This window comes from Nostoc sp. ChiQUE01b, assembly GCF_034531255.1.
Lineage (GTDB): Bacteria > Cyanobacteriota > Cyanobacteriia > Cyanobacteriales > Nostocaceae > Nostoc.
Genome location: NZ_JAVRBM010000015.1, coordinates 57,672 through 140,156, shown reverse-complemented (window position 1 = coordinate 140,156; position 82,485 = coordinate 57,672). Strand labels below are relative to the sequence as shown.

The window sequence follows — 82,485 nt, the reverse complement described above, 5'->3', positions numbered from 1 at the left end:
TACATTGTCGCAGTTTTTGATCCCATTTTTTCAGATTTTGTGAGAAATCCGCGAAGAAGCACGGCAGCGCCACAAGCTTTCTTATGTGGCAACGGCAGCACTAGGTCGGACTATGACGGCGGGCTTGTTAATGGCTTCTAGTATGAAGCGAACTGGCTCAAGGGTGAATGTCCGCGTTAAGGGCGATGGGCCTTTGGGTGGCATATTAGTAGATGCAGGCTTAGATGGTACGGTACGCGGATATGTTGGGAATCCATCTGTAGAATTGCCTCCCAACGCCAAAGGTAAATTAGATGTTGGTGGTGCTGTGGGTAGCGGCTACCTCTACGTTGTGCGAGATATTGGTTATGGTTATCCTTACTCTAGTACTGTAGAACTAGTTTCTGGCGAAATTGGTGATGATGTAGCTCATTATCTGGTGAATTCCGAACAAACACCTTCGGCTTTAGTTTTAGGTGTGTTCGTGGGAGCAGCGGGAGTAACTGCTGCTGGAGGGTTACTGATACAAGTATTGCCCAAAGCCGCCAGAGACGAAGCTTTAGTAGAAACGTTGGAATCACGGGTTTCTGGTCTAGCAGGATTTACGCCATTGTTGCAAGCTGGGAAGACGTTACCTGAAATTTTTGGTGACTTATTGGGAGACATGGGGTTGGAAATCTTTTCCGAACGCCAAATGCTGCGCTTCCACTGTGGTTGCTCTTTTGATCGCGTTTTGGGGGCACTGAAGATTTTGGGAGAAGCTGAACTGCAAGATATGATTATTAAGGATGATGGTGCTGAGGCAACTTGCGACTTTTGCGGCAACGTCTATCAGGCAAGTAGCGATCAGTTAGCTCAACTAATTTGCGATTTGCAAGCCGAATCTGCTGTTTGAGGATAAAGTATAAAATAACACTGATTTTTCAGATTGATCATGGTACTCTGTAGAGAGAGATAATCAAAAAAGTAGCTTTTTAATGACGAGAAAGTTACTATGTCAACAATGGAATTATCAACCTAAAGACAGAGCGCTATTCAATTATTTTGGTGTGAGAGATGACAGAGCGGGATATTCCAGACAGTTGGTCAAGAGCCAGTGGAAGAGAGCCAGATCAAAACCAAAGATTATCCCGAACAGAACAATTCGGTGAAACTCAGCCATTTGATGTCCCAGCTACTGGTTCTACCTCCAAGTCAGTGAAGCGGCGAAAAAAAAACCATACGAAAGGATTACCTATAAATAGTCATTCAGAAGAAACTGCCCAACTCAGTAGTACTTCTGGGAAATGGCCACGCTGGATGAAAAGCTGGACATTGTGGCTAGTACTACTAATGTTGATTCCCGGCAGTGTAGGATTCTTGGCAATGGCAATGCTTTTCAAGTTGCCAGCTGCCCCTAATTGCCCATCGATTTTCTGGCCGCTAGCTAGTGCTTCTGTACGACTACATTGCGCTCAGTTAGCGGCTTCTAAGCAAACAGTGAACGACTTATTGCAAGCGATCGCTCTGGTGAAGCAACTACCACAAAATCACCCGTTGCATGGAGAAATCGATCGTTTCATTGAAGAATGGTCGCGGGATATTTTGAAGCTAGCCGATCAAAGTTTCCAAACTGGGAATTTGGAGGAAGCGATCGCCACTGCTCGTAAGATACCCGAAGATGTAGCAGCTTATAAATTAGTTGATGAACAAGTTGACAAATGGCAGTCGATTTGGTCAAAGGCTGAAGCCACATACAACGGTGCGATCGCCGAAGTAAAAGAACGGCGCTGGCAATCGGCGTTCATGTTATCCGCTAAAATGCTGCGTGTAGACAATCAATACTGGGCGGGTACTAAATACGACCAATTGAATCGTCTCATTGCCACAGCACGGGAAGATGGCGATAAGTTAGGAAAAGCCGAAAGTTTAGCAAACAGCAAAGTAGTCGATAACATCCTAGAAGCGATCAAGTTAGCCGAGTCCATTGGGCAGGAAAGTTACATTTACCAAAAAGCTCAGGAAGCAATTCCGGCATTTGGACGCAAAATGTTGGAATTGGCACAGGCGAAACTAGACAAGCAAGATGCGGATGAAGCACTCGATATTGCTAGGCAAATACCGGAAAGTGCGAAACTGCAAGGCGAAACTGATGACTTTATCGCCATAGCTGACGCCAAAAGGAGTGCTTGGATCGGTAATGTTTCTGGTTTAGAGGCAGCGATCGCTCAAGCACAACAAATCGATCCCTCCAGACCAGTGTATAACGAAGCACAGCAACTAATTGCTCGTTGGCAGTTGGAAATTGAAGATGTTGCCCATCTGGAAAAAGCGAGAATATTGGCTAGCCAGGGAACAGTCCCTAATTTAACCGCAGCGATCGCCCAAGTCCAGCTGATTCCTGCTAGTAACCCTAGAGGCGCAGAAGCTAGACAAGAGATAGGTCGCTGGAATGCCCAAGTGGAGACAATTGAAGACCAACCTTACTTAGACCGCGCCGAACAGATCGCAATATTCGACGATATTAACTCCTTGCAAGCTGCGATCGCCCAGGCCAGCGAAATTCGTAGAGGTCGTGCATTATATCCAGAAGCACGGAAAAAAATTCGTACTTGGGTAGGAAAGATTGAGCGAATTCAAGACCAACCTTATTTAGATCGAGCACAAGAACTGGCTCAAAGTGGAAATCTCACCGCCGCCATTAGCACAGCTCAACAAATTGCCTCATCGGGAAGGGCGCTTTCACAAGAAGCACAAACTGCGATCAATGACTGGGAAAGGGAAATCCGCACTAGAGAAAACTGGAAAAAAGCCCAGGAAGTGGGGGTCGCTGGCACTCCAGAAGCTTTAGTTGAAGCAATACGACTGGCGGATCGAGTTTCAAACAATAGCATCTTACGTATGGATGCGAATCAGGCTATTGACCAATGGAGTCAACAATTATTAGAAATAGCACGCACTCAAGGTCAGTCTGATATTGCTAGAGGGATTGATATTGCCAAATCGATTCCACGCGGTAGTGCTGCTTACAGTTCAGCGCAAGAGCAAATAAAGACTTGGCAGGAATTTCTCAATCCTCAACCTGAACCTCAGCCTTCGTCTGTGCCTCAGCCTCAGACTGAATCTCTGCCATTTCCCCAATCAACTACTACTAATGGCCAGTAATATCCTTGTGAACTACCCAGACTTACCTACGGCTGAAGTCTGAGCTTCTGTACTCATAGGCGACTGCCTCAAATGAGACTTTCGTCCCATTGTTGGTCTTACCTCTCCTCCTACAGCAGAGACGGCTGATAGCGAAGCGTTAGCGAGTCTTCTCCCACAGGGAGACGCCAAGGGCGAACGAGCGTCACCATCCGCCCTTACGGGTTCGCCAGTTGCTCTACTTGGGGAGGCAGTGCGTTGGACGGGTTCCCCGGCTTGAAGCAACTGCCGTGAGACCCCAAGATCGCACTGGCTCACCTTTAGCATTCTGATTCCCTCTGCTCTAATTGGGTATAAACGGACTTGGATCGCTTTGTGTAGCACTCAATATCACCTCCTTGATTCTCTTATTCTCTACAAAAATTTATTCTCCGATCGCTTCTCCCCATTCCTTAATGACTGAAAATAGTGATGAGTAATCATCATCAGCAAATGACATTTTTACGGCTGTTTGCAAGATTTGCCGCACTCCTTTAATACTGCTGAGATCCAAACTCTGAGATTTCGCTTCCGAGATAAATAATTCCGTATCTTTAAGCAAGTGTTTTGTAGGGAAATTGGGATCGGCATAATTGCCATCTAACATCCGTTGTAACTTTTTGTCAAAGGTAGGTGCGTAAAGTGGACTATCGCGCAAGATTTGCATAAACACATCCACATCGACACCTTGACGCTGGACAAAAGCTAGACTCAGAGCAAAGCTAGTTGTTAAAGAAGCTATTAGTTGATTTAGTGCCAATTTCAGCGCCGCCGCAGATCCCACTGTCCCAATAAGTAAAGGTTCTGTCCCAAAATTTTGGAGTAACTTCAAGTGGCGTTCGTATTGTTCTGCCTCGGCCCCTACCATAACATTCAACTTGCCAGCTTTTGCTTCTGGGATACTCCCTAATACGGGCGCTTCTAAGTACTCACCTCCACCAGCAACAACTGCATCTCTAATTTCCTGGCTTTCTGTGGGCGTAATTGTTCCCATTTGGATGATTGTACGTCCTTCCAAAGTTTGCGAAGCAGTATCTGAAAGCAAGACATTATAAATGGCTGGGGCATTAGTCAACATGAGAATTACGCACTCAGCAGCACTAATGGCGTGGCGGGGATGTGTAGCAATTTCAGCCCCAGCTGCTTGTAGTGGTGCTAATTTTTCTGAGGTACGATTGTAGGCAACTAGCTGTATATCTGCGGCTAATAACCTTTGAGCCATTGGTAGTCCCATCAGTCCAGTTCCCAGAAATGCCACCTTCATTTTTTACGTTCCTTTAATACAGCGTCACCGATAGCGTTCGCGTAGCGTCTCGTAGAGAAGCGTAAAGCTTTTGGCATAGCAACTCTTAGAGAGGCTGCGCCAACGCTTAGAGCGAGTCTTCTCCCAGAGGGAGACGCCAAGGGCGAACGAGCGTCATAGCCCATCACGAACATCGCATTGTTTGATTCAAATTCGGTTGGGAAGTAATAATTTGAAATTTCAAATACAATCCTAAATCCCAGTTTTCTTACTCCCTAACTCTGGCAATCAACCACCGGCAGCAAAAGTCAACATTATTATCACTGAAAGTAAAATACCGGGGGTAAGTAGTGTTACCAGCATTAACAGGTCATGAGTGGACATAATTATTACTTTGGTAGTGTATTTAACTTTACAGTAATCACTGTTATGCTAGTCCAAATAAGACTGATACTGCATTCTTAAATAGAGTTTTAACTTTTCTTTCTTTACGCTTACTCTGGTAGGATCAATCCTTTTAATGGTTGAGAAATTTCTGTCTTGTCCAGACCTTTGCTCTGAATCAAGACTCCAAAGCCGCCGAGTCCTGTGGGATCTATAAGTTGGTGTAGTGCGTCCCGATGCTGTAGTAACTGCGAGAGAGATCGTTTTTGATCAGAAAGGGCTGCAATCCGATCGCCTAACCCCAATGCCATCAAAAACAATCCCTGCTGGATAAAACCAACATTCTTTAAGTTACACTTCTGGCCCCAGCGTTCTAAAGCTGTAAAGTCAACATGGGCAGTGATATCTTGTCCCCCAATATTAATATAAGGGTTATCATGGAAACGATGTTGGTAATAACACTGTAGTGTTCCCTGCGATCGCCTGGGATTATAGTAACGACTGGCGGGGTAGCCATAATCAATTGTTAACACATAGCCGTGCTGCAAGCGGTCTGCTACTATACTCAACCAGTCTAGAGCAGCTAAATTAATTTCACTACGGTAGCCATCGGGATATGCACTTTGGGTTAAGTTTATTTCCAGTAAATCCAAATGTTCAGCTAGTTGGGGCGTTGAAGGTTCCCCTGTGACTTCCACAAATGATGGGCATGGGGCATTGGTTTCTTTTTCATTCTGATTTGTGGTTACATAAATTTCTCGGAGTTCTCCCGTTTCTAGGATGAATTGATGCACGGGGAACGCATCAACTAACTCATTAGAGAAAAAGCAACCAGCGATCGCATTTGGTGGTATATCTTCAAAATTGCACCAACGCACAGGGAAATCTTGCAAGCGTTGCTGCTGTTCTTGTCTTAAAGTTGGAGACTTTTCAATAATGATGTACTCCAGCGCGGTAAAAAAATCTGGGTAGTGCTGTTGATGATATTTAAGGATATGCAATGCCAGCAATCCTTGACCTGCTCCCATTTCTACCAGAGAAAAGGGTAGAGGTTTTCCTAGAATCTCCCACATTTGCAAAAATTGTTCTGCTAGTAACTCGCCAAAGTCAGAGCAGAGGTTGACAGAAGTGAAAAAATCACCACCTTTAAAGCCAATTTTGAGTGCATCGCTGGAATAGTAGCCGTATTCAGGTTGGTATAATACCATGTCCATGAATTGGGCGAAAGTAATTCGTTGCTGGGGACTGGTGGTAATGTAATTGGCGATCGCAGCACACAATGCTGGATTTGAATCCATAAATTTGAGGTTTAAGATTGGGGAATAGAGAAAAATAAATGAATTATGAATGATGTAAAACAAAATTCATAATTCATTATTTCCCTAATGGTCTACAAACCCCATGATATCGACCACTGTGGTATAAGCGCTGGCATTTATTGACAGACAAAACTGGGGAAGTTTGCAGTTCGGTGCGATCGCCACAAAATGGTTCAGCACTTATATACCTCAAATCCTTATTTTGTCAATACATCTTTCAAAGCAGAAATCGAGGGTGCAAAGAAGTAGCCGCCACCAGTAGGGATTACCCAGTCTTCAGGTGCAGTCAACTCCTTAGTTTGAGGTTTATTTTGGTCATCCTCAAGATGGATAAAGAACTTGCGTGTGCGATCGCCATTTAGTTTATTATTTTCACTTTGACCAATAATCGGATCGTGACCAAGAGTTAATTTACCTTCAAACTCATGACCTTTAGCCGCCTCCTCACTAAAGTTTGGATTGTTAGCCCATAACCTGGTGACAAACTCAAATTGATCTACAATCGAAGTCTGATAAGCCAAAAAGTGGAGACCGCGATCGACAAAGTTCCGGTCTTGTAGCGGATTATTTGGCGTTGAAGGAGACACCGGGCCATAAGGAATGCCACGACGGAGCAAGCGATGTGTTTGAGTCGTCACTTCACTGCGATCGATATCAATCTCGTCAGAATTAGGGACTTTCCCTCCTGGTGTTTTGTCATTGCGTGGATAAGTCTTGCGGGTATGGGCGGTCATAGAAGTATGGAACGTGGCTAGAGGCTACGGTAATTATAGCTTTGCTTGTTTGATGCCCGAATCAATGAAAAACTTGCGATATGGGAATTACCAATTTCAAGATAGCGATCGCTATTAGCCACTCACCAACGACACTAGCACACCATTGGGATCGCGGACACGAGCAATAGTTTTTCCTCCAGGCTGAGATTTAGGGGCATCTAGTGTTTTTGCACCAGCGCTGATCGCTCTCATATAAGCGCTGCCAACATCAGGAGTAATAAATGATATCTGGATTAATGCCGGTGGTTGTGTAGCGTCGTTGGGATGGCAGCCACCAGGAAATAACTTCTGTGCTTCGCTACTAGAAGAGAAAGCTAGTGTGGTATTTCCGGTTTCGATTTCCGCCCAGATAGATTGTCCTTTATCCTGGAGAGTGCGACGAACCAGACCAAAGGCTTTTTCGTAAAACTCAACTGTTTTAACTACATCGTCTACCCAAATGACCGTGTAACCAAATTTCATAATTCTTTCTCCTTATTAGAAAGGTTTTATAACCCAATACGGTTCAGTTAAGGAAATTTCTCCCTTGAGGCAGGCAGGGGGAGCAGGGGATGCAGGGGAAGCAGGGGGAGAAAAAAAAGCTTATCTGAACCGTATTGTTTTATAACCCACGGAAGTGGGTTTTGTCTGGTTAGGGCATCAAACCACTCAAATCCATAAAAGCCCATATCTGTGATTAGTAAACCACCTACTGGCAGCTGTTGTGTGATTGGTTGCCACCAGTTGGTTTGATTACGTTTAGCATCGGTGTCGAAAAATACCGCAACTGGGCGATCGCTAAATCCCTCCACTACCATCAGCATCTTTCCCCCTAATACTGCACCTGTTTAAAGAATTACCCTACCTTTTGGCTTAAATCTGAACTGGGATCGGGAGCAGTTTGCGTAGGCGTAGCCCGCCGTAGGCATCGCGGGTGCTTCAGAGTGAACTTAAGCTAGATGCTTGTCTTAATAGAAAACGCTTTAATGCAACTAGTGAGATTGTTTTCGCAGTCTGGCAACTGACAATCTTCATTGAGAGATTAACTATTTAATCTAAAAATACAAGACATCATGACTCAGGGAAGCATAATATCTCTCGGTAGCGTTAATGCTGATTTTCAGGTACGAGTCGATCGCCGTCCAAACCTCAGTGAAACGCTGCTTGCTAGTGATTTTCTTCAACTGAGTGGAGGCAAGGCTGCTAATGTTGCCTATCTTGCTCGGAAACTAGGTCTTCCTGCTGTGCTTATTGCTCATGTCGGTACTGACACACTGGCAGAACAGGCGCTCAAACCCCTCCGGGAGATTGAGGTAGACCTTCAATATGTAAATACAATTGAGGGCAAACCGACGGGTGTTTCGATGATTACTGTACCCCCTGATGGTAAAAAGGGAATTATCTTAGCTGGAAATGCAAATAACATCTGGACAAAGGAGGATATTGCCACCGTCACCCGGTATGGTTCTCAACCAGCCTATCCGACGCGATCGGAAATTGATACCATGTTCCAACGACTCGCACCCCAAGCTTATGTTCTCTCATAACAACACTCACGACTCCAAAGATGCTTGGAGCTTAGTTTTTGATGGGTACGATCCAAAAGATGAAGGGCATCGGGAAGCACTCTGTGCGCTGGGTAATGGCTATTTTGTCACTCGTGCGGTGGCGATCGAGGCGACAGCCGACGAGATCCACTACCCTGGAACCTACCGGGCAGGTCTTTATAACCGCTCGGTAACATGTGTTGAAGGTGAAGCGTCCGATGATGAATCGCTGGTCAATCTACCCAACTGGCTGCCGCTAACATTTCGCATTGATGGCGGAGACTGGTTTTCCATTGATACGGTTGAAATTCTGACTTACCGCCAAACGCTGGATCTCAAAGGTGGGGTTCTGCATCGTCAGATCCAATTTCGCGATCCGCAGGGACGACAAACCACGCTGCACGAGCAACGGTTTGTCAGTATGGCTCAACCCCACCTTGCTGGATTGCAACTTCAGCTAACCGCCGAAAACTGGTCAGGTGAGCTGGAAATTCGCTCGGCGATCGACGGACAGGTGACGAACAACAATGTCAAACGCTACGAACCTTACAATAAGCAACATCTGGAGCCATTAACAACTGGAACCATTGAAGAAGCAAGGGAGCAGGGGGCAGGGAGCAAGGAGGATAGTTCAGGTGGGGTCGAATCCTCACCTGTTGCACTAGCTTCCCGCTCTTTACGAGAACCACATATTATTAGAAGTGGGGGAGAAGAGGACAAGAAGCAGGAAGCGGGGAGAAAAGGAGAGAATTCTTTCCCCCTGCCCCCTCTTCCCCCTATCCCCAGAAGGGGCCCCGAGTCCCCCTGCCTCTTCGTTCAACCAGAGGGCATTTGGTTGCTGGTGCGAACCAAGCAGTCTCGGATCGAGATAGCTATAGCAGCACGTACTCGTATTTTTGTCAATAGCTATGAAGTAAACTTGCCCCGAACTGTCGATCGCAAAACTGCACAAATTGGCGAGCGGTTGCGGTTTCAAGTTGATCAAGGTGTAGTAATCAAAATTGAGAAAATTGCTGCCCTCTACACCTCCCGTGACCACGCGATCGCTGAAACGGCTTCAGCAGCAAGGCAAGCAATCTTGGACGCTCCCAGCTTTGCCGAACTCCTAAATGCTCATCAATTTGCCTGGAAACGGCTGTGGATGCGCTGTGATATTGAGCTTGAACCAGTGGAAAATTTACGGGCGTTACGGTTGCATATCTTTCATATCCTGCAAACAGTTTCGCCTCATACAGCCGATTTAGATGTGGGAGTCCCGGCGCGGGGGTGGCACGGGGAGGATTATCGCGGACACATTTTTTGGGATGAAACCTTTGTGCTGCCGTTTCTTGCCTGCCGTTTTCCAGAAATTGCCCGCTCAATGCTGCTATACCGTTACCGTCGCCTGAGTGCAGCAAAAATTCTCGCCCATCAACACGGCTACAAAGGTGCGATGTTTCCCTGGCGCAGTGCCAGCACCGGACGTGAAGAGACACCCCGTTTTCAGTTCAACCTGCTTTCAGAGCATTGGATGCGCGATCGCACAAACTTGCAGCATCACATTAATGCCATCATTGCCTGTAATCTGTGGCGTTACTACAGCCTGACGAACGATCTTGCCTTCCTGATGGATTACGGGGCAGAGATGATGGTTGAGATTACCCGCTTTTGGGCCAGTATTGCCACCTATAATCCTGAGTGCGATCGCTACGAAATCTGTGGGGTAATGGGGCCGGATGAATATCATACCGCTTACCCAGATGCCGAAACTCCTGGTATCAACAATAACACCTACACAAACGTCATGGCTGTCTGGACGCTCTGCCGAACGCAAGAAGTCCTGGATCTACTGCCAGCTTCCTGTTGTCGTGAATTCTGCGATCGCCTCAACTTGAGCCAGGAAGAAATCAACCATTGGGATATTGTAAGCCGGAAGATGCATATAGTTTTTGGCGACGACGGTATTTTAAGCCAGTACGAAGGGTTTGATCGCTTGCAAGAATTTGATGTGCAGTCGTTCTGTAATCAGCAGGTGAATTTAATCCTGGAGGCAAAAGGGGATGATGTCAATCGCTATCAGGTTAGCAAGCAAGCAGATACCGCAATGCTGTTCTTTTTACTGTCTGAGACAGAATTAACAACATTACTAGAGCGTAATGGTTATTGCTTTAATCAAACACAAATGCAGGAAACGATCGCTCATCATCTCCAGCATACGGTGCATGAGTCCAGCCTCTCCCGACTTGTGTATGCTGGGGCCCTTGCCAGATGCGATCGCGAAAAATCCTGGCAGCTATTCATAGAAACACTGTTTGCCGATTTATCGGGGGCGAGTAGTCAAGAAGCAAAAAATGGCATCCACTTGGGAGCAATGGCAGGTACACTCCATCTCCTTCAGCACCATTACCTTGGGTTACACGCTTACGGCGGTAACATTTGCCTCGATCCATTCCTTCCAACTTCACTAAACCGATTTCACGTTAGCCTTCAGCATCAAGGCAACGATTTAGAAATTGAAGTCATCGACAGTCATCTAAATATAATAGCATCGCCAATTAACTCATCATCCGTCCAAATTGTTTGCCGGGGTGATGTGATGGATTTACAACCTGGTACTTCAATCACTTTTAACCTGCTAGATTCGGTTTACTCAGTTAAAAGCCAATAAAAGGGACTAGTACCGCAAGGCGGAAGTCAAAAGTCAAAAGTCAAAAGTCAAAAGAATTGTATTCCGGGCTTTTGCGCCATTTGAAATGGTATGTTTATTTCCGCCGTGTTGTACTAGGGATTAGGGATTGGGGATTGGGTTTGCAAGGGATAAGTTTTGTCTTCATGTGCCAACAACAAACTAACGCTGTTTTGATACAACTTGCCATCATCATGAGAAACATTTTCTAATGAGTGGATGCCGTTACGCGATCGCTTCCACTGTTCGTTGTATTGCTGCTTCTGCTGTTCAAAAGGAAGATTAAGCGATTGAAATAGTGTGGAAATCGAATTGTGCAGGCTAGTACCAAATGCCAGCCCTAAAGTAAACTCATCACTACCATCTATCGCAACTTTTGGGTGGGCATAAAAAAGCCAAATGTTTCAGGATTCGTAATTCTACATCCATTGCCCTGCTTACCTTTCAGAGTTTTTTCTTTTAATCCTTTTATTCAGAATACTCGGAAAGTGACACAAGAGGGATATATCTATAAAAGTTACCCTGAATCTGGGCAGCACTTTTGTTCAACTAACTGTAATAACTGTTCCCACGCTCTCATTGGCTAATCTATCCACTGCACAAACGGCATAAGTTCCCGCTTGTTGGACGGTAGCGAAGGTTGTGCCAGCAGACAAAATTCGCCCAATTGTCCAAGTATCGCCACTCAGCCGATAAAGTGTCCAGGAACGAACTGGCTGATTATCTCCAGGCTGCCAACTCAGTTTGCGGTTATTGACTTGTAGTCCAATGGGTGGAGATGGTGGTGTTGTATCTTGCCAAGGCAAAGTTGGTGGTAGCGCAGGTTTGTTATACAGCAGACTTTGAAATTTCTCAGCAATGCCTTGACTATTTTCTGTCAAAACACTGAGATTAAAGAAGATATTCCCCAGTGATAACTGTCCAGCTTGGCTACGACTAATTTTCACCTGTTTTTCAATCTCATCACTCTCCCGACTCTTGTTGCTTGGTTCTGTCAGATTGTTACCAGCGTAAACGTGTCTTTGCTTTGTGTTTACCTGTGTCCACCACTTTAGCAATGCTGGATAACTTTGTTGTGGTTGGTCTGTACGCCAGTAAAGTTGAGGAGCGATATAATCAATCCAGCCTTCTTCTAACCATTTCTTTGAGTCAGCATACAGCACGTTGTAAGCATCCAATCCAGTAATACCAGCGGGTTGTCCGGGGCGATAAATCCCAAAAGGACTGATACCAAATTTAACGTCAGGTTTGGTTGTTTTAATCCCCTGCCAAAGGCGCTGTACCATTTTGTTAACATTGTCCCGTCGCCAGTCGCCAAGGCTGAGTGTACCACCAGCTGCTTTATATGCGGCGTAGGTTTTCTCATCGGGGAAAGGTTGTCCCTCAATGGGATATGGATAGAAATAATCATCTAAGTGAATGCCATCAACGTCGTAGCGCTTCACTACATCGAGAATTACGTTATACGCCCTATCCTGAATTATTTTTAGTCCTGGGTCCATCCAGCGTTGTGTTTTCCACAAATAAACGCTTTCTGGATTGGTAGCTGCGATGTGGGGACGGACTGTTTTAGTTGGGTCGGTGGAAGTGCTAGCGCGGTAAGGGTTAAACCAAGCATGAAGTTCAAGATTATGCTTATGACATTCTGCGATCGCAAACGCTAAAGGATCGTAAAATGGTTCTGGTTCTTTCCCTTGAGTTCCTGTAATCCAAGCACTCCAAGGCTCTAATTTAGATTCATACAAAGCGTCTCCCTCTGGTCGCACTTGGAAAATCAGAGCATTGAAGTTTAGCGCTTGTAATTTAGTAATAATCTCGGTAAGTTCTGCTTTTTGTTGAGCAACAGAAAGTCCCGGTTTGGAAGGCCAATCACCATTCCACACAGATACTACCCATGCTCCCCGGAACTCCCGATTATGATTTACCCTAACGCTACCGACAGGTGTGGGTGTCGGCGTTGGTGTTGGTATTGGTGTTGGTATTGGTATTGGTATTGGTGTTGGTGTTGGTATTGGTGTTGGTGTTGGTATTGGTGTTGGTGTTGGTATCGGCGTAGGCGTTAATATTGGCGGCTGTACTAGGTAACTAGAGGCAATTTTTTCTGCCTGACCTAAATACACCAAAGCTTGATAAATAATCACTGCTACATCTGCACGGGTAGCTGCGAGATTAGGATTGAGTAATTTAATATTTGGGAAACTAACTACCAAGCCAGCGCTGGTAGCAATAGCTACGTGATTTCTACCATACTCAGGAATCTGAACAGAATCCTGATAAATTTGTGAGAGTTTTGAGAGAAGGTCAGGTTTAACTTTGGTGGCAATTTCTAAGCCTCCTACCAAGGAAACTAAGACTTCTACTCTAGTAATTCGGTTAGTAGAACGGAAAGTTTTATCAGGAAACCCGCTAATAAATGCTTTTTCGTAGGCTGTTTTGATGGCGGCTGCTGCCCAAAAATTTGTGGGTACATCAACAAAGGGAACATACTGCCGCTTCTTGGAAACTGTCCCAAATGCGTTAGTAATAATAGCGGCAAATTCAGCACGGGTAAGTGAATTATCGGGGCGATAAGTGCCATTAGGCAACCCATTGACAATACCACGTTGGGCTAAGGCTGTAATAAATGAGCGTGCCCAATGGTTTTGAATATCTGAGAATGGAGTAGCAATAGATACCATTGTTAATTGCAGCTAGCTGGCCTTGATTTTGATTTCCTTAGTTAATTTAGCAATTTTGTTGGCGTAGGCATCGCTGCTGCAATGTCTTGCAAACTTTGACTACTCAAGTTTGGGAATGGGGCATTGGGCATTGATAATTGCTCTTTCTTATCCCCTATTCCCTATTCCCCATTCCCCATTCCCTATCTACTAAGTAGCGTTTGCAGTTTGGTCAGGAGGATTCGAGGTAGAACGCGCATTCAACGCCAGCATTACGCGTGAAATACCAGTAAAAATAATGCTGACACCAACTAGTGTACCCAGAAGCCAGGGTGCATTGAAGGGCCATTGGAACCAAATCATTGCGCCTAAGACCAGCGTAATAATCCCATCACCTAGTACCCACGTCCAGTTCTGTTGCGGACGTAACCGGAATGCCAGAATTAACTCGAATGTGCCTTCAGTCAACAAAAATGTACCAAGTAACAGAGTCAGTGTGAGCACACCTGTAAAAGGATAAACAAACAGCATGATGCCGGTTGCAATATAAAGCCCGCTCAAGAGAAGTTTCCAAATAAAACCTCCTCGTTCGCGGGTTTGAGTGGCATAAACTATTTTTGTAAATCCGGCGAAAATTAAAATCACTGCAATCCAAGTTTCGGCGAATATGGTCGAGAGATTAGGCGCTGCGATCGCAATAACCCCTAAAATACTCAAGAGAACACCTGTTATCAATGACCCATTCACATTCTTGTTAGTTTCTCTAGAAACATCGTTTGTCATAAAAATCCTTTTCCTATTCTTAGACTAAACTCTACATTTAGGTTAGGGAATTTTTAATTCACAGGGTATGAACCCTAAGATAGACTCGTCAGTATTAACTTCATTGCGATCGTGACTAAAATTTACGACTATTGAGATACTAAATCAATCATCTGATAACAACTAGATTCTCTCTAAGTGACTTTTGACTTTTGACTTTTGACTTCCCCAAAGGGGCTGACCCTTATAAGAGTTCTGCAAGATTGCTTAGGCGTTCATAAACAGATATAAGACGATCTCCTTCAAGTTCAACAGAAGTATTTGGATAATTCTGAATGGCTCCAAGTAGTGTAACTTCACCATTTTGTTCAATAGACGCACTTAAAGCGCTTCGCAGTGCCTGCTGGTCTAGTTGTCCTGCGGGAGGGTGAACTACCTCACCAATTTGATTAACTAAAATTGGCCCTGCCCAACTAGACAGTAAGCTATTTAAAAAGGCAGCATCAGCTTTTATTGGAGCTTTCAGTGCCTTACGAGCTACTGCTGGGTCTTGTTGCGCCGCCTGTAAATAAGCTTTTAATGTTGGGGTAGTTTTGCCAGTTTCTGTAAACTGAGTTAATTCTTCAACAGATATTTGCCCCTGAAAAGTACCATATTTTAAAACAACTTGCTCGGCAGCATTAGCATTAGTAGTTGAGAATAAAACAATAGCGCTTACACCTAAAGCTATTGTCTGAGTGAGTAACTTAGTAAATTTCTTATTATTTAATCGATTGAAAAGTTGCGAAATCTGCATTTTGTCAAACTTGATAATGGTATAAAATCGTATCGAGTAAACATAGGCAAAAAATGCCTATGTGCCTATGTTTTAGTATTAAACCTTGCCATTAGGTGAAGCTGCATGAGGTAGTATGGATTTGTCTTCGTCTAAAGTTGATGCAGGTACGCCCAAAAGCTTCCTTGTAGTTTCTTCAGCAAGCTTTCGGTCTTGTTCGTTCTCGAACTGACTCTCATCTAACAAATGAGAATTTTTTGCTGCTTCGTCTCGGCTTGGTCGATAACCATTTTTCCACCTGTACTTCCAGTCCATAATTTTAAAGGCAGCAAATATACTGCAATTTTATTTCCTAGTTGTTTATAGTAGACGCTGAATGGAAAGTAGTACTCCTGCTATGGGTTGAAGAGGCTCATTCAGAAGGTACAAATTTTACATCATTATAAAGCATACTGAAAAGTAAAAATAAATACTATTGCTGACCACAGCAAGCTAGGCTTGATTTTGATTTACTTGGTTAATTTAGCGATATGAGAGCGATCGCTGTTGCTGCGCCATATAAAATTTTACAGTTGCAGAATTTGTTTAATTTTATATTTTCATTCATAAATCTATATAATAAAAATATATCTATAGATATAACTAAAAGAACTATTTTTATTATAACTACACCTTTAGGCTCACGCAATTTCAACAAAAAACGTTAATACTAAAAAATAACTTTATCAGTATTAAATTTAGTTGTAATCAAAAATTACAGCCCAGACAACAAATAGAGAAAAAATTACGAACAATGGCAACTTCTACAGACCACGATCAACAGATTCAAAAACTGCGTGAACTAATCAAAGATATTGATTATGGTATGTTTACCACAGTCGATGATGATGGCAGTTTGCATAGTTACCCCATGTCAAAGAGTGGTGAGATTAACTCTGATAGCATACTCTGGTTCTTTACATACACTGGTTCCCATAAGGTGACTGAAATTGAACACCATGAGCAAGTCAATATTAGTTTCTCGTCACCCGAACAGCAGCGATACGTTTCTATCTCAGGTACAGCACAACTTGTGAAAGACCGCAACCAGATGCGAGAGCTATGGAAGCCGGAGCTTCAAACTTGGTTTCCTAAAGGACTAGACGAACCCGATATTGCTTTGCTAAAGGTGAATATTAACCAAGTTGATTATTGGGATAGTGTATCGAGTTTCAAGCCACAAACAATTAGTTTTTTGACTGGATCACGCCTTTAAGTAATTCGTAATTCGTAATTTGTAGTTAACAATTCAATTACGAATTATTTTAAGACGTGTAATTTTTAGACTAAATTGCGACAGTTGTCAGTGGTATTGATGCTCTGGAAGTACTGCGGCAAAATTTAGCGATCGCCCGTGGCTTTCAACCAAAAAAATGCAGCACAAAAAGCCAGAATAGGTCATATCATTTAAGATTTTGGATTTTAGATTGGAAAAGAGTTCCGCGAGGTCTTATGAATTATCTTGTTGCAGTTTTACCAGCTCGAATACAAGCAGAAGCCGCCTACTCTGCTCTAGAAAAAGCAGGGTTGCCAACTTCACAAGTGAATATTTTGGGCAATGGTTATCAAAGTGCTGATGAATTTGGACTAATTGATCCCAATAAGCAAGCTAGCAAACAATCAACTCGGCTGTTATGGTGGCTTGTACCCTTTGGATTTGTTGCAGGTTATGCCTTCAACTATCTCACAGAAATTGAAATATTTTCCCAGGTTACTCGATTTGGCAATGAATTTCTGGCTGGGATCTTAGGAGCTATGGCCGGTGCCTTGGGCGCTGGTTTAATCGGTCGAGGAGTCGGTTTAACAGTTGGCAGTGGCGATGCTTTAGCCTATCGTAACCGTTTGAATGCTGGCAAATACCTAATTGTAGTTACCGGAAATGAGGATTTAACACGCGAAGCTACCCGCCTATTGCGTCCATTTGAACCAGAAAATATTCAAGGCTATACAGACTATTCACAAAACAGCAAACTTGTAGGGAAAGAGACCGGCAAACAAATCTAAATGGCAGGCATTCCTGAATCAAAATATGAATCATGGGACGATCGCTTCAAGAAAAGCGTAGGCGTAGCCCGTCGTAGACATCGCTCCATTTGTTTTCACGAAAAAAGTACATTTTTAGAGATATGAGTGAAAATGAATGTAGAGACATAGCACTGCTACGTCTCTACAAAGATTCTAGATAACGCATATTTAGTTTTACTGATATCTGTATTGTATGTAAAATCGCAGTGTTTTTAAACGCTGAGGGATGCAAAGTAAGCGCAGAGTGTTTTGGAAGCAATGTTGTATTTAGGAAGTATCAGATGTTGCACAAACAATTGATTTATTGCTGGCAAAAATGGTTACTTCCGATCTTGATGCCTGCTACTGTGCAAATAGTGGTTTTAACATTAGGGGTATTGAGCATCTTGGGAAGCACTGCTCCTATGAGTTATGCTCAAGCTGCTTTCCCCACTTATATTACAGGTAAAGCTCAACTGTTAAGTACCACTAGGCACATTCAGGAGCAACAGACACCATCAAAATCAACAGTACTAAATGCCACTGTGTATCGCAGTCCCGATTGTAACTGTTGTGGCGGGTGGATTGAGCACTTAAAGGCACAGGGTTTTAAAATCACAGACTTTTCTGTGCCTGACATCGAAACAGTTAAACAAAAGTATAATGTGCCGGATAACTTGTCATCTTGCCACACAGCAATTGTTAATGGATATGTCATCGAAGGGCACGTCCCAGCAGACGACATCAATCGTCTGCTTCAAGAAAAGCCAAATGTTGTTGGTTTATCTGTTCCTCAAATGCCTGTAGGCACTCCTGGGATGGAGATGGGGAATCGAAAAGACCCGTTTTCTGTATTTTCCTTTGATCGCAAAAACTCAGTTGTAGTATTCAATAAGTATCGTGGTGAGTCCTGAGTAAATTAAGCTGATGCGCGTCTAGATTGTACATTTTTGAAGTTAGACCGTCCTTTGTCATTAGTCATCTGTCCTTTGAAATACAAATGACTAATAACGAATGACCAATGACAGCCTTCTCCTGAAGGAGACGCTGCGCGAACACGATTAAATATACAAATTAAATGCGTAACAGCTTAAAAGGGTCTTTTAACTCGGAACTCAGCACTCTTTATTTAGAACCAGTTTTGATCGACTGCGGCAAATGACTTAACCATCTCCTCAACCAGAAGGCAGATGCTGCGCTAACATTTTGAGAAAGAAGCTCAATGGCATGGTTACAATCTTGCAGGCTGGCATCAAGTCCAATTGCATGATAAATTTCACGAGCATTGCAAAAGGCATCCATCGCTTCTGATTCTCGATTGATTTTTTCTAACACTAAACCCAAATTAAACCAGGCGTTTGCTTCCCTATTTGGGTCATTAAGATCCCTGCCGATCTCTAATGAATGCTGATAAAACTCCAACGCCCTTTGGTACTGTCCTAAAGCCTTGTAAGCACCGCCCAATCCACTCAAGGCCATGCTTTGACCATTGCGATCGCTGATGAATTTTGCCAGCCCTAACCATTGTTGGTAAAACTCAATTGCTAGTTGGTAAGATCCCAATGATTCATAAGTATTGCCCAAACTTCCCAGGCTTATGCATTCTCCAGTCCAATCGCCTGTTTTCTTAGTTATACTTAACCACTGCTGGTAAAACTCTATCGCTTGCTCATACTTACCCAGGTATTCGTAAGTATTGCCCAAACTTGCCAAGCAAATGCCTTCCCCAGTACGATCACCTATTTTCCTGGTAATACTCAACCACTGGTGATAAAATTCAATCGCTCGCTGGTATTTGCCCAGTGATTGGTAAGCGTTACCCAACCCAGATAAAGATTTGGCTTCTTCTAAGCGATCGCCTATTTCTCTAGCTATATCTAACCACTGTTGATAAAACTCAATTGCTAGGTGGTACTCGCCTAGTGACTGGTAAGCATTGCCCAAACTTGCCAATGAAATGACTTCCCCATTGCGATCGCCTGTTTCTCTGGCTTTTTCTAAGCACCGCTCTTCAAACTCAATGGACTCAATATTATTTAGGCCCCCGGATCTGATTACTTCTGTCATTCTCTATAGAAAAGGAAATTTTTGATCGGTAAGCTGTCGATTATACAATTTTCTGTGGCCTTAGCACAGGGTAATTCCAACTTATGTCAAAATTGAGGAATTATTCTTCAATATCAAACTTTCTTATATACTTTTCATACACAGCGATCGCTATGTATAAAAGGCTTTTATTTATCTTTGGTAACAAGCACACGAATATACTATGCTGAAAAACTTAACTTTCTCAAAAGATATCAGAAAAACCAAATTAATCAGCAGCAGCATAATCTGGTAATACGTTAAGTTCTAAATTCACAGCACTTAGATAATTTTGATCGTTTAAAACTTGTGATGGTAATTTATCTGCATTCACAGCAGCTTTAACCAAATCTTTGGCAATAATATTTCTATTCTTAGTTTTAAATATTAGCGCTTCTCCACTAGGAATACCATGTTGTTGCAGACCTCCTTGATAAGCAAAAGTAACTAGATTTGAAGGCTGGAGGTAATTCGCAGAAGTCGAGTTAGTGGATAAATTGTTAGAGTTAACAGCTATTTTTTCACTATTGTTGGTAGTAGCTGTTTGAGCGCCAGCGATTCCTGGTACAAGAGTAATAGAAGCAAAAATCAGTACAGAATTTATCAAGGTTGCAAGTTTCATAAGTTATATTTAGGTAAAATGTAATCGGTGTTCTTTAGTAATAGAGTCCTCTTTATTATTAATCTCAACTTCCTTCAATCAGGTCATCTGATCGGTTGATTTATGACTCACCCAAAAGGGTGAGCTAATCGAGTGATACAAACAGCAATGGAAACTCAGTTAAGTCTAGACACAACAAAGATTAGTTTAAATTTTTAAGTATTTAACTGAGGCGAGTTGCACATTTATACAATTTTGCAATCAGAGAAAAACGCTGCGTGCTGCTTTGCTAAAGCGTCTCTACGCACCTAAAATTCTCGCTTGGGAGAAAAAACTTGACGGTAAAGCGCTTTTATAGTATAAATGTACTATAAAAATACTTAATGTTGCATAAAACTTTACCACTCCCAACTACGCCAATAGGAGAGTACAAAATAAATGAAGCTATCTAAGGTAGACTTGAGCAGTTTAGTAGCGATCGCTCACTCTGATGGATATTTGCAGTTGTTGCTCGACCGAGGCAACGAACTAGAGTTTTTGGAAATTCCGGCACCGATACAAGCTTACGAAGGATTGCAAGAACTAAACGAAGCGATCGCTGAAACGACTGCATTACCCTTTGAAGAAGAACCAATTGTCATGCTACCAGTTGTCTCATCAATGGCTATGGCTGTAGGCTACGATCAGGGCGAACAGATTTTGCAAGTTGAGTTTCAAAGTGGAGCAGTTTATCAGTACTTAGGCGTAGACGAGGATACTTGGGAAGATTTACATTCCTCTGACTCAATTGGCAGCTTTTTCAATCAAGAAATTAAAGGTAGATATGACTGCGATCGTCTAGATAATCCAGATTAATGACTAATAACTGTATGTAGGGTTTTCAATAATTCTTGCGTTGTATAAGGTTTAGGTAAAAAGGCTGTATACTCAGCCGTTTTATCGATCGGTAGTTGTTCACTTGTTGCCAGTCCACTTACAGCAATAATCGGCAACACTAAACATAAACTAGTAACGCTTTCTTCAGAGACAATAGAAAAAGCCCATATAATATCAACGCAGTTATGACAACCACACTTACCTCTGCTGTTAAACCAAGAGCCGAAGATAGTTTTGCCATTACCTTTGCGCCGTTATCTCTAGGAGAAATCTACGCCAAATCTGACGATCCAGCCAATGGTGCTGTGGTTGTGATGAGTGGTATGGTTCGCAATCAAACCGATGGTAAACCTGTGATCGCTCTAGAGTATCAAGCTTATGAACCGATGGCATTGCGGATATTTTATCAAATTGCTGCTGATATTCGCTTATCTATGTCTGATGTGAATCGAGTCGTGATTTATCATCGCGTTGGACGTTTGCAAGTTGGGGAAATCAGCGTTTTAGTAGCTGTGGGTTCTCCTCATCGGAGTGAGGCGTTTGAAGCTTGCCAATATGCTATTGATACGCTCAAACACAATGCCCCTATATGGAAGAAAGAACATTGGGAAGATGGTTCTAGCACCTGGGTGAGTATTGGTGCGTGTGAAACATCAGGAGAAAATTGTTAAGATTTCCAATTTACCGACATTCTCGCCCACAATTATTAAGGATTTTAACAAAATATTGATAGCCCCAGCTAAACTGCTATTCATATCATGTCCTGTTAAAGACTTATCATTTAGAGGGCAGGGGAGTAGGGAGCACTTAGTACACGTCACCGCAAAAAGGGGTCGGAAATAAAAATTGTGATGCCACTGGACACGTTTGATTCAAAAAGCGAATTCCGTACCTCTTTTATGGTGGGCTGTACTTAGCTGGGGGAAAGAGGCTTTTGGGATTTTTGCACAGATACAGTAATCATAAGACGAACTGTGCAATCTCTATACGATTCCCGCCAGGATCTCGCAGGAAAAACCGCACGCATCCTGGAATTGGTCGTTGATCGGGAATAATTTCTATCCCATGCTCTTTTAGGTATACTTCAAAGGCGTTCAAGTTATCGACTTGGAAACAAAAATGCCGTCTAGATGCTTGGTTATTGGCGTTTTTCTCTCTACTAACGTGCAGTTCAATGTCTCCCAACTTGTACCATGCTCCTGAATCATTTTTAATGACATCAGGTTTGGCAATTTCAGTCAGTCCCAAAACTTTGCTGTAGAAAGATAGTATTGCTTCCTCCACTTCAAAAGGATAGGTTACTTGAATATGATGAACTGCATTAAGCTTCATAAATTTTTCTCCTAATTTGAGTTAAATTTGCTAACGCTACAATCACTTTTTGCCGTAATACTGGCGTATTTCTAAAGTTTTTCTGTTCCAACTCACCAAACATCTATACGACAAGCTTTCCCATACTGATACGTTCTTCTACGAGATAGCCAAGTTTTCTATAAAATTCAACTACTTCTGCGTTGGAGACTCGAACTTGGAGATTGATTTTGAGGCATCCCATCGCTATCAATTCCTTCTCTGCGTGCTGCACTAGCTTGCTACCAATACCCTGCCGTTGATACTGAGGACTGACCGCAACTGTGTATAGCCAACCGCGATGCCCGTCATATCCTGCCATGATAGTGCCTACAATTACAGAGTTAATCTCAGTAACAAAAAACAACTCAGGCTGTACAGCAAGCTTCTGACTGATTACCAATTTAGGGCTGCTGTGCGACGGGTTATTAGGAAACACCTCATCCCACAAAGTACTGACTAATTCAGCATCAGATTCTTGATATGGTCTTATATTCATCTACATTTCTAAATCAAAGGACTTGCCTTTGCACATTGTTTGTGAAATACTACTCTCAAACTACGATAAATCGATACATTTTAAGTAGAATGTAAAAAAATTACCATAAAACATCGCGTCCTGAAAGCAATTAAGGCTAATCCCTAAGATGACAAACACAGAAATTCGCACTGCTCAAGTTAAAGTTCCTAACGGAGATTTGCAGATTGATGCTTACTTAGCTGAACCAGCAAAACAGGGAACCTTCCCAGCTATTATCGTGATTCAGGAAATTTTTGGGGTTAATATTCACATTCGAGAAGTTGCTGAGAAATTTGCTAAAGAGGGGTATGTGGCGATCGCACCGACTTTATTTCAACGCACCGCCCCAGGGTTTGAGGGTGGCTATACCCCTGAAGATGTCCAGCAAGGAAGAGGATATAAGGAGCAGACAACAGCAGAGGAAATATTGAGTGATATTAAAGCTGCGATCGCCTATTTAAAAACCTTACCAAATGTGCAAGGAGATGCGATCGGCTCTATTGGTTTCTGCTTTGGTGGTCACGTAGTTTATCTAGCTGCCACTTTACCAGATATTAAAGTTACAGCTTCCTTCTATGGTGGCGGTATTCCCAACTCAACTCCCGGCGGTGGAGAACCAACCATCACCCGCACTCCAGAGATTAAAGGCCCCATTTACGCCTTCTTTGGTCTTGATGATCAGGGAATCCCCTTAGAACATACAGAACAGATTGAGGCTGAATTAAAGAAAAATCAAATTACCCATGCTATCTTCCGTTATTCCGGTGCAGGACATGGCTTTTTCTGCAATCATCGCGCCAGCTACAATGCCGAAGCTGCCGCCGATGCTTGGAAAAATGTTCAAAAACTGTTCCAAAAGAACCTTCAGCTTCAAAAAGTTTAAATCTTTAGGTTAGAAGCAATAAGCTGTTACGCAAAGAAAATTGCACATTAACTAGTGTTCGCGCAGCGTCTCCTTCAGGAGAGGGTTGTCCTTTGTCATTTGTCCTTTGTCCTTAGAAACACTTTTGACTAATGACTAATGACGGTCTATACGGAAAATAATGCATATAGGCGCATTAGCTTACAACACTAGAGGCGCACAGATATGCACCTCTACAACTGAACATAGGCAAATATTAGCCAAATAAGTCAAAAGCAAATAAAAAAACAAAGTATCATGTCCATGATTCCCACCTTCAAACAGCCACGAGTTCAAATTTTCCAACGCTTTTCACTATTCCTTTTACCTGGATTATTAACAATCTCAACAACCTTAATCAGTTGCTCAGTCCAAACCCCAAATTCAGAAAATCAAACCACTGGTTTAAAAACCAAAGTTGTCCGAATGGGATATCAAAGTTCTGGGGATATTGTCAGACTTAAAGGATTGATCGAAAAACGTCTAAAGCCTTTAGGTGTTTCCGTGGAATGGGCGCAATTTGCCGCCGGTCCACAACTGATGGAAGCGATGAATGTAGGTAGGGTTGATATTGGCTCTGTAGGCGAGACTCCTCCGATATTTGCCCAAGCGGCTGGTACATCTTTAGTTTATGTTGCTAGTAATAAACCCAGTACTGGTAAAGGAAGCGGAATTATCGTCCAAAATAATTCACCGATTCGGACTTTAGCTGATCTCAAAGGTAAAAAAGTAGTTTTTCAAAAGGGTTCTGCTTCCCATTACTTATTAATAAAAGCTTTGGAAGAGGCGGGTTTAAAATATAGTGATATTCAAGCCATTAGTCTCCCACCTTCAGAAGCTCGTGATGCTTTTATTCAAGGAAAAATTGATGCCTGGGTAACTTGGGACCCTTATTTAGCCGTGGCCCAAAAAAAAGCAAATGCTCGTGTTTTGAGAGATGCTAGTGGCATTTCTACTCAGGGCGGATATTACATGGCTGCGCGAAAATTTGCCACAGAAAATCCGAAATTAGTGCGATTAGTTCTTGAGGAGGTAGATAACACAGGTCAATGGAGTGAGAAAAACCGATCAGAAGTTGTAAAACTGATTATTCCTCATCTCAAAATTGATGAAGATATTTTAACAACAATGGTTGAAAGGCGAACTTACGGGTTAAGACCAATTACACCTGAAATTATGGAAAAGCAACAGAAAATTGCAGATTTGTTTGCCAAAGAAAAAGTGATACCTAAGCCAATTAATATTAAAGAAGCGATGCTGACTAGCGAACAATACGCAGCTATAACACCGGAAACCATTAGCCAGAAATAGCGCCAGGAGATAGTAAAATGGAAGTTTTTTGGTATTTGCCGACACAGGGAGATGAGCGTTATTTAGGTACTACAATCGGCAGGCGACCAGCCACTTATCCCTATATGCAGCAAATCGCCCAAGCTGTTGATAAATTGGGCTATGGCGGGATGTTGATTGGTACTGGACAAAAACAGGATACCTGGATTGTAGCTACTTCGTTAATTTCAGTTACAGAACGCTTGCGGTTTCTTGTGGCCTTTCGTCCGGCAATTATGTCGCCTTCTTTGGCAGTGAGAATGGCTGCGACTTTTGACCAGATTTCTAATGGTCGAATTATTCTGAATGTTGTCACTGGTGGCGACACAAAAGAACTTGCAAAAGATGGGATTTTCTTAGATCACGATCAGCGTTATGAACTCACGGATGAGTTTTTGACAATTTGGCGATCGCTCATGCAAGGTGAAGAAGTAACCTATAGTGGTCGCCACTTGCAAGTTCAAGGCGCAAAACTACAATTTCCTCCCGTACAAAAGCCTTACCCTACCTTATATTTTGGTGGTTCTTCAGATGCTGCTCTCCAAGTTGCTGCTAAACACATTGATGTGTATTTAACTTGGGGTGAACCACCAGCTCAAGTTGCCCAAAAGATTGCAAAGGTACGCCGATTAGCAGCAGAACAAGGTAGAACGGTACGCTTTGGGATTCGGATGCATGTCATAGTCCGCGAAACTACGCAAAAAGCTTGGGATGCAGCTAATGAACTGATTCAGTATGTCGATGATGAAACCATAGCTGCTGCACATCGGCGGTTTGCTGAGTCAGAATCAGAAGGACAACGCCGCATGAGCCAACTACACAATGGTAATCGCAAAAACTTAGAAATTAGCCCCAACTTATGGGCAGGTGTTGGCTTAGTACGTGGAGGTGCTGGGACTGCCTTAGTTGGAGATCCAGACACAGTTGCAACGCGGATGCTGGAATATGCCGATTTAGGAATTGATACTTTCGTTTTCTCAGGGTATCCCCATCTCGAAGAAGCTTATCGAGTCGCAGAATTATTATTTCCCAGGTTGCCATTACAAACTCCAGCGATCGCATTACCGCAGCAGGTTGCAAGTACATTCAGTGAATTTGTTACCAAAAGAGATTTACTCAAACCACAGCCTGTGTAAGTAATTCAATTCGATCGGTAGTGGATAAACTCAGTTAAAATTTCTGGCTATAGTAATGTAAGATGATTATCTGGATGATGTCTGGTTGATATCTATAACCTAAACAAAGTCTAAATTACCTGAGAGTTGGGAAACTCCGGTGAAATTCCGGGACTGTGCCGCAGCTGTGATGGGATTACCCAAGTCAGAATGCCAACTCTTAGGATGTCCTCAAGACACACTCACCGTCTACTCCCTGCGTTGCACGGGGAAGGAGTTTTAAGTTTGGTTTCTGGATTTGCCACTTGTCCTGGCTTGTTTTATGCTACTCCCGCCGCAGATGGTATATTATCTCGTGTTAGAATACCAGGTGGAATAATTAGTAGTGAGCAATGCCGTGCGATCGCAGATATAGCAGAACAGCACGGTGGCGGCTATATAGATGTGACTAATCGAGCTAACCTACAAGTTCGTGAAATCAGCACGGGGATAAATGCTGAGGTTTTGAAACACCTACAGGATATGGGATTAGGTTCTCGCAATCCTGTTGTAGACCAAATCCGCAATATTATGACCAGTCCAACTGCTGGTATCGACCCGCTAGAATTAATCGACACTCGCCCTTTTGTCCAAGGTTGGGATGATTATATTGCTGCACATCCGGCACTTTCGGGACTGTCAGCCAAATTTAGCGTTTGCTTTGATGGTGGTGGGATAATTCAGGTGGGCGATCGGTTGAATGATATCGCCTTTGCAGCTGTCTTAGTTAACGATAATGTTTACTTTCGTCTCTATCTGAGTGTCGGCGAGAAGGGTCAACCGCCGAGTGATACGGGAATTTTGTTACCACCAGAGGAATGTTTGTCGGTCTTAGTAGCTTTGGCGGATGTCTATCTAGCTTATAGTCGTCATACTACGAGTAAGCGGGGGCCACGTTTGAGAGAATTATTGAATACTTTGGGTTGTGAAAATTATCTCCAAGAAGTTGAGCAACATCTACCTTTCCGTCTTTTGTACAGTGAAATAAGAAAAGACCCACTCCCCCAGCAAGGCAAGGGAGAGAAATATCAGCATATTGGCATCCATCCCCAACGTCAGCAAGGCTTATTTTACATTGGTGTCGTCTTGCCCCTTGGCCGATTGGAGAGTAGACAGATGCGGGGTTTAGCAGATTTAGCAGCAAAATACGGTAGTGGAACTCTCAGGCTAACTCCTTGGCAAAATTTGCTCCTTACAGATATTCCTCAGCAATGGGTTGCTGATGTCCAAAGTGAAATTGCTTTATTAGAATTAGATTCCTCTGCAACCAACATCAAGGGTGGATTAGTTGCCTGTTCTGGAAAAAAGGGTTGCGCCGCTTCTGCTACGGATACCAAAAGTCATGCTTTGGCATTGGCAGAGTATCTTGAAACTCGCGTTACTCTCGATTACCCAGTTAATATTCACTTCACTGGCTGCGAAAAATCTTGTGCCCAACATAGCAAGAGTGATATTACTCTGCTTGGTGTCAGCATTAAGGCTGAAAATAGAACTGTGGAAGGCTATCACGTTTATGTTGGTGACAGCAAACAGAAATTCGGACGCGAACTATATCAATATGTAACTTTTGCCGAACTACCTGCATTAATAGAGCGGATGCTATATGTATATAAAATTCAACGCTTAAATTCTGATGAGTCCTTTGGGAAATTTGCTAATCGATTTGCACTGGCACAATTACAGCAATTATTTAATATAATCCCTCAATCAATTGTGAACAACAAGATTGCCACCTTTTTAGAGAAGTCGGCAATCTGAGCCTGTTGATTTTTATATGTCAATCCAAAATTTAAAATCCTAAATTTAATGCCCGACTATATCCGAGATGCCAACGAAATTTACCGTAATTCTTTTGCAATCATCCGGTCAGAAGCAAACCTAGATGTGCTACCACCAGATGTAGCAAAAGTTGCTGTACGTCTCATTCATGCCTGTGGAATGACGGATATTGTCACTGACTTGGGATATTCACCAACAGCAGTACAATCCGCAAGGGCAGCACTGGCAGCAGGAGCGCCAATTCTGTGCGATTGCCGAATGGTTGCCGATGGTGTCACCAAACGGCGGTTGTCTGCAAACAATCAAGTTATCTGTACCCTCAACGAGCCAGAAATACCAGAACTTGCCCAGAGTATGGGTACTACAAGGTCGGCGGCAGCTCTTGAATTATGGCGATCGCACCTAGAAAGCTCAGTAATCGCAATTGGCAATGCGCCCACCGCCCTGTTCAGACTGTTAGAAATGCTCGATGCAGGAGCGCCCAAGCCTGCGATTATCTTGGGCTTTCCAGTGGGGTTTGTCGGTGCAGCAGAATCGAAAGCAGCATTGGCAGCAGACAGCAGGAATGTACCATTTTTGACATTACACGGTCGGCGCGGTGGAAGTGCGATCGCAGCAGCAGCAGTTAACGCCTTGGCAACGGAGGAAGAATGAATATGCAACCCAAAGGTCGTCTTTATGGAATTGGTGTCGGCCCAGGCGATCCAGAACTATTGACCCTCAAAGCGCTGCGGCTATTACGTGCGGCTCCTGTGGTAGCCTATCAATCAGCAATAGATAAAGAAAGTATCGCTAGAGCGATCGTAGCTCAGTATCTTCCTGGCAATCAAATCGAGGTGCTATTTCACCTCCCCCGCGCCTTGGAACCAGAAAAGGCTAAGTCTATTTATGACAAGGAAATTGAACCAATAGCCGACCATTTAGCAGCAGGTCGAGATGTCGTAGTGCTGTGTGAGGGAGATCCATTTTTCTATGGCTCGTTTATGTACCTGTTCACGCGGTTATCTGACCAGTACCAAACAGAAGTTGTCCCTGGAGTTTCCTCACTGATGGCTTGTCCGGTAGCCTTGGGTGTACCTTTCACCTACTACACCGATATTCTTACAGTCCTACCCGCTCCACTGCCAGCAGAAGAACTGACTACACATCTGCTGATGACCGATGCAGCAGCAATTATGAAACTAGGTCGTCATTTTACCAAAGTGCGGGATATCCTGCATAAATTAGGGCTAGCATCACGGGCAAGATATATTGAGCGAGCATCAACGTCACAGCAACGCATTTTACCCCTAGATGAAGTCGATCCAGCCGAAGTACCCTATTTCTCGATGATTGTGATTCCAACTAAGAATCGACTATAAAATAATTCGTAATTCGTAATGACTTTACCATAAAGAAATACTTCAAAAAAAGTTGATGGCTCCTAATAGCACCTTCACTCCTGATACGATCGCTGCTGGCTTTCATGCTCTGTCTGACCCCCTACGGATTAAAGTATTAGAACTTCTACGCTCTCAAGAACTATGCGTGTGTGACCTGTGCGACCACCTGGGAACTACTCAGTCCAAACTGTCTTTTCACCTCAAAACCCTGAAAGAAGCGGGTTTAGTTCGCGCTCGTCAAGAAGGACGCTGGATTTACTACAGCCTCAATCTGCCCCAATTTGTTGCTTTAGAGCAGTATCTAGCAGAATTCCGCCGCTTTAGCCCCATATTACCTATTCGTCCCCCTTGCGAGACTTAAAAATCTATCAATTTTTTTTGTAATGTTTTATTTACTTTTAGATATATACTTATTGACAAATCAATTTTTTTTGAAATGATAGATATATTCTTGATATAACTCAACGAATTTTAGATTTTAAATTTTGGATTATTCAATCCAAAATTTCTGCTCGAAGCTCCTGCATTAATGTAGGGGGCTAATTGTAATGAACAAAAAGACTTCAAAACGCCTCTCCTTTATTGACCGCTTCCTGACTTTGTGGATTTTCTTAGCAATGGCGATCGGTGTTGGACTGGGCTATTTCTTTCCTGGAGTAGAAGCCTTTGTCAACCAGTTCCAAGTAGGAACAACCAATATACCAATTGCTATCGGGTTAATTTTGATGATGTATCCGCCTTTAGCAAAAGTGCGATACGAAGAGTTAGGGGATGTATTTCGCAATGGAAAAATTCTTGGTGCGTCACTAATTCAGAATTGGCTCATTGGGCCAATTTTGATGTTTGCTCTGGCGACTGTCTTCTTACATGATTATCCAGAATACATGACGGGATTGATTCTGATTGGATTAGCCCGTTGTATTGCAATGGTAGTTGTGTGGAGTGATTTGGCACGAGGCAATACAGAATACACGGCTGGGTTGGTTGCCTTCAATAGTATCTTTCAAGTTATCTTTTATAGTCCTTATGCATGGTTTTTCATGACTATACTGCCGCCACTATTTGGGTTACAAAGCAGTGTTGTTAATGTCAGCATTGCCGAAATTGCCAAAAGTGTGTTTATCTATCTTGGTATTCCCTTTTTAGCTGGATTTTTCACTCGTTTCTTCCTAGTAAAGGTGAAAAGTAAGCAGTGGTATCATGAGAAATTTGTGACTAAAATTAGCCCGATCACGCTGATTGCTCTGTTATTTACGATCGTGGTTATGTTCAGCTTGAAAGGGAATTTGATTATTCAGATTCCCTTAGATGTGGTGAAGATTGCAATTCCCCTGATCGTCTACTTCGTCATCATGTTTCTGGTTAGTTTTTACATGGCTTGGCAGATTAAAACAGACTATTCTAGAGCCGCAAGTGTAGCGTTTACAGCCGCCGGAAATAATTTTGAACTAGCGATCGCAGTTGCGATCGCAGTGTTTGGGATTAATTCGGGTGTTGCTTTTGCTGCTGTTGTTGGGCCTCTGGTGGAAGTGCCTGTATTGATTGGTCTTGTTAATGTTGCTTTCTGGTTTGAGAAACGTTACTTTTCGCCATCAGAATCAAGAACCTGATTGATAAATTTAGTCAAATTATTTGGAGGAGTTGAACATGAAACGTGTGATGTTTGTCTGCAAAAAGAATTCTGCCCGTTCTCAAATGGCGGAAGGCTTTGCTAAAACCCTTGGCAAGGGAAAGATTGAAGTGATTAGCTCAGGCTTAGAAGCAAGTCAGGTTAGACCAGAAGCGATCGCAACCATGAAAGAAATTGGTATCGACATTACCGATCAACACTCCAAATCCCTGAGTGATTTCCAAGCACAAGACTTTGATGTAGTGATTTCTTTGTGTGGCTGTGGGGTGAATTTGCCGCCTGAATGGGTTGTGCAGGAAGTATTTGAAGACTGGCAGTTAGATGATCCAGCAGAACAACCAGAAATTTTTCCGAGAGTCCGCGATGAAATCAAAAAACGGGTCACTCAATTAATTGAGTCTGTGAATCAAGAATTTACAACTGTTCGATAAATATTATTTGTAGTATCTCTAAGTCTTCACGAGAAAATACAAGTGGGATAAACTTAGTGTCTCTTAGCTGGTTGTCATAAAGATTTTGCCTAATCATTGTTCCTTCCCAAGAAACACCTAAATCTCGTGCACCGGACTGCTGCCTAATCCTTTTAGTTCGTTAAAGTTTACTACAGCCGATGAGCTTGATCGTTAGAAGCCGACGAGAAACGCGATCGCTTAGAAGAAAAACGGAATTTGTTATGCTTCACATCAAGTTCTAATCTTTGCTGTCACGACTGAAGCATCAGCAGTGGGATGAATATAAAAACCCAATTTTTCGCAGACTCTTTGGATTGCAGAATTTTCAGTCAGAATTTCGGCACTAATTAACGTTAAATGTTCATCACGCCCTACTTAGAGTAACTTTATGCTCTGAGGTGAGTCGGTCGTCTATCAGATTAAAATGTGAGGAGAATATTGTGTTTATCTCAACTCATACCTATGCAAGTTACCCTTAACCTTGATGAATCTCTCCTTAACGAAGCCTTACAACTCACCAACCTCACTACCCAAGAAGAACTAGTGAATTTTGCTCTGCAAGAACTTGTACGTTTACGAAGTGGCTTCTCTGAAGCATCGCACCGCAAGAAAAACCTTTTCGACCTCGCAGGACAAATCCAGTTAGTCCCAGACTTTGACCATAAAGCTCTGCGTGAGACTCATAATGCTGCTGATTGATACATCGGTGTGGCTCAACTTTGGGAAGGGCTTGAAAATGACTGATCAGCCTTTGATTCAAGTTGAAGCTTCGCCAACGTTCAATCGAAATCTGCGCGCTCTTGCCAAGAAGTATAACAGTATTCGGAATGATATCAAATCCGGTAGTATCTGAATGATTAAAAAACCGCAGAGACGCTGAGTACGCAGAGGGAGAGAAAAGAGGAATAATTCCGATCTTGATGTCGAATTGCGAGAAGCCCAAAGCACCTTTTGGCGACAGTTGGAAGAAAATAAGCAATTACCATGACGACATTTGATGATTTTTCTCTATTCATAGATATAAAAAAGAGTTATTTACATAAGCCAAATTTATCCGGTCAATCACTATATATAAATTATTTTCCAGATATAAAAATAAATGGGTTGGTGATATTTTTCTAAAAAAGAATGGTACTATCTGGCATAGCGTACCACTACGCTAAAGGACTTCCAAATAAAAAATACTTAACTACTTCTTCTGCGGGCTGATTTTTCACGTCATCTGGAAAATCCCACGAAAAACCTAACCCCCTTCCCGACGCGGGAAGGGGGAAAATTCAAAGTCTCTCCTTTTAGGAGAGAGATTTAGAGAGAGGTTTTGCAGATACCGTAAAAAGTCAGTTTGTGGCGTGGGCTTCTCTCTCGCCCGCTTTTTGCTGCGGGTAAGACTTCGGCGTGAGCGCTCAGTCGAACGCTGCCCACCCGATAAGATTGGATAATTTATTTTTTGGAAATCTTTAATGACATCTTCACTCAAGATAAATTCACACCAAGCGTTTAATCAAGAGAGAAAGTTTTATGGCTAATAAAGTGCGATTTCAAAGTAACAGGTACACTGGGGATACTGTTTATCTTGTCGAAAACTATGGGGCGCAAACGTCCACAAATTTTGAAATACTTGATAGCAGTGGCGTTCTGCGGTCGAGTAACATAGGTGTCAATTTTACCTATGCTTCAAACGGATTCTTTAATTCTGGAACTATTACTTCGATCTATTACTTTGGAACTAACGGCCAACTCGCAAGCCAGGACACAAATCTGAATGTTGACGTTGCGACAAGAAATAACCTTTTAACTATCGGCGAGTCATCATACGACTATGATCAATATTACTATCGGGGAAATGACAGTTTCTTAGGCTCTGTGGGCGACGACAGTTTCCTCGGATCTAAGGGGAACGACACCATTAATGGTGGGGCAGGCATTGATGTTTTAACTTTTAAAAGGTTTAGCGAGGGAGTAACTGTTAATCTCTTGACAGGGAAGGCAATTACTTCTTATGGCACTTCGGTTATTTCCAACGTGGAGGACATCGAGGGGTCACAATATGGCGATGTGCTGACTGGGAACTCTGGAAATAACCAGATCCAGGGGTTTGGCGGCGCTGATAAGATTGATGGCGGTGCAGGATTTGATACTGCCGTCTATTTCGACGCTACCTCAGCAGTCAATGTTAATTTGTTCACCAAAGTTGTTACTGGTGGTAGCGGTAATGATACCTTAGTGTCCATTGAGCGAGTGTTAGGATCTCGTTTTAATGACGTGCTGACTGGTTCTGGTGCTAATGAATCTTTCTTGGGCGGATTCGGTGCAGATACTATCAATGGTGGAGGTGGCATTGATACCGTTGAGTACGGTTTTGTCGGTTCCAGGATTATCGTAAATCTTGCGACTGGACTTGCGAGTGGTGGTGCAGGAACCGATTTTATTTCCAACATTGAAAACGTCAAAGGCTCGATTTTCGATGACATCCTCACCGGTAACTCTGGAGCCAATGTTATTAATGGCGACAATGGAAATGATATTTTGAATGGTGGCGCTGGTGCTGATACTTTAACTGGCGGCCAAGGCGCAGATAGATTCATCTTCCAATTTGGACAATCATTAGTATCAGCAAGCGATCGCATTACTGACTTCACCATTGGCACAGATAAAATTGGTTTACTGACTCAAGGCGGACTAGCCGCGAATGCACCTAGCATTTTTAGCCGTGCTGCTGATAGCACTGCCACCACTTTAGTAAATTTAGCCAACCAGGTATTTACCGATGCTAATGGAGCCTCAGCCGGAAATCAAGCTTTAGGGGTGAATGGTGCAGCCTTAGTCAAAGTCACAAGTGGAGCGATCGCTGGAACTTACCTGGCAATCAATAATAGCACTGCTGGTTTTCAGGCGAATAGTGATTTGTTAGTCAATTTAACAGGATTAACGGGTACTTTTCCCGCATTCGGAAATATTGCAGTCAGCAGTTTCTTTGCTTAGTTAGCATTATAATTTTCAAACTAACCTGCCGAATGTGGGTTGATATCAGGCTTAATTAGCGAAAATCCAAAATAGAATAACCTCCTGGCAGATTGAACCAGGAGAGTTGAAAAAAATGGATTCATCTTTACAAACGTTGTAGCAGGCTCAAACCGTGGCTATCAGTACCACAAGTATTGAAAAGAAAGTATTCATCAGCTAACTTTTGCACTTTTTCTGATTCCAAAGTGCTGGGTTTCCAGGGGTTAGGGTTATTGTAGGCGTAGAAAGTTTCCACACCATCGATACCATTTTGCGCCGCAGCTGGAATTAAATCAAAAAGCGATCGCTTGTAACGAGCTGGATGAGCCAGAACTGCCAATCCCCCAGCTTCATGAATAGCGGCAATCACATTACTTGCCTGATATTCTTGGCCTGTAGTCGCCCTTCTTTGCAGATAGGGTTTCATGCTAGGGTGTTCTGTTGCAAAAGCGTAAGCCAAAATATGAACTTCTATATTCAAAAGGTTGGCATTGATTTCCACGCCACTCCACAGGTAAGGAGTACTTGCACCAGGATTATTCCACTTCCAGTCTTCTAACCAAGCAAGGGCCGCTTGATAGCCGATAATACCATGATGATCGGTGATGGCTAACCCTTTTAGCCCAATAGCGATCGCCTGCTCCATCAATCCACTCGGCTGCAACCTTCCATCCGAGTGGACAGTGTGCATGTGAAAGTTGAATAACCTTGGACAACTATGTGCATCAATGTTATGAAATACTTGCTTCAAAAGTTCTGCCGAAGCTGTAGTACGGGCCAAATTTACAACCATAACCCCCTCTGAAGAAAAATATATTTTCTTAACACACCAAAACGCCACATCTCTAGATGAGAAAGAACCAACACTAAAAATTAGTATCGGCTGCTACTTTCTCAGCTTTCTCAGCAAATTTTTCAATATGTTAAGACTACGTTAGCAAATCTTAACCTCAGTAGTCATGAGTGATTTGCACCACTTCATCGTTAAGTGGTAGTAAATATCACATCCAAATTTTCATAAATGCGCCTATAGCATTTGTGTTAAATGACTTATAAAAGAAAGGTTTAGTAGAGTAATTATTTCTAATAAGCCTGAAATGCAAATTGGTTTTGTGTGTAAAAAATATTATTTATTTCAGTAATTAAAGATTTTTTTTAACCAATAATGACTTTAGCGTAGGCTAGCATTTACCGCAGGCATCACCTAAGTGAGTCTAAAATAGCTTTGAGAAAATTAGCGATCGCTTGCTGACCATTATACCCCTCGCGCAATTCCAAAAGAATCTCCCTTCAAGGTGACTCCAAGGGGTTCTACCACTACCTCGCGGGAAAGAGACGCTTCAACTCTTCCAGCAATCACAGCCGAAAGTTGATGTTCTCTTGCAAGTAGGACAATTCTCTCTGCATCCTGCTTTGACTCTGTATAGAATGCGAATCCTGCACCATAATTGAACACCGAAAGCATCGTCTCAGCTCCGCCCTCAAGATGACTCTCAACAAATGTAAATATCTCTGGTACTGGGAGCATCATTTCAATGACATACCGAAGCGGCTTCACCGACCGCATCAACTTTTGCCAGCCATGACCAGTGATGTTCTCCATTGCCGTGGGACGAATTCCCTCGCCAAGCACCGCTTGCACAAGAGGCGTGTAAAGATACGACGCAGCATTCATCGCCTCCCAGAACTCCTGCCCACTCGGAAGTTTTGTTCTGTAGCCATCAGGAAGCGACTCGGCAAGCTTTCGTAGTGGGGTAAAGCCGTTCTCATGGGGCCCCGAACTCTCAACGAGAACAATGGTATTTCCGGCATCCAGACGCGAGCTATCAATGGGAGCGACACCAGCCGGCATAACCCCAAAAACTGAGCCGGCGATGTCGAGCCGCCCTGGAATCATCTTGGTTTTTAGTTGAGGAGTTTCCCCTGAGAGATAGACACACCCGACTCGTTTACAGCCCTCAACTACTCCATCAAGAAACCCATCAAGAAAAGCGGGGGTAAAGATTGTTTCAGGAGTACTCGACGGCAGATAAAGACCGAGAAGTATAGTCTGCATACCTGAAGTTGCGGCATCGTTCGTCAGACACGAGATGATTTTGATACCAATATTCCACCAAAATCGTCTAAGTTCTTCTTCAGAGAGGTCGTCAGGGCGGGTATCGTCTGCGGTGCCCAGTCCTTCGGGGACAAGTGTCAGAGAAACTTCTCTAGCCCCCGCTTCTATAAACGGAGCAAGGTTGAAGTTGAAAGCGTTAGCGCTTGCTCCGAGACCTGACGCGGGCACGATGCCATAAGCGCTTGCAAAGCCAAGTGTGCGTTTTGCGGCATCGATGAAGCGTCGTTTTGCAGCATCGAGAGTATCGTAATCGACTTGATCGAGAGCTTGAGCCATCAGATTGCGTTTTAAGTTAAAAGTGAAGAGTTAGGAGTTAAGAGTTAGGAAAACTCATAACTCATAACTCCTAACTCATAACTCATACCTTTAAAATACCTCATCTTCAATACCGCGCCACCATTCCCCCAAATTCATCAAGTCTTGGTAAATATCTTCTAATTCTTTGGTATAAACATCGTTTGTCAGGGTGGCTCGACGCTCTTGCAATTTTTTAAGGCGCAGTTGTATCAATACCCAAGGTTTACTGATGCTATTCGTTGCTTCGATATATTGCGCTAGTTCTTTGCTATCCATATATTTTATTTTTGAATTTTGAACAAAGTGTAGGGGTTTAAATCCCCGGCTTCTATCAAGCCGCAAGTGTTGGGCTGCTTGTCTTTATCCCCGTTACAACACGGAAAAAGCAAATTGCGAATTGCGTTAGTGCAGCGTTAGCGAGTCTTGTCTGCGACACGCTACGCGAACGAGCGTCATTGCGAATTGCGAATTAGTTTAATTGATTTCTCCCTCATCTCCCCTATCTTCTCAACTCAAAAGCAAAAACAGTCACGATATTAATACAATGTCTAAGTTAGTTTTCAGGGTTTGTAGTAAGCACTTTAGTGCTTAGAAAATAAGGACTTTAGTCCTTACTGCGAACTCGCTTACCCATCAATTTAAACTTGACTGACTACTGTCGTGACTGCTGACAAAGGTGTTAACTGAATTATTTCTACTTTACATAAGCAAGTCGGTGCAATAAAACCAAACTGTGTGAAGAAAAGTAAATAATGCTCAAACTCTTTCCCCCCTGCTCCTTGCTCCCAGCAAGAACTGCCTTATCCCAACAATAATTATTTACACCGACTTACTTATCTAACACAAGCTACGTAGCTGCGAAGTAGCTGGCTAAAAGACATCGCAGCCAGTTCAAAACTGCCAATTAATTAAGCTTTAGCCAAGTTTTCAGCAGCAAAGTCCCAGTTAACCAAGTTTTCTAGGAAATTCTTGATGAACGCTGGACGGGCGTTTTTATAGTCAATGTAGTAGGCGTGTTCCCAAACATCTAAGGTTAGGAGTGCCTTTTTACCATGAGCTAGGGGATTTTCTGCATTTGGTGTTTTGATCACCTTTAGCGTACCACCATCATCGATCAGCCAAGACCACCCACTGCCGAATTGAGTTGCAGCCGCGTTAGAGAACTCTTCCTTGAATTTGTCGAAACTACCAAAATCTTTATCGATTTTGGCTGCGAGTTCACCAGTGGGTGCGCCGCCACCTTTTGGTTTTAAGGAATTCCAGAAGAAAGTGTGGTTCCAAACTTGGGCAGCGTTGTTGAAGATTCCCACCTTAGAGGAGTCTTGGAAGGAAATTTTGATCACTTCTTCCAGAGACTTATCAGCAAGTTCTGTACCTTCAGTGAGCTTGTTGAGGTTGTCTACATAAGCTTTATGATGCTTACCATAGTGATACTCGAAAGTTTCAGCTTTCATGCCAAAAGGCTCTAGAGCATCCTTTTCAAAGGGTAGTGGGGGCTGTACAAATGCCATTGTGTCATCCTCTCTTTATCGGTTTCCAGTTTTAAGCTATTGCAGAAGTTTGGGAAATTAATAGCTTTTATTTTTAGGGGTTTTATGTCTTTAATCATGGAACATAAAACTTAACATCGTCATTCTACTACCAAAGTGAAGATCAAGTGAAGACGGAAACAAAGTACTTTGGTGATAAGTCAAATCGCTAGTAATTCTTGACTATAAATAAAAATGACTAATATTTTATAGCGAAAGGCTAATAAATAACTAGCATTTAGCAATTAAAGCTTTCATACTTCTATCTTTAGTAGGATTAATTAGGATGTGAAAAATCAGTCGAAAGCGAGATGATTTGATATTTAAATAAATACTACGATCTTATGTAAAAATTTCCAAAATATTAATTCTTATAAAAAGATAGCCTTTTTTATCAGATTTATTTTCAAAGGCAGTTTTGAGGACGGTAAGTGAATAATCACTCACTCACCATCCTTTGAAACTAAAAAACTAACAGCAAATAGCAGTAATTAATACTGAGATAAACGCTGTTGGTAATAGTTAACGATTTGTGCCGTGACTTCAGATACGTCTAAACCATCAGTTTGCACTTCGATCGCATCTACTGCTTTTTGCAAAGGCGAAACTTTGCGTGTACTATCTTTCCAGTCACGTTCGGCAATGTCGTGTTCCAGCTGCTCTAAACTCACTTCAGGTTGACCTTGTTTGTTAAAGTCTTGCTGGCGGCGACGGGCGCGTTCACTCACAGAAGCCGTTAAGAAGATTTTCACTTCGGCATCGGGGAATACGTGAGTACCAATATCCCGACCTTCAGCAACTAAACCACCTCTTTTACCCCAACTTTGCTGTTGTTTAACCAGTGCTTGACGGACAGCGCTTTGTGCCGCGATCGCTGATACTTGAGATGTTACCTCAATGGTGCGAATTGCCTGGGTAACATCAGTGCCGTCAATCCAAACCCGCACGGACGATTGTAAATCCTGGGTGGGAGTAAGTTCAATTTTACACTGATTAGTTAATTCGGCGATCGCACATTCATCATCAATGGCAATCCCCTTTTGCAGTACTAACCAAGTGACAGCACGGTACATTGCTCCAGTATCTAAATACACTAAGCTCAGGCTTGCTGCCACTTGCCGCGCCACTGTGGATTTTCCAGCACCAGCTGGGCCATCAATGGCGATGATGGGTTGACGATCGCGCAATATGATATTGTCAATCAAACGTGTAGCACCAAAACGAGCTGCGATCGCCAACATTCCTTCCTCCTCAATTTTTTCTAAAGACATCAACGTAGTCGGTTCAACCAATTCAATATATTCCACACAGGCCGTGCTGACCATTGCCACTTCTTGCTGTACCGCTGCTATCAACTTGTTACTATTGCGATCGCCTCCAATAAATGCAGCTTCAGCTCGTTGCAAGCCACGAAATAACACCGTTGCTTGCTCTTTTGCCGTTGCCGTCAAATATTGATTGCGAGAACTGAAGGCAAGACCCGACGCTTCCCGCACTATTGGACAACCAACAATATCCACTGGCAAATTTAAGTCAGCTACTAAGCGTTTAATAATTGCTAGTTGCTGACCATCCTTTTGACCAAAGTAGGCACGGTCAGGCTGTACCAAGTTCAAAAGTTTGGTAATAATGGTAGCGACACCCTGAAAGTGACCTTGCCGAGAACGACCACACAAGCCTGTGATCATAGCAGATGGGGGGATAACTTGTGTAACCTTTGATTCTTGTATACTCTTCTGAGGAACTGCCATTTCTTCCGCAGTCGGTGCAAAAATGGCATCAACCCCAGCTTGTTCGCAAAGTTTTTGGTCTTGCTCTAAAGTGCGGGGATAGCGTTGATAATCCTCATTGGGAGCAAATTGCAGGGGATTGACGAAAATACTCACAATCACCGTCGAATTTTCGTGCCGCGCCCGTTGAATCAAGCTTAAATGACCTTGATGCAAATTTCCCATCGTTGGTACCAGACCGACTGCCGTCTGATACCAGCCAGTCATCTCATCTAATCTCAGATGCTCAGTAACTGCAATCAGCTTGTTTTCTGAGCAGCGTTTAGTTAAATAGCAGCGTAAAGCTGCGACTGTTGTCAGCAGGCGCACAAAAATACCCCTAGTTCTTATCGATCCCTCCCCCGTTAGTTTATATCTGAAATAGAGGGAAGAGTTGATTGAACTAGGGGAATTGTTGTGGGGAGTGGGGAGTGGGGTGTGGGGAGTGGGGTGTGGGGAGTAGTGATTAAGTTTCTTCTCTATTCCCTATTCCCTACTCCCTACTCCCTATTCCCTAATAATTATTTCCCTAAGACTTCAATATGCACTGGTGCAACACCACTGCCCATCATTCCCAAAATTCGAGCCGCGCCGGCAGACACGTCAATGACTCGACCCCGAATGAATGGGCCGCGGTCATTAATTCGCAGTACTACAGAACGACCGTTGCGGGTGTTAGTTACACGCACTTGCGTACCAAAGGGTAAGCTGCGATGGGCGGCAGTCATTGCTTCGGGATTAAATCTCTGACCGCTAGCAGTACGATTACCAGAGCCGTCATAACCGTAATAAGAAGCCATGCCTCTCAAGGTGGCTCGCACTACTCCGACGGCAATCTGTTGAGGCAGCTTTGGTATCGATACTGGTTGGCGTACTGGTAAATTAGCAATTTCTTTTAAGGGAGATGCATTGCCTAATAGCCTCCGCAGGCGATTGGTTGCTTGCAATGCATCTTGCGCTAGATCGTTGGTAGTACCTGCTAATCGCGTACCTTCGTTGATTTCTACCAACTCTTCGCCATTAATTTTGATTACGTAGCGATCGCCATCTTGTTGAACAGGGACACTTTTGTTTTGCGCTTGATTGGCAGTAGATTTTTCCCCTGCTTTCCAACTGACGGTAATCTTACTCCCGTCGACGTTTTCCCGATTCAACTGGTTAATCTTAGCTGCTATTACACTAGCTATCTCAACCGGGTCATTGTCAGCGGAGCTAATCTGGTTACTCGCATCTGTGACGTTGCCAGTATTCAATGCATTTGATGAATTGCTAGTAAGAAGGGCGTACGATTGTACGCCCCCAGTATTGCCAATTGCACCAACTTTTTTAGTTTCAGAATTCGTATTTGATACAGAACTTAAAAAGGTGAGAACAGGTATATTTCTGATAAAAAGAGTTGCCGCCTTACGTCCTCTAATGTTGTGAGAATGAATTTCTGTAATCACAGCATCCAAGGTTTGTTTCCCTGCTGTTGATTGGTACTCTCCCACCTTAACGACATCAGGGGCGGGTGATTTTTGGGATGCTAGCGCATTTCCCTTGGTGGTTTGAGTGCAACCGACTGATGGTACTCCCAAAACAGCCATAAACAGGGCAACAATAGTCCACAAATGTCTTTGATTCATGCGTCCGTTTTTGAAAGCGACTGTAGAACTTAAGTTTTATAACTTGCGGGATTTTTCACTAATGAAAGTGATTTCCCTATTTGAAAAACTCGAACTCGTTCCGTTTTCACTTTGTTCTTTATAACTGCAACAGACTAACACGAACCTTTTGGCTTGGGGATCAGGGTTTTAGCGTAACTATCGGCCACTTTCTCAAATTCCCATTTCAATTTGAAGGTCGAAACCTTTCTCAAAAGCGGACTTTGGCTATGTAACGCTTTTTTGTGTAAGTCAAAAATTTCTTCAAAAAACTTTACGCTTATTTCACACAAAAGTGACGATACCCTCTTCACATCACTTCTAAAGGCTCGCAACTATCCGTGTATTATAGATCACATACTTTTTAGCTATTTCCTATAAGAAGGTAATATAACTTTAATTAAATAGCATCGGCATAAATACCTAAAATCATTTATTTAAGGAAATATTTAGATTTAACTATGAATAAGTCGTGATAAGAGTTACATCTTAATACTTATGCAAATTAGTTTTAATCTAATATCTTTTTTCAAAGTTTTTTCTACTTACATCAATCATTACTTTTATTCTCCACAACTAGACTAATATTGGTGATAAATATAACTTGATAGTACAGTGTTGCTGAGTATAAAAAAAAGGGCAATACTCAAGTTAATATTTTTCCGGATTAATGACTTAAAAATTAAGAAAACTTTGCGATCGCTTAGATAACAGATACCATATGTAGCATCCATTACATTACTTTTTTTTGAATCTCAGTAATTACTCAAGTATGATTTTTGAGAGCAAACTGTCTTGGACAAAATCTTTGTAGCTGTAGGGATGTACAGCTGCACTTCTTCTATATATAGTAGGTATTTTGGGAAATGCCATCAGCCTAATGACAAATCAAGGAAATTTAGAAATAGAACCATCGCCATTAAAAGCTGTTCTCAACGAGCTGCATTCCCAGTACAAATCACTGCGGGAGGGTGCAGTAGCGAAATACATTCCCGAACTGGCAAAGGCAAACCCGGATTTGTTCAGCATTTGCATTGTGACAGTAGATGGTCAGGTTTATAAAGTTGGGGATTATGAGCAACTTTTTACTATTCAGTCAATTTCTAAGGTATTTGCTTATGGACTTGCCTTAGAAGATCATGGACTGGATTATGTTTTAACTCGAGTTGGCGTGGAACCGACAGGGGATGCATTCAACGCGATTATTTTGGATGAGCAATCGAAGCGACCTTATAATCCAATGGTAAATGCAGGAGCGATCGCCACCACTAGCTTAATCAAAGGTTCCGGCCCTACCGAACGCCTGAACCGAATGCTGGATATGTTTCGCCGATATATTGGCCGCGACGTATTCGTTGACATTTCAGTTTTTACCTCAGAACGCAGTACAGGGCATCGTAACCGCGCAATGGCGCATTTGATGCTCAACTTTGGCATGATTGACCGAAACATTGAAGAGGCGCTGGATCTTTATTTTCAGCAGTGTGCTGTGATGGTGAATTGTCAAGACTTGGCGGTGATGGCGGCTACTCTGGCGAACAGAGGTATTAACCCCATCACCAAAGAACAGGCAGTAGATAAGCGTTACATCAAAGATATTTTGAGTGTTATGTATACCTGCGGGATGTACAACTTTGCAGGTGAGTGGGCTTATAAAATTGGGATTCCGGCGAAAAGCGGTATTTGTGGTGGGATTATTGCCGTTGTACCCAATAAAATGGGCATCGGAGTTTTTTCACCGTTGTTGGATGTGCGTGGTAATAGTGTGCGGGGCGTAAAGGTGTGTGAAGAACTTTCGCAACGGTTAGGTTTACATCTATTTGATTGTTCAGGTCAAGAGGTGAAATTTGATTGAAGGAGGGAAGAGGCAGGAGGTAGGAGATTTGAACCTTGAGTTTTATTAGCGCTATTTGAAGTCATCTATTACTTTTTCTAAATACTTTGTGCAAGCAGCTTCTGCTTGAGAGCGGAGAATCAACTCTGGCATTGTTAATGTAGAGCGAAGCTGGCAGTACAAGCGAATGGTATGTTGAAATGATCGTGCAATTTCATGTTGATCGTGTTTAGCGGGAATAGTCTGCCGAAAATCGCTCAAATAAGACGGAATTTCCCTTTCCAAATTTCTTACACCCCGTGGAAGCAATCCAGCTTGCACCTTAGCTAATGGGGCCAGAACTTGCCCACGCAGAAAAGAAAGAAAATCAATGGCTTCAAAGAGTTCACCTCTTCCTAATTTAGTTGCACCGTAGTGTACCCACACCCAGAAGCGGTCTTCAATCCACTGCGGGTCAAAGGGTGGATAGTTCCGTGGGTTCTTTGAAACAGCTAAGGTTAGTAGATTAACTCGCTCCCATAAAATAATCGGATTTTCTACGCGGTTTGTTTGAAAATCTTGTAAAAGCAAAAACTTCAAATCGACGTGTACAAGAGGACTGTCATAAAGACAGATTAACAATCTAGGTTCGCCGACGTGTTCACCGGTAAAAGCTGCTAGAAGTTTCCCAAGCCTGCTGGCTAAAAGCTGACGCTCCTTTAAAACTTCCTGATAATGAACATTATCTATAACAATAATCAGATCCAGGTCGGAATACTCATCCATTTCTCCAGTCAAATAGGAACCACCGATCGCTACACCCAGTACACGGTCATCCGTCTGCAACTTTGCCAGAATTTGCTCTAAAAGCTCTTGTTGTGGTTCAGGAACAAGCATACTATCTCAAATTACAGTAGCGATCGCAAAATAACACTATTATATAGTCGCCAAATTTTAAATTATCCCTTTTCGCGTGTCCGTCCAACCGTATGCAACCTCAATTAGCTGCACAGTGGCAATCTCGATTTGCTTTTGGTTCACCTGCTGACCACCAAGGCTTTGATAGAACCTGGAAGCGGGATTATCAGCTAAAACCCACACTAACATTGAACTAATATCAGACTGCATCAGCCTGGTGGCGATGGTGGAAACCAGGCGATATCCTAAACCTTGGCGCTGGTACTTCTCCAGAATATAGATAGCGTACAGCTCACCTTGATAAAAGCGATCGCCTGTCCTCTCTTGACCTCCACTGGCAAAACCAACTATTTGTCCGATTTCATCCTCAGCAACATAGGTAAAATTATCCTGAGCTATGTTGCTGAAAATTTTTACCCATTTTGTCTCTCGTTCTTCATAGGATAAATCTGCCAGGAACTTTGCTGGCAATAAGTTTTTGTAGGTTGTCCGCCAAGCGTCTACATGCACTCTAGCAATCGCAGGTGCATCGGTTAAATTTGCTTTTCGGATCGCCATCAGCTATCTCCTGGCAAGAGTTCGATATTTCTTTCTAGCTAGTTTACAATTCTTCTGCTTGGGGAAGTGGGAAGATTTCACCAGCTAAGTAAGCTTGAAAGTGCTTTTGGAAGTACAGCCAGGAAGTCATATCTTCCCCATCTATCAATGCTTTTGGAGCTTGTTTATATAGAGGAATACGGTTTTTAATTTCGTCTTGCAGCACTGGGGGGAGTTCTGTTAAACCATTGACTTTACTGCCAACAGCACTGTAGATAAGTTGACCGGGGCGATCGCCCATTTTCATCCAGGGAAGCCATTGACCAATTCTATCCCAACTCAGTTTCAGTTGAGAAACTGATTTAACTGCTGGGTTGAATAAATCTGCGGTTGGCACTGTTAATTTAAACAATTCCGCTGCCTGATAAATTGGATTTGGGCTGTATTCGGCAAATTTTGGATCGTCTACTAAGGGATTGGGGTAATAAGGAAATATATCAAAAACGAAGGTTGTACTCTCACCATCTACTTGTGCGGGGAAATTTCCCTCAAACTTTCCCTGTACAGGATTATTGGCAACGTGAATCACCGGAACTGTTTCGCCCGTCCAAGGATTTTCCCATTTGGGTAAAACCTCATCTGTTTTGGGGTTGAGGTAGTAAGTCAGTTCCCTAGAAGTAAAATCCCAGCTACCTTCTGTTGTGGGAATACATCGGCTAACGCTCAATCCCAGCATCTTAAACAGGAGTTGTCTTTTTTCACCGGGGATAAAGGCGTAAATTTTACCTTTCCAAATCAGGAAAGTCGATTCGGTAGGGTCGAGGGAAGAACGAGTTTTAACCCAGTGCTGGGCTTCAAGTTCTTGGATTTGGGCAACCATCTAAAGCATCCTTCGTATTTGGATAACAAAAGGATAAGCTAACCAGCATTCAAGTTGCATCTTTGTCATTTGTCATTTGTCATTTGTCATTTGTCATTTGTCACTTGTCATTTGCACCATGCCCTATTTTAATTGTTGGAAGAATAGCTTGAGCTTCTCTTCATCTAATTTGCCATTGGTGCGAACGGCGCTACACAAATCAAGCCCGAAAGGAGCAACTTGCCCAACTGCGATCACAACATTCTCAGGTTTCAGCCCTCCAGCTAAGAAAATTGGCACGTTTACTTGCTCACGGATTTTAGCACTCAAGTTCCAGTCGTGTAAGCGTCCTGTGCCGCCCAACTCTTTAATTAGCAGTGATTGATTGCCGGAGTCCAGTAGAATTGCATCTACGTAGGGCGCTACGTTGATTGCCTCGTCTATAGATTTTTCTGTAATGACATGAATTACTTGGACAATGGAGATTCCAGGTAAGGCATCTCGTATATCTTGATAGCTTCCTGATTCTAGGCGATCGCAGATTTGTACAGTATTTGTCCGACAGCGCCTTACCTGCTGAATAATCTCCTGAGCATCAAGGCTTGAAGTAAGTAAAAAAGTAGCGATCGGGGGTGGTACACAAGCAGCAATTTTCGCAATTAGTTCCTCAGAGATAACACCGGGGCCACTTGGCATCTGAGAAACCAAACCGAGGGCAGATGCACCGCAACGAATAGCAATCCATGCTTCTTCTATGCTGCTGATACAGCAAATTTTGACTCTTGGGTTTGCTGTTCTTTCCATTCTTTCCTAACTCCGAAAGCGTTAATCCCCGATGCCTTTATCAATTAAACTGGTTCAGAAAGTTGCTCATCCAGACGGCGAAACAGAAACAGCCAAAGAGGTAGGGAACTGTTAATTGCAATTAACCGCACTAAATGACCAGTTGTGACAATTTCAACATTATGATTCAATGCCAGGGAAACCAGGATCATTTCTGCCGATCCTCCTGGTGCTGTGACTAAAAGACAGGTTAACCAGTCCCAAGAGGTTAATTGCATCGCAAGTATAGCAGCGATCGCTCCGGCTACAAGAGTCATCCCTACAGACATCAAGGCATAGGCGACAGTCCGCTTTTTTAAGTTAGGTTTATCTCCCCAATATTCACCAATAGTAATTCCCAGGAGCATTTGACCCAATAAGTTAATTAAAGGCGGCGGACTAAAGCTAATATCACCCACAAAAGGCAGCCAATGTAGCAAAGGATTAAACCCAATCCCAATCAACAATGCACCAAAGAAATCGCCGGCGGGAATTTTAAATAATATAGCTGGATAAACAACTAATCCAGTGATGAGGAGTACTAACAAGAGTAATTCTAGTTGAGATGGATCGAAATTCAGCCAAGCAGCATTGATTGGGAGGGTTTGCGGATAGTAATTACCAGCCGAAGTCCTAGCGATGAAGGGAATTAGAACAACTACAGAGGTGACGCGAATCGCCTGAACTAGAGCAACCAAGCTAACATTTTTATTGTAATCGGCAGCGATCGCAGCCATAATTCCTACACCACCAGGAACTGTAGCCAGCATTGCTGTAAATAGGTTGGTTTTGCTGACGCGGGAGTAAATGTAACCGATACAGCTTCCACTCAGCAGCAGAAATAAGGTAAGAAAAATAAATATGGGAATACCAGAAGCAATACCAGCTAGATTAGCGTGGGCATTGGAAGCGCCAACAGTTAAGCCGACAAGTGCCATTCCCACTTTTCTAGCAGTGCGGTTAGGTTGGGGAGAATATTCATAAAAAATCCGACACCCTTGGAGAACCATTGTACCAGCCGCAATCCCGCCAAATATCCAGGCAATCCTGCCAATTTGGAACTTTGCGAGCAGTAAACCCAGAGGTAATGCCAGAAGCATTTCCAAGACAAGGACAATTAGTTGCTTGCCAAATAGCTGTTGTTTGGTAGCAACAAGATTTTCATGAGTGTGTTTTTCCAGACTGGGAGTACCACTTACACTTTGGTTCATCGATACTAGGCTTTTTTTTAAGTCTAAGCGATAGGTGCAAAAGTGGATCTCCGGCGATGCGATCGCACACTACACATTACCAGAAACAAGCAAAATGTTACAGGTGTAGGGTTTGATTGTAGTAGTGAGTTTATTTTAGATTTAAATTTATAACAAAAGCCAAGGTGATTAAGACATTAACAGATGATAAAACTTAGATACAAAAAGACTTTTCACCCAGTCCCCAGTCCCCAGTTCCCAGTCCCTTGCTATAAGTCAGGTTTGGTAGCTCACATCTTGCACCAGACAATTAAAATAGTGCCAGAGATATTCCACATCCACGGACAATATTAAATATATGAACACAACTCCCTCTAAAAGAGAAACAGATGAAATGTTCAAGTGGTTAAATCGTAACCGCCAAATGTTATTAGATTTATATAAAAATCAATATATCGCTTACAATGCAAATGGAATAATTGCTCACAGCGAAAACTTGCGCGAAGTTTTAGCATTAGCTAATGCTGCAAAACAGCCTTTTTTAATTTACCTAGTTCCGCGTCGCACTGCTTCTATAGAAATAAATTTTACCAATTCGCCTGTATCCGTATCTGCGCCCGCACTTGTTCAGGAATCTGGCTCACTAGTTTAAGGGTTCAATTAACCCACGTTTGACAGCTTCGCTCAACGCAGTGGCTTTTCTTAAAAGTCCTTCTTGATAGACCTGCATCAGGGTTTGTAACTCTGAGCGATCGCCTTCAGTAAGAGTCCCTGATTGTTGGCGATCGAGCAGTTCGCTTAACCGGGCATCCTGTTCCGATTCCATTTGCAGTTCAGTCAGCACTAAGACTTGTTCATCAGAAAGGATAGAGACAGGCTCAAGATCGGTAATGTCCCCACTGATGGGCGGAATTGAAAGTTGAATGGTATCTACTAAAATGCTGGCAACATCACGATTCGCCAACCGTGCAAAGCGTTCTGTACGTTGGTAAATATCATCTGGCAGGTTAATGATGATTTGGGTACTCATGGGTGTTGTAAATACTCTTCTCTATTCTCACTTGCAATTAGTAATTACGTGTTTCAGGGTCACAAAAACTGAAGAATGTAATTTAGGACATTGAGCAGAAAACCGTCGCTTTCTGGTTTTTTTTGGATTTACAGCTATTTTCAGGTAAATAGCTGTAAGTCAAGTTTGGTGAGAAATAAATTCAAAATTTTCAAGGTTTTAGTCCTACTGTTTGGGAAAAATAACTTAGTGAGTAACTTTTGATCACTAGGCAGAAATAAAAATTATGAAGTTAAATCTAAATTATAGGGATATGCCAGTTTTATCCTACATTCATCGGAGAGAACTGCCATCAGCACCTGGAATTTATTATGTGGGTAATCATGATTGCCCAGTTATGTATATCGGTCTTGCACATAACTTGAAAAAGCGGCACTTAACCCATCATCGCCAAGTACAGTTTGACAAAATTCAAAATGCTGTTATATATTACCGTGTTTTAGCAGAGGATGTATTAACTAAAATCTCAAATTTGAGAGAGGTTCTAATGAGGTTGGAAAAGCAGTCTATAAGTTACTACAAGCCACCTCTCAATTACACACCCGTACTAAAATCAATTTATCTTCAAGGTAAGAAGGGAGTGATTCTCCGTTTTAGACAAAATGAATCATAAACAAAATCGGGGCTGAGAAATAAATCTCAGTCCCGATAAAAAAGCGGGCTAACCGCTATTTATATGGTTAACCCGTGCAGCTTTGGGAACGCGCAGAGAAATTGTTATTGCAATACCAACTTCACATTGGCGTTTTGTAGACCGCGCTGTTTCACTTCAGCCAAAGTTTTGTTAACAGCATACTTTTGGTTGATTGAGTTGATCAACTCGGTTTGGTTATGCTTCTTAGCAACGCCCCACAGGTCAGCGATTAGGTCAAAAGAACCATCGCCATTGCGAGACCAGCCGAGGTCATATTCGCCTTCCAAAACGGCAACGATGTCAGAACGGACACGCTGACCGTTATAACCACGGACATCAGCTTCAGTCTTTACGCTGATACCGAGGTCGCGCAAGGAAGCCTTGAGGATTTCGGCATCGGTGATTTTGGTACGCAGGGTGCTAAAGTGAGACATTTGGGTTTCCTCCAATGAGAAGATTGAGAAATACGACAACGGTTTGTTTTGGACGAAGCCGCACTTAGCAGGAGGCGGCTTTTTTCATAACTGCTAGCACTAAAGCTAGCCTTTCCCCCTGGGATGGCAGAGGAAAGCTTTTAAAACTCCATTCGCTGATATTCAGCAACGGAGGATGCTGCGGGACGCGCTCGCTGTCTGGCCCAATCTCTCAGAGCCGTTACTTGTTCTTGCATCGTTCGAGACAGCGGCAATGTTGCCTTCAGCGCAGCAATAATATCTAATTGTGTGAACTCCCGATCTTGGGCAAAAGCTTCATACATTGCCGCAACGATCGCTTGCTCAACTTCTGCCCCAGAAAAGCCATCAGACATCTTGGCTAATTGCTCAAGGTCAAATCGAGAGATGTCTTCACGGCGTTTGGTCAGATGAATATTGAAAATTTGTTGCCGTTCTTCCGGTGTTGGCAGATCGACAAAGAAAATTTCATCAAAGCGTCCTTTCCTCAAGAACTCGCCAGGTAAGCGTTCTACTCTGTTGGCTGTAGCCATCACAAACACTGGTGATTTTTTATCTTGCATCCAAGTGAGGAAAGAGCCGAAGATTCTACTTGAAGTCCCTCCATCAGAATCAGAGGAACCTCCACTACCAGCAAAGGATTTATCTAATTCATCGATAAACAAAATCGCTGGGGAAATAGATTCTGCTGTTTTCAGGGCGTTCCGCAGATTTGCTTCACTTCGTCCCACCATTGAGCCGTCGTAAACTCGCCCCATATCCAACCGCAACAGTGGTAAACCCCAGAGGCGGGAAGTAGTTTTGGCAATTAATGACTTACCGCAACCGGGAACTCCTAGAATTAACATCCCCTTTGGTTGAGGCAAACCATACTCTCTCGCTCTTTCTGTGAAAGCGTTAGAGCGTTGCTTGAGCCATCTTTTTAACTCTTCTAAGCCACCTACAGCATCAATAGTTTCATCTTCTTCAATGTATTCTAAGATGCCATTGCGCCGAATTAGTTGCTTTTTCTCAGATAAAACGATATCTACTTCATCTTCCGTTAAACGCTCTTTAGTTACCTGTGCCTTACGGTAGACTTTCTCAGCTTCATCTTTAGTTAGACCCAAAGCAGCTCTAAGAAGTTTTTCTCTAGCTTCTGTTGTCAGTCGCCGACCACGATTTTGCTCTATATGGTGAGTTAAGACTTTATTCAACTCAGCCATATCTGGCAATGTAAAGTCGAGAACAACAACTTCTTTTTCCAATTCTATAGGTACTTGTTGCATCGGAGACATCAAAATGATGTTCTTTTGCATACCTTTGAAACTAGCGATCGCATCACGTAACGATCTGTTAGTTGCAGGCGCATCTATAAAGGGATGTAAATCTTTAAGAATAAATATACTTGGTTCTTTCTGCCGGATGATCCACTCAATCGCCGCCTCTGGAGACACAGTATTATGTTGGGTAACATTCCGGGGCTGACCATACTCAACAATTCCGTGTGTTACTGTCCAAACAAATACTCGGCGCTGGGGCTTTAACAACTGGGCGATTGTAGAAATTGCTTGCTCGGCCCGCTCTTCCTCGGAGGTAACAAGGTAGATTAAAGGGTATTGAGCTTGAATTAGGATCTTGAGCTCTTCGTTCATACTTCGACCTACTTGAGACCTTATAGAGACAGTAGAGACATTGCTTCTGGTAAAGACAACCGAATCATGAATATCTATTTAGCAAGGAACTAATTCTTCCTCACCCTTGGGATTGGTTTCATCTTCATCCATCTCATTAAGAGAAAGGTGCTCTTGACCAACTAGTCCTGGTTGATTACCTAAAACAACCAGTTCCCCATCACGTAAGACAAGTGAGCTATCACAAGTGGGACATGAATAAACTCTATGAGTCCGCCCATAAGAAGAATCTTCTAACTCGTCAACCAATTCTTGATTGGATAGGTAAAAACCAAGGGCACGTTCGGCAAGTTCTGACATTGGCTCGGAATCGACTGCTGAACGAATCTTCAGTTTCCTGTGCAACTCTGGCGATAAATACAAAGTGACCTTTTGCTTAGTTTGCGTTTGCATATAACTCTTTAACGGTCTTACCCGGGTATGTATATCAACTTATCGGTTCTTTTATTGCTTGTCAAGACGGTAAAACGTTTTAACGCTAATTTTGTTGCATTTCTTTACAAATGGAGAATAAAATGCTGTTTATTGAGTGATTGATTGCTCAATACAAATTAATTTTTTGATGGAAATTAGCGATCGCTAAACCAATGATTGTCTAACTTGGCTTACTTTTTAATTCTTTGGAGCGTCACCAAGTCGGTGATCTGGTATTCATCCCCGTTTATCCAAAATTTGCGCGTGGATGCGAGATACCACATCCGAATCTGGTAAGCCAGAAATATCAATATCTGGGGGTTTTTGGTCGTTTGGCTTACCGATGCAAACTATAGAAAGATTTAGCAAGAGAGATTTGGCGAAAATTGCAAATATGTGTTTATTTAGAAGTCAAAAAGCTCTAAATTTAGCCGAACTGTCTGAGATACACTGTTTATAGTTTGTGCGATCAAGCACTTTCTCTGAGTTTCTTCTACCAAGATTTTAAAAGAGAATGGTAAATATCCTGAATATTATTGAATTTTTAATGAGCGCTCTTTCAGTGCATTTCCCGATTCTTGGCAAAATGTGTGATGTAAATGGCTACTGCTAATAAAATCTGTAGTTTGGGGCGAAGAATTTATCGGTTTGCTGCCAGCGTTAGCGGAGTCATTACCCTGTTAATAATGCTGTCGGGTTGCACTGCAAATGATTTTAACGCCAGAGCGATCGCCTGGAAAACTTATAGCAACTCCCGTTATGGCTTTGAATTCCCATATCCGAGTAACTGGACTTCATTAGCAGCATCAGAAAATGGTGATGGAATTGCGTTTATTTCACCACAGGATAACTCAGTGGAAATTCGCGGGTGGGCAAGTCATCAGCTACCAAACGATCAAGAGTCCGTGAAAAAGATAAAATCCAACTTTCAGACTGCTCAAGGAGTATCTGGGCTGCTGGTCGTAGAAGTTGAGCGAGGAGTAAGTTCGATGACACTGACTCTAACTCAGAGTCAAGTAAAATACCATTTACAGGGACGGAGCAAGAGCCAAGAATTTCAAAATTACTATCGTTTGTTTTATTACATTGCCCAGCAGTATCGTATTTCAAAGTTTTAATGGGGCATTGGGCAAAACAGTGCTGAGTGCTGTACATGGATAGCGGGGCGTTTAGCCCGTGCTGAGTTAGGAGTTAAGAGTTAAGAGTGAAGAGTTAGGAGTTTTGTTTATCTCTCTCATCTCCCTCATCTGCCCCCAAAATCCACATCTCCCGCAGAATAATGATTAAGAGGGTACAGAAACCTGATAGATTTAGCTATCAGCGAGTAAAAACTGGTGAAGATGAAAGTCCTGGTTATTGGTGGTGATGGATATTGCGGTTGGGCAACTGCTCTTTACCTTTCCAATCGAGGTTATGAAGTTGGAATTCTAGATAGTTTGGTGCGGCGGCACTGGGATAATGAACTTGGTGTCGAAACTCTCACTCCGATCGCACTCATTCAACAACGTCTCCAGCGCTGGCAAGATTTGACGGGTAAATCTATCGACTTGTTCATCGGCGATATTACGAATTACGAATTTCTCCAGAAAACATTACATCAATTTCAGCCAAATGCCCTAGTGCATTTTGGCGAACAGCGTTCGGCCCCATTTTCCATGATTGACCGCGAACATGCAGTTGTTACCCAGGTCAATAATGTAGTTGGTACGTTGAACTTACTGTACGCCATGCGGGAAGATTTCCCCGACTGTCATTTAGTAAAGCTGGGGACGATGGGTGAATACGGTACACCTAACATTGACATCGAAGAAGGGTATATCACTATTGAACACAATGGACGCAAGGATACCCTACCTTATCCCAAACAACCCGGTTCAATGTACCATTTAAGCAAAGTCCATGATAGTCATAACATCCACTTTGCTTGCCGGATTTGGGGATTGCGGGCAACCGATTTAAATCAGGGTGTGGTTTACGGCGTCTTAACCGAAGAAACGGGGATGGACGAATTATTGATTAATCGGCTGGATTATGATGGCGTGTTTGGTACAGCACTGAACCGCTTTTGTATTCAAGCAGCGATTGGACACCCCCTCACCGTTTACGGTAAAGGTGGACAAACTCGCGGATTTTTAGATATTCGGGATACAGTCAGATGTGTGGAATTAGCGATCGCTAACCCTGCCGAAGCTGGTGAATTCCGCGTATTTAACCAATTTACCGAACAATTTAGTGTCGGCGATTTGGCAGTGATGGTAAAAAAAGCTGGTAACGCTATGGGATTGAACGTAGAAATCAATCACCTAGATAATCCCAGAGTTGAAAAAGAAGAACATTACTTCAACGCTAAAAATACAAAATTGCTTGATTTAGGTTTACAGCCTCACCTGCTCTCTGATTCTCTCCTCGATTCTCTGTTAAACTTTGCTATCAAGTATCAGAAACGAGTCGATCACAAACAAATTCTGCCTAAAGTCTCTTGGCACAGAAATTAGTCTAAACCCCAGTAAATCGTGGGTCTAAAATTGGTCGTCATATTTTAGCACAATATGACGACTAACCAGTTATTATTTATCAGGCGTATCGTCCAGCTACTACTAAATTTGCCGTTTACTACAGTTATTTTGACTGTGGAAAGTTGATTACACCACAGTAGAGAGTTTAGTCTGTGTTTGATCCCGAAATGCAAGCAAAGCTGAGATTATCTGCCTGGACTGAATAGTTTTTTATGAGAATTGCCCTATTTACCGAAACCTTTTTACCCAAGGTTGACGGCATTGTAACGCGTTTACGCCATACTGTTGACCATTTACAGCGTAGTGGTAATCAAGTGCTGGTGATTGCCCCTGATGGAGGCATCACAGAACACAAAGGCGCTAAAGTTTACGGCGTTACTGGCTTTCCTCTGCCATTGTATCCAGAATTAAAAATGGCACTTCCCCGCCCAGCCATTGGTTACGCTTTAGAAGAGTTTAAGCCAGATATTATTCATGTCGTGAATCCAGCAGTTTTAGGTTTATCTGGCATATTTTATAGCAAAATCCTCAAAATACCCTTAGTAGCGTCTTACCATACGCATTTACCCCAATATCTCCAGCATTACGGCTTAGGGATGTTGGAAAGTTTTCTTTGGGAACTGCTCAAAGGCGCTCATAATCAAGCAGCTTTAAATCTGTGTACCTCTACAGCAATGGTGGAGGAATTGACAGCACATGGTATTGAACGTGTAGATTTGTGGCAGCGCGGGGTGGATACGGAATTATTTCACCCCGATTTAGCTAGTGTAGAGATGCGATCGCGCTTATCACAAAATCATCCAGAAAGCCCATTGCTACTTTACATTGGGCGGCTTTCGGCTGAAAAAGAAATTGAGCGTATCAAACCAATCTTAGAAGCAATTCCCCAAGCGCGGTTAGCATTGGTTGGGGATGGGCCCCACCGTCAAGCATTGCAAAAACACTTTGCTGGCACAAACACTTATTTTGTTGGCTATCTTATGGGGCAAGAGTTAGGTTCTGCCTTTGCGAGTGCTGATGCCTTTATCTTTCCTTCCCGTACAGAAACACTAGGCTTAGTATTACTAGAAGCGATGGCTGCTGGCTGCCCCGTGGTAGCAGCTCGTTCCGGGGGAATTCCTGATATTGTGACAGATGGGGTCAATGGATATCTTTTTGAGCCAACAGCAGATGTTCAAGGAGCCATCGCTGCTACCGTTCGCCTCTTAGAACAAAAACAACAACGAGACACCATCCGCCAAAATGCCCGCCAGGAAGCAGAAAATTGGGGTTGGGCAGCTGCCACCAAGCAGCTACAAGATTACTATCAAAAGGTGATATTTTCTGAACAGTTGACAAAATAGGCGACTGGGAACTGGGAATTGAGGGACAAGGGGAATTAGAGGCTCGTTCATCTTCCTCAAACACTCATTAATGAAGCTCAAATACTCATTAATGGAGTTCAGAACCTCAAATCTCTCAATCCTCAATCCCCAAAATCTAAAATCTAAAATCTAAAATTACCATGACACTCCCCAACCCTGGTAGCGTCTTGGCTACATTAACTGAACTTACTCAAGTTAATCGTACTCACGCCTTACTGCGACGTGTTAAAGACCTATCTGTTAATGAATTTGTTTGCTTACTTGACTTTATAACTGCTGAGTTTCAGCAATTTCTTAGAGCTATTGAACTGATCAATAATGAAGCTCTAGAAACTATGTTGGAGAAAGTATTAGAAGCTATCACACTCAAAATTGGTCAAATTCTCCAAGCAGAACATACAGCCATTTTTTTAGTTGATTATGACAAAGGTCAACTGTGGTCAAAAGTTCCTCAAGATAATACTCAAAAATTCTTAGAAATTCGTACTCCCATTACAGTGGGTATCCCCGGTCATGTTGCTAGTACAGGTCAATATCTAAATATATCTGAAACTTATACTCATCCCTTATTTAGCCCAGAACTTGAAAAACAAATGGGCTACAAAATCCATAATATTTTGTGTATGCCTGTTATCAGTAGCAAAAACCAGACTGTAGCGGTAGTGCAACTAGCTAATAAAACCGGGAATGTTCCGTTTAATCATGATGATGAAGAACGTTTTCGAGACTTTGCTGCTTCGATTGGTATTATCCTGGAAAGCTGCCAATCTTTTTATGTAGCGGCTCGTAATCAAAGAGGCGCAACAGCTTTGTTGCGGGCAACTCAAACACTGGGGCAAAGTTTAGATTTAGAAGCAACTTTGCAGATAGTCATGGAACAAGCTCGAATTTTAATGCAAGCAGACCGCAGCACACTATTTTTATATCGTAAAGAGCTAAACGAACTCTGGACGAAAGTTGCAGCAGCAGCAGATGGCACAAACTTAATAGAAATTCGCATTCCCGCTAACTGTGGCATTGCTGGATATGTAGCTTCTACTGGTGAAGCCTTAAATATTTCCGATGCTTATAAAGACCCCCGTTTTGACCCGACTACAGATAAAAAAACTGGTTATATAACTCGCAATATTCTGTGTTTACCAGTATTTAATTCTGCAAATGAATTGATTGGTGTTACACAATTAATCAATAAACAACAAAGCAGCTTTACTGCTTCTGATGAAGAGTTTATGCGGGCTTTTAATAATCAGGCAGGAATTGCCTTAGAAAATGCTGGGCTGTTTGAAAATGTACTGTTAGAAAAACAGTATCAAAAAGATATTTTACAAAGTCTCTCAGATGCTGTGATTTCTACAGATATGGCAGGACAGATTGTCACAATTAATGATGCAGCTCTAGAGTTGCTGGGTTGTCCAATAGGAGACGCTAATAGTAAGAACAACAAGCTTTTGTGGGAACAAAATTTGATTGGTCGCCTAGTTTGGGAAGTTGTGCCAATTGAAAATCTTCAAATGCGACTAGAAGATAGTCTAAAAACTGGAGCTAAACATTATGTGCCAGAGCAAAGTTTGATACTAGGACTTTACCAAGTGCCGAGTACTGTTAGCGATAGCGGGGCGTTTAGCCCGTGCCGATTACTGACTGAAACTCAGCACTCATCACTCAGTACTCAGCACTCAATTTTAGCAGTGCGCGATCGCACTAACCCCGATATTTTTATTCCCTGGAATCAACCTCTGACTCCCCAATCTGAGTTTCTCACTTCTGATCAAGTACAAACATTAGAGCGCAATATTAATCTTACTGTTAATCCCCTAACTAACCCAGAAGGCGGTGTACGCGGTGGTTTAGTGGTCTTAGAAGACATTACTCAGGAAAAACGGATGAAAACTACCATGTCCCGTTACTTGACGCCCCATGTAGCTGAACAAGTTATGGCATTAGGGGAAGATGCTTTAATGGTAGGCGAACGGAAGGAAGTAACTATCTTGTTTTCTGATATCCGGGGCTACACAACACTTACAGAAAATCTTGGTGCAGCTGAGGTGGTATTGCTGCTCAATCAGTATTTTGAAACGATGGTGGAGGCGGTTTTTAACCACGAAGGTACTCTCGATAAATTTATTGGTGATGCCTTAATGGCGGTATTTGGTGCGCCGCTACCATTGATAGAAAATCATGCTTGGAGGGCTGTACAGTCAGCGTTAGATATGAGACGCCGCTTAGAGGAATTTAACCAGCGACGAATTATTCAGGCGCAGCCACAAATTCGTATTGGCATTGGGATTAGTTCTGGAGATGTGGTTTCGGGTAATATTGGTTCTCGCAAACGGATGGATTACACCGTCATTGGAGATGGTGTAAATTTAAGTTCGCGCTTGGAAGCGGTAACTAAGGATTACGGTTGTGATATTCTTTTAAGTGAATTTACTTACCAATTGTGCAGCGATCGCATTTGGGTGCGCCAGTTAGATAAAATCCGAGTTAAAGGGAAACACCAGGCAGTTAATATCTACGAGTTAATTGGCGATCGCACTACTCCCTTAGATGCCAGCACTCAAGAGTTTTTATTTCACTATCATACTGGACGCGATGCTTATTTATCGCGCAACTTCTCACAAGCGATCGCTTGTTTCGAGTCTGCCAAATCCATGCAACCCCAAGATCTAGCTGTTGATATCCACCTAGAGCGGGCGCGTAATTATCAACAAACGCCGCCTCCAGAGTCCTGGGATGGTGTCTGGACAATGCTTACTAAGTAGTCATTTGTTATTTGTCATTTGTCATTAGTTATTTTCCCTCTGCCCCCTGCCCCATTCCCCATTCCCCATTCAACCTTGAGTCTCTCCCTGGTCATCCTGAAACGGACTTTCGCCAATTCCTAGCTCTTCTTTTGAGCGTTTCAACTGTTTCCACAGACCCTTTATTTGTTCGTAAGCTGCACCTGGAGGCACTTTTCCAGCTGTTTCTAAGTTGCAAATGTAACTTACGCGTTGAGCAAATTCCTGGAGATTTGCATTAAAAACCAAGTTTTCTGGCTTAACCTGACCGTGGTAGCGACTGCGAGGGTAGAGAAAATCATCCTTGTTCACTATTTTTTTTTCCATTTATTCAATTGACCTTGTGTTTGGGTTTCTGAAGCTGAATTACTAGCTAACCTAATCTTTCTGTTGTCAGATTGAGGTAAATCAGATCGTCCAACTCCTTTTCCAATTCTTGATGCAGGAATTGGTTAATTCAGATTTTGAGGCTAGAGGATAAAGCTTGAAATATTTGGTGTTGTAAATATGACAAAAAAAGTTTCTGCCAAAGTAACTAGAGAGAATATTTCATTTTCCTCCCTGTTGTCAATTTATCTCATCTTAATTTATGAAATTCAAATTGTAATTAGCTTCGGTCGAGACCTTGAGGTACAAATTATTATTACATAGCAGTATGTCTTAGTAACTTATTCTTTCAAAACTAATTACAATCCCGATCGTAAAACTACTTAGGTGAGAATATTAGATATGAAAGTCAATTGTCTTCTGTTAAAAGTTAGAGATTTAGTTGTAAATATTTGGTAACTGGCTATTAAGCAGCGATCAACAAGAGAAAATTGGGCTGGGTATTGGTTATTAATTTTTTTACCCTGCCCCTGCTTCCTCTTAAATAATCACCAATGGTTAATAGTTAATAACTAAAGATAAAATGGTGAAGCCTCAAAGGACAACTTTTGTCCATCGCCTAAAACATTACCTGCCACCATGTCTGTTAATTCTAAGTTATACGAAGGCAAAGCGAAAATTCTTTATACAACGGGCGATCCAGAAGTCTTGTTGGCTGATTTTAAAGACGATGCCACGGCGTTTAACGCCCAAAAGCGTGGAAACATCGAAGGGAAAGGAAAAATTAATTGTAGCATTTCCAGCCAGCTTTTTAAACAGTTGGAGGCTTATGGTATAAAGACTCACTTTATCGACAGCCCTGCCCCGAATCAAATGCGGGTGAGGGCTGTAAAGATTTTACCTTTAGAAGTAGTGATCAGAAATATTGCTGCTGGCAGTCTGTGTCAGCAAACAGGTTTACCAGTGGGTACAATTCTGAAACAGCCTTTGGTTGAGTTTTATTACAAAAACGATCAATTAGGAGATCCTTTGTTGACACGCGATCGCTTGTACCTGCTAGAACTAGCGACTGCGGAACAAGTAAACGCAATTACACATCTAGCATTGCAAATCAATGAATTTCTCAATAACTTTTGGCAGCGGTGCGGCATTACCCTAGTAGACTTCAAACTAGAGTTTGGTTTGGACTCACAACAGCAATTGCTCTTGGCAGATGAAATTAGCCCCGACACCTGCCGTTTATGGGATACCGCAGAAAAGGACTCAAACCGTCGGGTAATGGACAAAGATCGTTTTCGCCGAGACTTAGGAAATGTAGAGGATGCCTACCAGGAGGTTTTACAAAGAGTGCTAAAAGCAGTAGAAACTATAAGTTAACCAGGTAAAAACCAAAAGGTCAGAAAGAATTATATTTAACTTTTGCCTTTTGCCTTTTGCCTTGTAAAGTAAAAAAGCAAAAGAAAAAAATTATGTTTTGAGTTTTACCTTTGGCATAACGGCATTATTGCCTTGTGATGGTGTGTGGTCGTGAAGAGGAATATAAGTAAAATGCGTTTATCTCCCGTATTGCTGGCAGCAGTAGCAATTGCAGCCCCATTAGGTGGCTCATTGAGTGCGAATGCAGAAACCGCCAACAATTCCAAACAGTCAACAGAAGTTTTGACACTAGAAAAAAATCAGCACTCAGAAAAGGACACTGGTCAGGTTAACTCCAGTAAAAGTCTAGAATCTCAACCTAAATCTATAGCAACTTTAGAGGCACAGCGTCTAGAATCCCGCGTCGTCGCAATTTACCCTGTCAACCCAGCAGCAAGCGCGACCCCAAAGGGAATTGTGCCAACCTCCACAACATCAACAACTGCACAAACCCCTGAAATTAATCCTAGTCCTACTCAACAGCCGTCTCCGGCTCCAGACATTCCACCGCCAGAAATTCAACAACCAACGCTTTCTCCAACTCCTGAGACCACTCCAGTTCCAGAAAATCTCAATCCACCGACAACGGAACCTTTATTACCCACAACTCCAGAACCATCAACCGCTCCAGACATTTCCCCCCCAGCTAGTCAACAAAGAACACCTGCGCCATTCCCAGGCGCTACTCCCAGTCCGCAGAATGTTAATCCACCAACAACTCCGGGCAATACTCCATTCCCAGGCACTACTCCCAGTCCGCAGAATGTTAATCCACCAACAACTCCGGGCAATACTCCATTCCCAGGCACTACTCCCAGTCCGCAGAATGTTAATCCACCGACAACTCCAGGTAATACTCAACCCAACACAGCCCCAGAAGCCAACGATCCCCGCGTACTGGTATCGGAAGTAGTAATTAGATCCCAGGCTGGTCAACTATCACCAGAACTGGAAAGCCAAGTTTACAGAGTAATTCGTACCCAACCAGGACAAACAACCACCCGCAGCCAACTGCAAGAAGATATTAACGCCATCTTTGGTACTGGCTTCTTCTCCAACGTCCAAGCTGCGCCAGAAGATACCCCCTTGGGAGTGCGGGTGAGCTTTGTTGTGCAACCTAACCCCATCCTCAATAAAGTAGAAGTGCAAGCCAATCCTGGTACTGGTGTCGCTTCTGTACTACCAGCTAATACTGTAGATGAAGTCTTTCGGGAGCAGTATGGCAAAATCCTCAACTTGCGTGACTTGCAAGAAGGCATCAAGCAGTTAAACAAACGGTATCAAGACCAAGGTTACGTCCTAGCCAACGTGATTGGAGCGCCACAAGTCTCTGAAAGTGGAGTTGTTACCTTACAAGTCGCAGAAGGGGTAGTAGAGAATATTAGAGTCCGGTTCCGCAATAAAGATGGTCAGGAGACAGACGAAAAGGGACAACCAATTCGGGGACGGACACAGGATTACATCATTACCCGAGAAGTGGAGTTGAAGCCAGGACAAGTATTCAATCGCAACACAGTGCAAAAAGACCTACAGCGCGTGTATGGACTGGGACTGTTTGAAGATGTGAATGTGTCCCTTGACCCTGGTACTGACCCTAGCAAGGTGGATGTAGTCGTGAATGTAGCTGAACGCAGCAGTGGTTCTATTGCGGCTGGGGCAGGGATTAGTTCTGCTAGCGGACTTTTTGGAACAGTTAGCTATCAACAGCAAAACCTGAACGGTAGGAACCAAAAACTGGGGACAGAAATACAGGTGGGAGAACGAGAACTGCTGTTTGACGTGCGGTTTACCGACCCCTGGATTGCAGGAGATCCTTACCGGACTTCCTACACAACCAATATTTTCCGCCGCAGTTCTATTTCGTTGATTTTTGATGGTCAAGATGAAGACATTAGGACGTTTAATCCAGGTAATCCCACCGATGTAGATTCTCAGGATCGCCCCCGCATTCTCCGTCTAGGTGGTGGTGTCACCTTTACCCGTCCTCTCTCTGCCAATCCTTATAAAACTTCCGTCTGGACTGCCTCAGCGGGTTTACAGTATCAACGAGTTTCTGCCCGTGATGCTGATGGCAATCTTAGAAAAACAGGAGCGGTATTTGATGATGATACTGGAAACCGCATCAGTGATGAAATTCCACTGACTCTCTCTAGCGGCGGTCAAGACGATTTACTATTGTTTCAAGTAGGGGCACAGCGCGATCTCCGTAATAACCCCCTGCAACCCACTAGCGGTTCTTATCTCCGCTTTGGAATCGATCAGTCAGTCCCAGTGGGACTAGGCAACATCTTCCTTACCAGATTCCGGGGTAGCTACAGCCAATATTTACCCATTAAGCTGATTAGCCTCAGCAAAGGGGCACAAACCTTAGCATTTAACCTGCAAGCAGGAACCATCCTCGGTGACTTGCCTCCCTACGAAGCTTTTACCCTTGGAGGTAGCAACTCCGTCCGGGGTTATGAAGAAGGAGCATTAGGTAGTGGACGCTCTTATGTGCAAGCATCAGTTGAGTATCGGTTTCCAGTTTTTTCAGTAGTTAGTGGCGCACTATTTTTTGATCTCGGCAGTGACCTGGGAACTAGTACTAGGGCTGCTGAAGTGTTGAACAAAAATGGCAGTGGCTATGGTTATGGTCTTGGCGTTCGCGTCCAGTCTCCACTGGGGCCAATTCGGATTGACTACGGTATCAACGATGATGGTGATAGCCGGATTAATTTCGGTATTGGCGAAAGATTTTAATTTGTCATTAGTCATTAGTCATTGGTGAGCCAGTGCGGTCTTGGGGGTTTCCCCCATGAGTAACTGGCGTTAGCGCAGCGTTAGCGACGCAGGAGCGTCACCCGGAGGGTCATTAGTGAATAACAAAGGACTAATGACAATTCTCTTTCTTAATCAGCTTGCTAATTTTTACATTTACCTCAATACTGTTCCAATAAAGGGATTAATGAGATTTTTCAGGGAATATCAGGGATTTTACCAAAACAGACGATGAACAATATTAAAGGAAATATATTGACTTTTCGGCTATGCAACAGCACACTCTAGCAGCCCAAATCACCCAAATAGGGGTGGGATTGCATAGCGGTGTGAATACCCAAGTGCGGATACTACCAGCTGAGGCGGGAAGTGGACGCTACTTTGTGCGGGTGGATTTACCGGATTTGCCGATAATTCCAGCCCAAGTTGCAGCAGTTAGTCACACTGTTCTCTCAACTCAGTTGGGTAAGGGTGAGGTATATGTTCGCACGGTAGAGCATTTGTTGGCAGCACTTTCGAGTATGGGTGTGGATAATGCCCGGATTGAAATTGATGGGCCAGAAGTCCCACTTTTGGATGGTTCAGCAAGTGTGTGGACAGCCAATATTGCCCAAGTTGGCTTAGTCTCACAACTCGTTAACAACCAAGTTTCCTTGGCTATTACAGAACCAATATGGGTCTATCAAGGGGATGCCTTTGTATGTGCCCTCCCAGCACCAGAAACCCGCTTTAGTTATGGTATTGATTTTGACCTGCCTGCCATTGGTAATCAATGGTATAGTTGGTCACTAAATGATCAGCTAGGAAAAGCTTCTGCTAGCTTTGCTACGGAAATTGCTCCTGCTCGTACTTTTGGGTTACTGCATCAAATTGAACACTTACAAAAAACAGGGTTAATTAAAGGTGGTAGTTTGGATAATGCACTCGTTTGTGGGCCAGAAGGCTGGCTAAATCCACCATTGAGATTTGCAAATGAGCCAGTCCGTCATAAAATCTTGGATTTAGTAGGAGATTTGAGTTTACTAGGGACTTTTCCTCGTGCTCATTTTTTGGCGTATAAAGCCAGTCATAATTTACACATTCAACTGGCTCAAAGAATTTTGGATTTTGGATTTTAGATTTTAGATTTGATCTAAAGTTTACATCTAGGATTATTAAGGCTTTGGATATACGCCTGCCTACCAACTTTTAGATAAAAAATCAACTACACGGCCAATGTCAATCCTCACTGAAGTGAATACCATCGATACAACTACACCTACATCTACCGAACCACAGGCTATAAATGAGACTACAATCAGTTCTGAAATTCAAACAACTTTTACATCTGAACAAATTCAGAAATTGCTACCCCACCGTTACCCATTTTTACTTGTAGACAAAATAATTGACTACGTTCCAGGTAAAAAAGCTGTTGGGGTTAAAAATGTCACTATCAACGAACCCCATTTTCAAGGACATTTCCCTGAACGTCCACTGATGCCAGGGGTGCTAATTGTTGAAGCAATGGCACAAGTTGGAGGGATTGTCCTAACTCAAATGTCTTCGGTAGAAGGCGGACTCTTCGTCTTTGCTGGTATCGATAAAGTTCGCTTTCGTCGCCAGGTCGTGCCGGGGGATCAACTAGTCATGACGGTGGAACTGTTATGGGTAAAACAACGTCGTTTCGGTAAGATGCAAGGTCGTGCCGAAGTTGATGGTCAACTTGCTTGTGAAGGGGAATTAATGTTTTCTTTAGTTAGCTAAAAGTTTGCTTTCGTGGTATGGGTATAGCCGTGAAATGCCCCTACTGAATCCTGAACAGGATAACAGTTAAAAGAAATCCACAATAGCATCTGATAATTTCTTGATTTTCGCCGCCCTCTCTACGAGACGCACTCACAAACACACTTAACTTGCTTTGCCCGACACTTTCGTTCACTGAAATACTTCACGCTCAACAACGCCAGTCGCCTTAATGGGGCGGTAGTCGGTACAACTCTCATAAAGCAGAGTAACGCGCTGCCTCAAAAACCCCGCTTGGCGCTTGATTATTAAGACAGTTCTGGAGATTCACCCTTGAAAACGCTAATTCATCCAACTGCTGTAATTCATCCGAAATCGGAACTCCACCATACAGTGCAAGTCGGTGCCTATGCTGTGATTGGAGCGCATGTCAAAGTGGGCCCTGAAACAATAATCGGCGCTCATGCAGTGCTAGAGGGGCCTTGTGAAATTGGGGCGCAAAATCAGATTTTTACAGGTGCAGCCATCGGTATGGAACCCCAGGATCTGAAGTTTGTAGGAGAACCAACCTGGGTCAAAATTGGTGATAACAACTTGATTCGTGAGTACGTTACCATTAACCGTGCTACCGGTGCTGGTGAAGCGACGGTAATTGGTGACGGTAATCTTTTGATGGCTTATGTCCATGTGGCTCATAACTGCGTCATTGAAGACCAAGTAGTGATTGCTAACTCTGTGGCGCTGGCTGGTCATGTCCATATAGAGTCACGTGCTAGGCTCAGTGGAGTTTTAGGTGTCCATCAATTTGTACATATTGGTAGACAAGCAATGGTGGGGGGTATGGCACGTATTGACCGGGATGTGGCCCCATATATGCTGGTGGAGGGAAATCCAGCGCGGGTGCGAACCCTCAATCTTGTCGGACTCAAACGGTCTGGTATGGACTCAGCAGATTTACAAATGCTAAAAAAAGCCTTCCGCATTCTCTACCGTTCTGATTTGTCTTTTAAGGATGCTTTGGAACAGTTGGAATTGTTAGGGGATAGCGAAGAATTGCAGCATTTGCGACGCTTCCTTCTACTTTCTCAAATGCCTGGAAGACGTGGCTTGATTCCGAGTAAAGGGAAAAAAGGCGCAAGTGATGAATCGTAAATTATGAGTTATGAGTTATGAGTTAGGAGTGAGGAGTTAAATTTTTAACTCCTAACTATTCACTGCTAACTCCTAACTATTCACTGCTAACTCCTAACTTTAATTATCAAATGCGGATATTTATCAGCACTGGTGAAGTATCTGGCGATTTACAAGGGTCACTGCTAATTTCAGCGCTGAAGCGTCAAGCTGTGGCGATTGGGTTGAAATTAGAGATTGTAGCGCTGGGTGGCGAAAAAATGGTAGAGGCTGGGGCAACTCTGCTGGGAAATACCAGTAGTATTGGCTCAATGGGTATTCTAGAAGGGCTGCCTTATGTTTTACCGACTCTTCAGGTGCAACGTCAGGCGATCGCTTCCTTAAAGCAAAATCCACCTGATTTAGTAGTGCTGATCGATTATATGACTCCCAATCTGGAAATTGGGACTTATATGAAACAGCATCTACCAGATGTGCCTGTGGTGTATTATATTGCTCCCCAAGAGTGGGCTTGGTCAATAAGTTTGCGTAGAACTAACCGGATTGTTGGTTTTACAGATAAGCTGTTGGCAATCTTTCCACAAGAAGCCCGTTACTTTCGCGAAAAAGGTGCAAAAGTTAGTTGGGTGGGACATCCTTTGGTTGACCGAATGCAAGATGCTCCTAGTAGGGAAGCAGCTCGTGCAACACTGGGGATTGCACCAGAAGAAATTGCGATCGCCCTCCTCCCCGCCTCTCGCCGCCAAGAATTAAAATATCTTTTACCAGTAATTTTTCAAGCTGCCCAAACTATTCAAGCTAAATTACCTGAAGTTCGTTTCTGGATTCCCCTGTCGCTGGAAGTCTATAGACAGCCAATTGAAAAGGCTATTGAGCGTTACGGTTTGCGGGCGACAGTTATATCAGGTCAACAAATGGAAGTTTTTGCCGCAGCTGATTTAGCCATTAGCAAATCTGGTACTGTCAACCTAGAACTTGCTCTGTTAAATGTGCCGCAAGTTGTAATTTATCGCCTTAGTGCTCTGACTGCTTGGATAGCTCGGAAAATCCTCAAAGGTTCAATAACCTTCGCATCACCACCTAATTTAGTCGTGATGAAGCCGATTGTGCCAGAATTTTTACAAGAGCAAGCCACAGCAGAGAATATTATCCAAGCAGCGATGGAACTGCTACTCAATCCCAGTCGCAGAGAGCAAACTTTGCTAGATTATGAAGAAATGCGGCAAAGTTTAGGAGAAGTTGGGGTTTGCGATCGTGTTGCTCAAGAAATTTTGCAAATGCTATGAGGGACTGGGGATTGGGGACTGGGGACTGGGGACTAGGAACTGGGAAAATTTTGTATATTTAATACTCTATACTTAATACCCAATTCCCAATCTCTAATCCCCAATACCCAATACCCAATCCCCAGTCCCTAATCCCTTTAGAGGTGTCATGGCTTATGAGATGAGAAAACAAAGAGCGATCGCAGTTGACTTATTCGCTGGCGCGGGCGGTATGACTCTTGGCTTTGAGCAAGCTGGTTTTGATGTGCTGGCGTCTGTGGAAATCGACCCGATTCACTGTGCAACACATGAGTTTAACTTCCCTTATTGCTCAGTGTTATGTAAAAGTGTTGTGGATACAACCGGAGAAGAAATTAGGAATCGGTCTGAGATTGGCGATCGCGAAATTGATGTGGTAATTTGTGGCTCACCATGTCAAGGATTTTCTCTAATTGGGAAACGGGCTGTTGATGATCCCCGAAATTCTTTGGTGTTTCACTTTCATCGGCTGGTTTTTGAGCTAAAACCAAAATTCTTTGTGATGGAAAATGTTCGGGGAATCACGGTTGGCGAACATAAACAAATCCTCCAAATCTTAATTAGTGAATTTAAAATATCTGGCTATAAAGTAGAAGAAAATTACCAAATTCTCAACGCTGCAAATTACGGAGTACCACAGTCCCGCGAGAGATTATTTCTTATAGGCGCAAGAGAGGATGTAGAGTTACCAAAATATCCTCAGCCGATTACTAAACAAGCTTTGCTAAATAATTTAAATTCTAAAAAAATATCTGATATTCCATTGAGTCCTACAGTATGGGATGCAATTGGAGATTTACCTAAAATAGAAAAGTATTCTGAGTTACTAACAAGAGATTGGGTTGTTGCAGACTACGAAAAGCCTAGTAACTATGCTCTTGTACTTCGCGGTCTCAAATGCTTAGACGATGATTATTCTTACAAACGAGAATATGATTTGCGAATACTTTATTCAAGTTTAAGAACAAAACATTCTGCGGAAACGATTCAACGTTTTCAGGAGACTCAACAAGGCGAGAGAGAAAAAATTAGTCGTTTTTATAAGCTACATCCTGGTGGTGTCTGTAATACTTTAAGAGCCGGAACAGATAAGTATAGGGGTTCTTTCACATCTCCGAGACCGATTCATCCATCTACGCCGCGCTGTATCACGGTCAGGGAAGCGGCGAGATTGCATTCTTACCCCGATTGGTTTAGATTTCATGTAACCAAATGGCACGGATTTCGACAAGTTGGTAACTCTGTACCACCGTTACTAGCAAAGGCTGTAGCGACAGAAATTATTCGCAATTTGAATATTTCACCTTTTAAGCCGAGTTTGGGATACAAGTTGCCAGAGGAGAAGCTATTACAGTTTAATATGTCGCAAGCGGCACAATATTATCAGTGTGATTAGTAAGTTTTAATATCTGCAAGATTTCACTATCTAAACCCATCGTCAAACCTTTCAACTAATTAGACAGCCTCTCCACTACTACCCAGTTTTTTCTTGAGTATTTCTTCCATTGCCCTCAAATCCTCGTTAGTTTCAGGGAATGGATATGTCGGACTATTAGGATTTCCCCGTTTGATTAATGCCTTGATCGCTTCATCATCTTCACGATGAGCTAAAATATATTCTCTAAGTTCTTGACGGGATATTTTACTAAAGTCGGGCTTCGTCATCGTTAAACCCCCATTTTTATGGCGATCTGTACTAAGTCCAAGCACGGAAGAATGTACTATCTTCCCAGATATTAGCGGTTCGTTGTGCGATCGCTGTCAATTCTTCCTTTTTAAGAGGCACAAAAGCCCGCGCTATCTTGACATTATTCTCTAATTGTGCAACTGTCTCTGCTGCAATTACACAACAATGAACTCCAGGCTGAGACAGTGTGTAACCTAAAGCTTCCTCCATACCTGTCAACCCACCTGATTTAAACAGCCGACCATAAGCCGGGACTTTCATCGCAATCACGCCGACATTTTTTTCTTGAGCAACTGGTAAAACTACCGGGATAAATGGACGTGGGTGGTGTTTATCGGCGGCATTCACAGGAATCAGTGTAGTGTGGAAAGGATAGCGACGTAACCCTTCGGCAATTACTTGAGGGTCGTGATGTCCGGTAATACCAGCAAAACGCACCAGTTTTTGTTGTATGGCTTCTTCTAAAGCTTTAATTGCGCCTGATGGACTAAAGATGGTATCGAGTTCTTCGGAAAAAGAAACGTGATGCAACTGCCACAAATCGAGATAATCTGTATTGAGACGTTTAAGCGATCGCTCCAATTCTCGCCATGCACCATCGCGATCTCTTTTATCAGTCTTGCTTGCTATAAATACATTTGAGCGATGAGGTGGTAGCACTTTTCCTAAATAATCTTCACTCGGCCCATAACTAGGTGCTGTATCAAAATAGCGAATGCCAAGTTCCAACGCTCTTTGAATAATTGCTGTAGCATCACCCTCTTTTCCTTCCCAGGATAGCGGCGTTTGTCCTGCTCCTCCTAACCCGAAGATCGGGAGTTTTACTTCCGTGCGTCCCAGCCCTCTTTGTGGCATAGTTGCTGGCGGTGTTGCGGTGTTGGTAGTATTTTGCTGTAAAGCATTAGTTGCCACAATACCTCCAGTTACAGCAATGCTGGTAATTAGGAAATTACGCCGCGTTTTTCCTTCTGTCATGATTGGCTTCAAGGGCGAAATTATTTTTATTATAAATTCTAGCTAGGGATAATTAATCTCAGAAAGCAAAATTACTGATAGATTAGGGACACTCCGAAAGCGCTGATCGTTTAGTTAAAAAAGTAGAGCATTGAGCCAAAAGTGCTGTTGCTGCATGGATAGCATCTGGTAATTTAATGTTAATACTGGCACGCAGTTGAGCAGCTTCAATTAATTAGTGTCAAAATATCGCATTTGATCGGGATAGGTAAGAATAAGAGCGATGCCTACGACGGCAAGCTACGCACTGCTTTTTCTAGTTTAGCTTTGGGTGCGATGCCTTCTCTACGACACGCTACGCGTAGCAAGATCCCGAAGGGTACGGCGGGTTACGCCTATGCGCTCACAAGTTTTCTATAAACTCTTCAGGTGTAACTTTTGCTTGCTTAAGAACACCACTGAGTGTGCCAACTTTTAACTCGCGGTGGAGTGGTACAACACAAACAATTTCTCCTTCGAGAGTTGGTTTTTTAAGTACAACATGACTACCAGTTTATCTAGTTTGAATAAATCATAAACGCTCTAATACACGAATTGCCTCATTGCCTAATATTCTTGGCAATCTAGGCATAGCTGACCTCTATACTTGTTACAAATCTCGGACTAGTATCAGTGTCTAGGAAAGGACATTCTTCTAGATATAGCCTTGTAGCTTCTTTAAGATTAGCAAGAGCTTCTTCAATTGTTTTACCTTGGTCAATTGTGCCGATTTCAGGACATTCAGCAACATACATATCTTCTTCTTTGTGAAGAATAGCAGTTAATGTTTTGGTTTTCATAGGGTTTTATTTTGATAGGGATAGTTGAGTGATGCCTATGGCGGCAAGCTACGCACTACTTTTTCTAGTTTAGTGCTGAGGTGCGATCGCATTACTTATTACCAAAGGAATTTTTCTCAGCGTAGTTAAGATTTTTCTGATATTCTATGATTTTTTGTTGAGCTACTACATAATTTGGGCTAGAAGATGGCACAGTTTTCATAAGTGCGATCGCAGCTTGCCACTGACTCACAACTGTTTTCCACTCATCTGGAGATTTCGCTGATTGAGTCAGATTAGCTGCATTAATTGCTTTACTTACTGCCTCTCGAAATGTATCAGCTTTAAGTAACACAGTCGGCAATTCTGAAGTCACTGGTGAGGGTGTAACTAATACAGGCTTTGATGGTATTTGTGTTGAACTTTTAGAAGTTAGCGGGAATATTTCTACAAATCTTGAAGAAAAGTATATTCCTAGAGAAATTGAAAATATTATAAAAACGAACAACAACTTTTTATTTAAATTACGATCCTTCCATCGATAGGTCTCGATAATTGTACTTTTTTCATTATTCGATAAAGTATTGGATTTTATTGTGTGAAAACCAATTTCTCCACGCAATCTATTAAGTTCTTTCTCTGTATTTAAATTAATGGTTGATTCAGTTGTATACTTTTCTTTATTGCCAGAATAAGCAGATATTATTCGGTGTCTTACCAAATATTCAATTTGATAAATAAATGCGCCAGTAGAAATATATAATAATCCAAATATTAATATGATATTATTGATATTTTCTATTTGTGTATAGTATTCAATTTGTCTGTCGTAACTAGGATAAAATAATGGTAGAAGTATTGTAGAAAAGAAAGCTGCTATCAATGTAGAAATTGCAATTACAAGCCAAGCGTACAATCCTTCCCACCAACTCATTATTCCTGGTAATAATCCTTGTGTTCTACCTATTTCGGGTGCTTGAATTTCTGATCCAAACCGACTAATAAGTAAGTGTAAGCAGTGATGAGTCAAAGAAATTATCGGAATTGGAGATAAGATTAATAATATTGTAAATATAATAAATAATTGCGGGCTGTGTACAAAATATACGATGTTATAGCCTACCTTTCCAGTATTTTTGACTACAAATATAATAAGTCTCAAAAATAGAGTCAAAATCAATGCTTTTAACCAAGAACTAGGATAAGGAAACCATAATGGCCAGTAAAACTTTTGTAGTTCTTGCTTAGTAACGTCCTGATTGTTCGGCTGTTTCATAACCAATAAATGCAAAAAATTGATAAATTATTGTCTATCTTATGGTTGAGCATCTACACCTATAAGCAACATTGTCAGAAATTTTATATTTCTATATTTAAATTTTAGTTAGATTTGTTATATTTCTATATAAAAATCCAGGCATGAGACTTTTTTCTAGATGATTACATAAGGTAAATGAAATACTAACGTTCCTTGGTAATCACAGAACTACCATTAGTAATGCTTACTTTTTGAATAAATACGTCACTACAAGATGATAAAATATCAGTGCTGATTTGATTAGCAATAAACTCAAAATCTTGATTTGTTAATCCTCGTGCAGTATCGCCACTTAAATTAATAAAAATAGTTAAAAGTTGAGATTCACTACAAGACTCTTCATTATCTACTGCTTCTACTTCAGCTTCTGCTATGCTCAAATCAAACTCTTGACTCCAAGCTGGAAACTCCTTATCTGTTTGTTGTCCATAAACTCTCACTATTTCAACAGATGCAGCCCCTAAAGCCGTTAACCCTTTGCGGATAAATGCAACTAAAATTTGCTGATTTGGTACTTCGGCAGATTCTAGCATTACCTCCAAGCAAGCATCTTTAAAGACAACTTTTGCAACAATTCCTTTGGGGTGTAGGTGGCGGTTCATCAGAAATGCGATCGCCTCTACATCCCCCTGTTTTGCAAGTTCTAGAATATTTGGCTGTGTCATAACCAGTAAAAGAGAAAATCTAGAAAAATAAACTTATATTCTCAGGATTCCCTCTTGACAGCCTGAAGTAACATGATGATGAAAGATATCAGCTAACTTGGGCTAAAATATTTAGTATAAAGATAGTCATTCACAGACTTTTGCAAAAATATATTTTCCCGGCATCAACATCAAAAAATCTTGTTTTTGTGCTTACCAAATTAACAAGATTAAAATTAATCAGTTAATTGCAATTTTCAATATGAAGTTTTATCGAGATCATGCTTGGCCTTCGACGCTAGAAGAAGCCATAGTTATCCAAGAAACGCTGCAAAATCAAGTAATTACTGAAGATCAACTGCAAGAACCTATCCAGTACGTTGCTGGAGTAGATATGGGTTTTGAAGCTGATGGCACAATTAGCCGTGCAGCTGTCGCCGTGCTGAGTTTTCCTGATTTGCAAGTAATCGAGACAAGCCTAGCACATCGTCCGACAACCTTTCCTTATGTTCCTGGGTTCCTTTCATTTCGGGAAATTCCAGCTGTTCTTGATGCCCTGGAAAAGATTAAAACAACACCAAATATTATCTTGTGTGATGGTCAGGGAATTGCTCATCCCCGCAGATTAGGCATAGCTAGCCATTTAGGGTTACTTATAGATATGCCGACAATTGGTGTAGCTAAGTCCAGGTTGATAGGTAAGCATGAAGAATTAGCAGAAACTAAAGGTAGCAGACAACCACTGATATATAACGGTGATACCATTGGGGCAGTTTTGCGATCGCGCACAGGAGTAAAACCTCTGTACATCTCCAGTGGTCATCGAATTAGTTTACCGACAGCGATTGACTATGTATTACGTTGCACGCCCAAATATCGGCTACCAGAAACTACACGCATCGCAGATAAATTAGCGTCGGCAAAATAAAGCTTGTTGAAGTTTTTTCTAAATACTTGCTTGCATTGACTCAATCGTGTTAGGAATCGCACAGAAAGAAGTTGAAATAGCTAACCAAATACGAGTTCCGAAGTTAGAACAATGAACGCACTAACTTTACAGTGGTACGATGCAGGTCAAGATAAAACTCAGAACATTTACGAACAACAGCCAAGTCAAAATCCTGGCACTGTCCGCATCGGTCGCGACCCCCTGCGGTGTGATATTGTTCTGAGTCATCCTACTGTCTCTGGACTGCACATTGAAATATTTTTTCATCACCAGCAACAACGCTTTTACATTAGGAATTTGCGATCGCAAAATCCCCCCGTTGTCGATGGACGGCAATTAGTCCAAGGTGAAATGCCTTTAACTGAGGGTACTAATATTTCTTTGGGACAAATAAAACTCAATGTTACAAGCGTTTCTACAGGTAGCATTCCAGTAACAATTTTGCTACCACCCAATCCAGCAATAAATCTCGAACATCACCATCACCCACCAACACCCCCCGCACCACCGCCAGGAGTTTATGGCTTAGAATGCCCCAAATGTCATAAAGTTTCCCCAGCAGAGAATCTACAAATTGGCTGTCATTGGTGTGGGACATCTTTAGCTGCGGCTGTAAGTGTGTTGGTAGTTAGGAGTTAGGAGTAGAGACGCGATTAATCGCGTCTGTACAAGAGTGACAAGTAGAGACTGGAGAAGAGTTTTTTTCATGCCCAATGACAAATGACAAATGACAAATGACAAATGCCAAATGACAAATGACAAATGACAAATGACAAATGACAAATGACTTACAAATCCAATTGAGTTGGGAAGAACCAGCGACGGGTGAACGGCGAGAACCACTGTTAAATATGCCGATCGCTTTTGGTCGAGAATTTGCTCGCTTACCTGCTGAACTCAGGGGAGTACGCGTTTCTCGGATGCTGCTTAATAGTAATGAAGTTTCTCGCTACCATGCCCTAATTGACTGGGAACAAGACCATTTAGTAGTGATTGACCAAGGCAGTGTTAACGGTGTCTATGTCAATGGTCAAGCACAAACGCGCAGTGTTCTGGTTAATGGTGATACGTTACAAATTGGCCCATATTTGATCGCGGTGACATTTGGCGCTAGCGCCTCTGCACCAGATACCAGCCCCCCTTCAACGATTCACTTCAATGCAAATACCAATCGTCCAGACCCCAGCTTGGCTGTAGTTCAGCCGCTAACGCCTGTGGTAAGTAATTTCCCGCCATTGGCGTTTCAGGCACAAAAGGTCTCTGTGCAAGCACTTCATGCTACAGGATTAGCAGTAGATGAATCTGATTATCTAGCGATCGGGGCGGGATTGGGTAGCTTTTTATGGGCTGATTTGCTGCGAATTAGTGGTGTGCGTGCTGCCAAAATTGTGGCTTTGGGATTAGAGGCGGAACCTTATGCTCGTTACAAACGCCTTTGTCTGAATTCGCAAATTCCCTTATATGAAAGATTGCGTTCTAATTCTGACTCTTGTCCTGATAATATTTGGGGTTGGCCTAGTTATGCCTTGCGTGAAGCTTGGGGTGACTTAGCTAAGGGAGAGATAAAGTCAGCATTCAAGTATTTGTGGCAAGTGTTTGCTGAACCAACATTTGCAGAAACTTATACTCCCCGTGCAGGTAATGTCTTTGATTCCATAGATAGGGAGACGAAGCGCATAGGCTGGAATCAAATTTATCGCTATGGGCGAGTTAGGGTAATTCGCAAAACTGATGATGGCAGGTATTGTGTAGCCTATTCTCGCGGCCCAGGAAATTATGCTTTTTTAGTTAGTCGTTATTTACATTTAGCTACTGGGTATCCAGCAATTCAGTTTCTTCCAGATTTGCAAGCTTATAGAGAAAAATATCAAGATTTTAAATCTGTTGTCAATGCTTATGAAGCCCACGATCATGTTTATGAGCAACTAGAGCAACATGGTGGTACAGTATTGATTCGGGGGCGGGGAATTGTGGCTTCGCGGATTGTGCAGCGGATTTATGAAGCTAGAAAGCGAAATCGGAATATTGCAGTTTTGCATTTAATGCGATCGCCTAAACCCCAAGGCAACAAATTTCAAAGAGCCACGCGCCTAGTCAAAAATCATTACGAATTTCAACCCTTTAACTGGCCAAAAGCTTGTTGGGGCGGCGAACTCCGGGCAATGTTAGAAAAAGCCACCCCCGATGAACGTAAGCGTTTACTAGCAGACTGGGGTGGAACTACCACCGCCGACCGCCACGACTGGCAGCAAATTACTGCCCAAGGGTTAAGCGAAGGCTGGTATCAAATTACCTTCGGTGAAGTGCTGGATGTGGAACGAGATGCCCAAAACCGGACTATTACCCGTATCCGAGAGCAAAGCTTTGGGGAAATGAAATTACTAGCTGATTTTATTGTTGATGCTACCGGATTGGATGCCAAGGTAGATGCCAATCCCCTGCTAGCAGATTTGGTGAAACATTACAACCTGCCAGTGAACCACCTGGGGCGATTGACTGTAGCGAACAATTTTGAATTGGTAGAAATGCGTAGTGATAGAGGTCAAATGTATGCGGCTGGGGCTATTACTTTAGGTGGCCCTTATGCAGCAGTTGATAGTTTTTTGGGCTTGCAATACGCTGCATTAGTCGCCGTTGATGGACTCGCCGCCGCGCGTGCGCCTGGAGTTCAAAGGTTGAATGTTGTAAGTTCCTTTGGGCAGTGGTTGAAGTGGGTGTTAAATCAGTCACCTTAGTATTAGGAGACAGGGGGCAGGAGGGATAGAGTATTTATTTGGCTGTTTTGAGTAGCAAATCCCAACTTCGAGGCTAAAAGGTGCAACTTCGAGGATAAAAGGCGCAGCGTTGAGGATAAAAGGCGCAACTTCGAGGATAAAAGGCGCAACTTCGAGGTTCAGAGGCTCAACATTGAGGTTCAAAGGTGCAATGTCGAGGTTCAAAGGCTCAACATTGAGGCTAAAAGGTGCAACGTCGAGGTTCAGAGGCTCAACATTGAGGTTCAAAGGTTCAACGTCGAGGTTCAGAAGCTCAACTTTGAGGTTCAGAGGCTCAAGTGCGATCGCTTATAAACTGCAACACTACTTAATGTTGTCATCACAAATTTATTTTTATTTAGCTAAAGAGTTAAAAATGAACAACTGGTATTTTAATTTCTAGCATTTCACTTTTTTGTTAAGAAAGATGTGACTAATGCATAGCACCCCAGCATCGAATAGGAAGAATGGGATAATTACTCTAATTTACTATTGGTTGAGGATCTGACGACTGAGCTATATGATACTATTGGCGGTGTTTACGAGCAGTTTAAAACTGTAGCCACATTGCCGATCGCCGAAAAATTTACACTATTTAAGATTCTTGGTAATGTTCAAGGGAAAACCATTCTAGACTTAGCCTGCGGTACTGGCTTTTATAGCAGATTGTTGAAAGAACAAGGAGCTGCAAAAGTTGTTGGTGTAGACATCTCAGAAGAAATGGTCAACGTTGCACGCCAGCAAGAGATAAAAAATCCACTTGGAAATGAATATCAAGTATTAGACATTGCCAAACTTCACAAGCTTGGCAGTTTTGATTTAGTTACTGCCATTTATCTTCTTAATTATGCAGAAAACAAAGAGCATCTACTACAGATGCTTTGTAATATCCGCAGGAATCTAGCGTCAAACGCGCGTCTTGTTGCCATGACGGTTAATCCAAATTTCTCTTGGAAGAAATCAAGTTCGACAAAGTATGGACTTACCGTACTCAAACAAGAACCTTTGTCAGAAGGCTTTTATTCTGAAACTGAGCTTCACACAAATCCACCATTTATTATTAAATACTTTGGTTGGAGTCAATCTACTTATGAATGGGCTGTAACACAAGCCGGGTTTAAGAAGTTTTCATGGCATCCTATAGAAATTCCAAAGCAAGCAATAGAACAGTACACAGAAGATTACTGGCAAGATTTTTCAGACAATTGCTTAATCATCGGTCTAAGTTGTGAGAATTAACCTGATTTTTCATGGGAAGTTCTCATCCTAGTACAGTACGGCGTAAATAAGCAGACCAGCAGTATTTCTAATTGTCGCGCTTTGTTATCGGACAGCGCAATCCTAATCTCTTTCTAGAAAGAGAAATATATCTTTATAAATGGTTTAGATTAGCGATTATGAACCTTAAAGATATATCCCCAAATTTCCCTCGTCGTCAAGTTCTCAAAACTGCTCTCACTTTTGTGACGGGCTTAACCACGACATCACTGTTATCTTTTTTGATGACTAAATCCACAAAGCCAGCACAAGCAATTGTTGTGCAACGACCAAATGAATTTGAACTTGAGGGTAAAGGTACTTACATCAAATATTCAATTCTCAATGGAGTGCCACAACTTGATTACAAAACTAAAAATATTTCTGAACATTTCAGTGGCGATCAAATTCAGACATTAGCTACTGATATCGGTACACTACTAACGATAATTATTCGCAGACCACCAAACCCTGATTTGGGAGGAAATATAGTTAAACTAAGCTTACTCTTACCAATTATCAACCTACTGATCGGGACTAGAGAAACTCCTGTTCAAACCGAAGCCATTATAACTACTGAAAGAACATCAGGAATTATTCGTACTCCCCTGTTTGGACAATTACAGTCATATCAAACTATAGTACTCACCGGAACCGCGAGATACCGCTAGATAGGGTCTAATTTCTCAAATTAATTCTTTTGGAAAACAAATTATCAATTATCCTTTGACTTGTATACGGTTCGGTTAAGAATATTTGCAGCGATCGCTATCAATTCTAACTTTAAATGGCGATGTCTGACGACAAGCCGCTGCGCGTCTACACTTTCTGTTATTTCTTCTTTGCCGCCCTTTGCGTCTTTCGCAGTTCAATTCTCATGCTAAGTGAGAAAGTGCGATCGCGCCCTCATATCTAAAGTACGGTGAAAAATAGAGCATAGGCGTAGCCGGTTGTAGATATCATCTAGCCGTTTTGAGTTCCAAACTCGAAACAGCTAGGTTCAGAAGCCTAACTTTCACTCTCAGAGGCTAAAGTGGCAATGTCAATGGTATTTTTAGCCCAAACAGAGGAGACTTCCAAATAAGTAAGTCGGTGCAATAAAATCAAATATGTAAAGAAAAGTTAACTAGGCTAAAACCCTCTTCGCTCCTGCCTCCTGCTTCCTACCTCCTGCCTTCTCTCAACGATAAATTTTCCCACCCAGCTACTTACAGACAAAGGTACAATAAAAATAAATTTCACAAGCTGTTTATGCAATGGGCTAATTTTCTAGCCAAAGAAGCTGCTATTAACGGCTTATCTCTAGAGCAAACAGCAGCTTTTGCAAAATACTTTCAGACAGAAAACTTAGGTAGAACTAAAGCTAAACTTGCCAGCGAATTAAACGTTGATATTGCTGCTTTTACAAAGTGGGTGGGTGAGGTGTATGACAAGTTTGCTCAGAATAATCCTGAATTAGCGACTTTCAACAATCGAGACAAACTAGAAAAGTTACAAGCTTACCTGAGTGCAAAATATAATAGCGAATTGGATGTCCTTAAACCATTGGCGGCGATGAAATTATTCAAATCGCTAGTGGTTCGGCAACGACTGCAACAAGAAGCTTGGGTTGCCAGAAGAATTTGTAAATTTTTGGGATATTTGCCTTTACCGTTAGAGTTAGTGGGACGATATTTGAATAAAATGCCTGATTTGTCTCTGGAAACACTGCTGAAGCGGCTAGAGAAGAAACGAGTGGAACATGAACCAGTAGTCAATGCTAACTCATTGATGCCTGATGAATACGGTGTAGCTGAAATTTTTGAATTGAGTTGGGAACAGTTGGATGAAAATGCCCAAAGCTTTAGCTGTTTGCTAAGTTTGTGTGCTTTAGCTGATATTCCCCTATCTGTTGAGACAATAGAAGATAACAAAAAACAACAACTCAACGATAAAGCCATAGCCGATTTACTGGAATTGCATTTGCTACAACAGAAAAGTAAAGGAATTTATCGTTTAAATCCACAGATTCGACAACTTTTACAAGTTAAGTTGGATAAGTCAAGTGAGGCGGATGAAGCAAAAACTAAATTTGCAGCCATGATCTTAGAGGTAGCAAAGCTAATTCCGCAACAGCTTAACGCTGAAGATATTTTCAACCTCACTCCACATATCCCGCACATTACAGAAGTTGCAACCCACCTATCCGAATATCTGAGCGATGAAAATCTAATCCCTCTGTTTACCAAATTAGCCTGGTTTTATCAAAGTCAAGGACTTTATCAGCAAGCAGAACCTTGGTTGCAACGATGTTTAGAACTAACTCAAAATCGTCTTGGTTTAGAACATATTGATGTCGCCACTAGTTTGAATAATTTAGCATTACTCTACGAAACTACAGGACGCTACAGGGAAGCCGAACCCTTGCTTGAGCAAGCTTTAGCACTGAGAAAACGCCTGCTAGGAGAAGAACATACTGATGTCGCCACTAGCCTGAGCTATTTAGCATTAATCTACGAATATACAGGGCGCTATAGTAAAGCCGAACCTTTGTATCAGCAAGCTTTAGAACTGTGGAAACGCCTAGTGGGAGAAGAACATCCCCATGTTGCCACGAGTCTGAACAATTTAGGAGCATTGTACTGTTATACAAGACGCTACAGCGAAGCTGAACCCTTGCTCAAGCAAGCATTAAAACTGAGAAAACGCCTGCTGGGAGATAACCATCCCGATGTTGCCACCAGCCTGAACAATTTAGCACAGCTTTACGAATCTATAGGAAGTTACAAGCAAGCCGAACCTTTGTATCAGCAAGCTTTAGAACTGAGTAAACGGCTGCTGGGAAATAACCATCCTGATGTCGCCATTAGCCTGAACAATCTAGCAACACTTTACCGTTATACAAGACGCTACAGCAAAGCCAAACCCTTATTTGAGAAAGCTTTAAAAATTTGTGAACGGACTTTAGGTGTAAGTCATCCTACAACTATGACGATTCGGGCAAATTATGCCAGCTTTTTAAGAGAAGCATATCACTAGCGATCGCCTCCGGCACGCTGCGCCTAATTCGTAAGTCCTGAAAAAAATATTCCCCTCTCCACTAGCGAAGAAGGGGTTAGGATTTATTTACATCCTAAAGACTTGCGAGTATCCACACCAGTTTTAGAATTCACACCACTTGCTTTCACACAAAGCTTTTTCACTTGTATACCATCTAAAATCGCATTCGTAAAATCAGTACCTGTGATATCCACGCCATCAAAAGTAGAACGCAACATCATTGCATCAGTCAACACAGCATCACTTAAATCAGCATCCTTAAACCTTGTTAAATAGGCTATGCCTTCACTAAAATCAGCACCATGCAGATTTACTCCCTCCAATACGCTACTGTTAAATACGCCACCACGTAAGTCAGCATTGCTAAAATTAGCATTCTCTAATTTGAGATTGGTAAACTCAGTACCAATTAAACTTTGACCAGAGTAATCCTTGCCCTTAAGTTCATCATTACCCACAGAACGGGTAATACTAGAAGAACTTGCAGCTTGTGCCGATAGGGGAAACAAAAAAAGAACCATAGCTAAGACAAAGCTAGCTAACAGCCGCCAATATTTCATAATCTCTTCTTAATAAATCTCAACACTTCCACCATTAACTATTAAACCTTACAGAAGGGGACAAAGGGGATGAGGGGGATGAGGGAGAATAACTAATGCCCTGTTTGGCCCAATTCAATACATAAAGACTGTAAAACTAGAAAGCATCTCGTAGGATGATAGATGTTGAGGTGCGATCGCAATAATTACCTGTGGCTAATCAAGAAGACAACGCCCAATCTCTGGCGCGAACCCCCTTATATCAACTGGGTGTAGAACTCAAAGCACGCCTTACCAGCTTTGGCGGCTGGGAAATGCCTGTGCAATTTAGTGGAATTAGCCGCGAACACGAGGCTGTAAGAAATACAGCTGGAATGTTCGATATTTCCCACATGGGCAAATTTACCCTCCAAGGTAAAAACCTGATTTCTCAACTCCAGCCACTAGTGCCTTCCGATTTGAGTCGTTTGCAACCCGGTCAAGCACAATACACCGTATTGTTAAATCCCCAAGCGGGAATTATTGACGACATCATTGTTTATTATCAAGGTGAAGACACCAGTGGTACACAAAAGGTATTCATCATAGTCAATGCCGCAACCTCCAGTAAAGATAAAGCATGGCTATTGCAACACCTTGACCTAGATAAGTTGCAATTCCAAGACCTTTCACCAGATAAAGTCTTAATTGCCGTGCAAGGGCCAAAAGCGATTAAATATCTCCAGCCATTAGTGCAAGAAGACTTACAACCAATCAAAGCCTTCGGACATTTAGAAGCAACTCTACTAGGTAAACCTGCCTTCTTAGCCCGTACGGGTTACACCGGAGAAGATGGCTTTGAGGTGATGGTAGACCCGGATGTGGGAGTAGAATTGTGGCAAACTCTCCATAAAGCTGGTGTTATCCCCTGTGGACTCGGTGCGAGAGATACTCTGCGCCTAGAAGCGGCGATGGCACTTTACGGACAAGATATCGATGACATCACCACACCCTTAGAAGCAGGTTTGGGGTGGCTAGTTCATTTAGATACTAAAGGCAATTTTATTGGTCGGGAAGTTTTAGCACAACAAAAAGCCACTGGAGTACATCGCCGATTAGTAGGTTTGCAAACCCAAGGAC

General features: G+C 42.5%; 80 protein-coding genes, 3 pseudogenes and 1 riboswitch (1 of these 84 cut by a window edge). Of the genes and pseudogenes, 42 read left to right on the top strand and 41 right to left on the bottom strand.

The genetic code is table 11. The features are described from left to right. Positions 1–46: 46 nt before the first annotated feature. Positions 47–874, top strand: a pseudogene (gene hslO, locus RMY63_RS13000) (Hsp33 family molecular chaperone HslO); the annotation flags it as partial. A 161-nt stretch (positions 875–1,035) separates the two neighbouring features. Next, positions 1,036–3,123: a chromosome segregation ATPase gene (locus RMY63_RS12995; RefSeq protein WP_322729092.1), complete on the top strand. Its 2,088-nt coding sequence runs from the start codon at positions 1,036–1,038 to the stop codon at positions 3,121–3,123. A 12-nt stretch (positions 3,124–3,135) separates the two neighbouring features. On the opposite strand, the gene RMY63_RS12990 is transcribed toward RMY63_RS12995, so the two are convergent. The 6 genes from RMY63_RS12990 to RMY63_RS12965 all read right to left on the bottom strand — a co-directional run bounded on the left by RMY63_RS12990 (position 3,136) and on the right by RMY63_RS12965 (position 7,660). Next, entirely contained in the window at positions 3,136–3,486 is a 351-nt protein-coding gene (locus RMY63_RS12990) for a hypothetical protein (RefSeq protein ID WP_322729098.1), read from the bottom strand. Positions 3,487–3,526: 40 nt separating this feature from the next. Next, a complete protein-coding gene (locus tag RMY63_RS12985) occupies positions 3,527–4,405 on the bottom strand; it encodes an NAD(P)-dependent oxidoreductase (protein WP_322729091.1) in 879 nt (292 codons plus the stop codon). 473 nt (positions 4,406–4,878) lie between these two features. Then, positions 4,879–6,066 carry a class I SAM-dependent methyltransferase gene (locus tag RMY63_RS12980; RefSeq protein WP_322729090.1) on the bottom strand — a complete coding sequence of 396 codons (1,188 nt, stop codon included), beginning with the start codon at positions 6,064–6,066 and terminating at the stop codon, positions 4,879–4,881. A gap of 218 nt (positions 6,067–6,284) precedes the next feature. Then, complete coding sequence (locus RMY63_RS12975; RefSeq protein WP_322729089.1) at positions 6,285–6,821, bottom strand: hypothetical protein; 537 nt, start codon at positions 6,819–6,821, stop codon at positions 6,285–6,287. 114 nt (positions 6,822–6,935) lie between these two features. Beyond that, positions 6,936–7,325, bottom strand: coding sequence for a VOC family protein (locus tag RMY63_RS12970; protein WP_322729088.1), 390 nt, complete (start codon positions 7,323–7,325; stop codon positions 6,936–6,938). Positions 7,326–7,372: 47 nt separating this feature from the next. Continuing rightward, on the bottom strand, positions 7,373–7,660 hold the full coding sequence (locus tag RMY63_RS12965; protein ID WP_322729087.1) for a hypothetical protein: 288 nt from the start codon (positions 7,658–7,660) through the stop codon (positions 7,373–7,375). 255 nt (positions 7,661–7,915) lie between these two features. Here RMY63_RS12965 and RMY63_RS12960 point away from each other — a divergent pair, with 255 nt between their 5' ends. Further along, on the top strand, positions 7,916–8,389 hold the full coding sequence (locus tag RMY63_RS12960) for a carbohydrate kinase family protein (RefSeq protein WP_322729086.1): 474 nt from the start codon (positions 7,916–7,918) through the stop codon (positions 8,387–8,389). Then, positions 8,376–11,036, top strand: coding sequence for a glycoside hydrolase family 65 protein (locus tag RMY63_RS12955; RefSeq protein WP_322729085.1), 2,661 nt, complete (start codon positions 8,376–8,378; stop codon positions 11,034–11,036). Before RMY63_RS12960 ends, RMY63_RS12955 begins: the two co-directional genes overlap by 14 nt. A 113-nt stretch (positions 11,037–11,149) precedes the next feature. Here RMY63_RS12955 and RMY63_RS12950 read toward each other — a convergent pair whose 3' ends face one another. From RMY63_RS12950 to RMY63_RS12930, 5 genes are all read right to left on the bottom strand, one after another. Then, the gene (locus RMY63_RS12950; protein ID WP_322729097.1) at positions 11,150–11,422 is read right to left on the bottom strand and encodes a hypothetical protein; all 273 of its coding nucleotides are present in this window, start codon (positions 11,420–11,422) and stop codon (positions 11,150–11,152) included. 177 nt (positions 11,423–11,599) lie between these two features. Continuing rightward, a complete protein-coding gene (locus RMY63_RS12945; RefSeq protein ID WP_322729084.1) occupies positions 11,600–13,732 on the bottom strand; it encodes a glycoside hydrolase family 10 protein in 2,133 nt (710 codons plus the stop codon). Positions 13,733–13,921: 189 nt separating this feature from the next. Continuing rightward, positions 13,922–14,494 carry an HdeD family acid-resistance protein gene (locus tag RMY63_RS12940; protein WP_322729083.1) on the bottom strand — a complete coding sequence of 191 codons (573 nt, stop codon included), beginning with the start codon at positions 14,492–14,494 and terminating at the stop codon, positions 13,922–13,924. A gap of 223 nt (positions 14,495–14,717) precedes the next feature. Beyond that, on the bottom strand, positions 14,718–15,269 hold the full coding sequence (locus RMY63_RS12935) for an alpha/beta hydrolase (RefSeq protein WP_322729082.1): 552 nt from the start codon (positions 15,267–15,269) through the stop codon (positions 14,718–14,720). A 78-nt stretch (positions 15,270–15,347) separates the two neighbouring features. Beyond that, positions 15,348–15,563 carry a bromodomain-containing protein gene (locus RMY63_RS12930; RefSeq protein WP_322729081.1) on the bottom strand — a complete coding sequence of 72 codons (216 nt, stop codon included), beginning with the start codon at positions 15,561–15,563 and terminating at the stop codon, positions 15,348–15,350. A gap of 478 nt (positions 15,564–16,041) precedes the next feature. Between RMY63_RS12930 and RMY63_RS12925 the strand changes: the two genes are divergently transcribed. From RMY63_RS12925 to RMY63_RS12915, 3 genes are all read left to right on the top strand, one after another. Then, positions 16,042–16,503, top strand: coding sequence for a pyridoxamine 5'-phosphate oxidase family protein (locus RMY63_RS12925; RefSeq protein WP_322729080.1), 462 nt, complete (start codon positions 16,042–16,044; stop codon positions 16,501–16,503). Positions 16,504–16,739: 236 nt separating this feature from the next. Further along, complete coding sequence (locus RMY63_RS12920) at positions 16,740–17,291, top strand: hypothetical protein (RefSeq protein WP_322729079.1); 552 nt, start codon at positions 16,740–16,742, stop codon at positions 17,289–17,291. 302 nt (positions 17,292–17,593) lie between these two features. Further along, positions 17,594–18,205: a DUF411 domain-containing protein gene (locus RMY63_RS12915; protein WP_322729078.1), complete on the top strand. Its 612-nt coding sequence runs from the start codon at positions 17,594–17,596 to the stop codon at positions 18,203–18,205. 211 nt (positions 18,206–18,416) lie between these two features. On the opposite strand, the gene RMY63_RS12910 is transcribed toward RMY63_RS12915, so the two are convergent. After that, on the bottom strand, positions 18,417–19,358 hold the full coding sequence (locus RMY63_RS12910; RefSeq protein WP_322729077.1) for a tetratricopeptide repeat protein: 942 nt from the start codon (positions 19,356–19,358) through the stop codon (positions 18,417–18,419). A gap of 247 nt (positions 19,359–19,605) precedes the next feature. Then, complete coding sequence (locus tag RMY63_RS12905) at positions 19,606–19,998, bottom strand: hypothetical protein (RefSeq protein ID WP_322729076.1); 393 nt, start codon at positions 19,996–19,998, stop codon at positions 19,606–19,608. Between the two features lie 417 nt (positions 19,999–20,415). Between RMY63_RS12905 and RMY63_RS12900 the strand changes: the two genes are divergently transcribed. Beyond that, positions 20,416–20,832: a KTSC domain-containing protein gene (locus RMY63_RS12900; RefSeq protein ID WP_322729075.1), complete on the top strand. Its 417-nt coding sequence runs from the start codon at positions 20,416–20,418 to the stop codon at positions 20,830–20,832. On the opposite strand, the pseudogene RMY63_RS12895 reads toward RMY63_RS12900, so the two are convergent. After that, positions 20,829–20,972, bottom strand: a pseudogene (locus tag RMY63_RS12895) (hypothetical protein); the annotation flags it as partial. The gene RMY63_RS12900 and the pseudogene RMY63_RS12895 sit on opposite strands and share 4 nt — an antisense overlap. A 66-nt stretch (positions 20,973–21,038) precedes the next feature. Between RMY63_RS12895 and RMY63_RS12890 the strand changes: the two are divergent. After that, positions 21,039–21,524, top strand: coding sequence for a molybdenum cofactor biosynthesis protein MoaE (locus tag RMY63_RS12890; protein ID WP_322729073.1), 486 nt, complete (start codon positions 21,039–21,041; stop codon positions 21,522–21,524). A 289-nt stretch (positions 21,525–21,813) separates the two neighbouring features. On the opposite strand, the gene RMY63_RS12885 is transcribed toward RMY63_RS12890, so the two are convergent. Continuing rightward, complete coding sequence (locus RMY63_RS12885) at positions 21,814–22,185, bottom strand: VOC family protein (RefSeq protein WP_322729072.1); 372 nt, start codon at positions 22,183–22,185, stop codon at positions 21,814–21,816. A 103-nt stretch (positions 22,186–22,288) separates the two neighbouring features. After that, a complete protein-coding gene (locus RMY63_RS12880; protein WP_322729071.1) occupies positions 22,289–22,702 on the bottom strand; it encodes a GNAT family acetyltransferase in 414 nt (137 codons plus the stop codon). Positions 22,703–22,850: 148 nt separating this feature from the next. Between RMY63_RS12880 and RMY63_RS12875 the strand changes: the two genes are divergently transcribed. The 11 genes from RMY63_RS12875 to RMY63_RS12825 all read left to right on the top strand — a co-directional run bounded on the left by RMY63_RS12875 (position 22,851) and on the right by RMY63_RS12825 (position 34,332). Then, positions 22,851–23,606 (top strand): dienelactone hydrolase family protein, encoded by a 756-nt coding sequence (locus RMY63_RS12875; RefSeq protein WP_322729070.1) that lies wholly within the window; start codon positions 22,851–22,853, stop codon positions 23,604–23,606. 282 nt (positions 23,607–23,888) lie between these two features. After that, complete coding sequence (locus RMY63_RS12870; protein WP_322729096.1) at positions 23,889–24,935, top strand: sulfonate ABC transporter substrate-binding protein; 1,047 nt, start codon at positions 23,889–23,891, stop codon at positions 24,933–24,935. A 17-nt stretch (positions 24,936–24,952) separates the two neighbouring features. After that, positions 24,953–26,089 carry an FMNH2-dependent alkanesulfonate monooxygenase gene (ssuD, locus tag RMY63_RS12865; protein WP_322729069.1) on the top strand — a complete coding sequence of 379 codons (1,137 nt, stop codon included), beginning with the start codon at positions 24,953–24,955 and terminating at the stop codon, positions 26,087–26,089. An 89-nt stretch (positions 26,090–26,178) separates the two neighbouring features. Then, a riboswitch (cobalamin riboswitch) is annotated at positions 26,179–26,305 on the top strand. After that, the gene (cobG, locus tag RMY63_RS12860) at positions 26,294–27,865 is read left to right on the top strand and encodes a precorrin-3B synthase (RefSeq protein WP_322729068.1); all 1,572 of its coding nucleotides are present in this window, start codon (positions 26,294–26,296) and stop codon (positions 27,863–27,865) included. Its footprint overlaps the riboswitch before it by 12 nt. 48 nt (positions 27,866–27,913) lie before the next feature. Further along, positions 27,914–28,540: a precorrin-8X methylmutase gene (locus RMY63_RS12855; protein WP_322729067.1), complete on the top strand. Its 627-nt coding sequence runs from the start codon at positions 27,914–27,916 to the stop codon at positions 28,538–28,540. 2 nt (positions 28,541–28,542) lie between these two features. Next, positions 28,543–29,247: a precorrin-2 C(20)-methyltransferase gene (locus tag RMY63_RS12850; RefSeq protein WP_322729066.1), complete on the top strand. Its 705-nt coding sequence runs from the start codon at positions 28,543–28,545 to the stop codon at positions 29,245–29,247. A gap of 55 nt (positions 29,248–29,302) precedes the next feature. Next, positions 29,303–29,629, top strand: coding sequence for a metalloregulator ArsR/SmtB family transcription factor (locus RMY63_RS12845; protein WP_322729065.1), 327 nt, complete (start codon positions 29,303–29,305; stop codon positions 29,627–29,629). A 187-nt stretch (positions 29,630–29,816) separates the two neighbouring features. Next, positions 29,817–30,878, top strand: a complete 1,062-nt coding sequence (arsB, locus tag RMY63_RS12840) for an ACR3 family arsenite efflux transporter (RefSeq protein WP_322729064.1) — start codon at positions 29,817–29,819, stop codon at positions 30,876–30,878. 37 nt (positions 30,879–30,915) lie between these two features. Next, a complete protein-coding gene (arsC, locus tag RMY63_RS12835; protein WP_322729063.1) occupies positions 30,916–31,329 on the top strand; it encodes an arsenate reductase, glutathione/glutaredoxin type in 414 nt (137 codons plus the stop codon). Between the two features lie 483 nt (positions 31,330–31,812). After that, a complete protein-coding gene (locus tag RMY63_RS12830; RefSeq protein WP_322729062.1) occupies positions 31,813–32,049 on the top strand; it encodes a type II toxin-antitoxin system VapB family antitoxin in 237 nt (78 codons plus the stop codon). An 819-nt stretch (positions 32,050–32,868) separates the two neighbouring features. Then, positions 32,869–34,332: a calcium-binding protein gene (locus RMY63_RS12825; RefSeq protein ID WP_322729061.1), complete on the top strand. Its 1,464-nt coding sequence runs from the start codon at positions 32,869–32,871 to the stop codon at positions 34,330–34,332. Positions 34,333–34,459: 127 nt separating this feature from the next. On the opposite strand, the gene RMY63_RS12820 is transcribed toward RMY63_RS12825, so the two are convergent. The 6 genes from RMY63_RS12820 to RMY63_RS12795 form a co-directional block, all read right to left on the bottom strand. After that, on the bottom strand, positions 34,460–35,146 hold the full coding sequence (locus tag RMY63_RS12820) for a PHP domain-containing protein (protein ID WP_322729060.1): 687 nt from the start codon (positions 35,144–35,146) through the stop codon (positions 34,460–34,462). A 462-nt stretch (positions 35,147–35,608) separates the two neighbouring features. Further along, positions 35,609–36,745, bottom strand: a complete 1,137-nt coding sequence (locus RMY63_RS12815; RefSeq protein WP_322729059.1) for an AIR synthase related protein — start codon at positions 36,743–36,745, stop codon at positions 35,609–35,611. A 90-nt stretch (positions 36,746–36,835) separates the two neighbouring features. Further along, on the bottom strand, positions 36,836–37,042 hold the full coding sequence (locus tag RMY63_RS12810) for a hypothetical protein (protein WP_322729058.1): 207 nt from the start codon (positions 37,040–37,042) through the stop codon (positions 36,836–36,838). A 632-nt stretch (positions 37,043–37,674) separates the two neighbouring features. Further along, positions 37,675–38,277, bottom strand: a complete 603-nt coding sequence (locus tag RMY63_RS12805; protein ID WP_322729057.1) for a superoxide dismutase — start codon at positions 38,275–38,277, stop codon at positions 37,675–37,677. A gap of 509 nt (positions 38,278–38,786) precedes the next feature. Continuing rightward, entirely contained in the window at positions 38,787–40,394 is a 1,608-nt protein-coding gene (locus RMY63_RS12800) for a bifunctional pantoate--beta-alanine ligase/(d)CMP kinase (RefSeq protein WP_322729056.1), read from the bottom strand. A 191-nt stretch (positions 40,395–40,585) separates the two neighbouring features. Next, the gene (locus RMY63_RS12795) at positions 40,586–41,689 is read right to left on the bottom strand and encodes a septal ring lytic transglycosylase RlpA family protein (protein ID WP_322729055.1); all 1,104 of its coding nucleotides are present in this window, start codon (positions 41,687–41,689) and stop codon (positions 40,586–40,588) included. Between the two features lie 889 nt (positions 41,690–42,578). Between RMY63_RS12795 and glsA the strand changes: the two genes are divergently transcribed. Further along, positions 42,579–43,562, top strand: coding sequence for a glutaminase A (glsA, locus tag RMY63_RS12790; protein ID WP_322729095.1), 984 nt, complete (start codon positions 42,579–42,581; stop codon positions 43,560–43,562). Between the two features lie 51 nt (positions 43,563–43,613). Here the strand turns inward: glsA and RMY63_RS12785 are convergent, their stop codons facing one another. The 5 genes from RMY63_RS12785 to RMY63_RS12765 form a co-directional block, all read right to left on the bottom strand. Beyond that, positions 43,614–44,417, bottom strand: a complete 804-nt coding sequence (locus tag RMY63_RS12785; RefSeq protein ID WP_322729054.1) for a nucleotidyltransferase domain-containing protein — start codon at positions 44,415–44,417, stop codon at positions 43,614–43,616. 57 nt (positions 44,418–44,474) lie between these two features. Further along, on the bottom strand, positions 44,475–44,996 hold the full coding sequence (locus RMY63_RS12780) for a GNAT family N-acetyltransferase (RefSeq protein ID WP_322729053.1): 522 nt from the start codon (positions 44,994–44,996) through the stop codon (positions 44,475–44,477). A gap of 43 nt (positions 44,997–45,039) precedes the next feature. After that, entirely contained in the window at positions 45,040–45,855 is an 816-nt protein-coding gene (locus RMY63_RS12775) for a DUF1838 domain-containing protein (RefSeq protein WP_322729052.1), read from the bottom strand. 123 nt (positions 45,856–45,978) lie between these two features. Beyond that, a complete protein-coding gene (locus RMY63_RS12770) occupies positions 45,979–46,638 on the bottom strand; it encodes a phosphoribosylanthranilate isomerase (protein WP_322729051.1) in 660 nt (219 codons plus the stop codon). Between the two features lie 44 nt (positions 46,639–46,682). After that, positions 46,683–47,867, bottom strand: coding sequence for an AbrB family transcriptional regulator (locus RMY63_RS12765; RefSeq protein ID WP_322729050.1), 1,185 nt, complete (start codon positions 47,865–47,867; stop codon positions 46,683–46,685). A 337-nt stretch (positions 47,868–48,204) separates the two neighbouring features. On the opposite strand from RMY63_RS12765, the gene RMY63_RS12760 reads away from it, so the two are divergent. Then, the gene (locus RMY63_RS12760; protein ID WP_322729049.1) at positions 48,205–48,498 is read left to right on the top strand and encodes a DUF5678 domain-containing protein; all 294 of its coding nucleotides are present in this window, start codon (positions 48,205–48,207) and stop codon (positions 48,496–48,498) included. Here the strand turns inward: RMY63_RS12760 and RMY63_RS12755 are convergent. Continuing rightward, on the bottom strand, positions 48,490–48,876 hold the full coding sequence (locus tag RMY63_RS12755) for a hypothetical protein (protein WP_322729048.1): 387 nt from the start codon (positions 48,874–48,876) through the stop codon (positions 48,490–48,492). The genes RMY63_RS12760 and RMY63_RS12755 overlap by 9 nt on opposite strands. 265 nt (positions 48,877–49,141) lie before the next feature. On the opposite strand from RMY63_RS12755, the gene RMY63_RS12750 reads away from it, so the two are divergent. Further along, entirely contained in the window at positions 49,142–49,528 is a 387-nt protein-coding gene (locus RMY63_RS12750; protein ID WP_322729047.1) for a hypothetical protein, read from the top strand. Positions 49,529–49,632: 104 nt separating this feature from the next. Here RMY63_RS12750 and RMY63_RS12745 read toward each other — a convergent pair whose 3' ends face one another. The 4 genes from RMY63_RS12745 to RMY63_RS12730 form a co-directional block, all read right to left on the bottom strand. Further along, entirely contained in the window at positions 49,633–49,983 is a 351-nt protein-coding gene (locus RMY63_RS12745) for a DUF1257 domain-containing protein (RefSeq protein WP_094350625.1), read from the bottom strand. 140 nt (positions 49,984–50,123) lie between these two features. Further along, positions 50,124–51,635, bottom strand: coding sequence for an AAA family ATPase (locus tag RMY63_RS12740; RefSeq protein ID WP_322729046.1), 1,512 nt, complete (start codon positions 51,633–51,635; stop codon positions 50,124–50,126). 78 nt (positions 51,636–51,713) lie between these two features. Then, positions 51,714–52,067 (bottom strand): hypothetical protein, encoded by a 354-nt coding sequence (locus RMY63_RS12735; protein ID WP_322729045.1) that lies wholly within the window; start codon positions 52,065–52,067, stop codon positions 51,714–51,716. Positions 52,068–52,325: 258 nt separating this feature from the next. Then, the gene (locus RMY63_RS12730; protein WP_322729044.1) at positions 52,326–52,457 is read right to left on the bottom strand and encodes a hypothetical protein; all 132 of its coding nucleotides are present in this window, start codon (positions 52,455–52,457) and stop codon (positions 52,326–52,328) included. 230 nt (positions 52,458–52,687) lie between these two features. Between RMY63_RS12730 and RMY63_RS12725 the strand changes: the two genes are divergently transcribed. The 4 genes from RMY63_RS12725 to RMY63_RS12710 all read left to right on the top strand — a co-directional run bounded on the left by RMY63_RS12725 (position 52,688) and on the right by RMY63_RS12710 (position 58,730). Continuing rightward, positions 52,688–53,206, top strand: a complete 519-nt coding sequence (locus RMY63_RS12725; RefSeq protein ID WP_322729043.1) for a hypothetical protein — start codon at positions 52,688–52,690, stop codon at positions 53,204–53,206. Between the two features lie 222 nt (positions 53,207–53,428). Beyond that, positions 53,429–54,583 carry an NAD-dependent epimerase/dehydratase family protein gene (locus tag RMY63_RS12720; RefSeq protein ID WP_322729094.1) on the top strand — a complete coding sequence of 385 codons (1,155 nt, stop codon included), beginning with the start codon at positions 53,429–53,431 and terminating at the stop codon, positions 54,581–54,583. A 233-nt stretch (positions 54,584–54,816) separates the two neighbouring features. Then, the gene (locus RMY63_RS12715; protein WP_322729042.1) at positions 54,817–55,947 is read left to right on the top strand and encodes a glycosyltransferase family 1 protein; all 1,131 of its coding nucleotides are present in this window, start codon (positions 54,817–54,819) and stop codon (positions 55,945–55,947) included. 161 nt (positions 55,948–56,108) lie between these two features. Further along, positions 56,109–58,730 carry a GAF domain-containing protein gene (locus RMY63_RS12710; RefSeq protein WP_322729041.1) on the top strand — a complete coding sequence of 874 codons (2,622 nt, stop codon included), beginning with the start codon at positions 56,109–56,111 and terminating at the stop codon, positions 58,728–58,730. Between the two features lie 69 nt (positions 58,731–58,799). Here the strand turns inward: RMY63_RS12710 and RMY63_RS12705 are convergent, their stop codons facing one another. Further along, positions 58,800–59,075 (bottom strand): hypothetical protein, encoded by a 276-nt coding sequence (locus RMY63_RS12705; protein ID WP_322729040.1) that lies wholly within the window; start codon positions 59,073–59,075, stop codon positions 58,800–58,802. A gap of 639 nt (positions 59,076–59,714) precedes the next feature. Here RMY63_RS12705 and purC point away from each other — a divergent pair. The 7 genes from purC (at position 59,715) to RMY63_RS12670 (ending at position 68,804) form a co-directional block, all read left to right on the top strand. Then, the gene (gene purC / locus RMY63_RS12700; RefSeq protein ID WP_322729039.1) at positions 59,715–60,452 is read left to right on the top strand and encodes a phosphoribosylaminoimidazolesuccinocarboxamide synthase; all 738 of its coding nucleotides are present in this window, start codon (positions 59,715–59,717) and stop codon (positions 60,450–60,452) included. Between the two features lie 171 nt (positions 60,453–60,623). Next, the gene (locus tag RMY63_RS12695) at positions 60,624–63,230 is read left to right on the top strand and encodes a BamA/TamA family outer membrane protein (protein WP_322729038.1); all 2,607 of its coding nucleotides are present in this window, start codon (positions 60,624–60,626) and stop codon (positions 63,228–63,230) included. A gap of 287 nt (positions 63,231–63,517) precedes the next feature. After that, positions 63,518–64,366: a UDP-3-O-acyl-N-acetylglucosamine deacetylase gene (gene lpxC, locus RMY63_RS12690; protein WP_322729037.1), complete on the top strand. Its 849-nt coding sequence runs from the start codon at positions 63,518–63,520 to the stop codon at positions 64,364–64,366. A 97-nt stretch (positions 64,367–64,463) separates the two neighbouring features. Then, on the top strand, positions 64,464–64,994 hold the full coding sequence (fabZ, locus tag RMY63_RS12685) for a 3-hydroxyacyl-ACP dehydratase FabZ (protein ID WP_322729036.1): 531 nt from the start codon (positions 64,464–64,466) through the stop codon (positions 64,992–64,994). A 312-nt stretch (positions 64,995–65,306) separates the two neighbouring features. After that, the gene (lpxA, locus tag RMY63_RS12680) at positions 65,307–66,125 is read left to right on the top strand and encodes an acyl-ACP--UDP-N-acetylglucosamine O-acyltransferase (RefSeq protein ID WP_194046773.1); all 819 of its coding nucleotides are present in this window, start codon (positions 65,307–65,309) and stop codon (positions 66,123–66,125) included. A gap of 110 nt (positions 66,126–66,235) precedes the next feature. After that, entirely contained in the window at positions 66,236–67,390 is a 1,155-nt protein-coding gene (lpxB, locus tag RMY63_RS12675) for a lipid-A-disaccharide synthase (RefSeq protein WP_322729035.1), read from the top strand. A gap of 148 nt (positions 67,391–67,538) precedes the next feature. Further along, positions 67,539–68,804, top strand: coding sequence for a DNA cytosine methyltransferase (locus RMY63_RS12670; RefSeq protein WP_322729034.1), 1,266 nt, complete (start codon positions 67,539–67,541; stop codon positions 68,802–68,804). 59 nt (positions 68,805–68,863) lie between these two features. Here the strand turns inward: RMY63_RS12670 and RMY63_RS12665 are convergent, their stop codons facing one another. From RMY63_RS12665 to RMY63_RS12640, 6 genes and pseudogenes are all read right to left on the bottom strand, one after another. Next, positions 68,864–69,073: a DUF6887 family protein gene (locus RMY63_RS12665; protein WP_322729033.1), complete on the bottom strand. Its 210-nt coding sequence runs from the start codon at positions 69,071–69,073 to the stop codon at positions 68,864–68,866. A 31-nt stretch (positions 69,074–69,104) separates the two neighbouring features. Continuing rightward, a complete protein-coding gene (locus RMY63_RS12660; RefSeq protein ID WP_322729032.1) occupies positions 69,105–70,070 on the bottom strand; it encodes an aldo/keto reductase in 966 nt (321 codons plus the stop codon). A gap of 382 nt (positions 70,071–70,452) precedes the next feature. After that, positions 70,453–70,590: pseudogene (locus tag RMY63_RS12655) on the bottom strand (type II toxin-antitoxin system HicA family toxin); the annotation flags it as partial. 82 nt (positions 70,591–70,672) lie between these two features. Then, a complete protein-coding gene (locus tag RMY63_RS12650) occupies positions 70,673–70,888 on the bottom strand; it encodes a type II toxin-antitoxin system HicB family antitoxin (RefSeq protein ID WP_322729031.1) in 216 nt (71 codons plus the stop codon). Between the two features lie 91 nt (positions 70,889–70,979). Further along, on the bottom strand, positions 70,980–72,143 hold the full coding sequence (locus RMY63_RS12645; RefSeq protein WP_322729030.1) for a hypothetical protein: 1,164 nt from the start codon (positions 72,141–72,143) through the stop codon (positions 70,980–70,982). Positions 72,144–72,328: 185 nt separating this feature from the next. Next, positions 72,329–72,850: a hypothetical protein gene (locus RMY63_RS12640; RefSeq protein ID WP_322729029.1), complete on the bottom strand. Its 522-nt coding sequence runs from the start codon at positions 72,848–72,850 to the stop codon at positions 72,329–72,331. Between the two features lie 241 nt (positions 72,851–73,091). On the opposite strand from RMY63_RS12640, the gene nfi reads away from it, so the two are divergent. From nfi to RMY63_RS12625, 3 genes are all read left to right on the top strand, one after another. Then, positions 73,092–73,757: a deoxyribonuclease V gene (gene nfi / locus RMY63_RS12635; RefSeq protein ID WP_322729028.1), complete on the top strand. Its 666-nt coding sequence runs from the start codon at positions 73,092–73,094 to the stop codon at positions 73,755–73,757. A gap of 111 nt (positions 73,758–73,868) precedes the next feature. Next, complete coding sequence (locus RMY63_RS12630; protein ID WP_322729027.1) at positions 73,869–74,417, top strand: FHA domain-containing protein; 549 nt, start codon at positions 73,869–73,871, stop codon at positions 74,415–74,417. A 137-nt stretch (positions 74,418–74,554) separates the two neighbouring features. Then, positions 74,555–76,513 (top strand): FHA domain-containing protein, encoded by a 1,959-nt coding sequence (locus tag RMY63_RS12625; protein WP_322729026.1) that lies wholly within the window; start codon positions 74,555–74,557, stop codon positions 76,511–76,513. Here the strand turns inward: RMY63_RS12625 and RMY63_RS12620 are convergent. Next, positions 76,505–76,780: a hypothetical protein gene (locus RMY63_RS12620; protein ID WP_322729025.1), complete on the bottom strand. Its 276-nt coding sequence runs from the start codon at positions 76,778–76,780 to the stop codon at positions 76,505–76,507. The genes RMY63_RS12625 and RMY63_RS12620 overlap by 9 nt on opposite strands. 243 nt (positions 76,781–77,023) lie before the next feature. Here RMY63_RS12620 and RMY63_RS12615 point away from each other — a divergent pair, with 243 nt between their 5' ends. The 4 genes from RMY63_RS12615 (at position 77,024) to RMY63_RS12600 (ending at position 80,806) form a co-directional block, all read left to right on the top strand. Next, positions 77,024–77,770: a class I SAM-dependent methyltransferase gene (locus RMY63_RS12615; protein ID WP_322729024.1), complete on the top strand. Its 747-nt coding sequence runs from the start codon at positions 77,024–77,026 to the stop codon at positions 77,768–77,770. A 158-nt stretch (positions 77,771–77,928) separates the two neighbouring features. Continuing rightward, a complete protein-coding gene (locus RMY63_RS12610; RefSeq protein ID WP_322729023.1) occupies positions 77,929–78,459 on the top strand; it encodes a hypothetical protein in 531 nt (176 codons plus the stop codon). A gap of 122 nt (positions 78,460–78,581) precedes the next feature. Further along, positions 78,582–78,704 carry a hypothetical protein gene (locus RMY63_RS12605; protein WP_322729022.1) on the top strand — a complete coding sequence of 41 codons (123 nt, stop codon included), beginning with the start codon at positions 78,582–78,584 and terminating at the stop codon, positions 78,702–78,704. Between the two features lie 335 nt (positions 78,705–79,039). After that, a complete protein-coding gene (locus tag RMY63_RS12600; RefSeq protein WP_322729021.1) occupies positions 79,040–80,806 on the top strand; it encodes a tetratricopeptide repeat-containing protein in 1,767 nt (588 codons plus the stop codon). An 83-nt stretch (positions 80,807–80,889) separates the two neighbouring features. Here the strand turns inward: RMY63_RS12600 and RMY63_RS12595 are convergent, their stop codons facing one another. Beyond that, the gene (locus RMY63_RS12595) at positions 80,890–81,387 is read right to left on the bottom strand and encodes a pentapeptide repeat-containing protein (RefSeq protein ID WP_292870337.1); all 498 of its coding nucleotides are present in this window, start codon (positions 81,385–81,387) and stop codon (positions 80,890–80,892) included. Positions 81,388–81,578: 191 nt separating this feature from the next. On the opposite strand from RMY63_RS12595, the gene gcvT reads away from it, so the two are divergent. Continuing rightward, on the top strand, positions 81,579–82,485 hold the 5' portion of the coding sequence (gene gcvT, locus RMY63_RS12590; protein ID WP_322729020.1) for a glycine cleavage system aminomethyltransferase GcvT. The gene runs 230 nt beyond the window's last position; only the first 907 of its 1,137 coding nucleotides appear in the window; its start codon is at positions 81,579–81,581; its stop codon lies beyond the right edge, outside the window.

What these genes read in the sequence shown, in the direction of transcription:
- RMY63_RS12625 (WP_322729026.1), top strand. Translation starts at nt 74,555, where the DNA reads ATGACAAATGACTTACAAATCCAATTGAGTTGGGAAGAACCAGCGACG.
- RMY63_RS12810 (WP_322729058.1), bottom strand. Translation starts at nt 37,042, where the DNA reads ATGGATAGCAAAGAACTAGCGCAATATATCGAAGCAACGAATAGCATC.
- RMY63_RS12630 (WP_322729027.1), top strand. Translation starts at nt 73,869, where the DNA reads ATGAACGCACTAACTTTACAGTGGTACGATGCAGGTCAAGATAAAACT.
- RMY63_RS12910 (WP_322729077.1), bottom strand. Translation starts at nt 19,358, where the DNA reads ATGACAGAAGTAATCAGATCCGGGGGCCTAAATAATATTGAGTCCATT.
- RMY63_RS12715 (WP_322729042.1), top strand. Translation starts at nt 54,817, where the DNA reads ATGAGAATTGCCCTATTTACCGAAACCTTTTTACCCAAGGTTGACGGC.
- RMY63_RS12665 (WP_322729033.1), bottom strand. Translation starts at nt 69,073, where the DNA reads ATGACGAAGCCCGACTTTAGTAAAATATCCCGTCAAGAACTTAGAGAA.
- RMY63_RS12885 (WP_322729072.1), bottom strand. Translation starts at nt 22,185, where the DNA reads ATGAAGCTTAATGCAGTTCATCATATTCAAGTAACCTATCCTTTTGAA.
- nfi (WP_322729028.1), top strand. Translation starts at nt 73,092, where the DNA reads ATGAAGTTTTATCGAGATCATGCTTGGCCTTCGACGCTAGAAGAAGCC.
- RMY63_RS12740 (WP_322729046.1), bottom strand. Translation starts at nt 51,635, where the DNA reads ATGAACGAAGAGCTCAAGATCCTAATTCAAGCTCAATACCCTTTAATC.
- fabZ (WP_322729036.1), top strand. Translation starts at nt 64,464, where the DNA reads ATGTCAATCCTCACTGAAGTGAATACCATCGATACAACTACACCTACA.
- RMY63_RS12695 (WP_322729038.1), top strand. Translation starts at nt 60,624, where the DNA reads ATGCGTTTATCTCCCGTATTGCTGGCAGCAGTAGCAATTGCAGCCCCA.
- RMY63_RS12935 (WP_322729082.1), bottom strand. Translation starts at nt 15,269, where the DNA reads ATGCAGATTTCGCAACTTTTCAATCGATTAAATAATAAGAAATTTACT.
- RMY63_RS12640 (WP_322729029.1), bottom strand. Translation starts at nt 72,850, where the DNA reads ATGACACAGCCAAATATTCTAGAACTTGCAAAACAGGGGGATGTAGAG.
- RMY63_RS12735 (WP_322729045.1), bottom strand. Translation starts at nt 52,067, where the DNA reads ATGCAAACGCAAACTAAGCAAAAGGTCACTTTGTATTTATCGCCAGAG.
- RMY63_RS12995 (WP_322729092.1), top strand. Translation starts at nt 1,036, where the DNA reads ATGACAGAGCGGGATATTCCAGACAGTTGGTCAAGAGCCAGTGGAAGA.
- RMY63_RS12965 (WP_322729087.1), bottom strand. Translation starts at nt 7,660, where the DNA reads ATGGTAGTGGAGGGATTTAGCGATCGCCCAGTTGCGGTATTTTTCGAC.
- RMY63_RS12985 (WP_322729091.1), bottom strand. Translation starts at nt 4,405, where the DNA reads ATGAAGGTGGCATTTCTGGGAACTGGACTGATGGGACTACCAATGGCT.
- RMY63_RS12845 (WP_322729065.1), top strand. Translation starts at nt 29,303, where the DNA reads ATGGCTCCTAATAGCACCTTCACTCCTGATACGATCGCTGCTGGCTTT.
- RMY63_RS12905 (WP_322729076.1), bottom strand. Translation starts at nt 19,998, where the DNA reads ATGAAACTTGCAACCTTGATAAATTCTGTACTGATTTTTGCTTCTATT.
- RMY63_RS12915 (WP_322729078.1), top strand. Translation starts at nt 17,594, where the DNA reads ATGTTGCACAAACAATTGATTTATTGCTGGCAAAAATGGTTACTTCCG.
- RMY63_RS12660 (WP_322729032.1), bottom strand. Translation starts at nt 70,070, where the DNA reads ATGACAGAAGGAAAAACGCGGCGTAATTTCCTAATTACCAGCATTGCT.
- RMY63_RS12650 (WP_322729031.1), bottom strand. Translation starts at nt 70,888, where the DNA reads ATGAAAACCAAAACATTAACTGCTATTCTTCACAAAGAAGAAGATATG.
- RMY63_RS12955 (WP_322729085.1), top strand. Translation starts at nt 8,376, where the DNA reads ATGTTCTCTCATAACAACACTCACGACTCCAAAGATGCTTGGAGCTTA.
- RMY63_RS12705 (WP_322729040.1), bottom strand. Translation starts at nt 59,075, where the DNA reads ATGGAAAAAAAAATAGTGAACAAGGATGATTTTCTCTACCCTCGCAGT.
- RMY63_RS12595 (WP_292870337.1), bottom strand. Translation starts at nt 81,387, where the DNA reads ATGAAATATTGGCGGCTGTTAGCTAGCTTTGTCTTAGCTATGGTTCTT.
- RMY63_RS12805 (WP_322729057.1), bottom strand. Translation starts at nt 38,277, where the DNA reads ATGGCATTTGTACAGCCCCCACTACCCTTTGAAAAGGATGCTCTAGAG.
- arsB (WP_322729064.1), top strand. Translation starts at nt 29,817, where the DNA reads ATGAACAAAAAGACTTCAAAACGCCTCTCCTTTATTGACCGCTTCCTG.
- RMY63_RS12975 (WP_322729089.1), bottom strand. Translation starts at nt 6,821, where the DNA reads ATGACCGCCCATACCCGCAAGACTTATCCACGCAATGACAAAACACCA.
- RMY63_RS12875 (WP_322729070.1), top strand. Translation starts at nt 22,851, where the DNA reads ATGACAAACACAGAAATTCGCACTGCTCAAGTTAAAGTTCCTAACGGA.
- RMY63_RS12850 (WP_322729066.1), top strand. Translation starts at nt 28,543, where the DNA reads ATGCAACCCAAAGGTCGTCTTTATGGAATTGGTGTCGGCCCAGGCGAT.
- RMY63_RS12980 (WP_322729090.1), bottom strand. Translation starts at nt 6,066, where the DNA reads ATGGATTCAAATCCAGCATTGTGTGCTGCGATCGCCAATTACATTACC.
- RMY63_RS12780 (WP_322729053.1), bottom strand. Translation starts at nt 44,996, where the DNA reads ATGGCGATCCGAAAAGCAAATTTAACCGATGCACCTGCGATTGCTAGA.
- RMY63_RS12775 (WP_322729052.1), bottom strand. Translation starts at nt 45,855, where the DNA reads ATGGTTGCCCAAATCCAAGAACTTGAAGCCCAGCACTGGGTTAAAACT.
- RMY63_RS12755 (WP_322729048.1), bottom strand. Translation starts at nt 48,876, where the DNA reads ATGAGTACCCAAATCATCATTAACCTGCCAGATGATATTTACCAACGT.
- RMY63_RS12670 (WP_322729034.1), top strand. Translation starts at nt 67,539, where the DNA reads ATGGCTTATGAGATGAGAAAACAAAGAGCGATCGCAGTTGACTTATTC.
- RMY63_RS12605 (WP_322729022.1), top strand. Translation starts at nt 78,582, where the DNA reads ATGTCTGACGACAAGCCGCTGCGCGTCTACACTTTCTGTTATTTCTTC.
- RMY63_RS12745 (WP_094350625.1), bottom strand. Translation starts at nt 49,983, where the DNA reads ATGTCTCACTTTAGCACCCTGCGTACCAAAATCACCGATGCCGAAATC.
- RMY63_RS12645 (WP_322729030.1), bottom strand. Translation starts at nt 72,143, where the DNA reads ATGAAACAGCCGAACAATCAGGACGTTACTAAGCAAGAACTACAAAAG.
- RMY63_RS12945 (WP_322729084.1), bottom strand. Translation starts at nt 13,732, where the DNA reads ATGGTATCTATTGCTACTCCATTCTCAGATATTCAAAACCATTGGGCA.
- RMY63_RS12960 (WP_322729086.1), top strand. Translation starts at nt 7,916, where the DNA reads ATGACTCAGGGAAGCATAATATCTCTCGGTAGCGTTAATGCTGATTTT.
- RMY63_RS12765 (WP_322729050.1), bottom strand. Translation starts at nt 47,867, where the DNA reads ATGAACCAAAGTGTAAGTGGTACTCCCAGTCTGGAAAAACACACTCAT.
- RMY63_RS12785 (WP_322729054.1), bottom strand. Translation starts at nt 44,417, where the DNA reads ATGCTTGTTCCTGAACCACAACAAGAGCTTTTAGAGCAAATTCTGGCA.
- RMY63_RS12925 (WP_322729080.1), top strand. Translation starts at nt 16,042, where the DNA reads ATGGCAACTTCTACAGACCACGATCAACAGATTCAAAAACTGCGTGAA.
- RMY63_RS12600 (WP_322729021.1), top strand. Translation starts at nt 79,040, where the DNA reads ATGCAATGGGCTAATTTTCTAGCCAAAGAAGCTGCTATTAACGGCTTA.
- RMY63_RS12970 (WP_322729088.1), bottom strand. Translation starts at nt 7,325, where the DNA reads ATGAAATTTGGTTACACGGTCATTTGGGTAGACGATGTAGTTAAAACA.
- RMY63_RS12760 (WP_322729049.1), top strand. Translation starts at nt 48,205, where the DNA reads ATGAACACAACTCCCTCTAAAAGAGAAACAGATGAAATGTTCAAGTGG.
- RMY63_RS12795 (WP_322729055.1), bottom strand. Translation starts at nt 41,689, where the DNA reads ATGAATCAAAGACATTTGTGGACTATTGTTGCCCTGTTTATGGCTGTT.
- cobG (WP_322729068.1), top strand. Translation starts at nt 26,294, where the DNA reads ATGTCCTCAAGACACACTCACCGTCTACTCCCTGCGTTGCACGGGGAA.
- RMY63_RS12880 (WP_322729071.1), bottom strand. Translation starts at nt 22,702, where the DNA reads ATGAATATAAGACCATATCAAGAATCTGATGCTGAATTAGTCAGTACT.
- arsC (WP_322729063.1), top strand. Translation starts at nt 30,916, where the DNA reads ATGAAACGTGTGATGTTTGTCTGCAAAAAGAATTCTGCCCGTTCTCAA.
- lpxC (WP_322729037.1), top strand. Translation starts at nt 63,518, where the DNA reads ATGCAACAGCACACTCTAGCAGCCCAAATCACCCAAATAGGGGTGGGA.
- RMY63_RS12855 (WP_322729067.1), top strand. Translation starts at nt 27,914, where the DNA reads ATGCCCGACTATATCCGAGATGCCAACGAAATTTACCGTAATTCTTTT.
- RMY63_RS12870 (WP_322729096.1), top strand. Translation starts at nt 23,889, where the DNA reads ATGATTCCCACCTTCAAACAGCCACGAGTTCAAATTTTCCAACGCTTT.
- RMY63_RS12930 (WP_322729081.1), bottom strand. Translation starts at nt 15,563, where the DNA reads ATGGACTGGAAGTACAGGTGGAAAAATGGTTATCGACCAAGCCGAGAC.
- RMY63_RS12920 (WP_322729079.1), top strand. Translation starts at nt 16,740, where the DNA reads ATGAATTATCTTGTTGCAGTTTTACCAGCTCGAATACAAGCAGAAGCC.
- RMY63_RS12770 (WP_322729051.1), bottom strand. Translation starts at nt 46,638, where the DNA reads ATGGAAAGAACAGCAAACCCAAGAGTCAAAATTTGCTGTATCAGCAGC.
- RMY63_RS12830 (WP_322729062.1), top strand. Translation starts at nt 31,813, where the DNA reads ATGCAAGTTACCCTTAACCTTGATGAATCTCTCCTTAACGAAGCCTTA.
- RMY63_RS12725 (WP_322729043.1), top strand. Translation starts at nt 52,688, where the DNA reads ATGGCTACTGCTAATAAAATCTGTAGTTTGGGGCGAAGAATTTATCGG.
- RMY63_RS12610 (WP_322729023.1), top strand. Translation starts at nt 77,929, where the DNA reads ATGAACCTTAAAGATATATCCCCAAATTTCCCTCGTCGTCAAGTTCTC.
- RMY63_RS12825 (WP_322729061.1), top strand. Translation starts at nt 32,869, where the DNA reads ATGGCTAATAAAGTGCGATTTCAAAGTAACAGGTACACTGGGGATACT.
- RMY63_RS12710 (WP_322729041.1), top strand. Translation starts at nt 56,109, where the DNA reads ATGACACTCCCCAACCCTGGTAGCGTCTTGGCTACATTAACTGAACTT.
- RMY63_RS12815 (WP_322729059.1), bottom strand. Translation starts at nt 36,745, where the DNA reads ATGGCTCAAGCTCTCGATCAAGTCGATTACGATACTCTCGATGCTGCA.
- lpxB (WP_322729035.1), top strand. Translation starts at nt 66,236, where the DNA reads ATGCGGATATTTATCAGCACTGGTGAAGTATCTGGCGATTTACAAGGG.
- RMY63_RS12900 (WP_322729075.1), top strand. Translation starts at nt 20,416, where the DNA reads ATGAAGCTATCTAAGGTAGACTTGAGCAGTTTAGTAGCGATCGCTCAC.
- RMY63_RS12720 (WP_322729094.1), top strand. Translation starts at nt 53,429, where the DNA reads ATGAAAGTCCTGGTTATTGGTGGTGATGGATATTGCGGTTGGGCAACT.
- RMY63_RS12890 (WP_322729073.1), top strand. Translation starts at nt 21,039, where the DNA reads ATGACAACCACACTTACCTCTGCTGTTAAACCAAGAGCCGAAGATAGT.
- purC (WP_322729039.1), top strand. Translation starts at nt 59,715, where the DNA reads ATGTCTGTTAATTCTAAGTTATACGAAGGCAAAGCGAAAATTCTTTAT.
- RMY63_RS12820 (WP_322729060.1), bottom strand. Translation starts at nt 35,146, where the DNA reads ATGGTTGTAAATTTGGCCCGTACTACAGCTTCGGCAGAACTTTTGAAG.
- ssuD (WP_322729069.1), top strand. Translation starts at nt 24,953, where the DNA reads ATGGAAGTTTTTTGGTATTTGCCGACACAGGGAGATGAGCGTTATTTA.
- RMY63_RS12750 (WP_322729047.1), top strand. Translation starts at nt 49,142, where the DNA reads ATGAAGTTAAATCTAAATTATAGGGATATGCCAGTTTTATCCTACATT.
- RMY63_RS12940 (WP_322729083.1), bottom strand. Translation starts at nt 14,494, where the DNA reads ATGACAAACGATGTTTCTAGAGAAACTAACAAGAATGTGAATGGGTCA.